At 58.0% G+C, this 115,343-nt stretch carries 94 protein-coding genes, 1 tRNA gene and 2 pseudogenes (2 of these 97 only partly in view); 58 read left to right on the forward strand and 39 right to left on the reverse strand.

Features of this window, described 5'->3' with window-relative positions:
- The 3 genes in view from MMW58_RS08740 to MMW58_RS08750 are tightly spaced (each overlapping or abutting the next) and all read left to right on the forward strand, a layout consistent with a single transcriptional unit that may run on beyond the window.
- Window positions 1–509, forward strand: the 3' portion of a protein-coding gene (locus MMW58_RS08740) for a PTS ascorbate transporter subunit IIC (RefSeq protein ID WP_045856066.1). Its footprint begins 883 nt before the window's first position; 509 of the gene's 1,392 nt are visible here — the last part of the coding sequence; the start codon falls outside the window, past its left edge; the stop codon is at window positions 507–509.
- Window positions 506–1,336 carry a transketolase gene (locus MMW58_RS08745; RefSeq protein ID WP_159236757.1) on the forward strand — a complete coding sequence of 277 codons (831 nt, stop codon included), beginning with the start codon at window positions 506–508 and terminating at the stop codon, window positions 1,334–1,336. Before MMW58_RS08740 ends, MMW58_RS08745 begins: the two co-directional genes overlap by 4 nt.
- Window positions 1,329–2,282: a transketolase family protein gene (locus tag MMW58_RS08750; protein WP_133599238.1), complete on the forward strand. Its 954-nt coding sequence runs from the start codon at window positions 1,329–1,331 to the stop codon at window positions 2,280–2,282. The genes MMW58_RS08745 and MMW58_RS08750 overlap by 8 nt, the downstream gene beginning before the upstream one ends.
- Window positions 2,283–2,347: 65 nt before the next feature.
- On the opposite strand, the gene pta is transcribed toward MMW58_RS08750, so the two are convergent.
- Together pta and ackA are read right to left on the reverse strand one after the other, a co-directional pair.
- Window positions 2,348–4,492 (reverse strand): phosphate acetyltransferase, encoded by a 2,145-nt coding sequence (pta, locus tag MMW58_RS08755; protein ID WP_133599236.1) that lies wholly within the window; start codon window positions 4,490–4,492, stop codon window positions 2,348–2,350.
- A gap of 232 nt (window positions 4,493–4,724) precedes the next feature.
- On the reverse strand, window positions 4,725–5,927 hold the full coding sequence (gene ackA / locus MMW58_RS08760; RefSeq protein WP_133599234.1) for an acetate kinase: 1,203 nt from the start codon (window positions 5,925–5,927) through the stop codon (window positions 4,725–4,727).
- A gap of 337 nt (window positions 5,928–6,264) precedes the next feature.
- On the opposite strand from ackA, the gene yfbV reads away from it, so the two are divergent.
- The 4 genes from yfbV to MMW58_RS08780 all read left to right on the forward strand — a co-directional run bounded on the left by yfbV (window position 6,265) and on the right by MMW58_RS08780 (window position 9,881).
- Window positions 6,265–6,720 (forward strand): terminus macrodomain insulation protein YfbV, encoded by a 456-nt coding sequence (yfbV, locus tag MMW58_RS08765; RefSeq protein WP_041146569.1) that lies wholly within the window; start codon window positions 6,265–6,267, stop codon window positions 6,718–6,720.
- Between the two features lie 86 nt (window positions 6,721–6,806).
- Window positions 6,807–7,301 carry a YfbU family protein gene (locus MMW58_RS08770; RefSeq protein ID WP_041146568.1) on the forward strand — a complete coding sequence of 165 codons (495 nt, stop codon included), beginning with the start codon at window positions 6,807–6,809 and terminating at the stop codon, window positions 7,299–7,301.
- Between the two features lie 11 nt (window positions 7,302–7,312).
- Entirely contained in the window at window positions 7,313–7,972 is a 660-nt protein-coding gene (locus MMW58_RS08775; protein ID WP_241723133.1) for a sugar phosphatase, read from the forward strand.
- A 76-nt stretch (window positions 7,973–8,048) separates the two neighbouring features.
- Window positions 8,049–9,881 carry an SLC13 family permease gene (locus MMW58_RS08780; RefSeq protein WP_159236755.1) on the forward strand — a complete coding sequence of 611 codons (1,833 nt, stop codon included), beginning with the start codon at window positions 8,049–8,051 and terminating at the stop codon, window positions 9,879–9,881.
- 46 nt (window positions 9,882–9,927) lie between these two features.
- On the opposite strand, the gene yfbR is transcribed toward MMW58_RS08780, so the two are convergent.
- Both yfbR and alaA read right to left on the reverse strand, forming a co-directional pair.
- Window positions 9,928–10,527, reverse strand: coding sequence for a 5'-deoxynucleotidase (gene yfbR / locus MMW58_RS08785; RefSeq protein ID WP_041146566.1), 600 nt, complete (start codon window positions 10,525–10,527; stop codon window positions 9,928–9,930).
- A gap of 86 nt (window positions 10,528–10,613) precedes the next feature.
- The gene (gene alaA / locus MMW58_RS08790) at window positions 10,614–11,831 is read right to left on the reverse strand and encodes an alanine transaminase AlaA (RefSeq protein ID WP_041146565.1); all 1,218 of its coding nucleotides are present in this window, start codon (window positions 11,829–11,831) and stop codon (window positions 10,614–10,616) included.
- Window positions 11,832–12,713: 882 nt separating this feature from the next.
- Here alaA and MMW58_RS08795 point away from each other — a divergent pair.
- The 14 genes from MMW58_RS08795 to nuoN all read left to right on the forward strand — a co-directional run bounded on the left by MMW58_RS08795 (window position 12,714) and on the right by nuoN (window position 29,513).
- On the forward strand, window positions 12,714–13,640 hold the full coding sequence (locus MMW58_RS08795; protein ID WP_133599228.1) for a LysR family transcriptional regulator: 927 nt from the start codon (window positions 12,714–12,716) through the stop codon (window positions 13,638–13,640).
- A gap of 653 nt (window positions 13,641–14,293) precedes the next feature.
- A complete protein-coding gene (gene nuoA / locus MMW58_RS08800; protein ID WP_004865103.1) occupies window positions 14,294–14,740 on the forward strand; it encodes an NADH-quinone oxidoreductase subunit NuoA in 447 nt (148 codons plus the stop codon).
- Between the two features lie 15 nt (window positions 14,741–14,755).
- Window positions 14,756–15,430, forward strand: coding sequence for an NADH-quinone oxidoreductase subunit NuoB (gene nuoB / locus MMW58_RS08805; protein ID WP_002913178.1), 675 nt, complete (start codon window positions 14,756–14,758; stop codon window positions 15,428–15,430).
- 89 nt (window positions 15,431–15,519) lie between these two features.
- Window positions 15,520–17,328: an NADH-quinone oxidoreductase subunit C/D gene (gene nuoC / locus MMW58_RS08810; protein WP_041146563.1), complete on the forward strand. Its 1,809-nt coding sequence runs from the start codon at window positions 15,520–15,522 to the stop codon at window positions 17,326–17,328.
- Between the two features lie 2 nt (window positions 17,329–17,330).
- On the forward strand, window positions 17,331–17,831 hold the full coding sequence (gene nuoE, locus MMW58_RS08815; RefSeq protein ID WP_041146562.1) for an NADH-quinone oxidoreductase subunit NuoE: 501 nt from the start codon (window positions 17,331–17,333) through the stop codon (window positions 17,829–17,831).
- Window positions 17,828–19,165, forward strand: a complete 1,338-nt coding sequence (gene nuoF, locus MMW58_RS08820; protein ID WP_045856046.1) for an NADH-quinone oxidoreductase subunit NuoF — start codon at window positions 17,828–17,830, stop codon at window positions 19,163–19,165. Before nuoE ends, nuoF begins: the two co-directional genes overlap by 4 nt.
- Before the next feature lie 82 nt (window positions 19,166–19,247).
- Window positions 19,248–21,974, forward strand: coding sequence for an NADH-quinone oxidoreductase subunit NuoG (gene nuoG / locus MMW58_RS08825; protein ID WP_133599226.1), 2,727 nt, complete (start codon window positions 19,248–19,250; stop codon window positions 21,972–21,974).
- Window positions 21,971–22,948, forward strand: coding sequence for an NADH-quinone oxidoreductase subunit NuoH (gene nuoH, locus MMW58_RS08830; protein ID WP_076945791.1), 978 nt, complete (start codon window positions 21,971–21,973; stop codon window positions 22,946–22,948). Before nuoG ends, nuoH begins: the two co-directional genes overlap by 4 nt.
- A 14-nt stretch (window positions 22,949–22,962) precedes the next feature.
- Window positions 22,963–23,505: an NADH-quinone oxidoreductase subunit NuoI gene (nuoI, locus tag MMW58_RS08835; protein WP_015365590.1), complete on the forward strand. Its 543-nt coding sequence runs from the start codon at window positions 22,963–22,965 to the stop codon at window positions 23,503–23,505.
- Window positions 23,506–23,515: 10 nt separating this feature from the next.
- A complete protein-coding gene (gene nuoJ / locus MMW58_RS08840; protein WP_095100576.1) occupies window positions 23,516–24,070 on the forward strand; it encodes an NADH-quinone oxidoreductase subunit J in 555 nt (184 codons plus the stop codon).
- Complete coding sequence (nuoK, locus tag MMW58_RS08845) at window positions 24,067–24,369, forward strand: NADH-quinone oxidoreductase subunit NuoK (RefSeq protein WP_002913148.1); 303 nt, start codon at window positions 24,067–24,069, stop codon at window positions 24,367–24,369. The genes nuoJ and nuoK overlap by 4 nt, the downstream gene beginning before the upstream one ends.
- On the forward strand, window positions 24,366–26,207 hold the full coding sequence (gene nuoL, locus MMW58_RS08850; protein WP_133599222.1) for an NADH-quinone oxidoreductase subunit L: 1,842 nt from the start codon (window positions 24,366–24,368) through the stop codon (window positions 26,205–26,207). The genes nuoK and nuoL overlap by 4 nt, the downstream gene beginning before the upstream one ends.
- A 312-nt stretch (window positions 26,208–26,519) precedes the next feature.
- Window positions 26,520–28,049: an NADH-quinone oxidoreductase subunit M gene (nuoM, locus tag MMW58_RS08855; protein WP_133599221.1), complete on the forward strand. Its 1,530-nt coding sequence runs from the start codon at window positions 26,520–26,522 to the stop codon at window positions 28,047–28,049.
- Between the two features lie 6 nt (window positions 28,050–28,055).
- Complete coding sequence (gene nuoN, locus MMW58_RS08860) at window positions 28,056–29,513, forward strand: NADH-quinone oxidoreductase subunit NuoN (RefSeq protein WP_133599219.1); 1,458 nt, start codon at window positions 28,056–28,058, stop codon at window positions 29,511–29,513.
- Between the two features lie 79 nt (window positions 29,514–29,592).
- Here the strand turns inward: nuoN and rnz are convergent, their stop codons facing one another.
- Window positions 29,593–30,513 (reverse strand): ribonuclease Z, encoded by a 921-nt coding sequence (gene rnz / locus MMW58_RS08865; protein WP_133599217.1) that lies wholly within the window; start codon window positions 30,511–30,513, stop codon window positions 29,593–29,595.
- A 135-nt stretch (window positions 30,514–30,648) separates the two neighbouring features.
- Between rnz and MMW58_RS08870 the strand changes: the two genes are divergently transcribed.
- The 7 genes from MMW58_RS08870 (at window position 30,649) to menE (ending at window position 38,257) form a co-directional block, all read left to right on the forward strand.
- Window positions 30,649–31,125, forward strand: a complete 477-nt coding sequence (locus MMW58_RS08870; RefSeq protein WP_241723134.1) for a GNAT family N-acetyltransferase — start codon at window positions 30,649–30,651, stop codon at window positions 31,123–31,125.
- Window positions 31,126–31,249: 124 nt separating this feature from the next.
- Window positions 31,250–32,545, forward strand: a complete 1,296-nt coding sequence (gene menF / locus MMW58_RS08875; RefSeq protein WP_241723135.1) for an isochorismate synthase MenF — start codon at window positions 31,250–31,252, stop codon at window positions 32,543–32,545.
- A 76-nt stretch (window positions 32,546–32,621) separates the two neighbouring features.
- On the forward strand, window positions 32,622–34,292 hold the full coding sequence (menD, locus tag MMW58_RS08880; RefSeq protein ID WP_241723136.1) for a 2-succinyl-5-enolpyruvyl-6-hydroxy-3-cyclohexene-1-carboxylic-acid synthase: 1,671 nt from the start codon (window positions 32,622–32,624) through the stop codon (window positions 34,290–34,292).
- Window positions 34,289–35,047, forward strand: coding sequence for a 2-succinyl-6-hydroxy-2,4-cyclohexadiene-1-carboxylate synthase (gene menH, locus MMW58_RS08885; protein WP_241723137.1), 759 nt, complete (start codon window positions 34,289–34,291; stop codon window positions 35,045–35,047). The genes menD and menH overlap by 4 nt, the downstream gene beginning before the upstream one ends.
- Before the next feature lie 14 nt (window positions 35,048–35,061).
- Window positions 35,062–35,919: a 1,4-dihydroxy-2-naphthoyl-CoA synthase gene (menB, locus tag MMW58_RS08890; protein ID WP_041146549.1), complete on the forward strand. Its 858-nt coding sequence runs from the start codon at window positions 35,062–35,064 to the stop codon at window positions 35,917–35,919.
- Complete coding sequence (menC, locus tag MMW58_RS08895; protein ID WP_241723138.1) at window positions 35,919–36,884, forward strand: o-succinylbenzoate synthase; 966 nt, start codon at window positions 35,919–35,921, stop codon at window positions 36,882–36,884. Before menB ends, menC begins: the two co-directional genes overlap by 1 nt.
- Entirely contained in the window at window positions 36,881–38,257 is a 1,377-nt protein-coding gene (menE, locus tag MMW58_RS08900; RefSeq protein ID WP_241723139.1) for an o-succinylbenzoate--CoA ligase, read from the forward strand. The genes menC and menE overlap by 4 nt, the downstream gene beginning before the upstream one ends.
- A gap of 200 nt (window positions 38,258–38,457) precedes the next feature.
- Here menE and nudI read toward each other — a convergent pair whose 3' ends face one another.
- Window positions 38,458–38,883, reverse strand: a complete 426-nt coding sequence (gene nudI / locus MMW58_RS08905) for a nucleoside triphosphatase NudI (protein ID WP_133599203.1) — start codon at window positions 38,881–38,883, stop codon at window positions 38,458–38,460.
- Window positions 38,884–39,019: 136 nt separating this feature from the next.
- On the opposite strand from nudI, the gene MMW58_RS08910 reads away from it, so the two are divergent.
- From MMW58_RS08910 to MMW58_RS08925, 5 genes and pseudogenes are all read left to right on the forward strand, one after another.
- On the forward strand, window positions 39,020–39,988 hold the full coding sequence (locus MMW58_RS08910; protein WP_241723140.1) for an Rpn family recombination-promoting nuclease/putative transposase: 969 nt from the start codon (window positions 39,020–39,022) through the stop codon (window positions 39,986–39,988).
- 28 nt (window positions 39,989–40,016) lie between these two features.
- On the forward strand, window positions 40,017–40,139 hold the full coding sequence (locus MMW58_RS30205) for a hypothetical protein (RefSeq protein ID WP_256464616.1): 123 nt from the start codon (window positions 40,017–40,019) through the stop codon (window positions 40,137–40,139).
- Between the two features lie 159 nt (window positions 40,140–40,298).
- The gene (locus tag MMW58_RS08915) at window positions 40,299–40,841 is read left to right on the forward strand and encodes a YfaZ family outer membrane protein (protein WP_133599201.1); all 543 of its coding nucleotides are present in this window, start codon (window positions 40,299–40,301) and stop codon (window positions 40,839–40,841) included.
- A gap of 94 nt (window positions 40,842–40,935) precedes the next feature.
- A complete protein-coding gene (locus MMW58_RS08920) occupies window positions 40,936–42,132 on the forward strand; it encodes a nicotinamide mononucleotide deamidase-related protein YfaY (RefSeq protein WP_241723141.1) in 1,197 nt (398 codons plus the stop codon).
- A 118-nt stretch (window positions 42,133–42,250) separates the two neighbouring features.
- A pseudogene (locus MMW58_RS08925) lies at window positions 42,251–42,493 on the forward strand (aldolase/citrate lyase family protein); the annotation flags it as partial.
- Between the two features lie 30 nt (window positions 42,494–42,523).
- Here the strand turns inward: MMW58_RS08925 and glpC are convergent.
- The 3 genes from glpC to glpA are packed head-to-tail and all read right to left on the reverse strand — an operon-like array spanning window position 42,524 to window position 46,570.
- The gene (glpC, locus tag MMW58_RS08930; protein WP_241723142.1) at window positions 42,524–43,702 is read right to left on the reverse strand and encodes an anaerobic glycerol-3-phosphate dehydrogenase subunit GlpC; all 1,179 of its coding nucleotides are present in this window, start codon (window positions 43,700–43,702) and stop codon (window positions 42,524–42,526) included.
- Window positions 43,699–44,958 (reverse strand): glycerol-3-phosphate dehydrogenase subunit GlpB, encoded by a 1,260-nt coding sequence (gene glpB / locus MMW58_RS08935; protein WP_241723143.1) that lies wholly within the window; start codon window positions 44,956–44,958, stop codon window positions 43,699–43,701. The genes glpC and glpB overlap by 4 nt, the downstream gene beginning before the upstream one ends.
- Window positions 44,948–46,570 carry an anaerobic glycerol-3-phosphate dehydrogenase subunit A gene (glpA, locus tag MMW58_RS08940; RefSeq protein ID WP_241723144.1) on the reverse strand — a complete coding sequence of 541 codons (1,623 nt, stop codon included), beginning with the start codon at window positions 46,568–46,570 and terminating at the stop codon, window positions 44,948–44,950. Before glpA ends, glpB begins: the two co-directional genes overlap by 11 nt.
- A 270-nt stretch (window positions 46,571–46,840) precedes the next feature.
- On the opposite strand from glpA, the gene glpT reads away from it, so the two are divergent.
- Together glpT and glpQ are read left to right on the forward strand one after the other, a co-directional pair.
- Entirely contained in the window at window positions 46,841–48,187 is a 1,347-nt protein-coding gene (gene glpT / locus MMW58_RS08945) for a glycerol-3-phosphate transporter (protein WP_241723145.1), read from the forward strand.
- A 9-nt stretch (window positions 48,188–48,196) separates the two neighbouring features.
- Window positions 48,197–49,276, forward strand: coding sequence for a glycerophosphodiester phosphodiesterase (gene glpQ, locus MMW58_RS08950; RefSeq protein WP_241723146.1), 1,080 nt, complete (start codon window positions 48,197–48,199; stop codon window positions 49,274–49,276).
- 86 nt (window positions 49,277–49,362) lie between these two features.
- On the opposite strand, the gene yfaE is transcribed toward glpQ, so the two are convergent.
- The 4 genes from yfaE to ubiG all read right to left on the reverse strand — a co-directional run bounded on the left by yfaE (window position 49,363) and on the right by ubiG (window position 54,203).
- Window positions 49,363–49,617 carry a class I ribonucleotide reductase maintenance protein YfaE gene (gene yfaE, locus MMW58_RS08955; RefSeq protein ID WP_045855971.1) on the reverse strand — a complete coding sequence of 85 codons (255 nt, stop codon included), beginning with the start codon at window positions 49,615–49,617 and terminating at the stop codon, window positions 49,363–49,365.
- Entirely contained in the window at window positions 49,617–50,747 is a 1,131-nt protein-coding gene (gene nrdB, locus MMW58_RS08960; RefSeq protein ID WP_159236740.1) for a class Ia ribonucleoside-diphosphate reductase subunit beta, read from the reverse strand. Before nrdB ends, yfaE begins: the two co-directional genes overlap by 1 nt.
- A 96-nt stretch (window positions 50,748–50,843) precedes the next feature.
- Window positions 50,844–53,129: a class 1a ribonucleoside-diphosphate reductase subunit alpha gene (nrdA, locus tag MMW58_RS08965; RefSeq protein ID WP_241723147.1), complete on the reverse strand. Its 2,286-nt coding sequence runs from the start codon at window positions 53,127–53,129 to the stop codon at window positions 50,844–50,846.
- Between the two features lie 345 nt (window positions 53,130–53,474).
- Window positions 53,475–54,203, reverse strand: coding sequence for a bifunctional 2-polyprenyl-6-hydroxyphenol methylase/3-demethylubiquinol 3-O-methyltransferase UbiG (ubiG, locus tag MMW58_RS08970; protein WP_041146530.1), 729 nt, complete (start codon window positions 54,201–54,203; stop codon window positions 53,475–53,477).
- Between the two features lie 260 nt (window positions 54,204–54,463).
- Between ubiG and gyrA the strand changes: the two genes are divergently transcribed.
- Both gyrA and rcsC read left to right on the forward strand, forming a co-directional pair.
- On the forward strand, window positions 54,464–57,103 hold the full coding sequence (gyrA, locus tag MMW58_RS08975; protein ID WP_159236739.1) for a DNA topoisomerase (ATP-hydrolyzing) subunit A: 2,640 nt from the start codon (window positions 54,464–54,466) through the stop codon (window positions 57,101–57,103).
- 153 nt (window positions 57,104–57,256) lie between these two features.
- The gene (gene rcsC / locus MMW58_RS08980; protein WP_241723148.1) at window positions 57,257–60,103 is read left to right on the forward strand and encodes a two-component system sensor histidine kinase RcsC; all 2,847 of its coding nucleotides are present in this window, start codon (window positions 57,257–57,259) and stop codon (window positions 60,101–60,103) included.
- Between the two features lie 89 nt (window positions 60,104–60,192).
- On the opposite strand, the gene rcsB is transcribed toward rcsC, so the two are convergent.
- Both rcsB and rcsD read right to left on the reverse strand, forming a co-directional pair.
- Window positions 60,193–60,843, reverse strand: coding sequence for a response regulator transcription factor RcsB (gene rcsB / locus MMW58_RS08985; protein WP_041146527.1), 651 nt, complete (start codon window positions 60,841–60,843; stop codon window positions 60,193–60,195).
- A gap of 16 nt (window positions 60,844–60,859) precedes the next feature.
- Complete coding sequence (rcsD, locus tag MMW58_RS08990; RefSeq protein ID WP_241723149.1) at window positions 60,860–63,517, reverse strand: phosphotransferase RcsD; 2,658 nt, start codon at window positions 63,515–63,517, stop codon at window positions 60,860–60,862.
- Between the two features lie 770 nt (window positions 63,518–64,287).
- Here rcsD and MMW58_RS08995 point away from each other — a divergent pair.
- From MMW58_RS08995 to mgtE, 6 genes are all read left to right on the forward strand, one after another.
- Window positions 64,288–65,403: a porin OmpC gene (locus tag MMW58_RS08995; RefSeq protein ID WP_133599177.1), complete on the forward strand. Its 1,116-nt coding sequence runs from the start codon at window positions 64,288–64,290 to the stop codon at window positions 65,401–65,403.
- Between the two features lie 101 nt (window positions 65,404–65,504).
- Entirely contained in the window at window positions 65,505–66,557 is a 1,053-nt protein-coding gene (apbE, locus tag MMW58_RS09000) for an FAD:protein FMN transferase ApbE (RefSeq protein WP_241723150.1), read from the forward strand.
- Window positions 66,558–66,629: 72 nt separating this feature from the next.
- Window positions 66,630–67,691, forward strand: coding sequence for a bifunctional DNA-binding transcriptional regulator/O6-methylguanine-DNA methyltransferase Ada (ada, locus tag MMW58_RS09005; protein ID WP_241723705.1), 1,062 nt, complete (start codon window positions 66,630–66,632; stop codon window positions 67,689–67,691).
- A complete protein-coding gene (gene alkB / locus MMW58_RS09010; RefSeq protein WP_241723151.1) occupies window positions 67,691–68,341 on the forward strand; it encodes a DNA oxidative demethylase AlkB in 651 nt (216 codons plus the stop codon). The genes ada and alkB overlap by 1 nt, the downstream gene beginning before the upstream one ends.
- Window positions 68,342–68,415: 74 nt before the next feature.
- The gene (locus MMW58_RS09015) at window positions 68,416–70,059 is read left to right on the forward strand and encodes a multidrug ABC transporter permease/ATP-binding protein (RefSeq protein WP_241723152.1); all 1,644 of its coding nucleotides are present in this window, start codon (window positions 68,416–68,418) and stop codon (window positions 70,057–70,059) included.
- Window positions 70,060–70,209: 150 nt separating this feature from the next.
- Window positions 70,210–71,646, forward strand: a complete 1,437-nt coding sequence (gene mgtE, locus MMW58_RS09020) for a magnesium transporter (RefSeq protein WP_241723153.1) — start codon at window positions 70,210–70,212, stop codon at window positions 71,644–71,646.
- Here the strand turns inward: mgtE and MMW58_RS09025 are convergent.
- The gene (locus MMW58_RS09025) at window positions 71,609–72,856 is read right to left on the reverse strand and encodes a SulP family inorganic anion transporter (RefSeq protein WP_133599167.1); all 1,248 of its coding nucleotides are present in this window, start codon (window positions 72,854–72,856) and stop codon (window positions 71,609–71,611) included. The genes mgtE and MMW58_RS09025 overlap by 38 nt on opposite strands.
- 276 nt (window positions 72,857–73,132) lie before the next feature.
- Here MMW58_RS09025 and mqo point away from each other — a divergent pair, with 276 nt between their 5' ends.
- Window positions 73,133–74,764: a malate dehydrogenase (quinone) gene (gene mqo, locus MMW58_RS09030; RefSeq protein WP_133599165.1), complete on the forward strand. Its 1,632-nt coding sequence runs from the start codon at window positions 73,133–73,135 to the stop codon at window positions 74,762–74,764.
- Window positions 74,765–74,810: 46 nt separating this feature from the next.
- Here mqo and eco read toward each other — a convergent pair whose 3' ends face one another.
- A complete protein-coding gene (gene eco, locus MMW58_RS09035) occupies window positions 74,811–75,302 on the reverse strand; it encodes a serine protease inhibitor ecotin (protein WP_041146517.1) in 492 nt (163 codons plus the stop codon).
- A 367-nt stretch (window positions 75,303–75,669) separates the two neighbouring features.
- Between eco and MMW58_RS09040 the strand changes: the two genes are divergently transcribed.
- The gene (locus MMW58_RS09040; RefSeq protein ID WP_133599163.1) at window positions 75,670–76,092 is read left to right on the forward strand and encodes a hypothetical protein; all 423 of its coding nucleotides are present in this window, start codon (window positions 75,670–75,672) and stop codon (window positions 76,090–76,092) included.
- A 98-nt stretch (window positions 76,093–76,190) separates the two neighbouring features.
- Here the strand turns inward: MMW58_RS09040 and MMW58_RS09045 are convergent, their stop codons facing one another.
- From MMW58_RS09045 to MMW58_RS09060, 4 genes are all read right to left on the reverse strand, one after another.
- Window positions 76,191–77,300, reverse strand: a complete 1,110-nt coding sequence (locus MMW58_RS09045; RefSeq protein ID WP_133599161.1) for an AI-2E family transporter — start codon at window positions 77,298–77,300, stop codon at window positions 76,191–76,193.
- 288 nt (window positions 77,301–77,588) lie between these two features.
- Window positions 77,589–77,665 (reverse strand) — tRNA-Pro (locus MMW58_RS09050).
- A 75-nt stretch (window positions 77,666–77,740) separates the two neighbouring features.
- Window positions 77,741–79,501: an LPS biosynthesis-modulating metalloenzyme YejM gene (yejM, locus tag MMW58_RS09055; RefSeq protein ID WP_159236731.1), complete on the reverse strand. Its 1,761-nt coding sequence runs from the start codon at window positions 79,499–79,501 to the stop codon at window positions 77,741–77,743.
- A gap of 19 nt (window positions 79,502–79,520) precedes the next feature.
- Window positions 79,521–79,748 carry a YejL family protein gene (locus MMW58_RS09060; protein ID WP_015583825.1) on the reverse strand — a complete coding sequence of 76 codons (228 nt, stop codon included), beginning with the start codon at window positions 79,746–79,748 and terminating at the stop codon, window positions 79,521–79,523.
- A 190-nt stretch (window positions 79,749–79,938) separates the two neighbouring features.
- Between MMW58_RS09060 and yejK the strand changes: the two genes are divergently transcribed.
- Complete coding sequence (yejK, locus tag MMW58_RS09065; RefSeq protein WP_133599157.1) at window positions 79,939–80,946, forward strand: nucleoid-associated protein YejK; 1,008 nt, start codon at window positions 79,939–79,941, stop codon at window positions 80,944–80,946.
- Between the two features lie 41 nt (window positions 80,947–80,987).
- On the opposite strand, the gene MMW58_RS09070 is transcribed toward yejK, so the two are convergent.
- Window positions 80,988–81,752: a DeoR/GlpR family DNA-binding transcription regulator gene (locus tag MMW58_RS09070; RefSeq protein WP_133599154.1), complete on the reverse strand. Its 765-nt coding sequence runs from the start codon at window positions 81,750–81,752 to the stop codon at window positions 80,988–80,990.
- Window positions 81,753–81,843: 91 nt separating this feature from the next.
- Here MMW58_RS09070 and MMW58_RS09075 point away from each other — a divergent pair, with 91 nt between their 5' ends.
- Window positions 81,844–82,464 (forward strand): NUDIX domain-containing protein, encoded by a 621-nt coding sequence (locus MMW58_RS09075; protein WP_241723154.1) that lies wholly within the window; start codon window positions 81,844–81,846, stop codon window positions 82,462–82,464.
- Here MMW58_RS09075 and MMW58_RS09080 read toward each other — a convergent pair.
- Window positions 82,461–83,774: pseudogene (locus MMW58_RS09080) on the reverse strand (serine hydrolase domain-containing protein). The gene MMW58_RS09075 and the pseudogene MMW58_RS09080 sit on opposite strands and share 4 nt — an antisense overlap.
- A gap of 106 nt (window positions 83,775–83,880) precedes the next feature.
- Here MMW58_RS09080 and MMW58_RS09085 point away from each other — a divergent pair.
- Window positions 83,881–84,771: a LysR family transcriptional regulator gene (locus MMW58_RS09085; protein WP_241723155.1), complete on the forward strand. Its 891-nt coding sequence runs from the start codon at window positions 83,881–83,883 to the stop codon at window positions 84,769–84,771.
- Window positions 84,772–84,828: 57 nt separating this feature from the next.
- Here MMW58_RS09085 and rplY read toward each other — a convergent pair whose 3' ends face one another.
- Together rplY and MMW58_RS09095 are read right to left on the reverse strand one after the other, a co-directional pair.
- Complete coding sequence (gene rplY / locus MMW58_RS09090) at window positions 84,829–85,113, reverse strand: 50S ribosomal protein L25 (RefSeq protein WP_095100671.1); 285 nt, start codon at window positions 85,111–85,113, stop codon at window positions 84,829–84,831.
- A gap of 137 nt (window positions 85,114–85,250) precedes the next feature.
- Window positions 85,251–87,008, reverse strand: a complete 1,758-nt coding sequence (locus MMW58_RS09095) for a DEAD/DEAH box helicase (protein WP_133599149.1) — start codon at window positions 87,006–87,008, stop codon at window positions 85,251–85,253.
- Between the two features lie 147 nt (window positions 87,009–87,155).
- Here MMW58_RS09095 and rsuA point away from each other — a divergent pair, with 147 nt between their 5' ends.
- The 3 genes from rsuA (at window position 87,156) to MMW58_RS09110 (ending at window position 89,744) form a co-directional block, all read left to right on the forward strand.
- Window positions 87,156–87,875, forward strand: coding sequence for a 16S rRNA pseudouridine(516) synthase RsuA (gene rsuA, locus MMW58_RS09100; protein ID WP_045855922.1), 720 nt, complete (start codon window positions 87,156–87,158; stop codon window positions 87,873–87,875).
- Entirely contained in the window at window positions 87,872–89,068 is a 1,197-nt protein-coding gene (locus MMW58_RS09105; protein WP_133599147.1) for a Bcr/CflA family multidrug efflux MFS transporter, read from the forward strand. Before rsuA ends, MMW58_RS09105 begins: the two co-directional genes overlap by 4 nt.
- Window positions 89,069–89,399: 331 nt before the next feature.
- On the forward strand, window positions 89,400–89,744 hold the full coding sequence (locus tag MMW58_RS09110) for a YejG family protein (protein WP_041147706.1): 345 nt from the start codon (window positions 89,400–89,402) through the stop codon (window positions 89,742–89,744).
- Between the two features lie 3 nt (window positions 89,745–89,747).
- Here the strand turns inward: MMW58_RS09110 and yejF are convergent, their stop codons facing one another.
- From yejF to MMW58_RS09155, 9 genes are all read right to left on the reverse strand, one after another.
- Complete coding sequence (gene yejF, locus MMW58_RS09115) at window positions 89,748–91,337, reverse strand: microcin C ABC transporter ATP-binding protein YejF (RefSeq protein ID WP_241723156.1); 1,590 nt, start codon at window positions 91,335–91,337, stop codon at window positions 89,748–89,750.
- Window position 91,338: 1 nt separating this feature from the next.
- Window positions 91,339–92,364, reverse strand: a complete 1,026-nt coding sequence (locus MMW58_RS09120) for a microcin C ABC transporter permease (protein ID WP_133599143.1) — start codon at window positions 92,362–92,364, stop codon at window positions 91,339–91,341.
- The gene (locus MMW58_RS09125) at window positions 92,364–93,458 is read right to left on the reverse strand and encodes a microcin C ABC transporter permease YejB (RefSeq protein WP_241723157.1); all 1,095 of its coding nucleotides are present in this window, start codon (window positions 93,456–93,458) and stop codon (window positions 92,364–92,366) included. The genes MMW58_RS09120 and MMW58_RS09125 overlap by 1 nt, the downstream gene beginning before the upstream one ends.
- Window positions 93,459–93,467: 9 nt before the next feature.
- Window positions 93,468–95,273 carry an extracellular solute-binding protein gene (locus tag MMW58_RS09130; RefSeq protein WP_133599453.1) on the reverse strand — a complete coding sequence of 602 codons (1,806 nt, stop codon included), beginning with the start codon at window positions 95,271–95,273 and terminating at the stop codon, window positions 93,468–93,470.
- A 62-nt stretch (window positions 95,274–95,335) separates the two neighbouring features.
- The gene (locus tag MMW58_RS09135; protein ID WP_241723158.1) at window positions 95,336–96,904 is read right to left on the reverse strand and encodes a cyclic di-GMP phosphodiesterase; all 1,569 of its coding nucleotides are present in this window, start codon (window positions 96,902–96,904) and stop codon (window positions 95,336–95,338) included.
- Between the two features lie 186 nt (window positions 96,905–97,090).
- Complete coding sequence (gene mepS / locus MMW58_RS09140) at window positions 97,091–97,663, reverse strand: bifunctional murein DD-endopeptidase/murein LD-carboxypeptidase (protein ID WP_041146498.1); 573 nt, start codon at window positions 97,661–97,663, stop codon at window positions 97,091–97,093.
- Between the two features lie 424 nt (window positions 97,664–98,087).
- Window positions 98,088–98,795, reverse strand: a complete 708-nt coding sequence (locus tag MMW58_RS09145) for a phosphatase PAP2 family protein (RefSeq protein ID WP_133599136.1) — start codon at window positions 98,793–98,795, stop codon at window positions 98,088–98,090.
- Window positions 98,796–98,837: 42 nt separating this feature from the next.
- Entirely contained in the window at window positions 98,838–99,815 is a 978-nt protein-coding gene (locus tag MMW58_RS09150; RefSeq protein WP_241723159.1) for a CobW family GTP-binding protein, read from the reverse strand.
- Between the two features lie 121 nt (window positions 99,816–99,936).
- Complete coding sequence (locus MMW58_RS09155; protein ID WP_241723160.1) at window positions 99,937–101,406, reverse strand: mannitol dehydrogenase family protein; 1,470 nt, start codon at window positions 101,404–101,406, stop codon at window positions 99,937–99,939.
- A 206-nt stretch (window positions 101,407–101,612) separates the two neighbouring features.
- Between MMW58_RS09155 and uxuA the strand changes: the two genes are divergently transcribed.
- The gene (gene uxuA / locus MMW58_RS09160; RefSeq protein ID WP_241723161.1) at window positions 101,613–102,803 is read left to right on the forward strand and encodes a mannonate dehydratase; all 1,191 of its coding nucleotides are present in this window, start codon (window positions 101,613–101,615) and stop codon (window positions 102,801–102,803) included.
- A gap of 92 nt (window positions 102,804–102,895) precedes the next feature.
- On the opposite strand, the gene yeiP is transcribed toward uxuA, so the two are convergent.
- Window positions 102,896–103,468, reverse strand: coding sequence for an elongation factor P-like protein YeiP (gene yeiP, locus MMW58_RS09165; protein ID WP_041146493.1), 573 nt, complete (start codon window positions 103,466–103,468; stop codon window positions 102,896–102,898).
- 147 nt (window positions 103,469–103,615) lie between these two features.
- On the opposite strand from yeiP, the gene MMW58_RS09170 reads away from it, so the two are divergent.
- Window positions 103,616–103,870 (forward strand): YkgJ family cysteine cluster protein, encoded by a 255-nt coding sequence (locus MMW58_RS09170; RefSeq protein WP_041146492.1) that lies wholly within the window; start codon window positions 103,616–103,618, stop codon window positions 103,868–103,870.
- Between the two features lie 23 nt (window positions 103,871–103,893).
- On the opposite strand, the gene setB is transcribed toward MMW58_RS09170, so the two are convergent.
- Window positions 103,894–105,075 carry a sugar efflux transporter SetB gene (setB, locus tag MMW58_RS09175; RefSeq protein WP_159236723.1) on the reverse strand — a complete coding sequence of 394 codons (1,182 nt, stop codon included), beginning with the start codon at window positions 105,073–105,075 and terminating at the stop codon, window positions 103,894–103,896.
- A gap of 332 nt (window positions 105,076–105,407) precedes the next feature.
- Between setB and fruB the strand changes: the two genes are divergently transcribed.
- From fruB to fruA, 3 genes are read left to right on the forward strand one after another with little or no spacing between them, the layout of a single operon-like run.
- A complete protein-coding gene (fruB, locus tag MMW58_RS09180) occupies window positions 105,408–106,538 on the forward strand; it encodes a fused PTS fructose transporter subunit IIA/HPr protein (RefSeq protein WP_133599128.1) in 1,131 nt (376 codons plus the stop codon).
- Entirely contained in the window at window positions 106,539–107,477 is a 939-nt protein-coding gene (gene fruK / locus MMW58_RS09185) for a 1-phosphofructokinase (protein ID WP_041146489.1), read from the forward strand.
- 16 nt (window positions 107,478–107,493) lie between these two features.
- Window positions 107,494–109,179 (forward strand): PTS fructose transporter subunit IIBC, encoded by a 1,686-nt coding sequence (gene fruA, locus MMW58_RS09190; protein WP_241723162.1) that lies wholly within the window; start codon window positions 107,494–107,496, stop codon window positions 109,177–109,179.
- Between the two features lie 78 nt (window positions 109,180–109,257).
- Here the strand turns inward: fruA and nfo are convergent, their stop codons facing one another.
- Together nfo and MMW58_RS09200 are read right to left on the reverse strand one after the other, a co-directional pair.
- Window positions 109,258–110,115 carry a deoxyribonuclease IV gene (gene nfo, locus MMW58_RS09195; RefSeq protein ID WP_128877543.1) on the reverse strand — a complete coding sequence of 286 codons (858 nt, stop codon included), beginning with the start codon at window positions 110,113–110,115 and terminating at the stop codon, window positions 109,258–109,260.
- An 87-nt stretch (window positions 110,116–110,202) separates the two neighbouring features.
- The gene (locus tag MMW58_RS09200; protein WP_241723163.1) at window positions 110,203–111,252 is read right to left on the reverse strand and encodes a YeiH family protein; all 1,050 of its coding nucleotides are present in this window, start codon (window positions 111,250–111,252) and stop codon (window positions 110,203–110,205) included.
- Between the two features lie 179 nt (window positions 111,253–111,431).
- On the opposite strand from MMW58_RS09200, the gene yieE reads away from it, so the two are divergent.
- Both yieE and MMW58_RS09210 read left to right on the forward strand, forming a co-directional pair.
- Window positions 111,432–112,298, forward strand: a complete 867-nt coding sequence (yieE, locus tag MMW58_RS09205) for a DNA-binding transcriptional regulator YeiE (protein ID WP_095100714.1) — start codon at window positions 111,432–111,434, stop codon at window positions 112,296–112,298.
- A 189-nt stretch (window positions 112,299–112,487) separates the two neighbouring features.
- Window positions 112,488–113,957 carry an amino acid permease gene (locus MMW58_RS09210; RefSeq protein ID WP_133599123.1) on the forward strand — a complete coding sequence of 490 codons (1,470 nt, stop codon included), beginning with the start codon at window positions 112,488–112,490 and terminating at the stop codon, window positions 113,955–113,957.
- A gap of 62 nt (window positions 113,958–114,019) precedes the next feature.
- Here the strand turns inward: MMW58_RS09210 and MMW58_RS09215 are convergent, their stop codons facing one another.
- Window positions 114,020–115,343, reverse strand: partial view of a ligand-gated channel protein gene (locus MMW58_RS09215; RefSeq protein ID WP_133599121.1) — the 3' portion only. Its footprint extends 662 nt past the window's final position; only the last 1,324 of its 1,986 coding nucleotides appear in the window; its start codon lies beyond the right edge, outside the window; it ends in the stop codon at window positions 114,020–114,022.

Genomic DNA, 115,343 nt, shown 5'->3' on the forward strand with positions numbered 1-115,343 from the left:
CAGAAAAACTGGTGCCGAACGCGCGTCCAGCGCTGGACTGCCCGGTGGTTTACCCGTATGCGCCCAACGCGGTGCTGATCGGCTTCCTGTTCAGCTTCCTCGGTGGTCTGGTGGGGCTGTTCCTGCTCGGACAAATGAATCTGGTGCTGATTCTACCTGGCGTCGTGCCGCACTTTTTCACCGGCGCGACGGCGGGAGTTTTCGGCAACGCCACCGGCGGCCGTCGGGGGGCGATGATCGGCGCATTTGCCAACGGCCTGCTGATCACCTTCCTGCCGGTGCTGCTGCTGCCGGTTCTGGGGGCGATTGGTTTTGCCAATACCACCTTCTCTGACGCCGACTTCGGCGCAATCGGCATCGTGCTTGGCAACCTGGCGCGCTACCTGTCGCCGTTTGCGATTACGGGTCTTGTTGTGGCGCTGTTCGCTCTGCTGGTTGCGTACAACGTCTTCGCGAAGAAGAAATCTGCGGGCAATGGCGCGCAGGAGAATACCGGAGCCAAATCATGAATGTGCAAGAAGTGACCCAACTGGCGCGCGACATTCGCGTCGCCACGCTTAAATCGCTGACCAATCTGGGTTTTGGCCACTACGGCGGCAGCATGTCGGTGGTCGAAACGCTGGCGGTGCTGTACGGCGCGGTGATGAAAATCGACCCCGCCGACCCGGACTGGCCGGAGCGCGACTACTTTGTGCTGTCAAAAGGCCATGCCGGCCCGGCGCTGTACAGCACCTTAGCCATCAAGGGCTATTTCCCGATGGAAGAGCTCAGCACGCTTAACCATAACGGTACCCGTCTGCCAAGCCACCCGGACCGCCTGAAAACGCGGGGAGTCGATGCGACGACCGGCTCGCTGGGGCAGGGGATTTCCATCGCCGGCGGCATGGCGCTCTCGCATAAGCTGGCCGGGCGTCCGAATCGGGTATTCTGCATTGTCGGCGACGGCGAGCTCAACGAGGGGCAGTGCTGGGAGGCGTTTCAGTTTATCGCCCACCATCGCCTGAATAACCTGACGGTGTTTGTTGACTGGAACAAGCTGCAGCTTGACGGCACGCTCGACGAAATTATCCGCGCCTTCAACCTCGAGGAGAAGTTCCGCGCCTTCGGTTTTGACGCCATCACCGTGAAGGGGGACGATATCGTCGGGCTGCTGGAGGCGGTACGGCCCGTGCCGGCCGCCGACGCCCGTCCGCGGGTGGTGATCCTCGACAGCATTAAGGGGCAGGGCGTGCCGTATCTCGAGCAGCTCAGCAACTCCCATCACCTGCGCCTGACGGATGAGATGACTGCGGCGCTGAACGAGACGATTCGTCAACTGGAGGCCGCACATGATTAACGTCGCACCCGCAGGACAAAAAGACGCCGTGGAAATGCGTAAAGTGTACGCCGGATTTGTTGCCCGGCAGATTGAGGCCGGGAGTGACATTATCGCCCTCGAAGCCGATCTGATGAGCTCGATGGCAATGGACGGCGTGGCGCGGGATTATCCTCAGCACGTGATCAATTGCGGCATTATGGAGGCCAACGTTATCGGGACCGCCGCCGGCCTGTCGCTGACCGGACGCCTGCCGTTTGTTCATACCTTTACCGCGTTTGCCAGCCGCCGCTGCTTCGACCAGCTGTTTATGGCGCTGGATTATCAGCGTAACAACGTCAAGGTCATTGCCTCCGACGCCGGCGTTACCGCCTGCCATAACGGCGGCACCCATATGTCGTTTGAAGATATGGGGATCGTTCGCGGCCTGGCGCACTCGGTGGTGCTGGAGGTCACCGATGCGGTGATGTTCGACGATATCCTGCGTCAGCTGATGACGCTCAACGGTTTCTACTGGGTGCGCACCATCCGCAAGCAGGCGCCGAGCGTCTACGCCCCGGGTTCAACGTTTACCATCGGCAAGGGCAACGTGCTGCGGGAAGGCGAAGATATTACCCTGATTGCCAACGGCATTATGGTGGCCGAGGCGCTGGAGGCGGCGCGACAGCTTGAGCAGGAGGGCGTTAGCGCGGCAGTAATCGATATGTTTACCCTCAAGCCTATCGACCGCATGCTGGTGAAAAATTATGCCGAGAAAACCGGGCGCATCGTGACCTGCGAAAACCACAGTATTCACAACGGGCTGGGATCGGCCGTGGCCGAGGTGCTGGTGGAAACCTGTCCGGTGCCGATGCGCCGCGTGGGGGTGAAGGAGCGCTATGGTCAGGTCGGTACCCAGGATTTCCTGCAGAAGGAGTATGGCCTGACGGCCCATGACATAGTGTCGGCGGCGAGAGAGCTGCTGTAAATAAAAAAGGCGACCACGCGGTCGCCTTTGTTTTTACCGACCGGCGCAGGCGCCGGCGGAGAGTATTACTGCTGCTGCTGAGACGACTGAATCGCGGTCAGCGCGATGGTGTAGACGATATCGTCTACCAGCGCGCCGCGGGACAGGTCGTTCACCGGCTTACGCATACCCTGCAGCATCGGCCCGATGGAGATCAGGTCGGCAGAACGCTGTACGGCTTTGTAAGTGGTGTTACCGGTGTTCAGATCCGGGAAGATGAACACGGTGGCACGGCCGGCAACCGGAGAGTTCGGCGCCTTGGATTTTGCCACGTCAGCCATCACGGCGGCGTCGTACTGCAGCGGGCCGTCGATCATCAGGTCAGGACGTTTTTCCTGCGCCAGACGCGTCGCTTCACGCACTTTTTCGACGTCGCTACCGGCGCCGGAGGTGCCGGTGGAGTAGGAGAGCATCGCCACGCGCGGTTCAATGCCAAAGGCAATTGCGGAGTCCGCAGACTGAATCGCGATCTCTGCCAGCTGTTCTGCGGTTGGGTCCGGGTTAATCGCGCAGTCGCCGTACACGTACACCTGTTCCGGCAGCAGCATGAAGAACACGGAGGATACCAGAGAGCTGCCCGGCGCCGTTTTGATCAGCTGCAGCGGCGGACGAATGGTGTTGGCGGTGGTGTGTACCGCGCCGGACACCAGGCCGTCGACTTCGTCCTGTTCCAGCATCAGGGTGCCGAGAACCACGTTGTCTTCCAGCTGCTCGCGAGCAACCGCTTCGGTCATGCCCTTGCTCTTACGCAGTTCGACCAGGCGAGCCACGTAGCTTTCGCGAACCACTTCCGGATCGACGATTTCGATACCAGAACCCAGCTCTACGCCCTGAGCGGCGGCAACGCGGTTGATCTCATCCGGGTTACCCAGCAGCACGCAGGTTGCGATACCGCGTTCAGCACAGATTGCCGCGGCTTTAACGGTACGCGGCTCGTCGCCTTCCGGCAGAACGACGCGTTTGCCCGCTTTGCGCGCCAGCTCGGTGAGCTGGTAGCGGAAGGCCGGCGGAGAGAGGCGACGGCTGCGCTCGGAGGTCGCAGTCAGGGACTCGATCCAGTCGGCGTTGATGTAGCTTGCCACGTATTCCTGAACTTTCTCGATGCGCTCGTGATCGTCAACCGGAACTTCCAGGTTGAAGCTCTGCAGGCTCAGAGAGGTCTGCCAGGTGTTGGTGTTAACCATGAATACCGGCAGGCCGGTAGCAAACGCGCGTTCGCACAGCTTGCTCACGCGGGCGTCCATTTCGTAGGCGCCGGTCAGCAGCAGCGCGCCGATTTCTACGCCGTTCATCGCCGCCAGGCAGGCTGCAACCAGCACGTCAGGACGATCGGCGGAGGTCACCAGCAGTGAACCTGCGCGGAAGTGTTCCAGCATGTGCGGAATGCTGCGCGCACAGAAGGTAACAGATTTCACGCGGCGGGTATTGATGTCGCCTTCATTGATGATGGTGGCATTCAGGTGGTGCGCCATATCGATTGCGCGGGTGGCAATCAGATCGAAGCTCCACGGCACCGCGCCGAGGATCGGCAGCGCGCTGCCGTTCTGCAGCTGAGCCGGATCGATCTTGACCACTTTCGCTTTCGAAGAGTCATCGAAAATTTCAGACAGGTCGGGACGGGTGCGTCCCTGCTCGTCAACCGGCGCGTTCAGCTTGTTGACGATAACACCGGTAATGTTGGTGTTCTTCGCGCCGCCGAAGCTGTTGCGGGTCAGTTCGATACGCTCGTTCAGCTGTTCCTGGGTGTCGGTGCCCTGAGACATCACGAAGACGATTTCAGCGTTCAGGGTTTTGGCGATTTCGAAGTTCAGCGACTGGGCAAACTGGTGTTTACGCGTCGGAACCAGGCCTTCTACCAGCACGACTTCAGCATCCTGAGTGCTTGCGTGATAGTTAGCAATGATCTCTTCCATCAGCACGTCTTTCTGGTTGCTGGACAGCAGCGACTCGACGTGGCTCATCTTCAGCGGCTCTGCGGCCGGAAGGTTGGAATTCGCGCGCACGATGGCGGTCGTCTGGTCAGGCGCATCGCCGCCAGCACGCGGTTGCGCGATAGGTTTAAAGACGCTCAGGCGAACGCCTTTACGTTCCATAGCACGGATTACACCGAGGCTGACGCTGGTCAGGCCTACGCTGGTTCCGGTAGGGATTAGCATGATTATACGGGACACGATATATCCTCTTTCGTTACCGCCAGTATCAGGCGGGATACAAAAACTGCACCCCCCAGCTTTCCGTCATACTTCAAGCTGCATACGCGTTGGCTTTTGCCCTTGCGGGCCGCCGCGACGACGGATTTGTCGCTCACCCCGGTCACGTACTTCTCTTACGCTCCCGGGGATTTGCTGCGTCGCCGCTTTCCTGCAACTCGAATTATTGAGGGTTATCGCTGGCGGTGTGCAATCAGGCGGTCAGACGGTTGGCGTCTTGCGCGATAACCAGCTCTTCGTTGGTCGGGATGACCAGTGCAGGGCGGGTACCTTCTTTGTTGATGAAGCCGGACTTGCCGAAACGGGCTGCCAGGTTGCGTTCATGGTCAACATCGAAGCCCAGTACGCCCAGTTTGCCCAGAGACAGTTCACGCACCATCGCCGCGTTTTCACCGATGCCGCCGGTGAAGATAACCGCGTCCAGACGACCGTCCATCAGCGCGGTGTAGGAGCCGATGTACTTCGCCAGGCGGTGGCAGTAAACGTCCATTGCGCGCTTAGCGTCTGCTTTATCCGCGTAGTTGTCTTCAACATAACGACAGTCGCTGGTGACTTCAGTCAGGCCGAGCAGGCCGGACTCTTTGGTCAGCATTTTGTTGATAGCATCAACGCTCATGCCCAGGGAGTCGTGCAGATGGAAGATGATTGCCGGGTCGATATCGCCTGAACGGGTACCCATGACCAGGCCTTCCAGCGGGGTCAGACCCATAGAGGTATCAACGCACTGGCCGTTACGGATAGCGGAAACGGAACCACCGTTGCCCAGATGGCAGGTGATGATGTTCAGCTCTTCAACCGGTTTGTTCAGGACTTTTGCTGCTTCCTGAGTCACGTAGAAGTGGCTGGTGCCGTGGGCGCCATAGCGACGGACGCCGTGCTCTTTGTAGAGGCTGTACGGCAGGGCGTAGAGGTAAGACTCTTCCGGCATGGTCTGATGGAACGCGGTGTCGAACACGGCAACGTTCTTGTTTTTCAGGTGCGGGAAGGATTTCAGCGCTTCAGCAATACCGATCAGATGCGCCGGGTTGTGCAGCGGTGCGAAAGAGGCGGAATCTTTGATGCCCTGAATGACGGAATCGTCAATCACCACGGAAGTGGTGTATTTCTCACCACCGTGAACGATACGATGGCCAATTGCGGTCAGCTGAGCAGACAGTTCTGGTTTTTGTGCCAGAATAGTGTTAACGATAAAGTTAAGCGCTTCACTGTGAGCGGCGCCAGCGCCTAAATCTGCTTCTTGTTTGCTGCCATCCATTTTCCATTTGATACGCGCTTCAGGAAGATGGAAACATTCGGCTAAACCGGACAGATATTCGTCACCGTTGAGAGCATCAATGATAGCAAATTTCAGTGAGGAACTACCGCAGTTCAGAACCAGTACTAGCTTACTCGACATGGAAGTACCTTTTATGATACGTGGCTAAAAAAACGTCATAGAGTCACAAAGCGTAGCGCAGGATGACATCGACATTTATGATTAACATCATGCCTTGTTCTGTTTCCGGGCACGATGAGATAAGTACATTTGATTTTATGCCATTTTGGATAATTTTCAGACAATGGCAGAATATGCGATAATTTGACTAACCTGGTAAAAGGGTCTATCGCCCTTTCAGGTGGGCACAGGATACCTGATTGCCGCACCCATTGCCAAAATGTTTTGAACGTTGTCATGCACAGTTGGTGTTTTGCACGAATATTTTAAGATTTATATGTAAAGTTGAGGTACAGCCATGTCGACACCCGAGAATCGTCCCGTTAGCTTTTTCAGCTTGTTTCGCCGCGGGCAGCATTACACAAAGACCTGGCCTTTAGATAAACGCCTCGCCCCGGTGTTTATTGAAAACCGCATTATTCGCGCCACCCGCTACGCGATTCGTATCATGCCGCCGGTCGCCGTCTTTACGCTGTGCTGGCAAATTGCCCTCGGCGGCCAGCTGGGTCCCGCGGTCGCCACGGCGCTGTTTGCGTTGAGTCTGCCCATGCAGGGACTGTGGTGGCTGGGTAAACGTTCGGTGACGCCGCTGCCGCCGTCAGTATTGAACTGGTTTTATGAAGTTCGCGGCAAGCTGCAGGAGGCGGGACAGGCGCTGGCGCCGGTTGACGGTAAGCCGGATTACCAGGCTTTAGCTGACACGCTTAAGCGCGCCTTCAAACAACTGGATAAAACTTTCCTTGATGATTTGTAATTCCCTAAGGAAAACGCATATAAAAGAAGGCGCATGATTAATGCGCCTTCTTTTTTCACGTCGTAAAGTGCCACAGGAGTCAAAAAATGGAAATGACCAATGCGCAGCGCCTGATTTTATCCAATCAGTACAAGATGATGACGATGCTCGACCCGGACAACGCTGAGCGCTATCGCCGTCTGCAGACCATCATTGAGCGTGGCTACGGGCTGCAGATGCGCGAACTGGACCGCGAATTCGGCGAGCTGACCGAGGAAACCTGCCGTACCGTCATCGATATCATGGAAATGTATCATGCGATGCACGTCTCCTGGACTAACCTCAAGGACGGCAGCGAAATCGACGAGCGCCGGGTGACCTTCCTGGGGTTCGACGTGGCCACCGAAGCGCGCCTCCTTGGCTACGTGCGCTTTATCGTCAACGTCGAGGGGCGCTATAGCCACTTTGACGCCGGCACTCACGGCTTCAATTCGCAAACGCCGATGTGGGAAAAATATCAGCGTATGCTCGCCGCCTGGCACTCATGCCCGCGCCAGTACCATTTGAGCAGCAACGAAATTAATCAAATTATCAACGCCTGATGGAGGTTTCCGTGCAGTGTAAAGGTTTTCTGTTCGATCTTGACGGGACGTTAGTCGATTCTTTGCCGGTGGTGGAACGCTCGTGGTGTATGTGGGCGGATCGTTTCGGCATCCCGCATGATGAAGTGCTGAACTTTATCCACGGCAAGCAGGCGATAACCTCTCTACGCCATTTTTTACCCGGGCGTAGCGAAGAGGAGATTCAGGCGGAATTCCGCTACCTCGAAGCGGTAGAGGCGCAGGATACCGACGGCATTACAGCGCTGCCGGGGGCGGTTGCGCTGCTGACTCAGCTGGATAGTGCAGGCATCCCGTGGGCTATCGTCACCTCCGGTTCGGTGCCCGTCGCCCACGCGCGCCATCGCGCGGGGGGCCTGCCCGATGCTAAAATTTTCGTCACGGCGGAGCGGGTTAAGCACGGCAAGCCGGCGCCTGATGCCTATCTGCTCGGGGCCGAGCTGCTGGGGCTGGCGCCGCAGGCGTGTGCGGTGGTTGAGGACGCGCCGGCGGGATTGCTTTCCGGGTTAAGCGCCGGATGCCGTACGATTGCCGTTAACGTGCCTGCCGACGCGCCGCGTCTAGATGAAGCAGACTTTGTGCTGACCAGCCTCGAAGAGCTGGAGATTGTCCGGCAGCCGGACGGCAACGTTAGCGTTACGCTTAAAGCATAATCTCATGATTTAGCCCCGCGCTGGCGGGGCTTTTTTGTGCCACAATTTCGACTCCATCTTCAGACAAGGATAAGTTGTGAACGGTGAACTGATTTGGGTGCTGTCTCTTCTTGCCGTTGCGGTCGTGCTTTTTGCCACCGGAAAAGTGCGCATGGATGCTATCGCGCTGCTGGTGATCGTCGCCTTCGTTCTCAGCGATACGCTGACTCTCAGCGAAGCGTTTTCCGGTTTTAGCGATCCGAACGTTATTCTTATCGCCGCGCTGTTTATCATCGGTGACGGCCTCGTGCGCACCGGCGTCGCAAGCAAAGTCGGCAGCTGGCTGGTGAAGGTAGCGGGCAGCAGCGAAACAAAAATGCTGATCTACCTGATGCTGACCGTCGCCGGGCTGGGCGCGTTTATGAGCTCCACCGGGGTGGTGGCTATTTTTATTCCGGTGGTGCTGAGCGTTTCTGCACGCATGAATACCTCCCCGTCGCGCCTGATGATGCCGCTGAGCTTTGCCGGGCTTATCAGCGGGATGATGACCCTGGTGGCCACGCCGCCTAACCTCGTAGTCAACAGCGAGCTGATACGCGAAGGGCTGCAGGGCTTTAGCTTCTTTAGCGTGACGCCCATTGGCCTGGTTGTTTTGGTGCTGGGCGTTTTCTACATGCTGGCGGTTCGCTTTATGCTGAAAGGCGACGAGAGCGAGCTGACGCGCGACGGGCGTAAGAGAAGCACCTTTCGCGATTTAATCAAAGAGTACCATTTAACCGGCAGGGCGCGTCGCCTGGCGATCCGCCCCGGCTCACCGATGATTGGCCAGCGCCTCGACGATCTTAAGCTGCGCGAGCGCTACTGCGCTAACGTGATCGGCGTGGAGCGCTGGCGCCGTTTTCGGCGGGTGATTGTGAACGTTAACGGGGTATCCGAGTTCCGCGCCCGCGACGTCCTGCTGATTGACATGTCGGCATCGGACGTCGATTTACGCCAGTTCTGCGGGGAGCAAATGCTTGAGCCGATGGTGCTGCGCGGGGAGTATTTCTCCGACCAGGCGCTGGATGTTGGCATGGCGGAGGTGACGCTGATCCCCGACTCGGAGCTTATCGGCAAAACGGTGCGTGAAATCGCCTTCCGCACCCGCTTTGGTCTCAATATTGTCGGCCTGAAGCGGGACGGTAAAGCCCTCGATGGCGCAGTGGTCGATGAGTCCCTGCAGCTTGGGGATATCATGCTGGTGGTCGGCAACTGGCGGCAGATTGCCCTGCTGGCGAAGCGCGGGCGTGATTTCGTTGTGTTAAATATGCCGATCGAGGTTAACGATGCCTCACCGGCCCACAGCCAGGCGCCGCACGCTATTTTCTGCCTGGTGCTGATGGTGGCCCTGATGCTCACCGATGAAATTCCCAACCCCATTGCCGCCATTATCTCCTGCCTTTTGATGGGGAAGTTTCGCTGCATCAACGCCGAGAGCGCCTATAAGGCGATTCACTGGCCGAGCATTATTCTGATCGTCGGGATGATGCCCTTTGCGCTGGCGCTGCAGAAAACCGGCGGCGTGGATTTAGTGGTTCAGGGACTGATGGACGTTGCCGGCAGCAAAGGGCCCTATTTAATGCTGGGCTGCCTGTTTGTGATGTGCGCGGCCATTGGCTTGTTTATTTCAAACACCGCAACGGCGGTGCTGATGGCGCCGATTGCGCTGGCGGCGGCGAACTCAATGGGCGTGTCGCCTTACCCCTTTGCTATGGTGGTGGCGATGGCGGCTTCGGCGGCGTTTATGACTCCGGTATCTTCACCGGTTAACACCCTGGTACTGGGTCCCGGTAAATACTCGTTCAGCGATTTTGTGAAGATCGGCGTGCCTTTTACCGTGCTGGTGATGGTGGTTTGCGTGCTGCTGATCCCGGTTCTGTTCCCGTTCTGAGCCCGGTTTCCTCATGGCCCGGCCGTCGGCCGGGCTGGCGTCGATTTTACAGCGGGGAGTCCTGGCTGATTTCATCCAGAGAGAGATGAAAGCTCGGGACAAACACCTGCATAAAATAATCCATTTCATCGCTGCGGCGGGATTCCAGCGTTTTCTCGAGCCGGCCTTTGGCCAGTAAAAATTCGTTATTTCCGGCCGACAGCTCTTCGAGGCATTTCAGATAGGCGCAGAGCGCATCGGCCTGCTTGACGATTGATTTTTCCTCTTCGCTGTAGCTGTGTTCATCAATCAGCGGCGCAAAAATATCGCGCAGTTCGTCGGGGACCATATCGATCAGCTTCTGCTGGGCAATTTTCTCAATGGCCTTATATTCCTGGGCGATCTGCGAGTTGAAATATTTTACCGGTGTCGGCAGATCGCCGGTTAAAACTTCCGACGCATCATGGTACATCGCCAGTAGCGCAATGCGCTCGGCGTTAACGTTGCCCGCAAACTTACGATTCTTAATTGCCGCCAGCGCATGGGCGACCATGGCGACCTGCAGACTATGCTCGGACACGTTTTCGGTGCGCACGTTGCGCATCAGCGGCCAGCGGTTAATCAGCTTCAGGCGGGAGAGGTGGGCAAAGAAATGACTCTGACTCATAAGGACCCTTAATCAGTGACGACATCGGGTTCCATTGTGCGCAGGGATTGCCGCCGGATGCAAATACCGGCGGCGGGTTCGACTTATCAGAGCTGGTGATAGCCGGAGAGGAAGCGGCCGAAACGTGAAATGGCCATTTCCAGATCGTCTTCGCGAGGCAGGGTCACGATACGCACGTGATCCGGCCAGGGCCAGTTAAAGGCGGTACCCTGTACCAGCAGCACTTTCTCCTGCAGCAGGAAGTCGAGCACCATCTTCTGATCGTCGTGAATGTTAAAGCGCTTAGCATCGATTTTCGGGAACATATAGAGCGCGCCTTTCGGCTTCACGCAGGAGACGCCCGGGATCTCGTTAATCAGCTCCCAGGCGCGGTTACGCTGCTCATACAGGCGCCCGCCGGGAACAATAAACTCGCTAATGCTTTGATAGCCACCAAGGGCCGTCTGAATGGCATGCTGCGCCGGAACGTTGGCGCACAGGCGCATGGAGGCCAGCATTTCCAGGCCTTCGATATAGCCCTTAGCGTGTTTTTTCGGTCCGTTCAACACCATCCAGCCCTGGCGGAAGCCGGCGACGCGATAGGTTTTTGACAGGCCGTTAAAGGTAATCGTCAGCAGATCGGGAGCCAGCGCGGCGATCGAGTGGTGCTGGGCTTCGTCGTACAGGATCTTGTCGTAGATTTCATCAGCAAAGATGATCAGATTATGCTGACGAGCAATTTCGACGATCTCCAGCAGCAGCTCTTTTGAATAGACCGCGCCGGTCGGGTTGTTCGGGTTAATAATCACGATCCCGCGGGTGCGTGGGGTGATTTTTGCGCGAATATCGTCGAGATCCGGGAACCAGTCGGCGGACTCATCGCAAAGATAGTGCACTGCTTTACCGCTGGAGAGCGATACCGCCGCCGTCCACAGGGGATAATCCGGCGCCGGGACCAGCATTTCGTCACCGCTGTTCAGCAGCGCCTGCATGGCCTGGACAATCAGTTCCGATACGCCGTTGCCGATATAAATATCTTCAACCGTCACGTCGCGCATGCCGCGGGCCTGATAGTGCTGCATGATAGCTTTGCGTGCCGAGTAGAGGCCCTTAGAGTCGCAGTAGCCCTGGGCGGTCGGTAAATTACGAATGACGTCAACGAGGATTTCATCCGGGGCATCGAAGCCAAACGGCGCCGGGTTGCCGATGTTCAGCTTGAGGACTTTATTGCCTTCTTCTTCAAGGCGCTTCGCTTCTTTGAGAACCGGGCCGCGGATGTCGTAACAGACGTTGTCTAACTTGCTGGATTTTTCGATAGGGGACATGAATCTTTGCCTTTTTAGCTGTTATCGCCACTCCCTGCCGTGGAAGTCAGCTCGGAACAATGTACTCTTCATCCCCGCTGTTTTGAAGGGTTAGCAGGAGAAGATTTTGCTAATGTCCTTTTTTTAGGGTAATCGATTTATCTGTTGATTGGCTTTAGCGTTTATAGAATATGCCTGTAAGTCGTATTTTATTGGTCAGATATTGTGGTTTTATCGCCATATGATGAGCGTTTATCTGGTTTGAGGCGGTGGGGAGGTCCTGCGCTGATACTTTTTTGCTCACAAAAAAGCGCTATGCTTTTAACTAACCGGGGAAGACTGTAGCGGTAATGTTAAATATACTTAATAAAAACATTTAAGAGATTAATGAGTCTTATTTTTTGGCAATGAATAATCCTGGTTTTGTTAATTTAATTAAAGTCCTGAAAAAATGTTTAAAATTATCTTTAATAATACTGATTTGCCCTTATAAATAAGGCTGTTTTCGGTTAGGATGTCGTTGTTAATATCAAATAAACCCCGAAAATAATGCGGGTTTTCTTATTAATATATTGTTATTGCAGGCTTTTTGTTTGTCGTTCAGCAAGCTTTTGCGCAGGCAGACTGCGTATTGACGTGCAGGGCTGCGCTGTAGATGGCTTTTTTGAATCAGATCACATAAAGCGGCTCGCCGTAATTAGAAAAAGCTTAGGCGTACGAACAAAATATGACTCAGAGGTTCCGCACAATTGACGCGGACGAGTACTTTCAAATGCAATAACGTTCTTCCAGCTGTCGCCCGTTTCCTTTTTGCGGATGACACGAGGCTCAAGGAATAGCCGGAAACCTGGAGCACAGCATCAACAAGGCAGGTCAGCGATAGCTACCTGTGAGTGAAGCAACATGATAAATGCAAATCGTCCAATACTAAATCTCGACCTCGATCTGCTGAGAACGTTTGTTGCCGTTGCCGATTTGAGTACGTTTGCTGCCGCCGCTACGGCGGTACGCCGTACCCAGTCTGCGGTGAGCCAGCAGATGCAGCGGCTGGAGCAGCTGGTCGGAAAAGAGCTCTTTGCCCGCCACGGGCGCAATAAGCTATTAACTGAGCAGGGCATTCAGCTGCTCGGCTATGCGCGTAAAATTCTGCGCTTTAACGATGAAGCCTGCATGTCGTTGATGTTTAGCAGCCTGCAGGGGACGTTGACTATCGGCGCCACCGACGAAACGGCGGATACCATTTTGCCGTTTTTGCTTAATCGGATTGGCAGCTTCTACCCGAGGCTGACCCTCGAAATTAAGGTTCTCAACCATACCGAGGTAGTTGAGAGGCTGGCAGACGGCGCGATAGATCTCGCGTTGACCACCCATCAGTCTGACAGCTTTGAAATGCTGACGCTGCGCACGTCGCCAACCCTGTGGTACTGCGCGGCGGACTACGTGCTGCCGCACGAGGCGTCGGTACCGCTGATCCTGCTTGAGGGGCCCGGGCCCTTTCGGGATGATATTACCTCGGCGCTCAATAGCGCGAAGACGCCGTGGCATTTGGCCCACTCGGCATCCTCACTGGCGGGCGTTAAAGCGGCGGTGAAAGCCGGACTTGGCGTGACGGCGCGGCCGGTTGAGATGATGAGCCCCGAGCTGCGGGTGGTTGGCAAGAGCGACGGCCTGCCGGGATTACCGGATACTCGCTACGTTTTGAGCTGCGATCCGCAGAGCGTGAGCGAACTGGCGCAGGCCATCTTTCAGTCGCTGAGCCAGGACCATAACCCCTGGTCGTCGGACCCGCTCTTTACCCCCGAAGGGGGAGGCCATACCCTCATCTCCTGAGGGGGATTTAAGCCACATTGATCACAAAAAGCTGGTAACAAAATGTAAATGCAAAAAAGAGCCGCTGAGGTGAGAATTAGACCCTGCGGTTCTTTTTTTTCTTATTTTACAGTGGTTTTTAATATATTGTTGTTTTATTGTTATGAATATCAGTTGGTTAGCGACAATCCGACCGACACTTCTCTACTTTTCCCTGCACTTTCAATAGTTCATGCTAATGTTAAAAAACCGGCCAGTTTGTTGCTGTTTTTTTGGTTTAATTAACAAAAGCGTGTCACAGATCAAGAAAATACCCCTCCTTAGGGGGAGGAATCGAGGCTAAATCCTGTCAAAATAGACGGGTAATTATGATTTACAATGGAAACGGACACGATTCAACAACACTAAATCCAATTGGTATGCAAGGTTATTTCGCATAAAAGGGCATTTAATGTTAATGAAAAAAACCTAATGTAAATTAATGTTGTTAAAACTTTTGTTGAAGTTGACAAAAGGTTAAAGAAAGGGGTAAAAAGCCAGCGCATATGGCCTTCTACGATAAGTAGGGACGCTTTTTTGCAAGGTTATTTTTTTTATTCCTCCCCGTGAAACGCTGTGGCGTTCATCTGCCAGTAAGAGCAGAGGGTTTAGCGCTACACTTTTTTGGTTAAGCAATGCGTATGTCAACATCCACTGAAGTCATCGCTCATCATTGGGCATTCGCTATATTTCTCATCATTGCCATCGGCCTGTGCTGCCTGATGCTTGTCGGGGGCTGGTACCTCGGCGGTCGCGCGCGCGCGCGAAGCAAAAACACGCCGTTTGAATCGGGGATCGACTCCGTTGGTTCGGCTCGCTTACGTCTTTCTGCGAAGTTTTATCTGGTTGCCATGTTCTTCGTTATCTTCGACGTGGAAGCCCTGTATCTCTACGCATGGTCGACCTCTATCCGTGAAAGCGGTTGGGTTGGCTTTGTGGAAGCCGCAATTTTCATTTTAGTGCTACTGGCTGGTCTGGTTTATCTCGTTCGTATCGGCGCACTGGACTGGACGCCTGCGCGTTCCCGTCGCACGTTGGTTAACTCAGAAACAGACAGTCCCACTAACCGTCATATGCAGTAAAAGCGAGGCAATAAGATGGATTATACGCTCACCCGCATAGATCCTAACGGTGAGAACGACCGTTACCCCCTGCAAAAACAGGAGATCGTAACTGACCCCCTGGAGCAAGAAGTCAACAAAAGCGTGTATATGGGGAAACTCGAACACGCGCTGCATGACATGGTGAACTGGGGCCGTAAGAACTCAATCTGGCCCTATAACTTCGGCCTTTCTTGCTGCTACGTAGAAATGGTGACGTCATTCACTGCGGTGCATGACGTCGCGCGTTTTGGCGCAGAAGTTCTGCGTGCCTCTCCTCGTCAGGCTGACCTGATGGTGGTCGCGGGCACCTGCTTCACCAAGATGGCACCGGTTATTCAGCGTCTTTACGATCAGATGCTGGAGCCGAAATGGGTTATTTCCATGGGGGCGTGTGCCAACTCCGGCGGTATGTACGATATTTATTCTGTCGTGCAGGGCGTAGATAAATTTATTCCGGTTGATGTTTACATCCCGGGCTGTCCGCCGCGTCCGGAAGCTTATATGCAGGCGCTGATGCTGCTGCAGGAATCCATTGGTAAAGAGCGCCGTCCTCTCTCGTGGGTGGTTGGCGATCAGGGCGTTTATCGCGCCAACATGCAGTCGGAACGTGAGCGTAAACGCGGCGAACGCATTGCAGTGACCAATCTGCGGACTCCGGACGAGATTTAATTTGCGCCTGCGGGCGGCGGCAAAATACTTCGCAAATCAATCTACAACAGCGCGAAGCGTCGCCCGGCAGTCACCACGGACCTTTTGCAATGGTGAACAATATGACCGATTTAAACGCGCATGACGCCGCACCAGCCTGGCAAACCCGCGATCACCTTGATGACCCGGTGATCGGCGAACTGCGCAATCGTTTTGGCCCGGATGCCTTTACCGTTCAGCCAACTCGTACCGGCGTACCGGTAGTTTGGGTGAAGCGCGAGCAGCTGCTCGAGGTGGCCGATTTCCTGAAGAGATTGCCAAAACCTTACATCATGCTGTTCGATCTGCACGGCATGGACGAACGTCTGCGCACCCACCGTGACGGGCTACCCGCCGCGGATTTCTCCGTTTTCTATCACCTGATTTCTATTGAACGCAATCGCGATATCATGCTCAAGGTAGCATTATCCGAAAACGATCTGCGCGTTCCGACATTGACCAAACTGTTCCCTAACGCCAACTGGTATGAGCGTGAAACGTGGGAAATGTTTGGCATCGATATCGAAGGCCACCCGCACCTGACGCGCATCATGATGCCGCCGACCTGGGAAGGCCACCCGCTGCGTAAAGACTATCCGGCACGCGCCACCGAATTCGACCCGTTTGAGCTGACGAAAGCGAAACAGGATCTGGAAATGGAAGCGCTGACCTTCAAGCCGGAAGAGTGGGGCATGAAGCGCGGGACCGAAAATGAGGACTTTATGTTCCTTAACCTCGGCCCGAACCACCCCTCCGCGCACGGTGCTTTCCGTATCGTTCTGCAGCTGGATGGCGAAGAGATCGTCGACTGCGTTCCGGATATCGGCTACCACCACCGCGGCGCCGAAAAGATGGGCGAGCGCCAGTCGTGGCACAGCTACATTCCTTACACCGACCGTATCGAATATCTCGGCGGCTGCGTCAATGAGATGCCGTACGTGCTGGCGGTAGAAAAGCTGGCGGGTATTACCGTGCCGGATCGCGTCAACGTGATTCGCGTGATGCTCTCCGAGCTGTTCCGCATCAACAGCCACCTGCTGTATATCTCCACCTTTATTCAGGACGTTGGCGCCATGACGCCGGTGTTCTTTGCCTTTACCGATCGCCAGAAAATCTACGATCTGGTAGAAGCCATCACCGGTTTCCGTATGCACCCTGCGTGGTTCCGCATCGGCGGCGTCGCGCATGACCTGCCGCGCGGCTGGGATCGCCTGCTGCGTGAATTCCTTGAGTGGATGCCAAAGCGTCTGGATTCCTACGAAAAGGCCGCGCTGCGTAACAGCATTCTGATTGGCCGTTCGAAAGGGGTGGCCGCTTACAATGCGAAAGAAGCGCTGGAGTGGGGCACCACTGGTGCTGGCCTGCGCGCCACCGGCATTGGCTTCGACGTGCGTAAATGGCGTCCGTATTCAGGCTATGAGAACTTCGACTTTGAAATCCCGACCGGCGGCGGCATCTCCGACTGCTACACCCGCGTGATGTTAAAAGTCGAAGAGCTGCGCCAGAGCCTGCGCATCCTTCAGCAGTGTCTCGATAATATGCCGGAAGGGCCGTTCAAGGCGGATCACCCGCTGACTACGCCGCCGCCGAAAGAGCGCACGCTGCAGCATATCGAAACCCTGATCACCCACTTCCTGCAGGTTTCCTGGGGTCCGGTCATGCCGGCCAACGAATCCTTCCAGATGGTTGAAGCGACGAAGGGTATTAACAGTTACTACCTGACCAGTGACGGCAGCACCATGAGCTATCGCACCCGTATCCGCACGCCGAGCTATGCGCACCTGCAGCAGATTCCGGCGGCGATTCGCGGCAGCCTGGTATCCGATCTTATCGTATATCTGGGTAGTATCGATTTTGTTATGTCAGACGTGGACCGCTAATTATGCACGAAAATCAACAACCACAAACCGAGGCTTTTGAGCTGAGTGCGGCAGAACGTGAGGCAATTGAGCACGAGAAGCACCACTACGAAGACCCGCGTGCGGCGTCCATCGAAGCGCTGAAGATCGTTCAGAAACAGCGTGGCTGGGTGCCGGATGGCGCGATCTATGCGATCGCCGACGTGCTGGAGATCCCGGCAAGCGATGTCGAAGGCGTTGCCACCTTCTACAGCCAGATCTTCCGTCAGCCGGTTGGCCGTCACGTTATTCGCTACTGCGACAGCGTGGTGTGTCACATCACCGGCTATCAGGGGATTCAGGCAGCACTTGAGCAAAAGCTGAATATCAAGCCGGGTCAGACAACGTTTGATGGCCGCTTTACCCTGTTACCGACCTGCTGTCTGGGTAACTGTGATAAAGGCCCAAGCATGATGATTGATGAAGACACCCACAGTCATCTGACGCCGGAAGGAATTCCTGATTTGCTGGAGCGGTATAAATGAAAAACGTTATCCGAACTCCCGAAACGCATCCGCTAACCTGGCGCCTGCGCGATGACAAACAGCCGGTATGGCTGGATGAGTATCAGAGCAAAAACGGCTACGAGGGCGCCCGTAAGGCGCTGCTGGGCCTGGCGCCGGATGAGATCGTCAACCAGGTGAAAGACGCCGGCCTGAAAGGGCGCGGCGGCGCGGGCTTCTCCACCGGTCTGAAGTGGAGCCTGATGCCGAAAGACGAATCCATGAACATCCGTTACCTGCTGTGTAACGCCGATGAGATGGAGCCGGGCACCTATAAAGACCGCCTGCTGATGGAGCAGCTGCCGCACCTGCTGGTGGAAGGCATGCTGATCTCCGCGTTTGCGCTGAAAGCGTACCGCGGCTACATCTTCCTGCGCGGCGAATATATTGAAGCGGCGGTTCATTTACGCCGCGCCATTGCCGAAGCGACCGAAGCTGGCCTGCTGGGCAAAAACATTCTCGGCACCGGTTTCGATTTCGAACTGTTCGTGCACACCGGGGCAGGGCGCTACATCTGCGGCGAAGAGACCGCGCTGATTAACTCCCTCGAAGGTCGTCGCGCCAACCCGCGCTCCAAGCCGCCGTTCCCGGCGAGCTCCGGCGTGTGGGGTAAGCCGACCTGCGTCAACAACGTTGAAACCCTGTGTAACGTCCCGGCCATTCTGGCCAACGGCGTCGAATGGTACCAGAACATCTCTAAGAGCAAAGATGCGGGTACCAAGCTGATGGGCTTCTCCGGTCGAGTGAAGAACCCGGGCCTGTGGGAGCTGCCGTTCGGCACCACCGCGCGTGAAATCCTCGAAGATTATGCCGGCGGTATGCGCGATGGCCTGAAGTTTAAAGCCTGGCAGCCGGGTGGCGCGGGTACTGACTTCCTGACCGAAGCGCATCTCGATCTGCCGATGGAGTTCGAAAGTATTGGCAAGGCGGGCAGCCGTCTGGGGACGTCGCTGGCGATGGCCGTTGACCACGAGATCAATATGGTATCGCTGGTGCGTAACCTTGAAGAGTTCTTCGCCCGCGAGTCCTGCGGCTGGTGTACGCCCTGTCGCGACGGCCTGCCGTGGAGCGTGAAGATCCTGCGCGCCCTTGAGCGCGGCGAAGGCCAGCCGGGTGATATCGAGACACTTGAGCAACTGTGTCGATTCCTTGGGCCGGGTAAAACCTTCTGCGCGCATGCGCCAGGCGCGGTCGAACCGCTGCAAAGCGCCATTAAATATTTCCGCGACGAATTCGAAGCAGGCATTAAGCAGCAGTTCAGTAATACCCATGCAATCAACGGGATTCAGCCGAACCTGCTTAAGACGCGCTGGTGATTCCCACCGACTCATTCAGCTGCTTCAAGGCGGCAGCCGGGTGAGGAAGTGGTAACGATTTTTTTAATTTGGAAGCATGCTAATGGCTACGATTCATGTAGACGGCAAAGAATACGAGGTCAACGGAGCGGACAACCTGCTAGAGGCTTGTCTCTCTCTCGGTCTTGATATTCCATACTTTTGCTGGCATCCGGCGCTCGGCAGCGTCGGCGCTTGCCGCCAGTGTGCGGTGAAGCAATATCAAAACGCGGAAGACACGCGTGGTCGCCTGGTGATGTCCTGTATGACACCGGCATCGGACGGCACTTTTATTTCCATTGACGACGGCGAAGCGAAGCAGTTCCGCGAAAGCGTGGTTGAGTGGCTGATGACCAACCACCCGCACGACTGTCCGGTCTGCGAAGAGGGCGGTAACTGCCACCTGCAGGATATGACCGTGATGACCGGTCATAGCTTCCGTCGCTACCGCTTTACCAAGCGCACCCACCGCAATCAGGATCTGGGGCCGTTCATCTCGCACGAAATGAACCGCTGCATCGCCTGCTACCGCTGCGTACGCTACTACAAAGACTATGCTGACGGCACCGATCTGGGCGTTTATGGCGCTCACGACAACGTCTACTTTGGTCGCCCGGAAGACGGCGTGCTGGAGAGCGAATTCTCCGGCAACCTGGTTGAAGTCTGCCCGACCGGCGTATTCACCGATAAAACGCACTCCGAGCGCTACAACCGTAAATGGGACATGCAGTTTGCGCCAAGCATCTGCCAGCAGTGCTCCATTGGTTGTAACATCAGCCCGGGTGAGCGTTACGGCGAGCTGCGTCGTATCGAAAACCGCTATAACGGCACCGTCAACCGCTACTTCCTCTGTGACCGCGGTCGTTTCGGCTACGGCTACGTGAACCTGAAAGACCGTCCGCGTCAGCCGGTTCAGCGCCGCGGCGACGATCTGATCGCCCTCAACGCCGAGCAGGCCATGCAGGGCGCGGCGGATATTCTGCGCCAGTCGAAAAAAGCGATCGGCATCGGCTCCCCGCGCGCCAGCCTCGAAAGCAACTTTGCGCTGCGCGAGCTGGTCGGCGCCGAGAACTTCTATACCGGCATCGCTAAAGCCGAGCAGGAACGTCTGCAGATGATGCTGACGGTGCTGCGCGACGGCGGTATTCATACCCCGGCGCTGCGCGACATTGAATCCTACGATGCGGTACTGGTGCTGGGTGAAGATCTTACCCAAACCGGCGCCCGCATTGCGCTGGCCGTACGCCAGGCGGTGAAAGGTAAAGCGCGTGAAATGGCCGCGGCGCAGAAAGTCGCCGACTGGCAGATTGCCGCGATCCTTAATATCGGCCAGCGTGCGAAGCATCCGCTGTTTGTCACCAATATCGACGACACCCGTCTGGACGACGTCGCCGCGTGGACCTACCGCGCGCCGGTTGAAGATCAGGCGCGGCTGGGCTTTGCCATTGCGCATGCGCTGGATGAAACCTCGCCGGCGGTGGAAGGCCTGAGCAAAGATCTGCAGGGCAAAATTGACGTGATCGTCCAGGCGCTGGCCGGGGCGAAGAAACCGCTGATCGTCTCCGGAACCAACGCCGGCAGCATCGAGATTATTCAGGCCGCGGCGAACGTCGCTAAGGCGCTGAAAGGTCGCGGCGCAGACGTCGGCGTGACTATGGTTGCCCGCGCGGTGAACAGCGTCGGTCTGGGGATGATCGGCGGCGGTTCGCTGGAAGAGGCGTTGAGCGAGCTGGAAACCGGCGCCGCCGATGCGGTTATCGTGCTGGAAAACGATCTGCATCGTCACGCTTCCGCCGCGCGCGTAGACGCTGCGCTGGCCAAAGCGCCGCTGGTGATGGTCGTTGACCATCAGCGCACGGCGATCATGGAAAAAGCGCATCTGGTGCTCTCTGCGGCAAGCTTCGCCGAAAGCGACGGCACGGTGGTCAACAACGAAGGCCGCGCCCAGCGTTTCTTCCAGGTTTATGACCCGGCCTACTACGATGCGAATACCGTGATGCTGGAGAGCTGGCGCTGGCTGCATTCGCTGCACAGCACCGTCGACAACCGCCAGGTTGACTGGACGCAGCTGGACCACGTCATTGACGCGGTGGTGGCTAAGCTGCCGCAGCTGGCAGGCATTAAAGATGCAGCGCCGGACGCGAGCTTCCGCATTCGCGGTCAGAAGCTGGCCCGTGAACCGCATCGTTACAGCGGCCGCACGGCGATGCGCGCCAATATCAGCGTGCATGAACCGCGCCAGCCGCAGGACAAAGACACCATGTTTGCCTTCTCGATGGAAGGGAACAACCAGCCGTCCGCTCCGCGTTCGCAAATTCCGTTTGCGTGGGCGCCGGGCTGGAACTCCCCGCAGGCGTGGAACAAATTCCAGGATGAAGTGGGCGGTAAGCTGCGCCACGGCGATCCGGGCGTGCGCCTGATTGAGGCTTCCGCCGAGGGCCTGGATTACTTCACCGCGGTGCCGGAAAGCTTCCAGGCCGAAGAAGGGAAATGGCGGATTGCGCCGTACTACCATCTGTTCGGCAGCGACGAGCTTTCACAGCGCTCGCCGGTGTTCCAGAGCCGCATGCCGCAGCCGTATCTCAAGCTTAACCCGGAAGATGCCGCGAAGCTTGGCGTCAACGCGGGGGCGATGGTCTCCTTCAGCGTTGAGGGTCATCTGCTCAGCCTGCCGCTGATTATCTCTGCGGGCCTGACGGCAGGGCAGGTTGGCCTACCGATGGGCATGCCTGGCATTGCGCCGGTTCTGACCGGAGCGCGTATTGATACTCTGCAGGAGGCAAAAGCATGAGTTGGTTAACTCCGGATCTCATCGACATTCTGTTAAGCATCCTGAAGGCGGTGGTCATTCTGCTGGTGGTTGTCACCTGTGGCGCATTCATGAGCTTCGGCGAACGTCGCCTGCTGGGTTTGTTCCAGAACCGCTATGGACCTAACCGCGTCGGCTGGGGCGGTTCGCTGCAGCTGGTTGCCGACATGATCAAAATGTTCTTTAAAGAGGACTGGGTTCCGCGCTTTACCGATCGCGTGATCTTTACTCTGGCACCGGTTATCGCCTTTACCTCGCTGCTGCTGGCCTTCGCTATCGTGCCGGTCAGCCCGTCGTGGGTGGTGGCCGACCTGAACATCGGCATCCTGTTCTTCCTGATGATGGCAGGCCTGGCGGTCTACGCGGTGCTGTTTGCCGGCTGGTCGAGTAATAACAAATACTCGCTGCTGGGCGCGATGCGCGCTTCCGCGCAGACGCTGAGCTACGAAGTGTTCCTCGGCCTCTCCCTGATGGGCGTGGTGGCGCAGGCGGGATCGTTCAATATGGGCGATATCGTCAACAACCAGGCGCATCTGTGGAACGTTATCCCGCAGTTCTTTGGCTTTGTTACCTTTGCGATTGCGGGCGTGGCCGTGTGTCACCGTCACCCGTTTGACCAACCGGAAGCCGAGCAGGAGCTGGCCGATGGCTACCACATTGAATATTCCGGCATGAAGTTCGGCCTGTTCTTCGTCGGTGAATATATCGGGATTGTCACCGTATCGGCGCTGATCGTGACGCTGTTCTTCGGCGGCTGGAATGGCCCATGGTTACCTCCGTTCATCTGGTTCGCGCTGAAAACCGCGTTCTTCATGATGATGTTCATTTTGATCCGCGCATCATTACCGCGTCCACGCTATGACCAGGTAATGTCCTTTGGCTGGAAGGTATGCCTGCCATTAACGCTGATCAACTTGTTGGTAACGGCGGCTGTCATTCTCTGGCAGGCGCAATAAGGGGTGAATTGACCATGACCTTAAAAGAATTATTGGTGGGGTTCGGCACCCAGGTCCGCAGTATCTGCATGATCGGGATGCACGCCTTCGCCAAACGTGAAACCCAGATGTACCCGGAAGAGCCGGTATATCTGCCGCCGCGCTATCGTGGCCGCATCGTGCTGACGCGCGATCCGGACGGCGAAGAGCGCTGCGTTGCCTGTAACCTGTGTGCGGTAGCGTGTCCGGTAGGCTGTATCTCTTTGCAAAAAGCAGAGACCAAAGACGGCCGCTGGTACCCGGAGTTTTTCCGCATCAACTTCTCACGCTGCATTTTCTGCGGTCTGTGCGAAGAAGCGTGCCCAACCACGGCGATTCAGTTGACCCCGGACTTCGAACTGGGTGAATACAAGCGTCAGGATCTGGTGTACGAAAAAGAGGATCTGCTGATTTCCGGTCCGGGCAAATACCCGGAATATAACTTCTACCGGATGGCGGGTATGGCAATCGACGGCAAAGATAAGGGCGAAGCAGAGAACGAAGCTAAGCCTATCGACGTCAAGAGCCTGTTACCGTAAGGAGAGGGCAATGGAATTCGCTTTTTATATCTGTGGCCTTATCGCCATCCTCGCAACCCTGCGGGTGATCACCCACACCAATCCGGTGCACGCGCTGCTGTACCTGATTATTTCGCTGTTAGCGATTGCTGGCGTGTTCTTTTCGCTGGGTGCGTACTTCGCCGGGGCGCTGGAGATCATCGTCTACGCCGGGGCCATCATGGTGCTGTTCGTCTTCGTGGTGATGATGCTTAACCTTGGCGGCAGCGAAATTGAGCAGGAGCGTAAGTGGCTGCAGCCGGGGATCTGGATCGGCCCGGCCATCCTCTCCGCGGTGCTGCTGGTGGTTATCGTTTATGCCATCCTCGGTCTTAACGATCAGGGCATTGAAGGCAATGCGATAAGCGCGAAAGAAGTCGGTATTGCGCTGTTTGGCCCGTACGTACTGGCGGTGGAGCTGGCCTCCATGCTGCTGCTGGCCGGTCTGGTTGTTGCCTTCCATATCGGCCGCGAAGAGCGCGTCGGTGAGGTGCTGAGCAACCGCCAGAACGATAGCGACAAAAGAAAAACGGAGGAGCACGCATGATCCCCTTAACACATGGACTGATCCTCGCCGCGATCCTGTTTGTTCTCGGTCTGACGGGTCTGGTGATTCGCCGCAATCTGCTGTTTATGCTGATTAGCCTGGAGATCATGATCAACGCCGCGGCGTTGGCCTTCGTGGTTGCCGGAAGCTACTGGGGTCAGGCCGATGGTCAGATAATGTATATTCTCGCGATCAGCCTTGCGGCTGCGGAAGCGAGTATCGGTCTGGCGCTGCTGCTGCAGCTCCATCGTCGCCGCCAGAACCTGAACATCGATTCAGTAAGTGAGTTGCGTGGATGAACATGCTTTCCTTAACCATTCTTTTGCCATTGATTGGCTTTGTGCTGCTGGCCTTTTCCCGCGGGCGCTGGTCGGAAAACCTCTCCGCCACCGTGGGGATGGGGTCGGTAGGCCTGGCCGCGCTGGTTACGGCCTTCGTTGGGATGGACTTCTTTGCTAACGGCAGGCAGGCGATCAGCGTTCCGCTGTGGACGTGGATGTCGGTGGGCGATTTCAACATCGGCTTTAACCTGGTGCTGGACGGTCTCTCCCTGACCATGCTCTCCGTGGTTACCGGCGTCGGTTTCCTGATCCACATGTTCGCCTCCTGGTACATGCGCGGGGAAGAGGGCTACTCCCGCTTCTTCGCCTACACCAACCTGTTTATCGCCAGCATGGTGGTTCTGGTGCTTGCCGATAACCTGCTGCTGATGTACCTCGGCTGGGAAGGCGTGGGCCTGTGCTCCTATCTGCTGATCGGTTTCTACTATACCGATCCGAAGAACGGCGCCGCGGCGATGAAAGCGTTTGTGGTGACCCGCGTCGGCGACGTGTTCCTCGCCTTCGCGCTGTTCATTCTCTACAACGAGCTGGGGACCCTGAACTTCCGCGAAATGGTCGAGCTGGCACCCGCGCACTTCGCGGCCGGCAACAACATGCTGACGTGGGCGACCCTGATGCTGCTGGGCGGCGCGGTGGGTAAATCTGCCCAGCTGCCGCTGCAGACCTGGCTTGCGGACGCGATGGCCGGCCCGACGCCGGTCTCCGCGCTGATCCACGCCGCGACGATGGTTACCGCGGGCGTCTACCTGATAGCCCGTACCCACGGCCTGTTCCTGATGACGCCGGAAATTCTGCATCTGGTGGGTATCGTTGGTGCGGTGACGCTGGTGCTGGCAGGTTTCGCCGCGCTGGTGCAGACCGATATCAAACGCGTGCTGGCCTACTCGACGATGAGTCAGATTGGCTACATGTTCCTGGCGCTGGGCGTTCAGGCATGGGACGCGGCGATTTTCCATCTGATGACCCACGCGTTCTTTAAAGCGCTGCTGTTCCTGTCGTCTGGTTCGGTGATCCTCGCCTGCCATCACGAGCAGAACATCTTCAAAATGGGCGGCCTGCGTAAATCGATTCCTCTGGTGTACGTCTGCTTCCTGGTGGGGGGCGCGGCGCTGTCCGCACTGCCGCTCATCACCGCAGGCTTCTTCAGTAAGGATGAGATCCTCGCCGGCGCGATGGCTAACGGTCATATCAACCTGATGGTTGCCGGTCTGGTCGGCGCGTTTATGACCTCGCTGTACACCTTCCGCATGATCTTCATCGTGTTCCACGGCAAAGAGCAGATTCACGCTCACGCGGGCAAGGGGATTACCCATCACCTGCCGCTGATTGTTCTGCTGGTTCTGTCGACCTTCGTTGGCGCGCTGATTGTTCCGCCGCTGCAGGGCGTACTGCCGCAGACCACCGAGCTTGAGCACGGTCGCGTGATGACGCTGGAAATCGTCTCCGGGATCGTGGCTATCGCCGGTATCCTGATCGCCGCATGGCTGTGGCTGGGTAAACGCACGCTGGTGACCTCCATTGCCAATAGCGCCCCTGGCCGCCTGCTCGGCACCTGGTGGTACAACGCCTGGGGCTTCGACTGGCTGTACGACAAGGTGTTCGTGAAGCCGTTCCTCGGCGTGGCGTGGCTGCTGAAAAGCGATCCGCTGAACTCGATGATGAACATTCCGGCTATCCTCTCCCGCTTTGCAGGTAAAGGCCTGCTGCTAAGCGAGAACGGTTATTTACGCTGGTATGTCGCGTCAATGAGCATCGGTGCGGTTGTCGTGCTGGCGCTGCTGATGGTACTGCGTTGAGTTTGTTGGCTGGGTGAGCGACTGCCGGATGGCGCTGCGCTTATCCGGCCGACAAACCCTAAAAGAATTTTAGAATTCGTTGAAAATCTGTTCCTGAGGTACAGGCGTCATCGGCGAAGTCAGACCGAAGACCGCCAGCGCAGAGCAACCGCAGCGTACGAAAGTGCGCGAGGATGATTCGCGAAGCTCACCCCTACGGGGCCGTCCTTACGGACGTTCAAAACGCGATGCGTTTTGTGCGAGCACTGGCAGGATTCGGGCTGGCGAGCGAGATAGCCTGATCAGGAGTAAATATAAGGGACATACTCAGCTATGTTATTACCCTGGTTAATACTAATCCCCTTTATCGGCGGGTTCCTGTGCTGGCAGACCGAACGCTTTGGCGTGAAGATGCCGCGCTGGATTGCGCTGATTACCATGGGACTGACGCTGGTTCTCTCACTGCAGCTGTGGCTGCAGGGCGGCTATTCTCTGACACAGTCTGCGGGTATTCCCCAGTGGCAGTCTGAATTTGTCATGCCGTGGATCCCTCGCTTCGGTATTAGCATTCATCTGGCAATCGACGGTCTGTCGCTGCTGATGGTGGTGCTGACCGGCCTGCTCGGCGTACTGGCGGTACTCTGTTCATGGCGCGAGATCGAAAAGTATCAGGGCTTCTTCCACCTCAACCTGATGTGGATCCTGGGTGGCGTCATCGGCGTGTTCCTTGCCATCGACATGTTCCTGTTCTTCTTCTTCTGGGAGATGATGCTGGTGCCGATGTACTTCCTGATCGCGCTCTGGGGCCATAAGGCTTCCGACGGTAAAACGCGTATCACGGCGGCCACCAAGTTCTTCATCTATACCCAGGCGAGCGGGCTGGTGATGCTGATTGCCATCCTGGCGCTGGCGTTCGTGCACTTCAACGCCACCGGCGTGTGGACCTTCAACTATGAAGATCTGCTGAAGACGCCGATGTCCCACGGCGTGGAATACGTGCTGATGCTGGGCTTCTTCATCGCCTTCGCGGTGAAAATGCCGGTAGTACCGCTGCACGGCTGGCTGCCGGACGCGCACTCCCAGGCGCCGACCGCCGGTTCCGTTGACCTCGCGGGGATCCTGCTGAAAACCGCGGCCTACGGTCTGCTGCGTTTTGCGCTGCCGCTGTTCCCGAACGCCTCCGCCGAATTTGCGCCCATCGCTATGTGGCTGGGTATCATCGGTATTTTCTACGGCGCGTGGATGGCCTTCTGCCAGTACGATATCAAACGCCTGATTGCCTACACCTCCGTTTCTCATATGGGCTTCGTGCTGATTGCCATCTATACCGGCAGCCAGCTGGCCTATCAGGGTGCGGTGATTCAGATGATTGCGCACGGCCTCTCCGCTGCCGGTCTGTTTATCCTTTGCGGCCAGCTTTACGAGCGCCTGCACACGCGTGATATGCGCCAGATGGGCGGCCTGTGGAGCAAAATTAAGTGGCTGCCGGCCCTGTCGATGTTCTTCGCCGTGGCGACCCTCGGGATGCCGGGTACCGGTAACTTTGTCGGTGAGTTCATGATCCTGTTCGGCAGCTATAAAGTGGTGCCGGTGATTACCGTGATCTCCACCTTTGGTCTGGTGTTCGCTTCCGTCTACTCGCTGGCGATGCTGCATCGTGCCTACTTCGGTAAAGCGAAGAGCGAGATTGCGGCGAAAGAGCTGCCGGGAATGTCGCTGCGCGAGCTGTCGATTGTTCTGCTGCTGGTGGTTCTGCTGGTGCTGCTGGGCTTCTTCCCGCAGCCGATTCTGGACACCTCACATGCTGCGATGAGCAACATTCAGCAGTGGTTTGTTAATTCTGTTTCTACTACAAGGCCGTAATTCGCCATGACAATAACTCCACAACAACTGATCGCACTGCTACCGCTGCTGATCGTCGGCTTGACGGTGGTGGTTGTGATGCTCTCCATTGCGTGGCGACGCAATCATTTCCTTAATGCCACGCTGTCGGTTCTCGGGCTTAACGCCGCGCTGATATCGCTTTGGTTTGTCGGTCAGAACGGCGCGATGGACGTTACGCCGCTGATCCGCGTTGACGGCTACGCCATGCTCTACACCGGGCTGGTGCTGCTGGCGAGCCTGGCGACCTGTACTTTTGCCTATCCGTGGCTTGAGGGTTACAAGGACAATAAAGAAGAGTTCTACCTGCTGGTGCTCATCGCCGCGCTGGGTGGCATTCTGCTGGCGGGAGCAAACCATCTGGCGGCGCTGTTCCTCGGTATCGAATTGATTTCGCTGCCGCTGTTCGGCCTCATCGGCTACGCTTTCCGCCAGAAACGGTCTCTGGAAGCCAGTATCAAATACACCATCCTCTCCGCCGCAGCCTCTTCTTTCCTGCTGTTCGGTATGGCGCTGGTGTACGCGAACTCCGGCAATCTCTCCTTCCTGGCCCTCGGTAAGAGCCTGGCGGATAACACCCTGCACGAGCCGCTGCTGCTGGCGGGTCTGGGGCTGATGATTGTCGGTCTGGGCTTTAAGCTGTCGCTGGTGCCGTTCCACCTGTGGACGCCGGACGTTTATCAGGGCGCGCCGGCGCCGGTATCAACCTTCCTGGCCACCGCCAGCAAGATTGCTATCTTCGGCGTGGTGATGCGTCTGTTCCTGTATATGCCGGTAGGCAACAGCGAAGCGGTGCGCATCGTGCTGGGCCTGATAGCCTTTGCGTCCATCATCTTCGGTAACCTGATGGCGCTGAGCCAGACCAACATCAAACGCCTGCTCGGCTACTCCTCGATCTCGCATCTCGGCTATCTGCTGGTGGCGCTGATCGCCCTGCAGAGCGGCGAAATGTCGATGGAAGCCGTCGGCGTCTATCTGGCCGGCTACCTGTTCAGCAGCCTCGGCGCCTTCGGCGTGGTGAGCCTGATGTCCAGCCCGTACCGCGGCCCGGATGCCGACTCGCTGTACTCCTATCGCGGCCTGTTCTGGCACCGTCCGATTCTGTCTGCGGTGATGACGGTGATGATGCTGTCGCTGGCCGGTATTCCGATGACGCTGGGCTTCATCGGTAAGTTCTACGTGCTGGCGGTCGGCGTGCACGCGCACCTGTGGTGGCTGGTTGCCGCCGTGGTGGTGGGTTCGGCGATTGGTCTTTACTACTACCTGCGCGTCGCGGTGAGTCTCTATCTGAGCGCGCCGGAGAAACTGAACCGCGATGCGCCGTCTAACTGGCAGTACAGCGCCGGCGGTATCGTAGTGCTGATCTCGGCTCTGCTGGTGCTGGTACTCGGCGTCTGGCCGCAGCCGCTGATTAGCATCGTACAGCTGGCAACGCCGCTGATGTAAAGCGGCTACGGCTGCAAAAAAACCGCCGGTCTGCGATCGGCGGTTTTTTTATGCGCGTCGTTAAGCCGGGCCAGCCCGTTTAGCGGATGGGATAGACCATAAAATCCTCCGCCAGCAGGGTCTGCGGGAAGATCTCCCTGCACTCCGCCAGCAGGCGCTGACAGCCCTGCAGGTCGTAGCGCGAGCTGAAATGGGTGGCGATAAAGGTGCCGACCCCGGCATCGCGCGCCAGCGCCGCCGCCTGCTGGCTGGAGGAGTGCCCGCGAGCGTTCGCCTTCTCGGCCATCGCCTGTTCCAGGGTGGTCTCATGAATCATGACGTCCACGCCGCGCGCCAGCTCAAGCGCCGCCGCACAGGGCGCCGTATCGCCAAAGATGGCCAGCTTTTTCCCCGGCGTCGTCGGGCCAAGATAGCGCCGGCCGTCGACGATGCGCCCGTCGGCAAGCTCGACGCTTAGCCCCTGTTTGAGCTGCTGAAACAGCGGCCCGGAGGGAACGCCGTCGGCGATAAGACGGGCCGCGTCCAGGGTGCCGGGCTTGTCGTGCTCTTCAATGCGGTAGCCGTAGCACTCCACCGGATGGTTTAGCGGCCAGGCCGTGACCCGATACCCGGCGTCGTCCAGAATAAGGCCGGGGCCAACTTCGACAATATCCAGCGGATAATCGGTCCACGAGCCGCTGAGGCGCAGCGCCACTTCGACAAACTCCCGCAGCCCTTTTGGCCCGTAGAGGGTCAGCGGCAGCGAGTTACCCTGCATTGAGCGGCTGCACAGCAGGCCGGGGAGGCCAAACAGATGGTCGCCGTGAAGATGGGTAATAAAAATTTTATTCAGCTTGCCGGGGTGCAGGGCGGTATGCAGAAACTGATGCTGGGTGCCTTCTCCGCAGTCGAACAGCCAGACCTCCGCCGCCGTTGGCTGTTGCAAATTCAGCACGATAGACGTCATATTACGCGTACGGGTCGGCACGCCAGCGGATGTCCCCAAAAAAGTTAATTCCATCGTCCTGTGTCCTTAGGGCGTGAGTCAAAAAACAGAGTATACCCGTCATCCCTCAGGTTGCGCGCGCGTTGGCTGAGCTTGCCGCCTTCATGCCGCCGGAATGATGCAGGGCCCACTTCAATAAAGGAATAATAGATGATGATATGGCAGGATCTCCACCATAGCGAGCTGACCGTCCCGCAGCTCTATGCGCTGCTAAAGCTGCGCTGTGAAGTCTTTGTCGTCGAGCAAAACTGTCCCTACCAGGACGTTGACGGCGACGATCTGAGCGGTGAAAACCGTCATCTTCTCGGCTGGCGCGGCGATGAGCTGGTGGCCTATGCGCGGATCCTGAAAAGCGCAGAGGATTTTGAACCGGTGGTGATTGGCCGGGTTATCGTCAGCCCGGCGGTGCGGGGTGAGAAGCTCGGCTATCAGCTAATGGAAAATGCGCTCGCCAGCTGCGCCCGCCAATGGCCGCAGAAAGCTATCTACCTCGGCGCTCAGGCGCATTTACAGCGCTTCTACGCCAGCTTCGGCTTCCAGGCGGTGACCGACGTTTACGACGAAGACGGGATCGCGCATATCGGCATGGCCCGCGAGGCCGCAGCGGACCCGCTCCTGCCCAGGTAGCCGCAGGCTATCACGACTTCCTGAATGACGGGCAGGCAGCCAAAGGCCACTCCCTCATCGTGGGTACTGCTATTTCTTGCCAGGACCCCGTATAATGTGGGGTTTTTATCCTGTGGAGGTTTGCGTGCTGTCTGTTTCCGCTGCGCTGGAAAGCTTACGCGGCTGCCTGAACGATGAGTTCCCCGCATCGCCCGGCACGCGAATTTTCGATGTTTCGTTTCCTCTCCAGGACGCGTTTGATCCCCTGCTGTGGTGCGGGCACCAGCCTCAGTGGCCGCAGTTTTACTGGCAGCAGCGCAGCGGCGACGAAGAGCTTGCCGCGCTCGGGGCGGTGAAAAGGTTCTCTTCGCTGGCCGAAGCGCAGCGTTTTTTACAGCATCAGCAGCATCAGGACCTGCGTATTTGCGGCCTGAATGCGTTCAGTCCGCAGGTCGGGGCGCTGGTGCTGCCGCGGCTGGAGTGGCGTCGGGTTGGGGGAACGGCGTCGCTGCGGCTGGTGCTGTGTAGCGACGCTTCGCTGCGCGAAGATGCTCATGCGGCGCGCGAGTTTCTGCACTCCTTGACGGCGGAGCAGGCGCGGCCCGCGGCGATACCTGAGCTACTCAGCGAACGGCACGTCCCGGAATACCCGCGCTGGCGTGAGCTTATCCTGCAGGCTACCCGGGCCATTGCGGCCGCAGAGATGGAAAAAGTTGTCCTGGCGCGCGCCACGGACCTGCGCTTTGCCGCTCCCTTATATGCCTGGTCGATTGTGGCCGCCAGCCGCCGCAGCAACTTTAACTGCTTCCACTTCCTGATGGCCTTTAACCCGCAGCAGGCGTTTTTCGGCTCAACGCCGGAGCGGCTGTGGCGTCGGCGCGGAACGCTGCTGCGTACCGAGGCGCTGGCGGGTACCGTCGCCGGCCATGCTGACGATCGCCGGGCGCGGGCGCTGGCCGACTGGTTAATGCAGGACGATAAAAACCAGCGGGAGAACATGCTGGTGGTGGAGGATATTTGCCAGCGCATGCAGGATGAAGTGCAGATGCTGGAGGTGCTGCCGCCGCAGGTGGTACGCCTGCGTAACGTGCAGCATCTGCGGCGCTGCATCTGGACGGCGCTAAACGCACCCGACGATACCCGCTGCCTGCACCAGCTGCAGCCTACGGCGGCGGTCGCCGGGCTGCCGCGGCGGGCGGCGCTGGACTTTATCACTCAGAATGAACCCTTTATCCGCGAATGGTACGCCGGTTCCGCCGGCTATCTGTCGCTGGCACAAAGCGAATTCTGCGTGGCGCTACGCTCGGCGAAGGTGGAGAACGACACCCTCAGGCTCTACGCCGGCGCCGGGATTGTCAGCGGTTCCGATCCTGAGCAAGAGTGGCAGGAAATTGAAAATAAAGCGGCGGGGCTGCGTTCGTTGCTGCTGAGAAAAATGTAGATAAACGACGCATATCAATACTCCATCACTTTGTATTACCTATACTTAGCCTCAATATTTGATATCGGACAATTTCATGTCAGTAAGCGCATTTAACCGACGCTGGGCGGCGGTGATCCTTGAAGCATTAACCCGCCACGGCGTGCAGCATATTTGCATTGCGCCGGGGTCGCGCTCGACGCCCTTAACGCTGGCAGCCGCGGAAAACCGCGCATTGATTCCCCATACTCATTTTGACGAACGCGGGCTTGGCCACCTGGCGCTGGGGCTGGCGAAGGCCAGCCGGCAGCCGGTGGCGGTCATCGTCACCTCCGGTACCGCCACGGCCAATCTCTATCCGGCGCTGATTGAAGCCGGGCTGACCGGCGAAAAGCTGATTCTGCTTACCGCTGACCGGCCACCGGAGCTTATCGACTGCGGCGCCAACCAGGCTATCCGCCAGCCGGGCATGTTCTCATCGCACCCGTCCGAAACCCTCTCTTTGCCGCGTCCGTCGCAGGATATTCCCGCGCGCTGGCTGGTTTCAACCATCGACCAGGCGCTGGGCGCGCTGCATTCCGGCGGCGTACATATTAACTGCCCGTTTGCCGAGCCGCTGTATGGCGATATGGACGATACCGGCGTGAGCTGGCAGCAGCAGCTCGGGGAGTGGTGGCAGAGCGATACGCCCTGGCTGCGTCAGTCGCTGCATCTCGGTAGCGAAAAGCAGCGCGACTGGTTTTTCTGGCGACAAAAGCGCGGCGTGGTGATCGCCGGGCGCATGAGCGCCGCCGAAGGCGTACAGGCCGCCGCGTGGGCGAAAATGCTCGGCTGGCCGCTGATTGGCGACGTGCTTTCGCAAACCGGGCAGCCGCTGCCCTGCGCCGATTTATGGCTGGGTAACGGTAAAGCGGTCAGCGAGCTGGAGCAGGCGCAAATCGTCGTTCAGCTGGGCAGCAGCCTGACCGGAAAACGCCTTCTGCAGTGGCAGGCGACCTGCGAGCCCGAGGAGTACTGGCTGGTCGATAATTTACCCGGCCGTTTAGATCCGGCCCAGCACCGCGGCCGCCGTCTGGTCTGCCCGGTGGGGGAGTGGCTTGAGCTGCATCCGGCGGAAAAACGCCAGCCCTGGGCAACGACGCTGCCGGTTCTCGCGCAGCAGGCCTGGCAGGCGACGGTGGAAAGCAGCGAGCGCTTCGGCGAGGCCCAGCTCGCCCACCGCATTCATCGCTATCTGCCGGATCAGGGGCAGCTATTCGTGGGCAATAGTCTGGTGGTGCGCTTAATTGACGCGCTCTCGCAGCTGCCGGCGGGATATCCGGTCTACAGCAACCGCGGCGCCAGCGGCATTGACGGCCTGCTGGCAACCGCCGCCGGCGTGCAGCGGGCCAGCGCCCGCCCTCTGCTGGCGATCGTGGGCGATCTTTCTGCGCTCTACGATCTGAATTCGCTGGCGCTGCTGCGCCATGCCTCGGCGCCGCTGGTGCTGATTATTGTCAACAACAACGGCGGGCAGATCTTCTCTCTGCTGCCGACGCCGCAGGAAGAAAGGCGCCAGTTTTATTTAATGCCGCAGGATGTCAACTTCGGGCACGCCGCGGCGATGTTCGATCTCGACTACCACCGCCCGGGCTGCTGGGACGAGCTGGAGACGGCGCTGTCCGGCGCGTGGCGGAGCCCTGGCGCAACCGTGATTGAGCTGGCGGTGAACGAAACCGACGGCACCCATACTTTGCAGCAGCTGCTGGCGAGGGTGAGTCGTCTATGAGCCTGCACGCCGAGTGCGAGCGCGGCCAGGCCAATCAACCCTGGCTGATTTTTTTACACGGTTTTTCGGGCGACAGTCGCGAATGGCAGCCGGTCGGGGAGGCGTTTAGCGCCCGTTCGCGGCTCTATATCGACCTGCCCGGTCACGGCGGTTCCCGCGATATTCAGGTCGGTGATTTTGCCGATGTCTGCCGGCTACTGCAGGAGACGCTGGATAGTTACAGCATCCTTAACTACTGGCTGATTGGCTACTCCCTCGGCGGCCGCATCGCGATGGCCTTTGCCTGCCAGCCGCGCGACGGTCTGTGCGGGCTGGTCGTGGAGGGCGGTCATCCGGGGCTCGTTGACGATAGCGAGCGCCTGCAGCGTCGGCGCAGCGATGCGGCCTGGGCCGAACGCTTTCGTCACGAACCGCTGCCCCAGGTCTTTGCAGACTGGTACCAGCAGCCGGTTTTCGCCTCACTGGATGCGCTGCAGCGGGCGGACTTAATCGCGCTACGCAGCCGCAACCATGGCGCCAATCTGGCCGCCATGCTGGAGGCGACGTCGCTGGCGGTGCAGCCCGATCTGCGCCCGGCGCTGCGCGCCTGCCGCTTTCCTTTTCACTATCTTTGCGGCGCGCGCGATGACAAATTCCGCGCGATAGCCAGAGATCTCGCCGCGACGATACACGTTATTCATCATGCCGGGCACAACGCACATCGGGAAAATCCCGCCGCGGTAACCGCCTGCCTGGCGCAGTTTTTAGCAAGTTAACTAAAGGACATTCTATGATCTCTCTTGATGAAGCCATGCTCTACGCCCCCGTTGAATGGCACGATTGTTCCGAAGGCTATACCGATATTCGTTACCAAAAATCGACGGACGGTATTGCTAAAATCACCATTAACCGCCCGCAGGTGCGTAATGCATTCCGTCCGCTGACCGTAAAAGAGATGATTCAGGCGCTGGCGGATGCCCGCTATGACGACAATATTGGCGTCATTATCCTGACCGGTGAAGGGGACCTGGCGTTCTGCGCCGGCGGCGACCAGAAGGTGCGCGGCGACTACGGCGGCTATCAGGACGATTCCGGCGTGCATCACCTGAACGTGCTCGATTTCCAGCGTCAGATCCGCACCTGTCCGAAACCGATCGTCGCGATGGTCGCCGGCTACTCCATCGGCGGTGGCCACGTGCTGCATATGATGTGCGACCTGACGATCGCCGCGGAAAACGCCATCTTTGGTCAGACGGGTCCCAAAGTCGGCTCCTTCGACGGCGGCTGGGGCGCAGCCTATATGGCCCGCATCGTTGGCCAGAAAAAAGCGCGTGAAATTTGGTTCCTGTGCCGCCAGTACGATGCGCAGCAGGCGCTGGATATGGGGCTGGTTAACACCGTCGTCCCGCTGGCCGATCTGGAAAAAGAGACCGTTCGCTGGTGTCGCGAAATGCTGCAAAACAGCCCAATGGCTCTGCGCTGCCTGAAGGCGGCGCTGAATGCCGACTGCGATGGTCAGGCGGGTCTGCAGGAGCTGGCGGGTAATGCCACCATGCTGTTCTACATGACCGAAGAGGGCCAGGAAGGGCGCAACGCATTTAATCAGAAGCGTCAGCCGGACTTCAGCAAATTTAAACGGAATCCGTAATGCGCCGGGCGCAGGTTTACCGCTGGCAGATACCGATGGACGCGGGCGTGGTTCTGCGCGAGCGGCGGTTAAAAACCCGTGACGGGCTGTTCGTCCATCTCCTGGAGGGCGAGCGCGAAGGCTGGGGAGAGGTTTCTCCTCTGCCGGGCTTTAGCGAAGAAACCCTGGAAGAGGCGCAGGCTGCGCTGCTGGCGTGGGCGACGGCCTGGCGTCAGGGACAGGATCATCCTTTTCCTGCGCAGCCCTGCGCGGCGTTCGGGATCAGCTGCGCGCTGGCCGAGCTGAATGAGCAGCTGCCGCAGGCGGCAGATTATCGCGCCGCGCCGCTGTGCACCGGCGATCCGGACGAGCTGTTTGCCAGGCTCGCGGCGATGCCGGGCGAGAAGGTCGCCAAGGTTAAGGTGGGCCTGTATGAGGCCGTACGCGACGGCATGGTCGTAAATCTGCTGCTGGAGGCTATCCCCGAGCTGCGGCTGCGTCTGGACGCCAACCGCGCCTGGACGCCGCTCAAGGCGCAGCAGTTCGCAAAATACGTGGATCCGCAGTATCGCGATCGCATCGCTTTCCTTGAGGAGCCGTGCAAAACCCGGGCTGATTCCCGCGCTTTTGCCCAGGAAAACGGTATTACCATTGCCTGGGATGAGAGCCTGCGTGAAGCCGATTTTTGCCTGCAGGCCGAGGCGGGAGTTGGGGCGGTGGTGATTAAGCCAACCCTTACCGGTAGCCTGCAAAAAGTGCAGGAGCAGGTTGTCGCCGCCCACGCTCTGGGGCTGACGGCGGTCATCAGCTCCTCGATTGAGTCGAGCCTTGGGCTGACGCAGCTGGCGCGTATTGCGGCCTGGCTGACGCCGCAGACCGTTCCGGGCCTCGATACGCTGACGCTGATGCAGTCCCAGCTGGTGCGTCCGTGGCCTGAAAGCACGCTGCCGTGCCTGTCAACGGATGCGCTGGAGCCGCTGCTGTGATCTTTCGTGACTGGCCGTGGCGCCACTGGCGTCAGCGGCGGGGCGAGGCGTTTGCTCTGCGGCTGAACGACGATAGCCTGACCTGGCAGCAGCTGTGCGAGCGGGTCGATGCGCTGACGGCGGGGTTCGTAGCTCAGGGCGTAGGTGAAGGCGATGGCGTTATTCTGCGGGCCCACAACCAGCCGGCGGCGCTGCTGGCGTGGCTGGCGCTGCTGCAGTGCGGCGCCAGGGTGCTGCCGCTTAATCCGCAGCTGCCGTCGGCAATGCTGGAGCAGCTGCTGCCGTCCCTCGATGTGCACCATCTGCTGGCGCTTAGCGGCGAGGATAATGCCGCCCTCGGCTATTCGCCGCTGGCTATGCGCACCGAAGCCGGAGAACGCAGCCTGGCCTGGAGCGAAGATCGTCTGGCGTCGATGACGCTGACCTCGGGTTCTACCGGGCTGCCGAAGGCCGCGGTGCATACTTTCCGCGCTCATCTTGCCAGCGCCCAGGGAGTGCTGGCGATGATCCCGCTGGCCACCGACGACGACTGGCTGCTTTCCCTGCCGCTGTTTCACGTCTCGGGGCAGGGAATTCTCTGGCGCTGGCTGCTGGCCGGATCGCGACTGACGGTGCGGGAAAAGCGGCCGTTAGAACAGGCTCTGCAGGGCTGCAGCCACGCGTCGCTGGTGCCAACGCAGCTGTGGCGGCTGCTCAACGGCGATGCGCAGGTATCGCTGAAGGCCGTTCTTCTGGGCGGGGCGGCGATCCCCGTCGAACTGACCGGGCAGGCCCGGGAGAAAGGTATTCGCAGCTGGTGCGGATACGGCCTGACCGAATTTGCCTCGACGGTGTGTGCCAAAGAGGCCGACGGCGAGGCGGATGTTGGACAGCCGTTGCCCGAGCGGGAGCTGAAAATTGTCGACGGCGAGGTTTGGCTGCGCGGGGCCTGCATGGCGGCGGGCTACTGGCGCGACGGCGGGCTGGTGCCGCTGGTTAACGAGCAGGGCTGGTTTGCCACGCGCGATCGCGGCGAGCTGCGTAACGGTAGGCTGACCATCCTTGGGCGTCTGGATAATCTCTTTTTCAGCGGCGGTGAGGGGATCCAGCCGGAAGAGGTTGAGCGGGTGATTATGGCTCATCCGCAGGTCCGCCAGGCGTTCATCGTGCCCCTGGATGATGCCGAGTTTGGCCAGCGTCCGGTGGCGGTGGTAGAAGGCGATGAACGGTGCGACATGGCGGGTTTAGCGGCCTGGGTCGAGAATAAGCTGGCGCGCTTTCAGCAGCCGGTACGCTGGCTGGCGCTGCCCGAGGCGCTGAAAACCGGCGGCATAAAGATTTCGCGTCGGGCGTTACGCGAGTGGGTCAACGCGCATCGGGACGATGGCGCTTAGAGCGGCGGATAACTATCGCCAGTGAATCTTTGAATCATCTTTTGATGAAGGGATTGAATACGTTTTTATGATTGCAGTGATGCCGCTAATGCTCATCAGGGCGAACTTTCATCGGCAAAATTCGCGGTAGCGCATTGCCCGGGCTAAGTTATTCTCAGCCCGGGCAATGCGGAATCTGCTTTCTGGCTGGGGGTTAAAAATCAGAGCAGCCCTTTCAGCGATAACGTCTTTCTCGTGGCGACGTTCAGATCGTAGCGCGGCAAATCCTCGACGCTGACCCACGCATAATCCTGAAACTCTTCGTTAATGGTGACTTCTCGGTTGGCGCTGACGCAATCGAAAATCAGATAGATCATGTAGATCTCCTCCTGCCGGCCGTCGCTATAGGTTTTGACCCGCACGTCGTCGCTGAAGGTCCAGGGCGTAATGCTCGTCAGCCGCAGGGCTTCACCCAGCTCTTCGCGAATTTCACGCCTCAGGGCGTCCTCAATGCGCTCGCCAGGCTCCACGCCGCCGCCTGAAAGCGCCCACTGGCCGGGAAAAACGCCGCGATCGTCGGCCATCCTGCAGAGCAGATAGTGCCCTTCATGTTGAATCAGCGGGCAGACAATAGTCCTTTGGCGCATGGTATCTCCTTTGGATGAACGGTTAGCAAAGCATCTGGCTGCCAGTTTGCGAGCCGCCTCGGTAAACCGCAAGCGAAAACGCGAGCCCGGCGTTGGCGGTGGTAGGGTGGGGTGAAATGACGGACAGGAGGTCAGCATGAGCCGGGCGACAGCGCACTTCCCGCATGATGCCGTGTTTAAGAGCCTGCTGTCGGACCGGGCGACGGCGGCGGATTTTTTACTGATTCATCTGCCGGAAAATTTACGCGAGCTGTGCGACATGCAGACCCTGCATCTGGAGTCCGGCAGCTTTATTGACGACGATTTACGGGCAAGCCACTCGGATATTCTCTATTCCGTGCAGACCCGGACTGGCGAAGGGTATATCTATCTGCTGATTGAGCATCAAAGCTCTGCGGATCGGCATATGGCTTTTCGTTTAATGCGCTACGCCGTGGCGGCGATGCAGCGTCATCTCGATAAAGGCCTGCAGCAGCTGCCGCTGGTGATCCCGCTGCTTTTCTATCACGGTAAGGCGAGCCCCTGGCCGCACTCGATGCGCTGGCTGGACGGATTTTCACAGCCAGAGATAGCCGAAAAGCTCTATAGTCAGCCCTTCCCGCTGGTGGATGTGACGACTATCCCGGATAGCGAGCTCCTGCAGCATCGACGCGTGGCCATGCTGGAACTGCTGCAAAAACATATTCGACAGCGGGATCTGATGGAGCTTCAGGCACAGGTAGTCAGCTTATTAGCGCTGGGATACACTAGCGAAAGACAGCTGCAGACGCTGTTGCACTATATACTCCAGGCGGGGAGTACCGCCGATCCCGTGGCATTTCTGCGTCAGCTGGCGCAAAGCGTGCCGCTACAGCCGCATAAGGAGGCGCTCATGAATATTGCTCAGTTCCTGGAAGACCGCGGTCGTCAGGAAGGAATGCAGCAGGGAAGGCAGCAAGGGCTTGAAGCAGGGCTGGAGGCAGGAATAGAAAAAGGCCGACAGGAAGGTGAACAAAAGGCCGCCGAGCGTATTGCGCTGGCGATGATCGACAGCGGACTTGAATTGCCTCTGGTCGCCGAGCTGACCGGCCTGTCCCTGCAGTGCCTGGCGCAGCTTAAGCACTAGTGCATAATTCTCACAACGCGGCGGCCGGATGGCTGCCGCTTTTTTTACGCCGCTATTTTTTGCCGATGCCCGGCGCCGACGCCCGACGATGCGCCACGACGGCGCGCAGAACGCCTCTTTTTACCAGACATCTTCCCCTCGCCAGCGCTGATGGCGGCGCAGCGACCGGCCAAATCCTATGTTCCGGTAGCAACTGCTTACAATCCCAACAATAAAGGTCGTTTTAGGACATTGATTCCTCAGCATTCGGCAGTACAATTCTGCGGTTTTTGGGACATCTTTGATTCTTGATTTCTGGATAGAGTAAAAAATGAAAAAATGCATATTAATCGGCCTTGCCGGGCTGGCGTTGGTCTCCACGGCGGCAAACGCTATCAGCGTCACCGGGCAGGCCGGTGAGCACTACACCAACCTTGGCGCGGGTTTTGGTACCGAATCAAGCGGACTGGCGGTAACCGGCAACTGGCTGCACAGCGATAACGACGGCGACGCGGCAGGTTTAGGGCTGGGTTTAAACATTCCTCTGGGGCCATTCCTGGCAACGGTGGGTGGCAAAGGAGTATATACCAATCCGAAAAGCGGTGATGAAGGGTATGCGGCAGCGGTCGGCGGCGGCCTGCAGTGGAAAATTGGCGACAGCTTCCGCCTGTTCGGCGAATACTACTATTCACCGGACTCCCTCTCCAGCGGTATCCAGAGCTATCAGGAAGCTAACGCCGGCGCGAGCTGGACGGTTATGCGTCCTCTGAGCATTGAAGCCGGCTATCGCTATCTGAACCTGGCAGGTAAAGACGGTAACAAAGATAATACCATTGCCGATGGCCCGTACGTCGGCGTCAGCGCCAGCTTCTGATCCCCGGGCGCGGTATCATGCCGCGCCGATTTCCTGTCTACCCAGCCCGCACCTTTGCGTTATAGTATTTCCACTTATCAGGCTGGAGTTCACAATGTTAAACGTGGAAATGCTGTCCACCGGCGACGAAGTGCTGCATGGGCAAATCGTCGATACCAATGCCGCGTGGCTGGCGGATTTCTTTTTTAATCAGGGATTGCCCTTAACGCGTCGCAACACCGTTGGTGACGATCTTGATTCTCTGATCGCTATTTTACGCGAGCGCAGCGAGCATGCGGACGTGCTGATCGTCAACGGCGGTCTGGGGCCTACCAGCGACGATCTCAGCGCGCTGGCCGCGGCAACCGCTAAAGGCGAGTCGTTAATTCTGCACGCCGGATGGCTGGAGACGATGACGCGTTTCTTTGCCGAACGCGGACGACCGATGGCGGAAAGCAACCGCAAGCAGGCGGAAATTCCCGCCAGCGCGGAGATGATCGACAACCCGGTGGGCACCGCCTGCGGTTTTGCCGTTCAGCTCAACCGCTGTCTGATGTTTTTTACCCCCGGCGTGCCGTCGGAATTTAAGGTGATGGTTGAGCAGGAGATTTTACCCCGCCTGCGCGAACGCTTCCTGCTGTCTGCGCCGCCGCTGTGCCTGCGCCTGACCACCTTTGGTCGTTCAGAAAGCGACCTGGCGCAAAGCCTCAACCCGCTGCCGCTGCCGCCTGGCGTGGTGATGGGCTACCGTTCTTCGATGCCAATTATTGAGCTGAAACTCACCGGCCCCGCTGAACAGCGCGACGCGATGCTGGCGCTGTGGCCAGAAGTGCAAAAAGTGGCCGGCGAGAACCTGATTTTTGAAGGTACCGAAGGGCTGCCTGCGCAGATTGCGCGCCGCCTGCAGGAGCGGCAGCTGAGCCTGACCCTCAGCGAGCAGTTTACCAGCGGCCTGCTGTCGCTCCAGCTCTCCCGCGCCAATGCTCCGCTGCTGGCGAGCGAAGTGGTTCCCGCCCAGGAGGAGACGCTGGCGCAGTCGGCCCGCTGGACGTCAGAGCGGCGGGTGAAGCATTTTGCCGGCCTGGCGCTGGCGGTCTGCGGCCAGGAAGCAGATTACCTGAACTTCGTGCTCTCCACTCCGGAAGGCACCCACGCGCTGCGGGTTAAGCTCAGCGTCACCCGCTACAGCCTGCAGGTTCGCCAGGAGGTTTGCGCGATGATGGCCCTGAATATGCTGCGCCGCTGGCTGAACGGCCAGCCGGTAGCCGGCGATCACGGCTGGATTAACGTGGTCGAAACGCTGTCGATTTAAGCCGCCAATCGCGCCGGGAACCCTCCCGGTGCGTTTTCAGTCCAGCCCGCTGTACTTATTTTTAAATATTCTGTGCGCTATCCTCCATTTATACGCTGCGAAATGTCCACCCTGCTGGAATAACGCCGCTCATCCTGACCTGCAGCGGATTATTGAGCAGAGCATTCGCCGCATTCGCGCGGCGGGCAAAGCGGCCGGCTTCCTTGCCGTCGATCCGAAAATGGCGCAAAAAAGCCTTGAGTGGGGCGCTAATTTTGTCGCCGTTGGCGTAGATACTCAGCTCTATACCGACGCGTTGGATAGCCGGCTGGCGATGTTTAGGCCCGGCGCGCGGCGGGAGGAAGAAAAGGGGAGCTACTGACCCCCCCCCCCGTAATCAACACGCAGAGGTTCAGGCCAGCGCCTGCGCCAGCAGGGTGATGGGATGTTCACAGCGCTTGCTGGTGGACATCTCAATCTGCCATTTGCAGGTTTCACAATCGGTCACCACCATATCGGCGCCGCTCTCCTCAATCTGGCGGAAGAGCGGCGCGCCGATGGCCTGCGAAGAAGCGTAGTTCTCCGATTTAAACCCGTAGGTACCGGCGATGCCGCAGCATTGCGAATCAAGGACCTCCAGCCGCAGCCCGGGAATTTGCCGCAGCAGTTCGAGGGTATAGAGCGACCAGCCCATTTTCTCCATATGACAGGGAGTGTGGTAGACCACCTTCAGCGGCAGCGGTTTTAGCGCCAGGGTTCGCCCGCCGTCAAGCTGGCGCCAGATCCAGCGCGTCGCCAGCTCAACCCTGTCGCGCACGTCGCTGTTGTCCACATCCAGCACGTGCGGATACTCATCGCGCAGGGTGAAGGTGCAGGTGGAGGAGGTGGCGATGGTCGGCAGCGCGCTTTCGCGCATGGCGGCGACGTTGCTCAGCGCCTGCCTGCGGGCTTTGGCAAAAAAGCCGTTGGCAATCAGCGGCACGCCGCAGCATTTTTCTTTCGACAGTAGCTGTACCCCGGTGCCCATGGCGTTCAGCACGCGGATAAGATCCTTACCTAACTGGGGATGGTTGTAGTTGACGTAGCAGCCGTGAAAGAACGCGACCTGATCGCTAAACTGCGCCTGCTGGGCGGCGAGCTGGCGGTATGCCCGGCGGAACGTGCCGAAACCGTATTTTGGCAGCGTCCGACGATGATCTATCCTGAGCGCCGTATCGAGCAGCCGGCGCACCGGCTGTAGTCCCGTGACGGCGTTGACCAGCGGCGCAAACGGCGTAGAAAGGGTGCCCATCAGATCCGTATGGCTCAGCACCGCATCGCGTAGGCTGGGCTTCTGCTGGCCGTACTGCGCCCGCGCCCGCTGGATAATATCGCCGATTTTAACGTCAGAGGGGCAGGCGACCTCGCAGCGCTTGCAGTTTATGCAGTACTTCAGCGCCTCGTCATACAGCGCGCCGTCTTTTAGCCGCAGCCGCTCGCCGTCGGGTCCCGCCTGCTTAGGGCCGGGATAGCGCGGATTAACCCGGCTGACCGGGCAGGCGGTGGTGCAAACCGTGCATTTGATGCAGCTCTCAAAGCGGGTATCGTTCATCGTTCGCCTCCGGCAAGGTCGTTGATCTGTTTGGCGACGTGCAGCGCGGTGACCGCGCAAACGCCGCCGCCGCATCCCAGCTGAATAGCGTCAAAGCCGCCAAGCAGAGAACCGGCGGCAAACAGGTTGTTGAGCGGCCGCCCCTGCAGCAGCGGACGCAGCATCGCATCCGTTTTAAGGCCGAAGCGCTGCCAGGGCTGCGAGTCGAAGAAATCCCGCTGATACCAGCTCTCGCGCGGCATGCTCTGCTGTAGGTCGAGGCCCAGAATCGGCTCGCGCACGCCATCGCGCCCGGCGATCAGGCCGTTGCTGAAGAAGCTGCCGCTGGCCAGGACGGTAAAGCGTGGCCGCAGCGGGATATCGCCATGGTTACGCGTCCATACCCTGTTGACCGTTCCATCCTGATGGCTGATTTTCATCACCTCATCTCCGGCCAGCCAGGTTCCTCCGCCGCGAATAAAGCGGCGCTGGAGCTGGCTATGCAGGCGCATTCCCGGAACCGAAGGGGGCAGAGTTGGCAGCAGGCGCAGCGGGCAGGGCAGTCGCTCCTGTAGCCACAGATACAGGTGGTTATCGCTAAGACCAAAGCAGGCGGGCAGGATCAGCAGATCGTGCTCGCGCGCCAGCGGAAGCAGCGCGGCCAGCAGCGCCGGCCAGTGGCGCTCGTCATCCAGCATTCTGGCGATATTGGCGGCGCGAAATTCGCTCGGACTCTCGCGCAGGACGTCCAGCAGCGGTAAGTCGATTTCCGCCGCGCTGGCGTTCATCCCGTGTTGATTAAGCGACGCGGCGGCGAGGTGCGGCTGGAAGTCGGCAAAGCCGCCGATCCCGACCAGGCAGGGGCGCAGGGCGGTTAACGGATAAACGGGAACTTCCTGCGGGGAGAGCCACGCGGCGCGCAGGGTGCCGAGCGGCGTAATGCGCAGATGCGGCCGGTCGGCATCGCCCTGCATCACAATGCCGCTGGCGGCCAGCAGCGCCTGGGTTTGCGCCGCGTAGTCCATGACGCGCTGTACGCCGATCCTCGCGTAGGGATGCTCCGGAGCCTGGCCTGCCAGCCGGGAGAGACCCTGGGCAACCTCGGTCACCTTTTCGCCGTCGGGCAGCTCGGATAGCAGGTCCAGCGAGGCGGAGGAGAAATGCAGCGCGCTTTGACCGCGGCTGACGATCGCGCTGCGCAAACCATATTGATTCAGGCTCAGCCCGCAAAGTAGCCCGGTGAGCCCGCCGCCGATAATCGCGCAATCAAATTTCATCCTGCTGCTCCTTTTGCAAACCGCACAGCCCGAGATAGACCCAGCGGGTGAATTCACTTTCGCGCAGCGCATCGCCCCATGCTACGGGCTGTACGCCTTTCCAGCGTTCGTTTAAAAACTCGGAAAGCTGGGTCAGCGATTGGGCCGGCGTGGCGACATTGAAGCGCTGCAGTAGCCCGGCGGCGCGGCAGGCGCACAGCTCGCCCTGGCAGGTTCCCATCCCGATTCGGGTGCGACGGCGTAAATCGAGCAGGTTATTGACCGCTAAATTTTCTACCGCGTACTGCACTTCCCCCGCCGTAACCGCTTCGCACTCGCAGACCAGGCTGCGATGCTGGCGGCTATCGCCAAGCCAGGCGGGCGTGCGGTCGCCGTGGCGGTACACGGCCGATCCCCGCAGCGGCGCGGGCAGAGAGATGATTTTTTGCAGCGTTGTTTCGACCGGCTCGCGGGAACCTGGTAAAGGCGCGTCGGCGGTGGTGCAGGGGACGGTGTTGCCGAGCTTGCGGCAAACGGCGTCCGTCGCCCATTCCGCCATCAGGCGGTAGGTCATCAGCTTGCCGCCGGTAATGGTGATAAATCCGGCCATCCCGTCGCGTTCGGCATGATCCAGCAGCACAATGCCGCGGCTGACGCTACGCCCGCTGGGGTCGTTATCGCTGGCCACCAGCGGCCGCACGCCGGAGTAGGCGCGCAGCACCCGGGTGCGGGCCATGACGGGGGTCAGCTTCTCGCCTTCGCGCAGCAGGGTATCGACTTCCGCGGCGGTGACCCGATTATCGTCAATTTCATCGTAGGGAATATGCACCGAGGTGGTGCCAATCAGGGAGATGGTATCCCCGGGAACCAGAATATCCGCATCGGCAGGCTTGCGGCAGCGGTTGATAACGTGGCGGTTAATGCGATGGTCGAGGATCAGCAGCGATCCTTTAGCCGGAAACATCGCAATGCGCAGATCGGCATATTCCGCGATCCGCTGTCCCCAGATCCCGGCGGCATTGACCACCACGCTGGCGCGCAGCGTGCGGCTTTCGCGGCGCTTATGGTCATAGCACTGTACGCCGTGGACCCGATCGCCGCTGCGCAGCAGGCCGGTGATTTCGCACCCGGTGAGGATGGTGGCGCCGTGTTCGCGGGCGTCCAGCATATTGGCCGCGCTCAGACGGAACGGATCGACCGTGCCGTCGGGTACCTGAACGGCGCCGAGAAGCGCGGGATTGACGGTAGGCTCAATGCGCAGCGCCTCGGCGGGCGACAGCTGACGGGTCTCAATTCCGGCCTGATGGCAGGCGTGAATAAAGGTTTGCTGCCAGGCGAGGTCGTCTTCGGGAAGGGTGATAAACAGCCCGTTAGTGGGTTCCACGCAGTGACGGGCGATGCGGCGCAGGATGCGGTTTTCGCTGATGCATTCGCGCGCCGATTCGCCGTCGGTCACCGCGTAGCGGGCGCCGCTGTGCAGCAGCCCGTGATTGCGTCCGGTCGCCCCGGTGGCGATATCGTGGCGTTCTACCAGGGTTACGCGCAGCCCGCGGAGCGCGCAGTCGCGGGCGATCCCTGCTCCGGTTGCGCCGCCGCCAATGACAATGACATCACACTCATCGCTCTCGGCCATCTCTCTATCCCTCTACTTTCGTTTTACGCCATTTAGCCACACAAATAGTGTGTATTGTTTGATTTCGAGCATATTCGCGCGTTTATCGAGCATGGAATGTGATTTCATGCTCACAATAGAATGTTTTGTCATATTTTTGTAACAAAGCGTGCGATATTTCACAGTATCGTCTGCGAGGTTTCCCTACCATCGCGCCATATCAGAAGTGGGTGATTAAATTAGGTTTTTTTTTACCTGTACCCATAAAAGCAAATGGCAACGGAGGCTGCTATGTTAAGTATTTTCAAACCCGCGGCGCATAAAGCGCGTTTACCCGCGGCGGAAATTGACCCGCACTATCGTCGATTACGCTGGCAGATTTTTATCGGTATTTTCTTTGGCTATGCCGCCTACTATCTGGTGCGCAAGAACTTTGCGTTAGCCATGCCTTACCTGGTGGAGCAGGGATTCTCTCGCGGCGATCTCGGCTTTGCGCTGTCCGGGATCTCCATCGCCTATGGCTTTTCAAAATTCATTATGGGCTCGGTATCCGATCGCTCGAATCCGCGCATTTTTCTGCCGGCGGGGCTGATCCTGGCGGCGCTGGTCATGCTGGTGATGGGCTTTGTGCCCTGGGCGACCTCCAGCATCATGGTTATGTTTGTGCTGCTGTTCCTCTGCGGCTGGTTCCAGGGGATGGGCTGGCCGCCCTGCGGGCGCACGATGGTGCACTGGTGGTCGCAGAAGGAGCGTGGGGGCATCGTTTCGGTATGGAACTGCGCGCATAACGTTGGCGGTGGGATCCCGCCGCTGCTGTTCCTGCTCGGGATGGCGTGGTTCAACGACTGGCACGCGGCGCTGTATATGCCGGCTTTCGGCGCAATTTTGCTGGCGATATTTGCCTTTGCCATGATGCGCGATACCCCGCAGTCCTGCGGCCTGCCGCCGATTGAAGAGTATAAGAACGACTATCCGGATGATTACAGCGAGCAGCACGAGCAGGAGCTCACCGCCCGGCAGATCTTCCAGCAGTATATTCTGCCAAACCGGCTGCTGTGGTATATCGCCATCGCCAACGTCTTTGTCTACCTGCTGCGCTACGGCATTCTCGACTGGTCGCCAACCTACCTGAAAGAGGTGAAACACTTTGCGCTGGATAAATCCTCCTGGGCCTACTTCCTCTACGAATATGCGGGGATCCCCGGAACGCTGATTTGCGGCTGGATGTCGGATAAGGTGTTCAGAGGCAACCGTGGGGCGACCGGGGTCTTCTTTATGACGCTGGTGACCATCGCTACCGTCGTTTACTGGCTTAACCCGCCGGGTAATCCGGGCGTTGATATGGCCTGCATGATCGTTATCGGCTTCCTGATTTACGGTCCGGTGATGCTGATTGGCCTGCATGCTCTCGAGCTGGCGCCGAAAAAGGCCGCCGGTACCGCGGCGGGCTTTACCGGGCTGTTTGGTTATCTGGGAGGCTCCGTTGCCGCCAGCGCCATCGTCGGCTACACCGTCGACTTCTTCGGCTGGGACGGCGGATTTATGGTGATGATTGGCGGCAGCGTGCTGGCGGTGCTGCTGCTAATTGTGGTGATGGTGGGCGAAAAGCGTCATCACCAGCAGCTGAAACAGTCCTGAGGAATGAGCATGAAAACGGTAATAACGACCCTGATGACCGGGATGCTGCTGGCAGGCTCCACGCTGAGCTTTGCCGCTCAGGCAGGGGATAAGATAGTCATTGCCCACCGTGGCGCCAGCGGCTATCTGCCGGAGCATACGCTGCCGGCGAAGGCGATGGCCTATGCCCAGGGAGCCGATTATCTCGAGCAGGACCTGGTGATGACCAAAGACGATCGGCTGGTGGTCCTGCACGACCACTATCTCGATCGGGTCACCGACGTGGCGGAGAGATTTCCGCAGCGCGCGCGTCAGGATGGCCGCTTCTACGCGATCGACTTCACCCTGGCGGAGATAAAAACGCTGAAGTTCAGCGAAGGGTTTGAACCCAAAAACGGTAAGAACGTCCAGACCTTCCCGGGGCGCTTCCCGATGGGAAAAGCGGATTTTCGTATTCATACCTTTGAAGAGGAGATTGAGTTCGTTCAGGGGCTGAACCACTCCACCGGGAAAAATATCGGTATCTACCCGGAAATTAAAGCGCCGTGGTTCCACCATCAGGAAGGCAAGGATATCGCCACCAGCGTCCTGCAGGTGCTGAAGAAGTATGGCTACACCAGCAAGCAGGATAAGGTGTACCTGCAGTGTTTTGATGCCAACGAGCTCAGGCGCATCAAGAACGAGCTGGAGCCGAAGATGGGGATGAACCTGAATCTGGTGCAGCTGATCGCCTACAGCGACTGGAATGAAACCCAGCAGCGCCAGGCGGATGGCAAATGGGTTAACTACAGCTATGACTGGATGTTTAAGCCCGGCGCGATGGGGCAGATTGCCCAATACGCCGACGGTATCGGCCCGGACTACCACATGCTGGTGGCGGCGAACGCCAGGCCGGGCCAGGTGGCGCTGACCGATATGGTGAAAGAGGCGCACCGCCAGCATCTGGTGGTTCACCCCTATACCGTCCGCGCTGACCAGCTGCCGGATTACGCCACCAACGTGAACCAGCTGTTCGACCTGCTGTATAACAAGGCTGGCGTCGATGGATTGTTCAGCGACTTCCCGGATAAGGCGGTGCAGTTTCTGCAGCAAGAGGGGGAACGCCGCTAGCCCGCGGCGTGAATGGTAGACCTGTCCGCGCCGCGAATGGCAAACCTGTCCGCGCCGGCCGGCGCGGATGGGATGTTGCCAGGCAGCTACATCTCGATTTCAATATCGCTTTTTGCCCGGCAGCAGCAGGGCAAAATCTCTCCCGGCTGAATAAACGCCAGCGGCTCGGTCAGCCAGTCAACCTGGCCGGACACCAGCCGCGTGCGGCAGGAGCCGCAATAACCTTCGCGGCACTGATACTCCACGTCGATATTATGCGACTCCAGGGCATCGAGCAGGCAGCGGTGCTCATCCTGACACTCAAGATGAGTGTCAGAAATTTTCAAAAAAATGCGTTTCATCAGAGCTGGAAGTTGCTCAGGTCGTCGGCATCGACTTCGGCATCGATCTGCCCCACCAGGTAAGAGCTGACTTCCACTTCCTGCGGCGCAACCTGCACGTTATCGGATACCAGCCAGGTATTGATCCACGGGATTGGGTTAGAGCGGGTCTGGAACGGCAGATCGAGGCCAACCGCCTGCATGCGGATATTGGTGATGTATTCGACGTACTGGCAGAGAATGTCGCGGTTCAGGCCAATCATTGAACCATCGCGGAACAGATAATCCGCCCACTCTTTCTCCTGCTGAGCCGCCAGCACGAACAGGTCATAGCACTGCTGCCTGCACTCTTCGGCAATTTCGGCCATTTCCGGATCGTCGACGCCGGAACGCAGCAGGTTCAGCATATGCTGGGTGCCGGTAAGGTGCAGCGCTTCGTCGCGAGCGATCAGGCGGATAATTTTAGCGTTACCTTCCATCAGCTTACGCTCGGCGAAGGCGAAGGAGCAGGCGAAGCTGACGTAGAAGCGAATCGCTTCCAGCGCGTTAACGCTCATCAGGCACAGGTACAGTTTCTTTTTCAGCTCGCGCAGGTTCACGGTGACGGTTTTACCGTTAACGCTATGGGTGCCTTCGCCCAGCAGATGCCAGTAGCTGGTCAGCTCAATGAGCTCATCGTAGTAGCTGGAGATCCCTTCCGCGCGCTTCTGAATCTGCTCGTTGGTGACGATATCATCGAAGACCATCGCCGGATCGTTGACGATGTTGCGGATGATATGGGTGTAGGAGCGCGAGTGAATGGTTTCAGAAAACGCCCAGGTCTCTACCCAGGTTTCCAGCTCAGGAATCGAAATCAGCGGCAGCAGCGCGACGTTCGGGCTGCGGCCCTGGATGGAGTCCAGCAGGGTCTGGTACTTCAGGTTGCTGATGAAGATATGCTTTTCGTGATCCGGCAGCGCCTGATAATCGATACGATCGCGGGAAACGTCAACTTCCTCCGGGCGCCAGAAGAAGGAGAGCTGCTTTTCGATAAGCTTTTCGAAGATGTCATATTTTTGCTGATCGTAACGGGCAACGTTAACCGGCTGGCCAAAAAACATCGGCTCAAGCAGCTGATCGTTTTTGGTCTGAGAAAAGGTGGTATATGCCATTAAATGTGCGTCCTGTGATGTTATTGCCCCTCGCTCCGGCCCTACAGACGGGGCCGGGCTTTGATGTTCCCTCGCCATGGAGCGAGGGGGGCGTTATCAGATCTTACAAGCGCCGCTTTCGCAGCCGTCGTCCTGGATGGATGGCGCCAAATCGTCCTGCGCATCTTCCGCGCCATCACGGGTGTTGTGATAGTACAGAGTTTTTACGCCAAATTTATAGGCATTGAGCAGGTCTTTGAGCAGCTGCTGCATCGGCACTTTTCCGGACGGGAAGCGCGTCGGGTCGTAGTTGGTGTTGGCCGAAATCGACTGATCGATAAACTTCTGCATAATGCCGACCAGCTGCAGGTAGCCATCGTTGCTCGGCATTTCCCACAGCAGCTCGTAGCCGTTCTGCAGCTTTTCGTAATCCGGAACTACCTGGCGCAGAATGCCGTCTTTCGAAGCCTTGATGCTCACATGGCCGCGCGGCGGTTCAATACCGTTGGTGGCGTTAGAGATCTGCGAAGAGGTCTCTGAAGGCATCAGCGCGGAGAGGGTCGAGTTACGCAGGCCGTGGGCTTTGATCGACTCGCGCAGCTGCTCCCAGTCGTAGTGCAGCGATTCGCTAACGATAGCGTCGAGATCCTTTTTATAGGTATCGATCGGCAGAACGCCTTTGGCATAGGTGGTTTCGTTGAACCACGGGCAGGCGCCCTGTTCGATGGCCAGCTCGTTGGAGGCCTTCAGCAGGTAGTACTGGATAGCTTCAAAGGTTTTGTGCGTCAGGTTGTTGGCGCTGCCGTCGGAGTAGCGTTTGCCGTGTTTTGCCAGATAGTAGGCAAAGTTAATCACGCCGATACCCAGCGTACGACGGCCCATCGCGCCGCGTTTCGCCGCCAGAATCGGGTAGTCCTGGTAGTCGAGCAGCGCATCCAGCGCGCGAACCGCCAGCACCGCCAGATCTTCCAGCTCGTCCAGGCTCTCAATCACGCCGAGGTTGAACGCTGACAGGGTACACAGCGCGATTTCGCCGTTTTCATCGTTGACGTCATCCAGCGGCTTGGTCGGCAGGGCGATTTCCAGGCACAGGTTGGACTGACGAACGGGCGCGATAACCGGGTCGAACGGGCTGTGGGTGTTGCAGTGGTCAACGTTCTGGATGTAGATACGGCCGGTAGAGGCGCGCTCTTGCATCATCAGAGAGAACAGCTCAACCGCTTTGATCCGCTGCTTGCGGATGCTGTCGTCTTTTTCGTACAGGGTGTAGAGACGCTCAAACTCGTCCTGATCGGCGAAGAAGGCGTCATACAGGCCCGGGACGTCGGACGGGCTGAACAGGGTGATATCTTCACCTTTCAGCAGGCGGGTGTACATCAGCTTGTTGATCTGTACGCCGTAGTCCATGTGACGAACGCGGTTCGCTTCGGTGCCGCGGTTGTTTTTCAGCACCAGCAGGGTTTCAACTTCCAGATGCCACATCGGATAGAAAAGGGTGGCAGCACCGCCGCGCACGCCGCCCTGTGAACAGGACTTCACCGCAGTCTGGAAGTGCTTATAGAACGGGATGCAGCCGGTGTGGAAGGCTTCACCGCCGCGAATCGGGCTACCGAGCGCACGGATGCGGCCGGCGTTAATGCCGATGCCGGCGCGCTGGGAGACGTATTTCACAATCGCGCTGGAGGTGGCGTTGATGGAGTCGAGGCTGTCGCCGCACTCAATCAGTACGCAGGAGCTGAACTGGCGGGTTGGCGTACGCACCCCGGACATGATCGGCGTCGGCAGCGAAATCTTGAAGGTAGACACCGCGTCATAGAAGCGCTTGACGTAGTCCAGACGGGTCTCGCGCGGGTAGTTCGAGAACAGGCAGGCGGCGACCAGAATGTAGAGGAACTGGGCGCTTTCATAAATTTCGCCGGTCACGCGGTTCTGCACCAGATACTTACCTTCCAGCTGCTTAACAGCCGCATAGGAGAAGCTCATATCGCGATCGTGCACGATGAACGAATCCATCTGCTTGAACTCTTCTTCCGTGTAGTCTTCCAGCAGATGAGTATCGTATTTACCCTTGTTGACCATCTTTGTGACGTGATCGAACAGCGCCGGCGGCTCGAACTGGCCGTAGGCCTTTTTACGCAGATGGAAAATCGCCAGACGCGCGGCGAGATACTGGTAATCCGGAGCATCGCGGGAGATAAGATCCGCCGCGGCCTTGATGATAGTTTCGTGAATATCGGCAGTTTTGATGCCGTCGTAGAACTGAATGTGGGAACGCAATTCTACCTGAGAAATCGAAACGTTATTCAGTCCTTCTGCCGCCCAATCCAGTACGCGATGGATTTTGTCGAGATTAATACGCTCGGTTGTACCGTCGCGCTTTGTCACCAGCAGACTCTGATTCATGTGGATTATACCTGTCCGTGAAAGAAAATATCCCCCGCTTATCCACAGAGAGCCGTTGTGACTAACTCTGTGGATAAATACTATATGTAGGGGGTTGTAGATAAAAAGAACGCTATATGGTGAGTATTCTAGTAAGGATTCTTTTGAGTACAAGAGTTGATTTTGACGTTAAATTGAGGTTGCGGAAGCGTAATAATAGCCGGGCCCACGTCGCATAAGGCCTGGCGAAGATGTCAATAAACTCAAAAATAAAAATGAAAATTTGATCGAGTGCTGATTTCTTCAGCGCCAGGAAAAATTACGCGGCTTGATGCCGCGCAATCATCATATGAAAAACTGCTGACGTTATGCGTTTTTCGCCGTTGTATGCAACATATAATTAACATCTACCCCCGGAGCCAGCTTGAAGGTATTGGTTAGCGGATTGAAATGGAGGCCGGTAATATGCTGCTCTTTCAGATTTGTCTGATCTACCCAGCCGATCAGCTCGGACGGCTTGATAAACTTCTTCGCGTCATGGGTCCCCTTGGGCACCATCTTCAGTACGTATTCGGCGCCGACTACCGCCATCAGCCACGCTTTGCCGTTGCGGTTGATGGTTGAGAAGAAGACCTGGCCTCCGGGCTTAACCAGCCGCGCGCAGGCGTGGACGACGGACTGCGGGTCGGGAACGTGCTCCAGCATCTCCATGCAGGTCACCACGTCGTACTGCTGCGCATGCTTCAGCGCGTGCTCTTCGACGGTCTCCTGGACATACTCAACCTGAACGCCGCTTTCCAGCGCGTGCAGCTTCGCCACCTGCAGCGGTTCAAAGCCCATATCCAGCCCGGTCACCGTTGCGCCTTCCCGCGCCATGCTCTCCGCAAGAATGCCGCCGCCGCAGCCGACGTCGAGCACTTTTTTGCCGAACAGGCCGCCGGAGCGCTGCGCAATATAGCCCAGCCGTAGCGGGTTGATGCGATGCAGTGGTTTGAACTCGCCCTCTAAATCCCACCAGCGCGAGGCGACGGCTTCAAATTTAGCGATTTCATTATGATCAACGTTGTGGGCCACCGACGGTTTTTCGGCATTCATGGGCGCTTTTACTCCTTTTCAGTTCAGACCTGCGAGTATATCAGCAGACCGCCATGAATAAACCGTCTATACCCGTCGCCTTTCGCACCGCCTCTTCGTTGGCCGCACGCGCTCACCCGAATCTGAGCCCATCGGGACTCCCGCGTTTGCCGCCTTGGCGCGGTACGAAATTCATTGGGTATAGGTTTACCGGTATCACCGCGGCTGTGTTATAATTTGCGACCTTTGAATCCGGGATACAGTAGAGGGATAGCGGTTAGATGAGCGACCTTGCGAGAGAAATTACACCGGTCAACATTGAGGAAGAGCTGAAGAGCTCGTATCTGGATTATGCGATGTCGGTCATTGTTGGCCGTGCGCTGCCGGATGTCCGAGATGGACTAAAACCGGTACACCGTCGCGTACTTTACGCCATGAACGTATTGGGCAATGACTGGAACAAAGCCTATAAAAAATCCGCCCGTGTCGTTGGTGACGTAATCGGTAAATATCACCCTCACGGTGATACCGCCGTTTATGACACCATTGTCCGTATGGCGCAGCCATTCTCCTTGCGTTATATGCTGGTCGATGGCCAGGGTAACTTCGGTTCTGTCGATGGCGACTCCGCCGCAGCGATGCGTTATACGGAAATCCGTATGTCGAAAATCGCCCACGAGCTGATGGCCGACCTCGAAAAAGAGACGGTTGATTTCGTTGATAACTATGACGGCACGGAGCGAATCCCTGACGTCATGCCAACAAAAATCCCCAACCTGCTGGTAAACGGTTCGTCCGGTATTGCCGTCGGGATGGCGACCAACATTCCGCCACACAACCTGACGGAAGTGATTAACGGCTGCCTGGCCTATATCGACGATGAGGACATCTCCGTCGAAGGCCTGATGGAACACATCCCAGGCCCGGACTTCCCGACCGCCGCCATCATTAATGGCCGTCGCGGCATCGAGGAAGCCTACCGTACCGGCCGTGGCAAAATTTATATTCGCGCCCGCGCTGAGGTAGAAACCGACGCGAAAACCGGCCGTGAAACCATCATCGTGCATGAAATTCCTTATCAGGTGAACAAGGCTCGCCTGATCGAGAAAATGGCCGAGCTGGTGAAAGAGAAGCGTCTGGAAGGGATCAGCGCGCTGCGCGATGAGTCTGACAAAGACGGCATGCGCATCGTGATTGAGATCAAGCGTGATGCGGTGGGTGAAGTGGTTCTTAACAACCTCTACTCGCTGACTCAGCTGCAGACCTCTTTCGGCATCAACATGGTTGCGCTGCACCACGGCCAGCCGAAGATCATGAACCTGAAAGATATTCTTTCCGCGTTCGTGCGTCACCGCCGTGAAGTGGTCACCCGTCGTACTATTTTCGAGCTGCGTAAAGCCCGCGACCGTGCGCACATCCTTGAAGCCCTGGCGATTGCGCTGGCAAACATCGACCCGATCATCGAGCTTATCCGCCGTGCGCCAACGCCTGCGGAAGCGAAAGCCGGGCTGGTTGCCAGAGCGTGGGATCTGGGCAACGTGTCGGCGATGCTGGAACGCGCCGGTGATGATGCCGCGCGTCCGGAGTGGCTGGAGCCAGAGTTCGGCGTGCGTGACGGTCAATACTATCTGACCGAACAGCAGGCCCAGGCGATTCTGGATCTGCGTCTGCAGAAGCTGACCGGCCTTGAGCATGAAAAACTGCTCGACGAATACAAAGAGCTGCTCGAACAGATTGCTGAACTGCTGCATATCCTCGGCAGCGCCGACCGTCTGATGGAAGTGATTCGTGAAGAACTGGAAGCGATGCGCGAACAGTTCGGCGACCAGCGTCGCACCGAAATCACCGCCAACACCGCTGATATCAACATCGAAGATCTGATCAACCAGGAAGATGTGGTGGTCACCCTGTCTCACCAGGGCTATGTGAAGTATCAGCCGCTGACCGACTACGAGGCGCAGCGTCGCGGTGGTAAAGGTAAATCGGCCGCACGTATTAAAGAAGAAGACTTTATCGACCGCCTGCTGGTGGCCAACACCCACGATACGATCCTGCTGTTCTCCAGCCGCGGTCGTCTCTACTGGATGAAGGTTTATCAGCTGCCGGAAGCCAGCCGCGGCGCGCGTGGACGTCCAATCGTCAACCTGCTGCCGCTGGAAGCCAATGAACGTATCACCGCCATCCTGCCGGTACGCGAGTACGAAGAGGGCGTGAACGTCTTTATGGCGACCGCGAGCGGTACCGTTAAGAAAACGGCGCTGACCGAATTTAGCCGTCCGCGTTCAGCCGGCATTATCGCCGTGAATCTGAACGAAGGCGACGAGCTGATCGGCGTTGATCTGACGAACGGCGAAGACGAAGCGATGCTGTTCTCTGCTGCCGGTAAAGTAGTGCGCTTTAAAGAGAGCGCAGTACGTGCCATGGGCCGTACCGCGACCGGCGTACGCGGTATCAAGCTGGCGGGTGAAGATAAAGTTGTCTCCCTGATCATTCCGCGCGGCGAAGGTGCGATCCTCACCGTGACCCAGAACGGCTACGGCAAGCGTACTGCTGCGGATGAGTATCCGACCAAGTCCCGCGCCACTCAGGGCGTTATCTCGATCAAAGTGACCGAGCGTAACGGCTCCGTGGTGGGGGCGGTACAGGTGGACGATTGCGATCAGATCATGATGATCACCGATGCGGGCACCCTGGTGCGTACTCGCGTATCGGAAGTGAGCATCGTGGGTCGTAACACTCAGGGCGTGATCCTTATCCGTACTGCGGAAGATGAAAACGTGGTCGGCCTGCAGCGCGTTGCTGAACCGGTTGATGACGAAGAGCTGGATGCCATCGACGGCAGCGTGGCGGAAGGCGATGACGATATCGCGCCGGAAACCGACGCTGAAGCTGATGATGACATCGCCGAAGATGATGAATAATCTGCGGTAATGTTGCGAAAAGGGCCGGGAATATCCCGGCCCTTTTTATTTGCCCGGCGCGGGTGATCCAGAGAGTATAACGTTGCGGCAAAACGTGTTTACCGCTACCTTAACCCCATTCTGTTGAGTCCCTGACGGCCGAGCATCGCCACATTGAAATATCTTGCTTCTTTTCATACCACGCTAAAAGTTTCACGCTACCTGTTCCGGGCGCTGGCGGTCCTGCTGTGGATGCTGATTGCTTTCGTCTCGGTGTTTTACATTGTTAACGCGCTGCATGACCGGGAGTCGGAGATCCGCCAGGAGTTTAACCTCAACGCCGATCAGGCGCAGCGCTATATCCAGCGCACGGCGGACGTCATTAAAGAGCTGAAGTATGTTGCCGGCAATCGGCCGGGCGGCGGCCGTGAAGGCAACGCGCCGCCGGCGCAAAATGGCGACATCGCGGTTCCGGACTTCGAACCGCTCTATCCGGATTCAGATTGCGGGGCAATGAGCGGTACCTGGCGCAATTCGCTGCAGTCTCTGGCATGGTTTATGCGCTACTGGCGCGACAATTTCTCCGCGGCTTACGATCTCAACCGTATCTTTTTAATTGGCAGCGATAACCTGTGCATGGCGAACTTTGGCCTGCGCGAGATGCCGCTCGAACGAGACCAGGCGCTGAAGGTGCTGCACCAGCGTATTGAGCAGTATCGCGACGCCCCGCAAAGCGAACGCGGCAGCAATCTGTTCTGGATTAGCCAGGGCGTGCGTCCCGGCGTCGGCTACTTCTACGCGCTGACGCCGGTGTATATGGCCAACCGCCTGCAGGCGATGCTCGGCGTCGAGCAAACGATTCGCATGGAGAGCTTCTTCACGCCGGGCAGCCTGCCGATGAACGTCACGATCCTTGACGACAACGGCCAGCCGCTTATCTCCCTCGCCGGGCCGGACGCTAAAATCAAGGGCGAGGCCCGCTGGATGCAGGAACGGATCTGGTTCGGCTACACTTCCGGCTTCCGCGAGCTGGCCATGAAGAAGAGCCTGCCGCCATCCTCCCTGAGCATCGTCTATTCGGTATCGGTAGACCAGGTCCTCGAGCGCATCCGGATGCTGATCCTCAATGCAATAGTGCTCAATATTCTGACCGGGGTGATGCTTTTCGCCCTCGCGCGAATGTACGAGCGGCGGATCTTTATCCCGGCGGAAAATGACGCCCAGCGCCTCGAGGAGCACGAGCAGTTTAACCGTAAGATTGTCGCCTCGGCACCGGTGGGGATCTGTATTCTGCGCACCCTCGACGGCACCAATATTCTGAGTAACGAACTGGCGCATAACTACCTCAATATGCTGACCCATGAGGACCGGCAGAGGCTGACGCAGATTATTTGCGGCCAGCAGGTCAATTTTGTCGATGTGCTGACCAGCAATAATACCAATCTGCAAATCAGCTTCGTTCACTCGCGCTACCGTAACGAAAACGTGGCCATCTGCGTGCTGGTTGACGTCAGCGCCCGCGTCAAAATGGAAGAGTCGCTGCAGGAGATGGCGCAGGCCGCAGAGCAGGCCAGCCAGTCGAAATCGATGTTCCTTGCGACGGTGAGCCACGAGCTGCGCACCCCGCTGTACGGAATTATCGGCAACCTCGATCTGCTGCAAACCAAGGAGCTGCCGAAGGGCGTCGATCGTCTGGTCACGGCGATGAACAACTCGTCCAGCCTGCTGCTGAAGATCATCAGCGATATTCTGGATTTCTCGAAAATTGAGTCCGAGCAGCTGAAAATCGAGCCGAGCGAGTTCTCGCCGCGCGAGGTGATGAACCACATCTCGGCGAACTATCTGCCGCTGGTGGTGCGCAAGCAGCTCGGGCTGTACTGCTTTATTGAGCCCGACGTTCCGCAGCTGATGTCCGGCGATCCGATGCGCCTGCAGCAGGTCATTTCTAACCTGTTGAGCAACGCCATCAAATTTACCGATACCGGCTGCATCGTCCTGCACGTTCAGTGCGCCGGCGACTATCTGCAAATCAGCGTGCGCGATACCGGGGAAGGGATCCCGGCCAAAGAGGTGGTGCGCCTGTTTGACCCGTTCTTCCAGGTCGGCACCGGCGTTCAGCGCAACTTCCAGGGAACAGGCCTCGGACTGGCGATTTGCGAGAAGCTCATCAGCATGATGGACGGCGATATTGCCGTGGAAACCGAGCCCGGGATGGGCAGCCGTTTTACCATCCGCATTCCGCTGTACGGCGTGCAAAACGGTGCGCCGCTGCTTGCCGATGGCCTGGTGGAAAAATGCTGCTGGCTCTCCATTCACAACACCGCCCTGACGATGTTTATCACCTCGCTGCTGAATCACCATGGGGTTAAGGTGAAAAGCTATGCCGTCGAGGCGCCGGGAGCGGAGGATATTTTGCTCACCGATGATGAGTCCTGTACCGGCTGGTCAGGGGCCGCGGTCGTTATTTTCTGCCGTCGGCATATCGGCATTCCGCAGGAGCGCGCGCCGGGAGAGTGGCTGCATAGCGTCACGACGCCGCATGAGCTGCTGCCTCTGCTGGGGCGTATCCTGCACGTTGATGTGGCCAGCGCCGAACACGGCCCGGCGCTCTCGGCGCCGGAAACGCAGACGGCCAATCACGATGACATGATGATTCTGGTGGTGGACGATCATCCGATCAACCGCCGCCTGCTGGCCGACCAGCTCGGATCGCTGGGCTATCAGTGCGTGACGGCGAACGACGGGGTTGATGCGCTGGGTGTCCTGAGCAAGCAGCATATTGATATCGTGCTGAGCGACGTCAACATGCCGAATATGGACGGCTATCGCCTGACGCAGCGTATTCGCGAGCTGGGAATGACGCTGCCGGTTATCGGGGTGACCGCCAACGCGCTGGCGGAAGAGAAGCAGCGCTGCCTTGAGTCGGGTATGGACAGCTGTCTTTCTAAACCGGTGACGCTGGATATTATCAAGCAAACTTTGACGCTGTACGCCGCACGGGTGCGTAAGAGCAGGCAATAGGGCGGAGATCTCTGGGGGCGGGCTGCTATGGCGGGTCGTTGCTCCGGATACGGCGCATGATGGTCGCGCCGTATCCGGGAAGGTGAGCGTTACTCTTTGTCGGTTGCGCTCAGTGAAACGGAAGAGAGGTAGTTCAGCAGGGCAATGTCGTTTTCTACGCCGAGCTTCATCATGGCCGATTTTTTCTGGCTACTGATGGTTTTGATGCTGCGATTGAGCTTTCTGGCAATCTCGGTCACCAGGAAACCTTCGGCAAACAGGCGGAGCACTTCGCTCTCTTTCGGCGACAGGCGCTTATCGCCATAGCCGCTGGCGCTGATTTTTTCCAGCAGACGTGAAACGCTTTCCGGCGTAAATTTTTTGCCTTTCTGCAGCGCCGCCAGCGCCTTCGGCAGATCGGTCGGCGCGCCCTGTTTCAGCACGATCCCTTCGATATCCAGATCCAGCACCGCGCTGAGGATCGCCGGGTTATTGTTCATGGTCAGAACAATGATCGACAGATCCGGGAAATGGCGCTTGATGTACTTGATCAGCGTGATCCCGTCGCCGTATTTGTCGCCTGGCATGGACAGGTCGGTAATCAGAACATGGGCGTCTAATTTCGGCAGATTATTGATAAGTGCTGTGGAGTCTTCAAACTCGCCGACAACGTTAACCCACTCAATTTGCTCGAGTGACTTACGAATACCGAACAGTACGATCGGATGGTCATCGGCAATAATTACGTTCATAGTATTCATGTATTAGGCTACCTTGCTACAGCAAGCTCTTGACGTAAACGTCAATGTCGCTGATGTATTTTTCTATGCTTTGCGCATCTTTTTCACGAATCAGATGCTCAAGCGTTTCACATAACTGTTTGCCGGGTATCAGGTTAAGCATAGCAAACGCCCCTTTGAGGCGATGCGCAGTCTGGGCCAGCGCAGCTAAATCGCTTGTTGCCAGCTCAGTATACAGTCTCTTAACATCATCCGGAACCGTATCGGCAAACAGCGCATAATAGCCGCTGGCGTGCAGTTCGGCGTTGCTCCCGCTTCCCGGAGGAGAAGGTTGCACGTTTTCTTCCGCCAGCTGCTGTTCAATCAGTTGCAGAATCGCTTCCTGCATGGCCGTGCTGATATTGAAATTGACGCACAGTTGGCCTGGACCTATTTTTCGTATTCCGACCTCATCATCGCTTAAAAGCAAGCCAGAAGCAGTAAGATTAGACGGATTATCCGTTAAAAAGAGATCGTATTCTTGACTTGTCAGCCTCTCATCCGGCGTGATGCAGCTCGCTCCCCAGCTTTCAAGCTGACGCACGACAATCTTTCGGACCTCATTAGCCGTAATATCAAGCAATACCACCACGTCATCCAGCAGATGTTCGCCGGAGTCGCTCTCTTCTTCACTGGCCGGCATTTTGAGGTGCAGGGAGTAGCGGGTGCCCAGAGATTCGCGTGCTTTGATATTCATCTGGCCTCCGAGCTTGCGCGTCAGGCGATCGCAGAGCCAGAAGGTGAGCGCATTGGCCTTACCGTACAGATCGGCCTGGGTATCGTTAAGGAACGGGAAGTGCATATTATCGATTTCGTTTGCCGAAACGCCGTTGCCGGTATCGATAATGCGGAAGGTCAGACGATCGTCCGCAGAGTCGTCCTTGCTCACCTCGAGGGTGATTTTACCGATCTGCGTGGTGGTGACCGAGTACTGAATGAGCAGCAGCAGCGTGCGGCGCAGCGCGTCGCGGTCGCCGTAGCGTTGCTCATTCGCCGCCAGGGCGTTGTTAATCAGCAGCTGCAGGCCTTTGCGCTTAATCACGGGCAGCACTTCCGGCACCACTTCATCGATCAGCTCCTGAATCGAGAACCGATCCGGCGTGCTCTTCCAGCTATCGCTTTCCAGCAGGTTTGCCAGCTGAATTTCGTCAACCAGCTGCACCAGCTCATCCGCGTGCTGCGCCAGCCTGCGGCTTTCGGCAATGCCGAGCGCGGCCGCTTCTTCCGCCAGGCTGCGGGCGGGCTGCTTCAGCGCGGCGCCAATATGCTGCATAAACGCGGTGCGGCCCTGCTGGTTTTTCTCGTACAGGCGCTGGGCCTGCTTGAGCTTTTTACTCACCAGTACTTCCCGATCCTGATCGCGGATGATGAAGATCTGCGTGCGCGGCGCGACCTGGCTGCGGTACTGGCGAATCTCATACAGTTCGTTGTTCACCGTAGCCTGAATCACGCCCTGATGCTGATCCGCCATGTTGGTAATATTTTGCAGGTTGAGGTGCGGCAGCAGATGATCGGCGATGGGGTTGCTGATAATCGTGCGGTTAGCTTCTAAATCGTGAACCAGCAGCCCCAGCGGCAGCAGCGAGACAATCTCTTCATTTACTGCCCGCAGCGTACGATGCTCGCCGCTGGCGGCAGAGGAGACGCTCGTCCCGGTCTGACGGCTGCGGCCGCTGTAGTGGCGAAAGGTCGTGAAGCCAAACAGGGTCAGCGCCAGCAGGCCGATAATCAGCAGGAGCGGCAGCAGCACGTTCTGCAGCGACTCAATCATCAGGGTGCTGAATGGCACCACCCAGATCAGGCGCATCCCGGTGGTATTAATGGCGGTGATGATTTCAATCCGCGTGCCGTTGAAGTTGATGCTGACGTTATCAGACTCTTCTTTATCCGGATTGCCGGTCGCGTTCTGTGACGGGTCAGGCTCAAGCCGGAAGCTGTCCAGGGTCATGCCCGGCGGGATCAAATCGTTAATCGGCAGGTCGAAAGCGACCACGGTGGCCAGATGACCCGGCTGGTTGAAGGTGGTCCGCAGGGTGAAGTAGTGGCCGTTTTGCCATGAAAGCTGGCGCAGCGACGAGAAGGTTTCTCTTTCGTCGAGCGTGTTAGCCTGCAGCAGCATTTCCGCGCGGCGGGACTCCACCACGTTGCTAATCGTCGACTCTTTAAAGCTGGAAGAAAGGTCTTTCAGCGGCAGAGTCGAGACCAGAATCAGGCTGTTATCCAGCCCGTTGAGGTAGTACATCGACCAGGGAATGGTCTCTGCGCCCCACAGAATATCGAGATAGTTGGAAATTTTTTGCGTCATTTCCAGCGTTGAGCTGTCATGAGAGCCAAAAATCAGCGCCTCGGTCTTACGCCGCGGCTTTTCCAGATAATAGACATCCTGCTTTAACCGCGTTTCCTGTAAACCCTCGCCGGCGGCGCTGGAAGAGGTGGCGGCAATATTGTCGTAAATTTGCCAGGTGGCATAGCGCCAGGCATCGATGCGCTTGTGCAGCGCATGGCTCACGTCGACAACCTGATAGCTTTTTTCTTTTAACCAGGCGTTGACCGCGCTTTGCAGCGTCACGCTCATCGTCGCCAGCAGGACGATGACCATTAAAATGAAGAAACGGGTGATGCTGCCAGGCATCAGGGTGAATTTTTTCTGGGTCATCGTGTAGCAGTGCGACTCATCAATGTTTGTAAGCAGGATGTTGCACCAAGGTAGCTGGTAGCAGAGTGAATTCGCTAAGCAGTATAAAGGCTAATTTATCAAATCCATACTACAGAATGGCCTTCGGCGCTTTTTTGCTTTGGGATTTATCTTAAAGGAGCATTGACAATAAAAATGTACAGCGGGATTGATTCTGTACAGTTATTTGCCGATTGCCTGCAGGAAATAGCACGAAATAACAAGAAATTACCCGGATAAGGACTTCCTGATGCGCGGAGTGTTTGATTAATAACCGTTATTTTTATCGCGGCTAGCACGGGTATAATTAAAGTTATGTAAAGAAGGGTAAAAAAAACCGGATGCGAAGCATCCGGTCGAAATAGGGGTAAACAGACATTCAGAACTGAATGACGGTAATAAATAAAGTTAATGATGATAGCGGGAGTTATTCTAGTCGCAGGTGACCATTTTGTTTTGTCATTCAGTGCTATACCTGGCGTGTTGTGTAACTATCTGATGATAATTGGAAAAAAATATTTTCTTGATTATTGGTGCTTATTTTACGATTTCTCATCGTTGCGAAAAGTTCCCTTGAATTTACAAACTGAAACATCTTGTGCGCATTTTGAAACACCTTAGAAGTTTTCGTATCATATTCTTGTTGGATTATTCTGCATTTTACAGCACAATGAATATAGCCGACTGATTAGAAGGGTAATCAGTAAGCAGTGGCATAATAAAAGGCATATAACAAACAGAGGGTTAATAACATGAAAGTTAAAGTACTGTCCCTCCTGGTACCGGCTCTGCTGGTAGCAGGCGCAGCAAATGCGGCTGAAATTTATAACAAAGATGGCAACAAATTAGACCTGTACGGCAAAATCGACGGTCTGCACTATTTCTCTGACGACAAGAGCGCTGACGGCGACCAGACCTACATGCGTCTTGGCGTGAAAGGCGAAACCCAGATCAACGACCAGCTGACCGGTTACGGCCAGTGGGAATACAACGTTCAGGCGAACAACACTGAAAGCTCCAGCGATCAGGCATGGACTCGTCTGGCATTCGCCGGTCTGAAATTCGGCGACGCGGGCTCTTTCGACTACGGTCGTAACTACGGCGTTGTTTACGACGTAACTTCCTGGACCGACGTTCTGCCGGAATTCGGCGGCGACACCTACGGTTCTGACAACTTCCTGCAGTCCCGTGCTAACGGCGTTGCAACCTACCGTAACTCTGACTTCTTCGGTCTGGTTGACGGCCTGAACTTTGCTCTGCAGTATCAGGGTAAAAACGGCAGCGTCAGCGGCGAAGGCGCGACCAACAACGGTCGTGGCGCTCTGAAACAGAACGGTGATGGTTTCGGTACTTCCGTAACTTATGATATCTGGGACGGCATCAGCGCTGGTTTCGCGTACGGTCACTCTAAACGTACCGACGATCAGAATGCTGCGGGCCTGCGTGGCGACGGCAAATATGCTGAAACCTACACCGGCGGTCTGAAATACGACGCGAACAACATCTACCTGGCAACTCAGTACACCCAGACCTACAACGCGACTCGTTTTAGCGGCAATGGTGATGTTGATTCCGTTAGCGGCTATGCAAACAAAGCGCAGAACTTCGAAGTGGTTGCACAGTACCAGTTCGACTTCGGTCTGCGTCCGTCCGTGGCTTACCTGCAGTCTAAAGGTAAGGACATCGAAGGTTTCGGCGACCAGGATATCCTGAAATATGTTGACGTGGGCGCGACCTACTACTTCAACAAAAACATGTCCACCTACGTTGATTACAAAATCAACCTGCTGGACGACAACGATTTCACCCGTCGTGCCGGTATCTCTACCGACGATATCGTCGCTCTGGGTCTGGTTTACCAGTTCTAAGCACGCTGAAGTCACGAAAAAGGCGCCTCTGGCGCCTTTTTTTATGCCTCGTTTAAGGTGGCTGGTGTACTCTTGCTGCCTTAGCAAGAGGAACCGATTTTATGGATATCACTTTTTTCCGCGCCGCGCTGCTCGGCGTTTGCGTACTCCTTTCCGGCTGTGATTCAGCCACCTCACCTGCAGCTCAAAAAAGTGCCGCGACCGTGCTGGATGGCAAAACGATGGGCACATTCTGGCGGGTCAGCGTCATTAACGTTGATCAAGCGAAAGCCCAGGCGCTGCGGCAGAAAATAGAGTCCCAGCTGGACGCCGACGATCGCCTGCTTTCCACCTGGAAAAACGATTCAGCATTGATGCAATTTAACCACGCCACCTCCACAGAGCCGTGGCCGGTTAGCGAAGCGATGGCCGATATCGTCACCATGTCCCTGCGCATTGGCGCGAAAACGCACGGCGCGATGGATGTTACCGTCGGGCCTTTGGTCAATCTCTGGGGCTTTGGCCCGGATAAGCAGCCGGTAAAAACGCCGGATCCTCAGCAGATCGCGGCGGCAAAAGCGCGGACGGGGCTGCAGCATCTGACGGTGATTAACCGCGCGGATCGCCAGTATTTACGGAAGGATATTGCGGATCTGTATGTCGATCTTTCGACAGTGGGTGAGGGCTATGCCGCCGATCATCTGGCGCGTCTGATGGAGCAGGAGGGCATTTCTCGCTATCTGGTTTCCGTCGGCGGCGCGCTGGTTAGCCGAGGGATGAACGCCGACGGGCAGCCGTGGCGGGTGGCGATCCAAAAGCCGACCGATCGTGAAAACGCCGTCCAGGCCATCGTCGATATTAACGGCCACGGAATCAGCACCTCCGGCAGCTACCGCAACTATTACGAGCTGGATGGCAAACGGATCTCGCACGTGATCGATCCGCAAACCGGCAGGCCGATCGATCATAAGCTGGTCTCGGTGACGGTGATTGCGCCGACGGCGCTGGAAGCAGACGGCTGGGATACCGGGCTGATGGTCCTCGGCCCGCAAAAGGCGCAGGAGGTGGTGAGAGAGCAGGGGCTGGCCGTCTATATGATCGTCAAAGAGGGGGAGGGTTTTAAAACCTGGATGTCGCCGCAGTTCCGTACCTTCCTGGTTGGCGAAAAGAATTAAACAGCAAGATTTCGGGTTTTATTCGGCGGGCGATGAATCAGACTGGCTATACACTTAAAGCAGGAGCCGATGATGAAACCGATTATTGCTGATACCGATGACCGCCGCTGGCAGGCGGTATGCGATCGTGATGCCCGCGCCGACGGTCAGTTTGTGTTTGCCGTGCTGACCACCGGCGTTTGCTGCCGTCCCTCCTGCCGCTCGCGGCGGGCGCTGCGGGAAAACGTCCGTTTTTACCCTGATGTGGCGGCCGCCATCGCCGACGGATTTCGCCCCTGCAAGCGCTGTCAGCCGGACAAAAGCGATCCGCAGCGGCAGAAGGCCGAGAAAGTTGCCAGAGCCTGCCGCCTGCTTGAGCAGGAAGCGCCCATCACCCTTGAGGCGCTGGCCCATGAGCTGGCGGTCAGCCCGTACCACTTCCACCGTTTATTTAAATCCGTCACCGGCATGACGCCGAAGGCCTGGCAGCAGGCGTGGCGCGCGCGGCGTTTACGGGACGCCCTGGCGCAAGGGGAAAAAGTGACCCCGGCGGTGCTGGCCGCAGGCTTTCCCGACGGCAGCAGCTACTATCGTCAGGCCGACGCCGTGCTTGGCATGACCGCCAGCCAGTTTCGCCGCGGCGGCGATGAAACCGATATCGTCTACACGCTCGGCGACTGCGCGATTGGCCGCTGCCTGGTGGCGCAAAGCGAGCGCGGAGTGTGCGCCGTATTGCCCGGAGAGGGCGACGCGCCGCTGGACGAGCTGCGCCGCCTGTTTCCCCGCGCCCGGCTTCTACCCGGCGACGCGCATTTTTCCGCGCGGGTGGCGCAGATTTTTGCCCACATCGACGATAGCCGCCAGACCATAGATCTGCCGTTGGATATTCGCGGCACCGCCTTTCAGCAGAGGGTCTGGCAGGCCCTGCGCCAGATCCCGGCGGGCGAAACGCGCAGCTACCGCCAGGTTGCCGAAAGTATCGGCCAGCCGTCCGCCGTCCGGGCGGTAGCGGGGGCCTGCGCGGCCAACCGGCTGGCTATCGTCATTCCGTGCCACCGGGTGGTACGCGAAGGCGGGGCGCTGTCCGGCTATCGCTGGGGAACCGCCCGCAAAGCTCAGCTGCTGGCCCGGGAAGCACAAACCGAGGAGTCGTAATGCTCGATCTTTTTGCCGATACGCCCCCCTGGCAGGAACCGCTGGCACCCGGGGCCGTCATTCTGCGGCGCTTCGCCCGCCAGAACGCCCCGGCTCTGCTGCAGGCGCTGCTGGGCGTTGCCGACGTTTCGCCGTTTCGCCAGATGGTCACGCCCGGCGGCTACACCATGTCGGTGGCGATGACTAACTGCGGGCCGCTGGGCTGGACGACCAATATGCACGGCTATCTGTATGCTCCCGGCGATCCGCTAACGGGGCGGGACTGGCCGCCGATGCCGCCGATATTCTCCGAGCTGGCCGCGCAGGCGGCGCTTGCCTGCGGCTACGCGGGCTTTGTGCCCGACGCCTGCTTGATCAACCGCTATCAGCCCGGGGCGAAGCTCTCGCTGCATCAGGATAAGGATGAGCGCGATCTGCGTGCGCCGATCGTTTCCGTATCGCTGGGTCTGCCGGCGGTGTTCCAGTTTGGCGGCCTGCAGCGCAGCGATCCGCTGCGCAGAGTGCTGCTGGAGCACGGGGACGTGGTGGTCTGGGGCGGCGAGTCGCGGCTGTTTTATCACGGTATTCAGCCGCTGAAAGAGGGCGACCATGCGGACACCGGCGCCTGCCGTTACAACCTCACCTTTCGGCTGGCAGGCGATAAAGAATAAAAATAAGAATTATTCTTGATGTCATCGGCGAGCAGTTTACACTGCTGGCTGTTTTGCTTGCCCGGATTGCTGTTATGGAACTTCTTCTTCTTGTTTGGCGCCAGTATCGCTGGCCGTTTATTTCCGTCATTGCCCTGAGCCTGCTCAGCGCGGCGCTGGGGATCGGGCTTATTGCCTTTATCAATCAGCGGCTGATGACCGTTGTTGATACCTCGCTGACGGTGCTGCCGGAGTTTCTCGGCCTGCTGCTGCTGCTGATGGCGGTGACGCTGGGCTCACAGCTGGCGCTGACGACCCTTGGGCACCATTTTGTTTTCCGCCTGCGCGGGGAGTTCATTAAGCGCATCCTCGACACCCAAATCGAGCAGGTTGAGAAGATCGGCAGCGCCTCGCTGCTTGCCGGCTTAACCAGCGACGTACGCAACATTACCATCGCCTTTGTGCGCCTGCCCGAACTGGTGCAGGGCATTATCCTGACCTTTGGTTCCGCCGCCTATCTGGCGTGGCTGTCGGGAAAAATGATGATGGTGACCGCGCTGTGGATGGCGATAACCATCTGGGGCGGATTTATGCTGGTATCACGCGTTTATAAGCATATGGCAACGCTGCGGGAGACCGAAGACAAGCTATACCACGACTATCAGACGGTGCTGGAAGGGCGCAAAGAGCTGACGCTCAATCGCGAGCGCGCCGAATACGTGTTTAATCATCTCTATCTGCCGGACGCACGCGAGTATCGTCGCCATATTATCCGGGCTGATACCTTCCACCTCAGCGCGGTAAACTGGTCGAACATTATGATGCTCGGCGCCATTGGCCTGGTGTTCTGGATGGCCAACGGCCTCGGCTGGGCGAATACCGCCGTGGCGGCGACCTACTCTTTGACCCTGTTGTTCCTGCGCACGCCGCTGCTTTCCGCCGTGGGCGCGCTGCCGACGCTGCTCAGCGCCCAGGTTGCCTTCAATAAGCTGCACAAATTCTCCCTGGCGCCGTACCGTGCCGAATTCCCGCAGCCGCAGGCGCACCCGCACTGGCAAACCCTGGAGCTGCGCGACGTCTGCTTCCATTACCCGGACAACAGCTTCGCCGTCGGGCCTGTCAATATGACCCTGAAACGCGGCGAGCTGGTGTTCCTTATCGGCGGCAACGGCAGCGGCAAGTCGACGCTGGCGATGCTGCTGACCGGGCTGTATCAGCCGGCTTCCGGTCAGATCCTGCTGGACGGCGAGGCGCTGGCGGTAGACCGGCCGGAAGACTATCGTAAGCTCTTCTCGGCGGTATTTACCGACGTCTGGCTGTTTGACCAGCTGCTGGGGCCGGAGGGAAAAGCGGCCGATCCTGCGCGGGTGAGCCAGTGGATGGAGTACCTGAAAATGACGCATAAGCTGCGGCTGGATAACGGCAGGATCCTCGATCTGAAGCTCTCCAAGGGGCAGAAAAAGCGCGTGGCGCTGCTGCTGGCCCTGGCTGAAGATCGCGATATCATCCTGCTTGATGAGTGGGCGGCGGATCAGGATCCGCACTTCCGCCGCGAGTTTTATCAGGTGCTGCTGCCGCTGATGCAGCAGATGGGTAAAACTATTTTCGCTATCAGCCACGACGATCACTATTTTCAGCATGCCGATCGCCTGCTGGAGATGCGCGCCGGCCAGCTGGCGGAGCTGACGGGCCTGGAGCGCGAGCTGGCGACCCGCGATGCGGTCTCCCGCACCGCCTGAAAGCCGCGCCTGCCGACCCACGGCGGGCGCTATTGTTGATTTTTCCGCCGGACGAACCCGCCGGCGGTTATTATTTCCCCCTCCTCGCGCTATGCTTAGGGCACCTGGCCTGCTGGTCGGCCAACTATTCTCACAAGGATTGCCTGACCGATGTCCGTTTTGCATAAAAAAAGCGCCAGATTGCGCGACGAAGAGCGCGCCCGCCTCATTTGGCTGCTGAGCACTGATAAAGCCGTTACCTCCTCGCTGTTGGGCAAATTAACGCTGGCTGAACGCTATGACGACGGCACCCTTGCCGACGATCTGGCGGAAGTGGAAGTGTTGGTTTCCCACCTGCCGCCGCCGGATCTTGCCGATGCCCTCGAGGCGCTGCCTTACGACGCGCGTAACGCGCTGTGGCGGCTGGTTGCCGGCGATAAACGCGGTGAAGTGCTGCTTGAGGCGTCGGAAAGCGTCTGGGGCGACCTCATCGATAAGATGAGCGATCGTGAGCTGCTGTTTACGCTGCAAAATCTGGATATTGATGAGCAGGTCTATATCCTGCAGCATCTGCCGCAAGACCTGACCGCACGCCTGCTGGCGGAGATGCCGGCAGAGAGGCGCGCGCGTATCCGTCAGATGATGCGCTACGCCGACAATACCGTCGGCGCGATCATGGAGTTTGAGGTGATCACCGTTCGCCCGGAGGCGACGCTCGCCGCGGTGCAGCGCTATCTGCGGCGGTTAGGCAAAATGCCGGAAAACACCGATAAGCTGTTTGTCACCACCCGCAACAAGCTGCTGCTTGGCGAGCTGGAGCTGCAGACCATCCTGCTCAACGATGCGCAGAAGCGGGTAGGAGAAGTCATGGAAGGCGATCCTGTGACCTTTCAGCCGCACGAAGAGGCGGAGAAGGTCGCGCGCACCTTTGAACGTGACAACCTGCTGAGCGCCGCGGTGATTGATGCCGACGGCAAGCTGATGGGGCGCCTGACCATCGACGAAATCGTGGACGTGGTGTATGAAGAGACCGATAACGATTTACGTCGAATGGGGGGGCTGAGCAACGATGACGACGTTTTCGCCCCGGTGAGCAAAGCGGTGAAAACGCGCTGGGCGTGGCTGGCGGTCAACCTGTGCACCGCGTTTATCGCCTCGCGGGTAATCGACGGCTTTGAGCATACGATTTCGCAGCTGGTGGCGCTGGCGTCGCTGATGCCGATCGTCGCCGGGATCGGCGGTAACACCGGAAACCAAACCATCACCATGATCGTACGGGCGATGGCGCTGCAGCACATTCAGCCGGGAAGCTTCTCGTTCCTGATCCTGCGCGAAATGGGGGTTGCGGTGATTAACGGCCTGGTGTGGGGCGGGATTATGGGCGCCGTAACCTGGTGGCTCTACAGCGATCCGCAGCTCGGCGCCGTGATGACGCTGGCGATGATGCTCAACCTGCTGATGGCGGCGATGATGGGGGTGATTATCCCGATGGTGATGGTGAAGCTGGGACGCGACCCGGCGGTCGGCTCCAGCGTGATGATCACCGCCATCACCGATACCGGCGGCTTCTTTATTTTTCTCGGTCTGGCGACGATTTTCCTGATGTAGTCGACGGCCTGCCGCGCAGCCTGCGCGGGATCAGCGCCATCGCCACCAGGCCTGCCAGAACGCCAATAGCCAGATTGCTGGTGCCTACCGTTGCGGCAACGGTCACCAGCATGACCAGCGTTTCCGGCCACGGATTACGCTTCAGCTCGGCCGGACGAAGGCTGTGCCAGCTGAAGGTTTTGGCCGCCACAATGACCATCACTCCGGCCAGTACCGCCATCGGAATTTTTGCCATTACTTCGCTCAGCACGGTGACCAGCAGCAGCAGCACCGCGCCGGCGGCGAGGGTGGAGACGCGGCTGCGGCCTTTACCCATTTCAACGTTAACAATGGTCTGACCAATCATTGCGCAGCCGGCGATGCCGCCGTAGAGTCCGGCAAGAATATTGGCGATGCCCAGCCCGGCGCTCTCGCGCGCTTTGCTGGACGGGGTCTGGGTCAGGTCATCGACTAATTTGGCGGTCAGCAGCGACTCCATCAGGCCGACAAAGGCAATGCTCAGGGCGCAGGGCCAGATAATTTGCAGGGTGTCGAGATTGAGCGGCACCAGCAGGGCGGTGAACCCAGGAAGCCCGCCGCTCATTGAGCCCTCATCGCCGACGGTAGGCAGCAGCTGCCCGGTGGTGACGGTAAACAGGGTTAACACCACGATGGCAATCAGCGGCGCGGGGATCGCTTTAATATAGCGCGGCGCCCAGAGGACAATCAGCAGCGTCAGGACGAACAGGCCGAGGATCAGCGGCTGCTTGCTCCAAAAATGGGGAACCTGGGCGAAAAAGATCAGAATCCCCAGCGCGTTGACGAAGCCGGTCATCACCGCCTGCGGTATAAACCGCATCAGCCGCGCCATGCCGCCCAAACCAAACAAAATTTGAATAATACCGGCCAAAATGACGGCGGGCAGGATGTAGCCGACGCCGTGTTGATGCACCATCGGCCCAATCACCAGCGCCACCGACCCGGCGGCGGCGGTAACCATTGCGGGCCTGCCGCCGAGTACCGACATCGCAAGGCACAGCACAACGGACGCAATCAGGCTGACCTTGGGGTCAACGCCGGCAATCACTGAAAAGGAGATAACCTCCGGAATCAGAGCCAGAGCGGTCAGAACGCCTGCCAGAGCCTCTCGTGTGAACAGCGATGGTGAACGAAGTACGTGGCGAATGGCGCCTGTTGAAGCGGACGTAGCGTGGTCTGGAGCCTGAGGCATAGGAAGTTCGCAGGTTAGTTTAAGCCGGGACGAGTAAGCCTGAGCTTGCGTGCGGTCTGTCACAAAACGGAGGATGATAGCGCGGTCGCGCCGCTTATACCAGTACAAAATGTGATTTGTGGTACACATTTATTAAACATTTTTATAACAGATCTCAAAACTCAACTTAAATTTTAAACAATATTTAAATTTTTTATCTTCAGTGTTACTTTGATTCCTGATAATCGTGTCACCTGCGCTAAATAAAAAAAGCGAGTAAAGTAAGGCTCAAATTCGATGAAGAAAAAGATGGCCGTACCCAGCTCACCGGCGGTTGGTTCAAATACACCTCGGACCAACACCCGCCATGAGCAAGAGACGGATGTACTGTTGATTGGCGGCGGCATCATGAGCGCCACGTTGGGAACCTGGCTGCAGGAACTGGAGCCGGATTGGTCTATTACCATGGTCGAGCAGATGTCCAGCGTTGCTGAGGAGAGCTCGAACGGCTGGAATAACGCGGGTACCGGGCATGCGGCGCTGATGGAGCTGAACTATACGCCCCAGACCGCCAGCGGGATCAACATCGACAAAGCGGTCGATATCAACGAATCCTTCCATATCTCTCGTCAATTTTGGGCCCACCAGGTCACGCGCGGCATTCTGAGTAAGCCGAAATCATTTATCAACAGCGTACCGCACATGAGCTTTGTGTGGGGCGAAGATAACGTCAACTTCCTGCGCGCGCGCTACGCCGCTCTGCAGCAAAGCGAACTGTTCCGCGGTATTCGCTATTCCGAAGATCATCAGCAAATTAAAGAGTGGGCGCCGCTGGTGATGGAAGGGCGCGATCCGCAGCAAAAGGTTGCCGCGACCCGTACCGAGGTCGGCACAGACGTCAACTACGGCGAAATTACCCGCCAGCTGATTGCCGGCCTGCAGACCCACGCTAACTTCTCCTTACAGCTTGGCACCGTTGTGCGTCGCTTCAAGCGCAACGCCGATAAGAGCTGGACGGTCACTCTGGCGGACGCGAATAACCGTCGCCAGAAGCGGGTCATTAAAGCCAAATTTATCTTTATCGGTGCCGGCGGCGCGGCGCTGACGCTGCTGCAGGAAACCGGTATTCCCCAGGCTAAAGAGTACGCGGGCTTCCCGGTTGGCGGCCAGTTCCTGGTGTGTGAAAATCCGGAAGTCGTTAACCACCATCTGGCAAAAGTCTACGGTCAGGCCGAAGTTGGGGCGCCGCCGATGTCGGTGCCGCATATTGATACGCGTATTATTGACGGTAAGCGGGTGGTGCTATTTGGGCCGTTTGCAACCTTCTCCACCCGTTTCCTGAAAAACGGCTCTTTGTGGGATCTTCTGGCATCGACCAATACCTCAAATATTCTGCCGATGCTCAACGTCGGTCTGGATAATTTCGATCTGGTGAAATACCTGATTAGCCAGGTGATGCAGAAAGATAAAGATCGCCACGAGGCGCTGCGCGAATACTATCCGGAAGCGAATAAAGGCGACTGGCGCCTGTGGCAGGCCGGCCAGCGTGTGCAGATCATTAAGCGCAACGGTAAGAAGGGCGTGCTGCGTCTGGGAACCGAAGTGGTCAGCGATGATGACGGTACCGTTGCGGCGCTGCTGGGCGCATCGCCCGGCGCCTCGACCGCCGCGCCGATTATGCTGCAGCTGATGGAAACGGTCTTTAAGGATAAGGTAAATTCAGCCGCCTGGCAGGCGAAGCTGAAAGAGATCGTTCCCTCCTACGGCCTGCGTCTCGACGGCAATTCCGCGGCGATTGAGCAGGCGCTGGCGTGGACCAGCGAGGTTCTGCAGCTGCGCTATGAGCCGGTTTCAGTCGCGGATAAAGCCCCTCAGGCAGAGCTGAAACCGCTGACGGATAGCAAACCGATAGCGGATATCGCGCTGTAGAAGGCAAAACCGGCGGCCCTGGCCGCCGGTTTCTTATTGCCCGCGGTTAGCGCTCGACGGCATTACCGATAGTTTCGTCTGCTCGCCAGATTCGGTACTTCACCTGTACGTTATCCGGCGTGTAAACCACCACCGGCAGCCTGCTGTTGTAGCGCAGCATGCCGGCGTCACCCAGCCCTGCGGTGACAAACTTCTCCACCTTCTTCCCGTCCGGGCAGGCCATCATGGTCGAAACCGGCGACGTCACTTTATCAAAGACGAAATAGTCGTAGCCCCAGCCTTCGAGGGTTTTGCTTTCCAGCTGACCCCCCAGGCGATGGCGGTTGCAGTCGACTTCCAGCGTCTGGCCAATCAGCAGCTCAACTTTATAGGCCGATTCGTCCTGCTGCGGCGGCAGCTGGATCACCTGACGCTTCATGCCTTTCTCCGCTTTCGGATAGGGCGCAATCTTTTCCAGAGGCTGTTCGGCGGCCAGTGCGCTGGTGGAGACACAGGCAACGGTCAGCAGGGAAACAGCAAACGTAGCGATTTTTTTCACGATCGATCATCCTTTGTTATCGTTCTTCAACGCTAAAAGGCTATCACTGTTTGCGCTATTAGTAAGAGTTATTTACCAATATTTGCATATAAAATAGCGTGATATGCTGTTTTATTGTTGTGGTGTATAGGAATTTACTGAAAGTAATCTTAACTAAAGAACTATTGTCCACTGAATTGTATAGGTTTATCGCACCATGCTTTTCTTCGCGAAACCAGCATTGATAATCATCAATGAAAAACTTAATTTTCGCATGAAATTATTTCAGTCGCGCCGCGTAATATTCACCGCTTAGAATGATTCACCAGGGAAATTAATTGAAACGGAATTGTTATTAAAATTAGATTATTTATATGAGTGATGATAGATGAAAGTGAATAAAGCCATGTTGGCCGCGGTACTGGGGATGACGGCAGCCTTAGCGGGCTGTACCTCCGAGGCGCAGCGTTTAGCCAGCTGTGAAGCCAAAGGCGTATCGAAAGATACCTGTTATTTAGCTGAGCAAAATAAACAAGCTGCCCTTAACGCCGCCTATGAGAAACAGGCGATGGAGAACGCTGCCAGCGCCGTACAGCACGCACAAGGCGCTAAGGGTAACGTAAAGCACTTTGCGGGGATGGAGATCAAGTCCACCGGTACCGGGATTACCGTTGACGGTAAACCGGCTGCGGTGATTGAGAAGGAGCCTAAGGCAACGGTCTACCAGCAGGGGCTGTACAATTTTATTGTTTATACCAACGGCAAGATTGCGGTGACTGAAAACGGCACTTTCAAAGGCTACGCAAAATAAGAGTATGGCTCGCGCCGCGAACACCAGGAGGGGCAGGCGGCTCCTCCTGGTTTTTGTCAGCCGCCGCCTAAGGCAGCTGACGTCGCGCCGCTAACGGCTTACTCGTCGCGGGGTAGCTTGCCTTCCTCGATAAACTCTTCATCAATTTCATCGGTATTACCGGCGTGTTCGCGGCCTGAGAGCAGATTCCAGCAGGCGATAAACAGCGCGGCGATCAGCGGACCGATCACAAAGCCGTTAATACCGTAAATCTCCATTCCTCCGAGGGTGGCGATCAGAATCATGTAGTCCGGCATTTTAGTATCTTTACCCACCAGCAGCGGACGCAGGATGTTGTCCACCAGCCCGATAACGATCACGAAGAAGCCGACGACAAACGCCCCTTGCCATAGCTGATCGGTGGCGAAGAGGAAGATGGCCGCGGGAACCCAGACGATGGCTGAACCTACCGCCGGGATCAGCGACAGAAACGCCATGATCGCGCCCCACAAAATGCTGCCGTCAATTCCGGCAACGTAGAAGGCAATTCCGCCCAGGATGCCCTGGACCAGAGCGACGGCGACGGTACCCTTCACGGTTGCCCTGGCGACGGCGGCAAATTTGGCAAACAGGTGCTGCTTAACGTAATTCGACAGCGGCAGGGATTCGAGGATCAGCAGCACCAGATACGGGCCATCCTTGAGCAGGAAAAACAGCAGATACAGCATGACGCCAAAGCTAATGGTAAAGCCGAAAGTCCCTTTACCAATCAGAAATGCGCTGCCAGCCAGGTACTGGCCTCCTTTCAGCGCCGCGTCTGAGAGCTGTTTCTGAATCTGCTCGGCGCTGTCGAGATTATGCTCAGAGAGGAAGCTTCTGACCCACTCCGGGAGATGGGCAAACAGGCTCGCCACTACCGACGGAAACTGGGTGTCATTGTGCTCAAGCTTGGTGTAAACCACGTTCAGCTCAAGCGCCAGCGAGGAGATAATAATCGCCAGCGGAGTGAAGACAATCAGGCAGATAATCGCCACGGTGAGCAGTGAGGCCAGGCCATTACGTTCACCAAGCTTAGCGCGGATCTTGTTCTTCACCGGATTGAAGATCACGGCCAGAATCGCCGCCCACAGAATGGCTGAGTAATAGGGAGAAAGAACATCAAAAAAGGCAAGGCTGACTATCAGCAGAATCAGGATAAAAAATCCCTTGGTAATTCCATTAACTCTCATATTTATCTTCCTGGCGTATGACTGATACAGTCGAATGATAGAAGCTATTCCTCGATTTACAATCAGCGCTATCGCAGTTTATTTTGCGGCGCGGCTCAAGAGCGGCGCCGCGGGCAGGTTTGCGTCACCTTTTGGGCACAAAGAACCGATGAGGGGATATTTTATAGGTTCTGATACGCAGGAATAGCGAGTAAGCGTGGGGTTATTGTCCGGGCCCACTCGTTAACGCCCCGGCGAAAAACAGGCATAAAAAAACCAGCCTTAAAAGGCTGGTTTCTCAGGGATTTTTGGTCGGCACGAGAGGATTTGAACCTCCGACCCCCGACACCCCATGACGGTGCGCTACCAGGCTGCGCTACGTGCCGACGCGTGGCGGTAATATTACCCGTTCTCCTGGCGAATGCAAGCGGGGAACGACCAATTGATTCATAATTAATCAATCAGTTAGCGATAAAGCGCTTTTCATCCGTCAGGATCTGCAGCAGCAGGCTGAGCTGCGGTTTGCGATTGTCGATCTTCTTACCGTCGCTATTCCAGGTGCTGTAGGTTCCGTTGTGGTTCAACACTACGGTGACCTCCGGTGAGGTGACCGCCAGCGTATCGCCGTTCGCCGCGGTGACCCAGCCGCGGCGGCGCGCAGGGCTAAACAGGTCCTCACCCTGCGAATACTCGTTCGCCGGGGTAGAGACGTGCAGCAGGCGCTGCATCAGCGTGGTCATCACGTCTTTGTTATCGGTCAGCGTCGCGATATTCTGCGCCGGAACGCCCGGCCAGTGAATCACCAGCGGAACCTGCAGCTGATCTCTCGACCAGTCAAACTTGCCGTGCTGAGGATTAAGCGGCATGCCGTGACCGGCGGTGACGATAACCACCGTGTTATCCAGCTTGCCCGCCTCGCGAAGAGCGCTGAGCACCCGGCCAATCTGCGTATCGACCTCGCCCGCCGCGCGGCTATAGCGGCGCACGAAGTTCTGCTGCTGGCCGTCGTCAAGCGAGGTGCCGTTGAGCGAAATCCACGAGAACCAGCGGTTTTCATCCTGAGCGTAGCGATTCAGCCAGCCAATCCACTGATTTGCCGTCTGCTCATCGCTTTGGGTTTTGGCGACCGGCAGCGAGAAGTCGGACAGCAGCGCCTGGCGATAGAGCGGGCTGCTGAAGCCGTCGGAAGAGAACAGGCCCAGCTGATAGCCCTGCTGGTTGAGTGCGGTAATCAGCGCGGCCGGAATACGGGCCGACAGCACGCCGTCCATATAGCCTGGTGAAATGCCGTAGAACAGGCCAAAAATACCGTTATCGGTGCTGTTGCCTGAGCTCATATGCTGGGTAAAGTTGACGCTATCTTTGGCGAAGCCGGCAAGCTCCGGCATGTTCTTCTCGAAACGCGAGTAGTTCAGGTTATCAACGGTAATCAGCAGCACGTTATAGCCGGCGCCGAGGTCGCGATAGCGCAGATCGCTCAGCGGATACTGTACTGAGACGGCTTCCGGAGCGCCTTGCTCCACCAGGCGACGCTGGTAATCCTGCGCGTCCAGCAGGCCGTGTTTCTCAAGGAAGCGGCGCGCGGTCATCGGATAGGAGAGCGGCAGGTTCGCCCGCTGCATGGTAATCGGACGATAGAAATTAGCATCCGCCCAGATATAGATCAGGTGGCTGCTGATAAAAGAGATAAAGAAAAGCCAGGCGACGGGGCGCGCGTAGTGGCGGCGGCGCGTCAGGCTGCGCAGCTTCTGCCAGCTCCAGGTCGCAAAGAGCATTTCCAGCAGGAAGATAATCGGCACGCTGATAAACATCAGCTGCCAGTCCCGCGCCATCTCGTTCTGATCCGGGTTAATAACCAGTTCCCAGACGATAGGGTTAAGATGCAGGTGGAAGCGGGTGAAAACTTCGCTATCAATCAGCAGCAGCGTCATTCCTGCGGTGGCCAAAATGACCGACAGGAAGCGCATAAGCCGCTGTGATATCACGACAAAGGTTAGCGGAAAGAGGATCAGTACGTAGCTGGTAAAGACCAGGAAACTGAAGTGACCAACGAGGCTGACGTACGAAAAAATGCGTCCGCCCAGCGTCGTTGGCCAGTCGGCGACAAAAAGATAGCGGCTGCCGAGCACCATAGCCAACAACATGTTGAACAGGGCGAACCAGTGCCCCCAGCTGACCATCTGGGAGACTTTTTCTCGGTAGGGCTGACGAAGAGTCACCATATAAAGTTGTTGGTTATCCTTAGTGCGCCGGGTCGTCGTTGATTGAGGACTGCAGAGCCTGGGCAAAAGAACGGGCGATCGCCTGACGCTGCGCCGGCGCGACGCTACTATTGATCAGGTTGGTCACCATATTGCCTAGCACCATCAGTGAAAGGTCAACGGGGGCTTTGTGTGTTTCCAGCACGTTGGTCAGCTCGCTGAGCAGCTGTTCGACGTGTTCATCACTATAGCGGGATAATTGCGGCATAAAAGTCAAAATCTGTTTGTTCGTGAAAGGGCAACATATTACCGTAGCAGCAGCTTTTTTTCCGCATTTTTTCGCCACGGCGCAAAAGCGCGCAGGATCGCGAGTCTCCGCTAGCCGAAGAGTCACGCGCCGGTTGCGTCGCCGTCCCGGCGGTGGTTGAATACCGCCCGGTCTAAAAGGAGAGTTTAACATGAGTCTGGATATCGACCAGATTGCCCTGCATCAGTTAATTAAACGTGATGAACAAAACCTTGAGCTGGTGCTGCGCGATTCGCTGCTGGAGCCTAATGCGACGGTCGTGGAGATGATGGCCGAGCTGCATCGTGTCTACAGCGCAAAAAACAAGGCCTATGGCCTGTTTAATGAAGAGAGCGAGCTGGCCCAGGCGCTGCGCCTGCAGCGCAAAGGTGAAGAAGATTTTCTGCCGTTCAGCCGCGCGGCGACCGGTCGTCTGCGCGACGAGCTGGCGAAGTATCCCTTCGCAGAAGGCGGGATCGTTCTGTTTTGCCAGTATCGCTATCTGGCGGTTGAGTATCTGCTGGTGGCGGTGCTGAACAACCTGAGCAGCATGCGCGTCAACGAAGAGCTGGATATCAGCTCCACCCACTACCTGGACATCAATCATGCTGATATCGTGGCGCGCATTGATTTAACCGAGTGGGAGACGAACCCGGAATCGACCCGCTATCTGACCTTCCTGAAGGGCCGGGTAGGGCGCAAAGTCGCCGATTTCTTTATGGATTTCCTCGGTGCCAGCGAAGGGCTGAACGCCAAAGCGCAGAACCGCGGCCTGCTGCAGGCGGTGGATGATTTTGCCGCCGACGCGCAGCTGGATAAGTCCGAGCGGCAGAACGTGCGTCAGCAGGTTTACGCCTACTGCAGCGAGCAGCTGCAGGCCGGAGAAGAGATCGAGCTTGAATCGCTCTCTAAAGAGCTGGCGGGCGTGAGCGAGAAGAGCTTCCAGGAGTTTACCGCTGAACAGGGATATGAGCTGGAAGAGAGTTTCCCGGCGGATCGCAGTACTCTGCGGCAGCTCACCAAGTTTGCCGGCAGCGGCGGCGGGCTGACGATCAACTTTGATGCCATGCTGCTCGGCGAGCGCGTGTTCTGGGACCCGGCGACGGATACCTTGACCATCAAAGGCACGCCGCCGAATCTGCGCGATCAGCTCCAGCGCCGGACTTCCGGCGGAAGCTGAAACCAATCCCCTCGGCCGCAGGCCGGGGGGATTTCTCTCCCTTACTGCGCGTCGGCGCGGATCGTTTCAATGCCGCATTGTGCCAGCCGCGCCTGCAGCATCTCATCCACCGGGCTATCCACCACCAGCGTAGCGGCAAGGCTCAGCTCGCCGATGGCAAAAGCCGACGCCGAATTCAGCTTCTCCTGCGAGGCCATCACGATGGTTTCCGCCGCCCGCGCGGCCAGCGCCCGCTTAATGCCCGCTTCTTCATAGTCCCCGGTGGTGAAACCCGCATGATGATGTACGCCGGTGACGCCCATAAAAAACAGATCGGCGTTGATCCGCGCAATGCCTTCCAGCGCCGCGGCGCCGACGGCGACCAGCGAATGTTTAAACAGGCGGCCACCGATCAGGATCACCTCAATCAGCGGCCGATCGACCAGCGCGACGGCAATGCCGGGGCTGTGGGTCACGATGGTGCAGGCCAAATCGGCGGGCAGAAACTTCACCATCTCGGTGGTGGTGGTCCCGCCGTCAACGATAACCACCTGGCCCGGATGAATAAGCGCCGCCGCCCGGCGGGCAATCGCCTGTTTTGAATCGATTTGCACGCTTCTGCGCGTTGCTATCGGGGCAACGGCGGCCGACGCCGGCAGCGCGCCGCCGTGAACCCGCTGCAGCTTCCCTTCCGCCGCCAGCTCGCGTAAGTCGCGACGAATGGAGTCCTCCGAGACGCCAAAGCGCTGGCTGAGCTCCCCCGACATGACCTGTTTCTCGGCGCTAAGAATCTGCAAAATGAGCTGCTTTCGTTGGCTGGCGAGCATGTGGTTTCCTTCATGTTTGATCTTGTTTGTGCATGATTGTGCATGATTGTGCATGTTATGGTGCCTTCTGTCACCTGGTAAGGAGCAAAACATGCACATTGACGCACCATACGTTCGCAATATCCGCGAAACGCTGCTATCCGATAACTGGTATACGCTCAAAACATATACCTTTGAGCTGCTGCGGCGGGACGGGCGCTGGCAGGAGCAGAGCCGCGAAGCCTACGACCGCGGAAACGGTGCCGTTATTCTTCTCTACAGCCGAGAGAAAAAAACCGTGGTTCTCATCCGCCAGTTTCGCTTTCCGGTCTGGATTAACGGCCACGACGGATTTTTAATTGAGGCCGCCGCCGGGCTTTTGGATAACGCCTCCCCGGAAGAGCGAATTATCGCCGAAGCGCAGGAGGAGACGGGCTTTCGGGTGACCCGCATTGAGCGCGTTTTTACGGCCTATATGAGCCCCGGTTCGGTCACGGAAAAGCTGTACTTTTTTATTGCCGAATATTCGGCTGACGACCGGCAAAGTAGCGGCGGCGGGCTGGCGGAAGAGGGGGAAGATATCGAAGTGCTGGAGTGGCCGCTGGAGCAGGCGCTGCAGGCTATCCGCGACGGCGAGATCGTGGATGCCAAAACCATTATGCTGCTGCAGCACCTGGCGCTCAATTCAGACTCGCTCTTTGCCGCAGAACGGGCAAAGAGCGACACGGTCTAGCGCAGCTGGCGGGCGATAGCGCTGTACATCAGCGCGACCTCCAGCGGCTGGGCGCTAAACGAAGGCTCCGCCTGCGGCCAGGTTGACCACTGGACGATAACCAGATGCTCAGCGCGATTGACCATAATCACCTGGCCATATATGCCGAGCGCCCACAGGGAATCCTTCAGCCCCTGCTGAGCCGTAGGTTCGACGTTTTTGGCATTGGCCGGAATGGCGTTATTCCACCACTGGAATCCGTAAATTCCGTCCGGGTGCGCCGCGGAGACCGAGTTCTGCGCCTGAGTCCAGGCGGAGGCCATATCGAACCAGCCGTCAGGCACCAGCGATTTGCCGTTGGCCAGGCGTCCGTCGCGGGCGACAAACTCACCGAAGCGTCCCCAGTCTTCAAGCGTGGCGTTGAAGCCGTGGGCGCCGACATCGTGCTTGCCTTGCTGATAGGCATGCCACACGCCATCCTGGGCCATGCCGCCAGGCCGCCATAGCGTTTGCTCCAGCCAGGCGGCAAGCGACATGCCGGTTGCTCGCTCCACGATATCCCCCAGCAGCCACGCCCCGCCGGAGGAGTAGGACCACTGCTCCCCGGCCGGATGCGCGCGTTTCAGGGAGGCGACGATCTTACGTACGCAGTCGTAGGCCCCCGGATGCGCCTCGCACTGGGTCAGCCGCGCGAAGTGGGACTGCGGATTGGTGTAGTCTTCATTCCACTCTACGCCGGAGGTATGCTGGATAAGCTGCTTCAGGGTGACGCCGTCCCAGGCGCTGCCCTTCAGCTCCGGTTAATAATCGGTAATCAGATCATCCAAAGAGTGGATTTTCCCCTGCTGGATGGCGATACCGACCAGCGTGGAGACCACCGCTTTGCCCACCGAGCGCGACGTCCACAGCGTGGTATCGGTGTTGCCGGCGCCGAGGTACTTATAGGCAATTTTACCCTCTTTCAGTACCAGGAAACCGGTGACGTCCTGGCGCTTCAGGTAGTCCCGCAGGTTCCAGGTGTGGCCGTTTAGCGTATAGCTGACGTTGGTCAGCGGCTTATCCGCCTGCTGGAGCGCAGCGGAGGCGCCGTGGTGAAAGACGTCCCCGGCATAGTTACGATAGTCGTTACGAAAACCAATTACCCGATCGGTCCGATCCCAGGTGAGCATCTCTTTAGCCGCCGGCAGCGTTTTATCAAACGGCGTCGGGCAGGTATCGAGCAGCACGCCGCCGCACTCCTGCTGCGGCTGGGCCTGCGCCAGCGCGGCGCCGGGTAGGGCGGTAAGCATCAGCGCCAGCGCCAGCGGTTTGATCGTTTTTATACTTGTCATCAGAAATTCCTTGTTAGCCATTACAACCCGATGCGCAGTATATAAATCGTCGGCCGCAGGCTAAAATCAGCCGATGGGGGATTTTCCCCCGCAAGGATGGGATGGTATGAAAACGCTGCAGTACTCTTTTGCGCAAATTGAGGCTTTTGACACCGTCGCCGAAACGGGCTCGCTGTCGCGGGCGGCGATTCGCCTCGGCAAAGATCGCACCACGCTACGCGATCTGCTGGATTATCTGGAAGATGCGCTGGGCTACGCGCTATTCCTGCGCCACGGACGCAGCCTCGCGTTAACCGCGGAGGGGGAGCAGCTTTTTCGCCAGGCGCACCTGCTGCTGCGTCAGGCGCAGGCCTTTGAATCCTTTGCCCGGACGCTGCCGGGCACGGCCTGGCAGGAGCTGAGGGTGGCGTACGATCCTTTCGTGCCGCGTGGCTTTCTCTGTGCGCTGGCCGATAATCTTGCGCAGCGCCAGCTGCGGATGAGCTGCTGGAGCGCATCGCGTCGCGAAGCCGAGCAGGCGCTGGCCGACGGCCATGCCGACCTGGCGCTATGCCAGGCCAATAACCGCACCCTTGGCAGCGAGATGGAGTGGCGCGCGCTGGGGACCGTTGAGCTGGGATTTTATGCCGCAGAGCGGCTGTTTGCCGGCTATGCGAGGCCGCTGACGCTGCTGAACCTGGCGCTGGTGCCGCAGCTGGTGATGCATCGCCGCTCTGACGATCAGATTGCCCGCCGGCTGCAGATCTCCGGCCATACGCAGTATATGAATGAAATCACGCTGCTGCGTCACGCCATGCAGCAAGGGCAGGGCTGGGGATTTTTGGCCGATCACCTTCAGGCGCAGCGCTGGGATGGGGTGAGTAAAATCGACACCGAGGTCGGCAGTCAGGGGCTGAACGTCACGATGGTGATGCTCTGGCAGCCGGGCATGAACAAACACCAGGATCTGAAGACGGTTATCGATTTAGCGCCGGCTCTGTGGGCGCAAAGCACATAACAAAACGCCCCGGACCTTGCGGACCGGGGCGTTTCATACAACAACTGCTATCGGCTATTAAGCGCGAACGAAGTCGATGTGAGACAGTTTTGGCTTGAACGGGTGACGCTGAACAGCCTGAACCTTAACTTTCTCTTCTTTGCCATCGATAACGATGGTCAGAACTTCACCGTAGAACTCAGCTTTACCCTGAATGTTCCACAGTTTGTCCTGGTCCAGCTCAATTGCTACCGGAGTAGCTTCGCCGCCATAAATGATGGCCGGGAATTTATTAGCTGCACGCAGGCGGCGGCTCGCACCCTTACCCTGCTCTTTACGTACTTCTGCGTCGATAGTAAACATTGATGTCTCTCTATATTTAAATCCTGCTACAGGCGACCCAGCAGCAGGCAGATGATCTGCTTTGCGAATGCAAAAGCGGGCGGCATTATAGCCGCCAGAGGTTTTTACGGCAATCAAAACCTCAGCCTTAATGCCGATTAACGCAGTTCGTTGGCCCGGCGGAAGCGTCCCTGGTAGTCGAACATTTTCTCCCGCACCTGCCAGTATTGCCCCTTCATGCGGGCGACGACAAAGTCCGGATGGCGCAGCAGCCCCCGCTGAGCAAGGATATCGGCGGCGGTTATCCAGCGCAGCGGCACGCCGGGCGTGCGGGTGTGCGGGCGAATAAACAGCTGTTCAAACGCGGTGCGCTGGGCGGGCGTCTGCAGGCGGAAGCGCTCGCTGACGTCGGCGCCGTCTTCATCGTAATAGGTAATTTTCAGCCACGGGCCTTTGTCGTCGGCACCGTGCTGCAGATCCATGCCGCTACAGCGCAGCACCAGCGCGTCTTTAAGCTTCAGCGCCGCCTTCAGCATATCATCGGGATCGACGAGGATCGTGTCGCACTCGCGGCAGCGGCGGGCGGCGATATCGTTCTCCGCATTACACTGCGGGCAGTTCTTAAAGCGAAAACGAAAGTCACACTGCTCGCGATGGCCCTCATCATCCTCAAACCAGCCCTGACAGCGGCGGCCAAAATGTTCGATCAGCGTCCCGTCGGCGGTGGTTTTGCCCCAGAAGGTATTGGCAAAACCGCAGGCCGGGCAGAAGACCTGCACCGGCACGTTGTCGCTCTTGCCTTTCGGCGTCCCGACTTCGGGCGCGTAGAGGTCGTGCGGGTTGCCGGCGTAGTCGAGGATCAGGCAGTCGGTTTTTCCCGGCGCCAGGCGCAGGCCGCGACCGACGATCTGCTGGTAGAGGCTGACCGACTCGGTCGGGCGCAGAATGGCGATGAGATCGACATGCGGGGCGTCAAAGCCGGTGGTCAGCACCGCCACGTTGACCAGATAGCGGTATTGCTGGGCTTTAAACGATTCAATAATGCGGTCGCGCTGCGGGCCCGGCGTTTCGCCGGTAATCAGTTCGGCCTCGCCTGCGGGCAGCAGACCGGTGATTTCCCGCGCGTGCTCCACCGTGGAGGCGAAAATCATCACCCCTTTTCGCGTCTGGGCAAACTCAACAATCTGGCTGACGATATGCGGCGTAATGCGCTGCTGTTTTTTCAGCTCGTGATTGAGGTCGGCCTCGCTGAACAGGCCGTTGCTCTGCGCCTGAAGGCGGCTGAAATCGTACTGCACTACCGGCATATCGAGCCGCTCCGGCGGCGTCAGATAGCCGTGTTTAATCATGTAGCGCAGCGGCAGTTCATAGATGCAGTCGCGAAACAGCGCCTTCTCGTCGCCGCGCACCATACCATGATAATGGAACTGATAGATCCAGCCCTTGCCGAGGCGAAACGGCGTGGCGGTGAGCCCAAGCAGGCGCAGCTGCGGATTGACCTGCCGCAGGTGGGCGATGATTTGCTGGTACTGACTATCGTCGTCATCGCTGATGCGGTGGCACTCATCGACGATCAGCAGCGAAAACTCCCCCTGGAACTGCTCAAGGTTGCGGGCAACCGACTGTACGCTGCCGAAAACCACCTTACCGTGGCTCTCTTTGCGCTTCAGCCCGGCGGCAAAAATATCGGCTTCCAGGCCAAGGGCAAGATATTTAGCGTGGTTTTGCGCCACCAGCTCTTTGACGTGCGCCAGAACCAGCACGCGGCCGCGGGCCAGACGCGCCAGTTCGGCAATGACCAGGCTTTTGCCGGCCCCGGTCGGCAGGACGATAGCGGCGGGCTCATGGTGGCGACGAAACCAGGCTAAGGTGGCATCGACCGCCTCTTTTTGGTAGGGGCGTAGTGTAAAATTCATGGCTTCACAGGCGTTAATTAACTCGCAAATAGTATGCCACGAATCTTTTCCCTTGAGTGGCGTTAAGAGCCCGTTATACTAGCCAATGAATTTCTTCTTTTTCGGGCGCTTGCCCGCTCCAGCATTATTACAGGCTAAAAAAATCTCATGCGACTTGATAAGTTTATCGCTCAGCAACTTGGCGTCAGCAGGGCTATTGCCGGACGTGAAATACGCAGCAGCCGCGTTCTGGTGGATGGTGAAATCGTGAAAGATGCTTCGTTCAAGCTTCAGCCGGAGCATGACGTTGAGTATGACGGCAATACGCTTACCCAGCAGAACGGCCCGCGCTACTTTATGCTTAACAAGCCGCAGGGTTACGTCTGTTCTACCGACGATCCGGATCACCCGACGGTGCTCTATTTTCTTGACGTGCCGGTGGCGCACAAGCTGCATGCCGCAGGGCGTCTGGATATCGACACCACCGGCCTGGTGCTGATGACCGACGACGGGCAGTGGTCGCACCGTATAACCTCTCCGCGCCACCACTGCGAAAAAACCTATCTGGTGACGCTGGAAAACCCGGTAGCTGAAAACACCGCGGAGCAGTTCGCGCAGGGCGTTCAGCTGCACAATGAAAAAGAGCTGACCCGGCCGGCGGTTCTCGAAGTGATTACCCCGACGGAAGTCCGGCTGACCATCAGCGAAGGGCGCTACCATCAGGTTAAGCGGATGTTTGCCGCCGTGGGCAACCACGTTGTCGGCCTGCATCGTGAACGAATCGGCGCGATCGCCATGGACGACTCTCTGGCGCCCGGCGAGTATCGCCCGCTGACGGAAGAAGAGATTGCCAGCGTTGGCGTTCAGCATGCGCGGAGTAAAACGTGACGGCAAAGCAGAATTCTTCCCTGGGGATTGTGTTTATTCTTGGCCTGCTGGCCATGCTCATGCCGCTGTCGATCGATATGTATCTCCCGGCGCTGCCGGTGATCTCGGCGCAGTTTAACGTGCCGGACGGCAGCGCGCAGATGACGCTCAGTACCTATATTCTGGGCTTTGCCTTTGGCCAGCTGCTGTACGGCCCGATGGCCGACAGCATCGGCCGTAAGCCGGTTATCCTCGGGGGGACGCTGATTTTTGCCGCCGCCGCGGTGGCCTGCGCGCTGTCGCAGAGCATCGAAATGCTGATCGCCATGCGCTTCTTCCACGGCCTCGCGGCGGCGGCGGCGAGCGTGGTGATTAACGCCCTGATGCGCGATATTTATCCGAAAGAAGAGTTTTCGCGGATGATGTCGTTCGTGATGCTGGTCACCACCATCGCTCCGCTGGTCGCGCCGATGGTGGGCGGGGCGGTGCTGGTGTGGTTCAGCTGGCATGCGATATTCTGGATCCTTGCGGTGGCGGCGCTGCTGGCTTCGGCAATGATCGCGTTCTTCATTAGCGAGACCCTGCCGCCGGAGCGGCGGCAGAAGTTCCACATTCGCACGACCCTCGGCAACTTTGCCACCCTGTTCCGCCACAAGCGCGTGCTGAGCTATATGCTGGCGAGCGGCTTCAGCTTTGCCGGGATGTTCTCATTTCTGAGCGCCGGTCCGTTTGTTTACATCAAGATTAACCACGTTTCCCCGCAGCACTTCGGCTACTACTTTGCGCTGAACGTGGCCTTCCTGTTCGTCATGACCATGATTAACAGCCGCTTTGTCCGGCGGGTTGGGGCGCTGAATATGTTCCGCGCCGGGCTGTGGATCCAGTTCGCAATGGCCGTGTGGATGGTAGTCTGCGCGCTGTTTGATGTCGGCTTCTGGGCGCTGGTGTTCGGCGTGGCCGCGTTTATCGGCTGCGTGTCGATGGTCTCCTCGAACGCGATGGCGGTCATTCTTGATGAGTTCCCGCATATGGCCGGGACGGCCTCTTCGCTGGCGGGAACCTTCCGCTTCGGCATCGGCGCGATTGTCGGGGCGCTGCTGTCGATGGCAACCTTCACCACCGCCTGGCCGATGCTGATCTCTATCGCTTTCTGCGCCAGCAGCTCCATTCTCTTCTACCTCTACGCCAGCCGGCGGCGAAAAGTCGCGCTTTGAATCGCATTTAAGGGGGCTAATTCAGCCCCTTTTTTGATGCATATCAACCGCGGCGGGCTTCGTTATTCTGCTATTTGTTTCTTTTATGTAAAATCAATTAGTGTAAAAAGTCGCAATGTTGCGATAAAAAAGTTGTTTTGGATCACAGAAACGGGTACATATAGCCCCGATCGGTTCCGCAGCGAAACTATAAAGTTCTGGATAATAAGCGGTTAACCCCGGCGCCGCGTCGGTGTAAACGTTTTCCACGCTGATACAGGACTAGTTGTCAACAATGTGTTAATATTGATGTAAATTTATTGTGAAGCATTTTGCTTCCGGGGAAAACCAGGTGAATACACAGCAACTCTCTATCGTACACCGACTGCCGCAAAGCTATCGCTGGCTGGCCGGTTTTGCGGGTTCAAGAGTTGAACCGATTCCGCAAAACGGCGCGCAGAGCGAAAATAGCCTCGTGGCGCTGAAGTTACTCAGCCCGGACGGCGAGAAAGCGTGGCCGGTTATGCATAAGCTTAGCCAGGCGCTCAGCGACATCGAAGTCGACTGCTCCATCGTTGAGTGTGAAGGGGAGCCGTGCCTGTTTGTCAACATGCAGGACGAGTTCGCCGCCACCTGTCGGCTGAAAAATTTCGGCGTAGCCATTGCCGAGCCCTTCTCCGGCAACAACCCGTTCTGACCGTCAGCCCAGCGCCAGCAGCTGGCGGGTATACTCCTGCTGCGGAGCGGTAAATACGCGCTCGCACTCTCCCTGTTCGACCACCTCTCCTTGCCGCAGCACCATCACCTGATGGCATAGCGTCCGCACGACGCGCAGATCGTGGCTGATAAAAATATAGGCCAGCTGGTGCTTTTGCTGTAAAGCTTTCAGCAGGGCTAAGATTTGCGCCTGTACGGTCTTATCCAGCGACGAGGTCGGCTCATCCAGGACGATAAGCTGAGGCTTAACGATCAGCGCCCGGGCGATGGCAATACGCTGCCGCTGGCCGCCGGAAAACTCGGCCGGGTAGCGCAGGCGCGTTTGCGCATCCAGCCCCACCTCCTGCATCACCTGAATAACCGCCCGTTCACGCTCGGTGGGGGTGAGCGTCGGCTGGTGGACGCGCAGCCCCTCCTCAATAATCTGTAAAACGTTTAGCCGCGGGTTCAGCGACGAGTTTGGATCCTGAAACACGACCTGCATCCGGCGGCGTAGCGGCAGCATCTGCCGACGGCTGCGGCCCTGCAGCGTCTGGCCATCAAAGGCAATAATCCCTTCCGAGGCAATCAGGCGCAGCAGCGCCAGCCCGGTGGTGCTTTTGCCGGAACCCGATTCGCCCACCAGTCCCAGAGTTTCCCCCGCGCGTAGCTGAAAGCTCAGGGCGTTCACCACCCGATTATGCTCAACCACCCGGCGCAGAAGTCCCCGACGAACCGGGAAGGCGACGCTGAGCCCGCTCGCCGCGAGCAGCAGCGGCGCATCGGGCGCCAGCGGAACCGGCAGTCCCGCCGGTTCGCTATCCAGCAGGCGGCGGGTATAGGGATGCTGAGGGGCCGAGAAAAGGGCGCGACAGCCGTTCTGCTCGACGCAGCGCCCGTTTTGCATCACCGCCACGCGGTCGGCGAGCTGGCGGACGATGCTCAGGTTATGGGTGATAAACAGCAGCCCCATGTTCAGCTCCTGCTTCAGCTCCCGCAGCAGCTGCAGAATTTGCGCCTGCACCGAGACGTCCAGCGCGGTGGTCGGCTCGTCGGCAATCAGCAGCTCCGGGCGGGTGAGCAGGGCCATGGCGATCATCACCCGCTGGCGTTCGCCGCCGGAGAGCTGATGCGGATAGTCCGCCAGCCGGCGAGGGGCCTGGCGAATGCCGACGCGCTCCAGGCAGTCGAGAATCTCTCCCCGGGCGGCTTCTTTGCGCATTCCGCGATGCAGAGAGAGCACTTCATAGAGCTGCTTTTCCAGGGTGTGCAGCGGATTGAGTGACACCATCGGCTCCTGAAAAATCATCGCAATACGGTTGCCGCGCACCCCGCGCAGGGTTCGCTCATCGGCATGCAGCAGCGACTGGCCGTGAAAGCGGATATCGCCGCTGGGGTAGCTTACCGGCGGCGAGGGGAGCAGGCGCAGCACCGACAGCGCGGAAACGCTCTTGCCGGAGCCGGATTCGCCCACCAGCGCCAGGGTTTCCCCCGCCGCAATGTGCAGCGACAGTTCGCTGACGACGGTCTGGGTTTCGCCCTGCTGGCGAAAGGCGATGGAGAGATTGTCGATTTCTAACAGAGGCTGCGCCATCTTATACCGCCTTACTCGGGTCGAAGGCGTCGCGAACCGCTTCACCAATGAAAATTAAAAGCGTTAACAGTACCGCGACGGACAAAAAGGCGGCGATCCCCAGCCACGGCGCCTGCAGGTTGTTTTTCCCCTGCAGCAGCAGCTCGCCAAGCGAAGGCGAGCCCAGAGGCAGGCCGAAGCCCAGAAAATCCAGCGAAGTCAGAGTGGTAATCGAGCTGCAGAGAATAAACGGCAGGAAGGTGAGGGTGGCGACCATCGCGTTGGGCAGCATATGGCGCAGGATAATGCTGCGGTCGTTAACCCCCAGCGCCTGCGCCGCGCGGATATAGTCGTAGTTACGGGTGCGCAGGAACTCGGCGCGCACCACGCCCACCAGCGTCATCCAGCCGAAGAGGACGGTAATCGCCAGCAGCCACCAGAAGCCGGGCTGCACGACGCTGGAGAGGAGAATAATCAAAAACAGCGTCGGCATTCCCGACCACACTTCAATAAAGCGCTGCCCCCAGAGGTCGATTTTGCCGCCGTAGTATCCCTGGATGGCGCCCGCCAGCACGCCGAGAACGCTGGAAAAGAGGGTTAGCAGCAGGCCGAACAGAATGGAGATCCGCGTTCCGTAGAGGATCCGCGCCAGCACGTCGCCGCCGTTGGCGTCGGTGCCCAGCCAGTTCTGCGATGACGGCGGCGAGGGGAAGGGGGATTGGGTGGCAAAGTTGATGGTCGTCGCCCCGAAGCGCACCGGCGCCCACAGCACCCAGCCGTGAGCCTCGAGCTGCTTCTGCAGCCACGGATCCTGATAGTCGGCGGCGGTGGCAAAGTCGCCGCCGAAGGTCTTCTCGCTATACTCTTTTAAGAGCGGAACGTACAGGCTGCCGCGGTACTGCACCAGCAGCGGGCGGTCGTTGGCGATCAGCTCCGCGCCGAGGCTGCAGACGAAGAAGATTAAAAATAGCCAAAGCGACCAGTAGCCGCGGCGGTTGTGGCGAAAACGCGCCCAGCGGGCCTGGTTGACGGGACTCAAAAATGACATCAGCGGCCCTCAAAATCGATACGCGGGTCGACCAGCGTGTAGCAAATATCGCTGACGATATTAAGCAGCAGGCCAATCAGCGTAAAAATATACAACGTGCCAAACATCACCGGATAGTCGCGCGAAACCGTCGCCTCATAGCCCAGCAGCCCGAGGCCGTTGAGGGAGAACATCACCTCGATCAGCAGCGAACCGGTAAAGAACATGCTGATAAACATCGCCGGGAAACCGGCTATAACCAGCAGCATGGCGTTGCGGAACACGTGGCGCCACAAAATCTGCTTTTCACTTACCCCTTTGGCGCGGGCGGTGACCACGTACTGCTTGCGGATCTCATCCAGAAAGCTGTTTTTGGTCAGCATGGTGAGCGCCGCAAAGCCGCCAATCACCGTCGCCAGCACCGGCAGCGTGATGTGCCAGAGGTAGTCGAGGATCTTCTGATACCACGGCAGGCTGTCGAAATTAGCCGAGACCAGCCCGCGCAGCGGGAACAGGTCGAAATAGCTGCCTCCGGCGAAAATAACGATCAGCAGAATCGCGAACAGGAATGCCGGGATCGCGTAGCCGATGATAATCAGCGTGCTGCTCCAGATATCAAAATGGCTGCCGTTGCTGACGGCTTTACGGATCCCGAGCGGGATCGACACCAGGTAGATAATCAGCGTGCTCCACAGGCCGAGGCTAATGGAGACCGGCATACTGTTTTTGATCAGCTGCAGCACCGAGGCGCTGCGAAACAGGCTGTCGCCAAAATCAAAGCGCAGGTAGTCGCCGAGCATTTTTAGGTAGCGCTCGTGGAGGGGCTTATCAAAGCCGTAGCGATGGGTTATCTCGGCGATGACCTCCGGGTCGAGGCCGCGCCCGCCGCGATAGTGGCCCTCGCTGACGTTGCTAACGCCGGTGCGCGCGTGGCTGGCGGCCATTCCGCTGTCGCCCGCGCCGGGCATCGCGCCGTGATTGCCGAACTCAACGGCGGCAATGGCCTGATCGACCGGGCCGCCGGGGGCAATCTGAACGATAAAAAAGTTGATCGTAACGATCGCCCACAGGGTGGGGATAATCAGCAGCAGTCGGCGGATCAGGTATGCGCCCATCGTCGTTCCTCAGCGTCTGTCCGCGGGCAGTTTTGCCGCTTTGTTAACGTCATACCACCAGCTGTCAAAGCCGGAGGAGTATACCGGCCGCGTTGGCGGGAACGAGAACTTGTCCCAGCGGGCCGTTCTGTCCTGCGCCATATACCACATCGGCAGCATGTAGTAGTTCCAGGTGAGCACCCGGTCCAGCGCGCGGCCTAAGGGCAGCAGCTTCTGCTTATTGCCCTGCCAGCGAATAATCTGCGCGATAAGGCGATCCACGACCGGGCTTTGTACCCCCGGCGCGTTGTAGCTGGAGTGAATATAGGCCGAGTCCCAGGAGATCTGCAGGTCGGTACCGGGCCACGGCGTCGCGCGCCAGACCACCGGCATCATATCGTAATCCCGGCTGCGGCGGCGATTGCTGTACTGGGAATTATCAACCTGGCGAATATCCATGGTGATGCCGAGACGCAGCAGGTTGTGCTGAAAGGGCAGCACCCAGCGATCGTTACCGCCGGCGGGCAGCAGCAGCTCAAAACGCAGCGGCTTCCCGCTCTTGCCGTTCACCCGGCGCTGGTTTTTCAACACCCACCCGGCCCGGTTGAGCAGGTCGTCCGCCTTCAGCAGATTCGCCCGATCGAAACCGCCGCCGTCGGATTGCGGCGGCTGATAGAGCGCGGTGAAGACCTCGGGCGGCAAATCTTTTTTCATCGGCGTCAGCAGGGCTAGCTCATCGGCATCGGGCGCCGCGCGGGCCGCGTACTCGGTATTCTGGAAATAGCTGTTGGCGCGGCTGTAGGCGTTGTAAAACAGCGCCTTGTTCATCCATTCAAAATCGAAGGCGAGGGTAATGGCCTCGCGCACCTGACGATCGGCAAAAACCGGGCGCTGAATATTGAAGGCCAGCCATTGGGTATCCTGCGCCGAGGTATTCTGATACTCATCCTTCACGATGTAGCCGCGCGTAAAGTTGCGCCCTACGTAGCGGGTGGCCCAGTTTTTGGCCATCGTCTCTTCCCGCCGGTCTACCGCGCCGGCCTTAAAGGCCTCAAAGGCGACGTTATCGTCGAGATAGTAGTCGTAGCGGAGCGTATCGAAGTTCCAGCGCCCGCGGTTGACCGCAAGATTGGCCGCCCAGTAGGTTTTAACGCGCGAGTAAACGATGTACTGACCCATCCGCCAGTCGGTAATGCGATAGGGGCCGCTGGCCAGCGGCGGGGTGGAGAGCGGATCGCTGAGCTTATGGTCGCGCCAGAATTTTTCCGGCATCACCGGCAGGGTGAACAGGCTGAGCATGTTCTCTTTGCCCGCCTGGCCTAACTCAATGCGCACGGTGAGCGGGGCGATGGCCTTGACGCTTGTGCCTTTGTAGTACAGGCGAAACTGCGGGACGCCTTCGGTCATAAACTTCTGGAAGGTAAAAGCGACGTCGCTGGCGCGGATCGGCGTGCCGTCATGAAAGCGGGCCTGCGGATTGAGGGTGACCTCCACCCACGAAAAGTCATCGGCGTAGCGCGCCCCGTCGGCAATCAGCGGATAGTAGCTGCCCGCTTCGTCGTCGGAGGTGGTGAACAGCGTATCGTACAGGGCATCGGTACGCACGCCGGGGTTGCCGCGCAGCGCATAGCGGTTGAAGTTGTCGAAGGTGCCAATGGAGGCGAGCGTGATGCCGCCGCCTTTTGGCGCCGTCGGGTCGGCGTAGGCGAAATGACTAAAGCCGTCAGGATATTTCGGCTCGCCGATAATGGCGAAGCTGTGGCTTTCTTTCACGGCCTGCGCCTGACCGTTAAGGCTAATAAAGGTAACTAATATCAGGCAAATACGCGCGAACATGGCCAGGTTATTATCCTCTGTTAGCAGGCCCTGAGCGGGCCCGTCCATAGATTAAATCATCATCATCGCCCGGCGGCGGCGAAGTATTTCGCCGGTTCGTCGTGCGCGGCGAGCAGCGTTTCCAGCGGCAGAGGCCGGCTTATCCAGTAGCCCTGCAGATAGTGTACGCCGTGCTTGCGCAGCCACTCCGCCTGTTCAGGCGTTTCAACCCCTTCGGCAACGGTCAGGAGCTGCAGGCGGCGGCTTAGCGTCAGCACGGCATCAAGCACCGGCGAGGTGACGGTTTCGGTTCCGATAGCCTGCACGAAGCCGCGATCGATTTTCAAAAAGTCGAAGTTGTAGCGTTCAAGATAAATCAGCGCGCTGTGGCCGGTGCCAAAATCATCAATCGCAATTTCAAAGCCCTGCTCGTGCAGCCAGTCAAAGATGGCCAGCGATCGGTTCTTATCGATCATCGCGCGTTCGGTTATCTCCAGCACTACGCTAAAGTGGTTGGCCGGCAGGGCGGCGGCAAACTGCCGTAAATCCGGCTTAAAGCTGTCGGCGTGCAGGTGGGCCGGGGAGATATTCAGCCCGAGCTTACTCCCCGCCGGGAGGATCTTTTGCAGCGTTGGCGCATCGCGCGCGATCAGCGCCAGCAGATGGTGGGTCAGCGGCACGATCATCTGCTGGGTTTCGGCCAGGTTGATAAAGACGTCCGGGGGGATCTCGCCGGCCACCGGATGGCGCCAGCGCATCAGTACCTCAACGCCGCTAATGTGCAGGGTATCGGCTTTGACGACCGGCTGATAGACGATGTAAAACTGGTCGTTCTTTATTCCCATCAGGATTGCTTTTCGCGGATCGGACTTGATCGATAGCACGTAATAGCCCAGCAGTCCCGCCAGCAGCCCGCATACCACGCCCAACAGCAGAGCGTACTGGGTGTTTTCAGCCAGCCAGCTGTTGGCGTAGAGGTAGACCTTGAGCGGCAGCCCTTTGATCTGCACTTCGCGAATCGGCTCGGAGAGCATCGTTTGCGGGTTAACCAGCCTGTTGCTGAAGGTCGAAATAGCGCTGTTGTTGACCACCAGCGCAATGCCGCTGAAGTCATTTTGCCGGGCAGAATAGAGAATATAGGGCGTCAGGTTGGTATTAATTGACACGAAAATGCCGTCGTTACCGCCGTGCGGGCTGCGTACCCACATCGCCAGCGCCGAGCTTTTTGGCATCATCGGCGTACCCGGCAGAATGGCCATATCGATGGGTTTAGTGATATCGAGCTGCGGAATAAGCTGCTCCAGAGGGGTATTCATGGGGCCGGTTGCCGAGGAGCAAAACGCCTGGCCATTTTTCACCAGCAGAAACGCCCGCACGTTTGGGCTGAACGCGGCATGGGCGGTCAGGCCCGACGCGACGTTCTCGCAATTCCGGTCGACCAGTGGCTGCAGGTCGGCAATGGTCTGATTAAGCTCGTGGAAGTACTCATTCAGGTAAACGTTGACGTTTTTGATGATGGAGTCAAAGCGTTCAGCGCGGTTGTGATAGATAACCATAAATTGAATGCTACCGGCCAGCAGGGCGACGATAACCCCAATCAGTGTGCTGGTCAGCCAGATTTTACGCCGGGGTGAGAAGTAGCGGGTAAGCATAGGCTATAGTCAGTCCGTGTTTATGAGGCGCGCTAATGGGGTGACAGAAAAACGATTTCACCGTTTCCATTTAAAGACATAGCTTATATTGCGGCTTTGCGAGGCGATGAGCAAAAAAAAACACTGCTAAGGCAGTGTTTTTTAATTTCCGTTCGTCAGCCAAGGGAAAACTGACGACGGAAGAGATTACGAACGGCTCAGTACACGGCGCGCTTCGTTATAGCGCTTTTTCCAGTACGGCTCGTTCATGCTGGAGATGGTCACACCGCTGCTGGTGGAAGCATGAACGAACTGGCTGTTGCCGATGTAGATACCCACATGGCGGCCAGTGGAACCCGCTCTGAACAGGACTAAATCACCCGTACGGAGCTGAGAACGTGAAATCGATTTGCCGGAATCCTGCTGCTCTGACGTTGAGCGCGGCAGTTCCAGACCAAACTGTTCGCGGAAGGTGCGCTGCACGAATGCCGAACAGTCGATGCCTTTCCGGGTGCTACCGCCAAGGCGGTAACGCACGCCTTTCCAGCTAGCATACTGGTCCATCAAACGGGACTTAACGTCCAGATTGCTAACCATTGTTTCAAATTCATCCTGAGAGGCTTGCAGTGATGATAAATCGCCACTACCCACACCAAGCGTCTCAGAATGCATATTCTTTGCGGTACTACTTGTCGAGCTACAGGCAGAGAGCAAAACTGCCACTGCTATCGCGGGAACGACCCGCAGGATATATCTCAAAATCGGCTGAGATTTGACCATGTTGTGTGTTTTCCCTTGTTGTCCTTAACGACAATGTCGTTATAAAAAATGCCAAACGTGTTAGAGCCTAAATACCTGGCAGCAATGAGACAATTCCTTAAATCTAAATTTGTGCAGTAACGCACAATTTAATTCTGATGCCGGTTTTACGTTGCTGGAAAGGCAAAACGAGAATGAGATTACCCTATCAACACTGGGATGGCGAGCGGTTTTGCGAGATTTCTTATAAGAATTTTTGCGACAAAAAGTGAATCATCGGGAAAGGCCAAAATAGCGGCAGAGATGGGTAAAAAATATGCAATTACCTCATTTCTAAGACGATTAATGTGACAGAACGATGATTGTGGGGATAAAAAAGGTGAAACATAAAAAAAGGGACCGAGAACGATCCCTTATGGATATTTAATAATATGCGACGGGAATGTTAATTTTTGTGCGTTCCAGCGGGCAGGGTCCGGTCGAACCAGGCAATCATTTTGTCGCTCAATGGGGTCAGCAGAACCCAGGGAGCGCCGACCAGCAGCGCGGTTAATGAACCGACGGCAATATCGGTAAACCAGTGGGCGCCAATCATCACCCGCGGGAAGGCAAACACAACGAAAATGGCGAGGGAAATAGCAAACGCCCGACGGCCAAAATAGCGCCACATGAAGGTGGCGAAAATCAGCAGCATCATCCCGTGATCGCCCGGGAAGCTATCCTTCGAGGCATCTTTAGTCGGGAATGAGACCACGTCGCTGACCTTAACGATACCGCTAAACGAGAGCGACGGGCTGGCGCGCTTAACCGGCATCAGGTGCTGCGCCAGCTGGTTTATCACCACCGCCGAGAGCAGCATGACCAGGCCGATGATGACGATTCGGCGGCGGCCGGCGCTTTGCTCCTTCAGCCAGAAGCTCAGCATCAAGGCTCCCATCGCCAGCAGAGAGCAGGCATCGAAAGCGCGGTTGTTGATAATCGCCAGCAGCCAGGTATAGCCGCGGCTGACGCCGACGTTGTGGTTAAAGAAGTGGAAAATGGCGGAATCCAGCGGAAACCACAGCCCGTGGTTGGCGGGCAGATACCATGATAAAAAAAGCGCAATACCTGCGGCGTTAAGCAGCAGGATAAGGGAGATTCGGGTTTTATTCATAACGGTCGCATATTGTGTAAAACGGCGGCAAACATAGCCGCCTTAACTTAAACGTAGCCTCAACAGAGTGGCTTGTAGTGCATTCCAGTCCGCCTCGCCGTCGCAGATAAGCTCTATGCGGCTGTCCGGCGGGGCGACGTTCTGCGTTTCAATATTGAGGTCCAGCCCCTGACGGTTAATCCGCACCAGGCCTTCGGCAATACGCATCACGCCCTTCACGCGGCCCACCGGGGCCAGCCGCGCCCACTCCAGCAGGCCAACGGTATCGAAGATGGTATCGGCGTCAAAAATCCAGCCGCAGGCCCGGTAGCCCTGGCCTTCGTTGAGGCTGCGGCGCCAGCGCTGGTGGCCGGGGAGAGTCAGCGCCGCGAGGCCCTTTTTCTGCCCGTGGCTGTGCGCATGCTCCGCGCTCTCCGGCAGCGGGCGAAGGTTCAGCCGCGGCAGGTCCAGCAGCGCCGGGTCAATACTTCCCTGGGTGGCGCTGACGTGCAGGCGTTTGCCGGCATACTCCTGCCACCAGACGCTGAAGGCGCGCTCGCTTTCAGCGGTCATCCGGTCGGTTTTATTGCTGATAATGACGTCGGCGGCGGCCAGCTGATCGCGGAAGTTTTCATTAGCCACCGCCTTCGGGTCCAGAAGCTGGCGGGGATCGAGGACGCACAGCGTCGCGCGCAGGTCGATCCACGGCTCGTAGACCGCGGCGGTGAGAATATCGAGGATCTGTTTCGGATGACCGAGCCCGGTTGGTTCAATCAGCAGCCGGTCCGGCTTCCCCTGGCGCAGCAGGGTATTTAGCCCGACCTGCATTGGCAGGCCGTTGACGCAGCACATGCAGCCGCCGGGAATTTCTTTGAGTAATGCGCCGCTATCGGCCAGCAAAGCGCCGTCGATGCCCACTTCGCCAAACTCATTGACCAGTACGGCCCATTTTTCATCTGCAGGCTTGTGGGCCAGCAGATGAAGAATCGAGGTCGTTTTACCGCTGCCGAGAAACCCCGTGATCAAGTTTGTTTTGGTCACATTTTCTCCAGGATAGAAATGTAATGTTGTAACAGTTGAGACTATCCTGACGAAAAAATGGGGAAAAGAGAAGTCTTACGACGGACAGAAAAGAATTCTGTCCGTTAAACCGCAGAAATTGTTAAGAATCCAGCGCGGCGGCGACGGCTTCGCGCGCGCCCAGCGACGAGAGCTGGCGCCAGGCCGAGGTCACGTTGGCGACAAATTCGGCGCTGTGGGGAAGGTCGTTGCCAAAAATCTCTTCGAGGGAGAGCAGGGCGCTGACCCGCTCTTGCTCATTGCTGCCGGCGACCAGGGCGCGGATTTTCTCCGCCAGCGGGTCGCGAACGTCAATCGGCTGACCGGCATCGTCCACGCCGCTGACGTAGCGCATCCAGCCGGCGACGCCAAGCGCCAGCAGCGGCCAGCGGCTGCCGCGCGCGAGGTGCACCCGAATACCGTCAAGCATGCGCTGCGGGAGCTTCTGGCTGCCGTCCATCGCGATCTGCCAGGTTCGATGCTTTAGCGCCGGGTTGCTGAAACGTTCGAGAAGACCGTCGGCATAGCTCGTCAGATCGACGCCTTCAATAGAGAGCGTCGGCGCCTGTTCATCAAGCATCAGCCGGCGCGCGGCGGCGCGCAGCACCTCATCCTGCATGCAGTCGCTGATATGTGCATTGCCCGCAAGATAGCCGAGCCACGCGAGGAAAGAGTGGCTGCCGTTGAGCATTCGCAGCTTCATCTGCTCCCAGGGCAGCACGTTGTTGGTCATCTGCACGCCGGCGGTTTCCCACGCCGGGCGGCCGGCGACAAAGTTATCTTCAACCACCCACTGAATAAACGGCTCGCAGCTGATGGCGCAGGGATCTTCGACGCCCAGCGCGGCGCTGATTTCCGCCAGCGACTCGTCGGTGGCGGCGGGAACGATGCGGTCGACCATCGTGCCGGGGAAGCTGACCCGTTCAGCAATCCACTGTGCCAGCTCCGGGCTGCGTTTCTGTGCCATTCCCAGCACGGCGTTTTTCACCACGTGGCCATTGTCGGGAATGTTATCGCAGGAGAGCACGGTAAACGGCGGCAGGCGGCGCTCGCGACGGCGGGCAAGCGCCTCGACCAAAATGCCCGGCACCGACTGCGGTAGCGTCGGGTTATCCAGATCGTGCACGATGCGCGGCTGTTTGAGATCCAGCAACCCGCTTGCCGGGTCGATGCAGTAGCCTTTTTCGGTAATGGTCAGAGAGACGATAGCGACCTGCGGTTCGCAAAACTTCTCGATTATCGCCGGGAGCGAATCGAGCTTAGCGTTCAGGCATTCGTGCACCGCGCCGACCACGATAGCCTTATTGCCCTGCGCCCCTTTCTCCAGCACGGTAAACAGGTGATCCTGCTGGCGGAGCTGGCTCATCAGCCGATCGCCGCTGAACAGACTTATTTCGCAGATCCCCCAGTCGCCGCCGCCGCTGGCGTTTAGCACCCGGTCGGTAAGCAGCGCCTGGTGCGCGCGATGAAAGGCGCCAAACCCAAAGTGCACAATACGCGAGCGGAGCTGGCTGCGATCGTAGCGGGGAAGCTGCACGTCTTCCGGTAGCGTAGCTGTAGCAATAGTCGTCATTCTTTACACACCTGATTAACCAATGATTAACACGGTCAGTGTAAAGTTATATGACAACAAATTAAATTGGTGAGCCGTATTTATACGCTTAGTGTGAGCTGGATCAATCAATTTAGCGGGATAAATTGACCCTTTGGCGGAAGCCTGTATGGTAGTCGTCATTGATGTTCGCATTATTGGTATAACAACTTTAAAGGGGTATAGCGATGGAGCAAACCTGGCGTTGGTACGGACCGAACGATCCGGTATCGCTTGATGATGTACGACAGGCCGGCGCGACGGGCGTGGTTACCGCGTTGCACCATATTCCGAACGGGCAGGTATGGCCCGTTGAAGATATCAAGCAGCGTCAGGCGCTGCTGGCGGAAAAAGGGCTGACGTGGTCGGTCGTCGAAAGCATCCCGGTGCATGAAGAGATTAAAACCCATAGCGGGCAATATGCAACCTGGATTGCCAACTACCAGCAGAGCATCCGCAACCTTGCGGCCTGCGGGATTGATACAGTTTGCTATAACTTTATGCCGATCCTCGACTGGACGCGTACCGATCTGGAGTATCAGCTAGCGGACGGCTCGAAGGCACTGCGTTTTGATCACATCGCTTTTGCGGCCTTTGAGCTGCATATCCTGCAGCGCGCCGGCGCGCAGGCCGACTACACCGAAGAGGAGCAGCGCCAGGCGCAGGCCTACTTTACGGCGATGAGCGCTGCGGAAGTTGAAAAGCTGACCCGCAATATTATTGCCGGCCTGCCGGGAGCCGAAGAGGGCTACACCCTCGATCAGTTCCGCGCGCGCCTGGCCGAATATGACCATATTAATAAAGCGCAGCTGCGTGAGAATATGGCCGTTTTCCTGCGCGCCATCGTGCCGGTATGTGAAGAGGTGGGCGTGCGCCTGGCCGTTCACCCGGACGATCCGCCGCGTCCGATCCTTGGCCTGCCGCGCATCGTGTCGACCATCGAGGATATGCAGTGGCTGAAAGAGGTTGTTGATAGCATCAACAACGGTTTTACCATGTGTACCGGCTCCTACGGCGTGCGCGCCGACAACGACCTGGTGAAGATGATTGAAACCTTCGGCGATCGCATTCACTTCACCCATCTGCGATCGACCTGCCGCGAAGAGAACCCGAAAACCTTCCACGAGGCGGCGCACCTGAACGGCGACGTCAATATGGTGGCGGTGGTGAATGCGATCCTGAGCGAGGAGCTGCGCCGCAAGCGCGCCGGCGATCTGCGGCCGATCCCGTTCCGCCCGGATCACGGCCATCAGATGCTGGACGATCTGCGTAAGAAAACCAACCCGGGATATTCGGCGATCGGTCGCCTGAAGGGGATGGCGGAAGTGCGCGGCGTTGAGCTGGCGCTGAAGATGACGAAGTACCCGGAACTACTGTAGGTCACACAGTACGTCGGATAAAAAAATGCCCGTCAGCGGCGATGCTGGCGGGCATTTTTGCGTTGATTATCGGTGATTAAGCCGCCGTTCGATTAGTCGGCGCGGCCCATATAGCGGCTCTCTTCGATATGGATACGAATGCGTTCGCCCGAGCTCAGGTATTCCGGAACCTGCACCACGAGGCCGGTGCTCAGGGTTGCCGGTTTGTTGCGCGCGCTGGCGGATGCGCCCTTGATGCCCGGCGCGGTTTCAACAATCTCCAGATCGACGGTCTGCGGCAGCTCCAGCGCCAGCAGCTGGCCGTCCCAGGTCAGAACCTGCATGTCCGGCATGCCGCCTTCCGGAATAAACAGCAGCTCTTCTTCAATCTGCTCTTTGGTGAAGATATACGGGGTGTAATCTTCTTTATCCATAAACACGTATTCGTTGCCGTCGACGTAGGAGAAGTCAACGTAGCGGCGGGTCAGGGTCACGGTATCGACAATGTCGTCGCCCTTAAAGCGTTCTTCAACCTTTAGACCGGTACGTACGTCAGCGAAACGCATTTTGTACAGCGTTGCTGCGCCACGGGCGCTCGGTGACTGAATATCAATATTTTTTACAATCAGCAGCTTGCCGTTGTAATTCAGCACCATACCTTTTTTAATTTCATTCGCTCTTGGCATTGCGGTAATCCTGTAACTTAAAGGGTCAAAATATCGCGTAAAACTACTCGCGCCGGGGCTTTCAGGCAAGTGGAATTCGCGCGTTTTGCTATCTTCGGATAAAACGTTTAGGCTGCGTCTGAAAAAGCACCGTTAAGAGAGCCATCTATGGAATGTCGTACTGACTGCGGTGCCTGCTGTATCGCCCCCTCTATCTCATCCCCGATCCCCGGCATGCCTGACGGCAAGCCCGCGAACACGCGCTGCGTACAGCTGTCGGCGGGCAACCTGTGCAATATCTTTGGCTCCCCGCTGCGCCCCAAGGTTTGCGGCAGCCTGCAGCCGGAGCGCGAGATGTGCGGAACCCGGCGCGATGAGGCAATGGCGTACCTTATTCATCTCGAACGGCTCACCGCCGGCTAGCGGCGCCGTTTTATCCCCTCGGCTTAAATATCCCTGATGCGCCACAGGCACAGCTGGGCGATCGCCCCCATGCCGAGCGCGATCCAGAATACCGCGTGATAGCTCCAGATCTCGGCGACTACGCCGGCCAGCGATCCGGCAATAATCCAGCCGACGCGGATGGTATTCGCGTACAGCGTGGTCGCTGCACCTGCCTGACCCGGCATTAAATCCTGAAAATAGAGCATGCCAATTCCCGCGAGGATGCCAATGAAAATGGCGTTCAGCAGCTGTAAAGCCAGCAGCAGCCCGGGCGTGTGGGCCAGCAGCATGCCGACGTAAAACAGCAGCCCGGCGACGGCGGCGACGCGCATCAGAAAACGCTTGCCGAAACGGCGGGCGTAATAGCCGGCGATCAGCATCGTCGGAATTTCAAGACCGGCGGCGGCGCCCATCATTAATCCGGCCAGCTTCTCCGGCAGGTGCAGCTCATTAATAATATAGAGCGGCATATTAATGATGTAGAGGCTGTTGATCCCCCACATCAGCGTGCAGACGCTGAACAGCAGCAGCGCGTCGCGGCGATGGGTGCGCGGCGCCTCCAGCTGGCCCGACGCCGCCCTCGGCTCTTTGCGCATGCTGGGCAGAAAGAACCACACTATCGCCCCGCAGAATACAAAGGCGACGGCGGCGCTGAGGTACATCACGGTAAAGCCGAAGCCCATCGCCAGCGCGTAGGCCAGCGGTGGGCCGATCACCCATGCCAGCGACACCTGGGCGCGCAGAATCGAGCTGAACATCACCGCCTCGCGGCCGGTTTTATCCGCATGCTCGCGGGCAAGGGCGAACATCTGCGGGTTGGCGGTGGAGCCGAAGCTGCTGAGGAATACGCCGACGAAAAGCAGAACAAAGTAGCTGCGGTTCCATGCAAACAGCAGGCAGGCCAGCACCCCCAGCAGGCAGCAGAAGACGATCAGCTGCTTACGATCCCCGCGGCGGTCCGAGCGCCCGGCGAGAAACTGGCTCACCAGAATGCCGATGACCGCGCTACCGGTAAAAAAGAAGCCGACCATCGCCGGGCGCACGTGCACTTCATTAGTCAAAAACAGGCTCAGGGTGGGCGTTTGCAACGCGCCGGCAATCCCGGTCAGAAAGGCGACTATCAGGAAGGCGGAAGAGGTTAAATCGAACCCGCGTCGGGGAAGGGCGGCGCTGCTGTTTTGCATGTGCTGTTGTCTGTGGTTTCAGGAGTCGCGAAGTTTACGCCGCCCATCAGAAAATGAACAGTAGTATGGCACTAATAAATCAAAAAGGCGTTTCAAAATATGACGTTCAGCAAAATGCTGAAGCTGAGGCCGTTCTTGCGGTACGGCTTCAGCAAAAATGTGCGGTATCTCTAACTTCTGTTATCAGGCTGGTAACTTATCTTGCGCGGTGATTAAGAAAGGTACAGACTCATTGAAACGTTTCAGCGTCATCAGGGTTTTCTTCAGCAGCACGGTGACGCATTTTTTCACCTGGCAGCTGAAACGATTCAACTCAGCAGGAGAGGAGATCCATGTTCCAGTTATCTGTGCAGGATATTCATCCCGGCCAGCAGGCCGGTAATAAAGAAGAGGCAATTCGGCAGGTTGCTTCTGCGCTGGTAAGCGCAGGCAACGTGGCGGAAGGCTACGTTAACGGGATGCTGGCGCGCGAGCAGCAGACCTCTACTTTCCTTGGTAACGGGATTGCGATTCCGCACGGTACCACCGACACGCGCGACCAGGTGCTGAAAACCGGCGTCCAGGTCTATCAGTTCCCGCAGGGCGTGACCTGGGGGGAAGGGCAGACGGCCTATGTTGCCATTGGTATCGCCGCCAGTTCTGATGAACACCTCGGGCTACTGCGTCAGCTGACGCACGTGCTAAGCGATGATTCTGTCGCCGAGCAGCTCAGGTCTGCCACCACGGCGGAAGAGCTGCGCGCCCTGCTGATGGGTGAAAAGCAGAGCGAGATGCTGAAGCTGGATAACGACACGCTGAGCCTTGATATTGCAGCCAGCGATCTGCTGACCCTGCAGGCGCTGAACGCCGCGCGGCTGAAAGAAGCCGGTGCCGTTGACGCCGCGTTTGTCAGCCGCACCATTAACGATAAGCCGCTGAACCTGGGTCAGGGTATCTGGCTGAACGACTGTGCTGAAGGCAACCTGCGCAGCGCCGTTGCCGTGAGCCGCGCCGCCAGCGCATTCACCGCCGATGACCAGCCGGTCTCGCTGCTGATTACCGTCGCGATGGCCGACGAGCAGCCGACCGCGGTGCTCAGTCGCCTGAGCAATCTGCTGATTGATAAAAAAGCTGACCGTCTGCTGAAGGCCGACAGCGCAACGCTGCTGGCGCTGCTGACCAGCGATGATGCGATTGCCGAGGACGTGCTGAGCGCTGAATTTGTCGTGCGCAACGAGCACGGGCTGCATGCGCGCCCGGGCACTATGCTGGTTAATACCATCAAACAATTTTCCAGCGACATTACCGTCACCAACCTCGACGGTTCCGGCAAGCCGGCCAACGGCCGCAGCCTGATGAAGGTCGTGGCGCTGGGAGTGAAAAAAGGTCACCGTCTGCGCTTTACCGCCCAGGGTGAAGATGCGCAACAGGCGCTGGATGCGATTGGCGAAGCTATCGCCGCAGGCCTTGGGGAGGGCGCATAAATGAGCAGACGTGTAGCAACGATTACTTTAAACCCGGCATACGATCTGGTGGGTTTCACCCCGGAAGTTGAGCGCGGCGAAGTCAACCTCGTCCGCACCACCGGCCTGCACGCGGCCGGAAAAGGCATCAACGTCGCCAAGGTTCTGAAAGACCTCGGTATTGACGTCACCGTCGGCGGCTTCCTCGGCAAAGATAACCAGGACGGTTTTCAGCAGCTGTTTAGCGAGCTGGGAATTGCCAACCGTTTTCAGGTTGTGCAGGGCCGTACCCGCATTAACGTCAAGCTGACGGAAAAAGACGGCGAAGTCACCGACTTTAACTTCTCCGGCTTCGAGGTGACTCAGGGTGACTGGGAGCGTTTCGTCAATGATTCCCTGAGCTGGCTGGGTCAGTTCGACATGGTTTGCGTCAGCGGCAGCCTGCCGTCAGGCGTCAGCCCTGAGGCCTTCACCGAATGGATGATTCGCCTGCGCAGCCAGTGCCCGTGCATTATTTTCGATAGCAGCCGCGAAGCGCTGGTTGCCGGCCTGAAGGCGGCACCGTGGTTAGTGAAGCCAAACCGCCGCGAGCTGGAGATTTGGGCCGGCCGCAAGCTGCCTGAAATGAAAGACGTGATTGACGCCGCCCACGCGCTGCGCGAGCAGGGGATTGCCCACGTGGTTATCTCGCTGGGTGAAGAGGGCGCGCTGTGGGTTAACGCCTCCGGCGAATGGATTGCCAAGCCGCCTTCAGTCGAAGTGGTCAGCACCGTTGGCGCCGGCGATTCTATGGTTGGCGGCCTGATTTACGGCCTGCTGATGCGTGAATCCAGCGAGCATACTCTGCGCCTGGCCACGGCCGTTGCGGCCCTGGCGGTGAGCCAGAGCAACGTTGGTATTACCGATCGTACCCAGTTGGCCGCAATGATGGCGCGCGTCGACTTACAACCGTTTAATTGACAGCAGGAGAGGCATAATGAAAACGCTGCTGATTATTGATGCCGGACTCGGACAGGCTCGCGCCTATATGGCGAAAACCCTGCTGAGCACCGCGGCGCAAAAAGCGCAACTCGAACTGATTGATAACCCGAACGATGCGGAGCTGGCTATCGTCCTCGGCTCAGCGCTGCCTGCTGACAGCGCGCTGAACGGTAAAAAGGTGTACCTCGGCGATATTAACCGCGCCGTTGCCCACCCCGAGCTGTTCCTCGGCGAGGCGAAAAGCCATGCGACCCCTTACAGCGCGCCGGCTGCGGCGCCCGCTGCGGCCAGCGGCCCGAAACGCATTGTCGCCGTGACCGCCTGCCCAACCGGCGTGGCGCATACCTTTATGGCCGCAGAGGCTATCGAAACCGAAGCGAAAAAACGCGGCTGGTGGGTGAAGGTTGAAACGCGCGGCTCCGTCGGCGCGGGCAATGCGATCACGCCAGAAGAGGTGGCGCAGGCCGATCTGGTTATCGTTGCTGCGGATATTGAAGTTGACCTGGCGAAGTTTGCCGGTAAGCCAATGTATCGCACTACGACCGGCCTGGCGCTGAAGAAGACCGCCCAGGAGTTTGAAAAGGCGCAGCTGGAAGCCAAACCGTATCAGCCTTCCGGGCAGAGCGGACAGCAGGCGGATAGCGCGAAGAAAGAGGGCGGCGGCGCCTATCGCCACCTGCTGACCGGCGTCTCCTACATGCTGCCAATGGTGGTGGCGGGCGGCCTGTGTATCGCGCTTTCCTTCGCCTTCGGGATTAAAGCATTTGAAGTGAAGGATACGCTGGCGGCGGCGCTGATGCAGATCGGCGGCGGTTCAGCCTTTGCGTTGATGGTTCCGGTGCTGGCGGGCTTTATTGCCTTCTCCATCGCCGACCGTCCGGGCCTGACGCCGGGTCTTATCGGCGGTATGCTGGCGGTGAGCGGCGGTTCCGGCTTTATCGGCGGGATCATTGCGGGCTTCCTTGCCGGCTACGTGGCTAAGCTTATCAGCAAGAAGCTGAAGCTGCCGCCGAGCATGGAAGCGCTGAAACCGATTCTGATCATTCCGCTGGTTTCCAGCCTGATTGTCGGTCTGGCGATGATCTACCTGATCGGCAAGCCGGTTGCCGGTATTCTGGCGGGCCTGACCCACTGGCTGCAAACTATGGGGACGGCTAACGCGGTCCTGCTGGGCGCCATCCTCGGGGCAATGATGTGTACCGATATGGGCGGTCCGGTGAACAAAGCGGCGTACGCCTTTGGCGTCGGGCTGTTGAGTACCCAGACCTACGCGCCGATGGCGGCGATTATGGCGGCGGGTATGGTTCCACCGCTGGCGATGGGTATCGCCACGCTGGTGGCGCGCAACAAGTTTGACAAAGGCCAGCGCGAAGGCGGTAAAGCGGCCCTGGTTCTCGGACTGTGCTTCATCTCCGAAGGGGCCATTCCGTTCGCCGCCCGTGACCCGATGCGCGTTCTGCCATGCTGTATCGTCGGCGGGGCGGTAACCGGTGCCATCTCCATGGCGATTGGTGCCAAACTGATGGCGCCGCACGGCGGTCTGTTTGTTCTGCTGATCCCAGGCGCCATTACGCCGGTGCTCGGCTACCTGCTGGCGATTGTTGCCGGTACGCTGGTTGCCGGTCTCTCCTACGCGGTGCTGAAGCGTCCGGAAGTGCAGGCGGTTGAAAAAGCAGCCTGAGTAAAACCTTGATAAGCAAAAGGGCCGATAATTCGGCCCTTTCTTTTTTTAGCAGTTGGGATTCTCCCGGCATCGACCTCAGGCCGAGGCTTCCGCCGTCTGCTGCGCCCGCAGCCAGGCAATCTCTTCCGCCCAGATATCGGGATTCACGGTCTCGAGGATCAGCGGAATACCGTCAAAACGGCTGTCCTGCATGATCCAGCGGAAAGCGTCGTGGCCGATATTGCCTTCGCCGAGGCTATGGTGGCGGTCGACGCGGCTGCCGAAGGTGCTTTTGGCATCGTTGAGGTGCATCCCGCGCAGGTATTTGAAGCCGACGATGCGCTCAAAATCGGCGAAGGTTTTCTCACACTCTTCGGCGCTGCGCAGATCGTATCCGGCGGCAAAGGCGTGACAGGTGTCAATGCATACGCCGACGCGGGATTTATCCTCCACGCCGTCGATAATGGCGGCCAGATGTTCAAACTTAAACCCAAGATTGCTGCCCTGACCGGCGGTGTTTTCGATAACCGCGGTCACGCCTTCGGTTTTTTCCAGCGCGATATTGATCGAGCGGGAAATGCGCGCCAGGCACTCCTCTTCCGCTATCTGCTGCAGATGGCTGCCGGGATGGAAGTTCAGCAGCGTCAGCCCCAGCTGCTGGCAGCGGGTCAGCTCATCAATAAAGGCTTCACGGGATTTTTCCAGCGCCTCTTCGACCGGATGGCCGAGGTTGATCAGATAGCTATCGTGCGGCAGGATTTGCCCGGGAGCGAAACGGTATTTTTCGCAGGCGGCTTTGAATTCAGCAATGGTTTCGTCGCTCAGCGGCGCGGCGCGCCACTGGCGCTGGTTCTTGGTGAAGAGGGCGAAGGCGGTCGCACCGATTTCGGCTGCGCGAATGGCGGCATTGGCCACTCCGCCGGAGGCGCTGACGTGCGCTCCAATATATTTCATAAAAAACTCCAGTTAAGCCGCTGCGGGGTGGGTAATGATAGCGGCTTAACCGAAGAGTTACATCATCCTTAACATAGCCGTCATACTTCAGGCCATCAGGGCGTGGACCGCCAGGTTAATCGCGCCGCCGCCGACAATCAGCCAGACGAACAGCACTAATGCCATCAGCAGCGGTTTGGCGCCGGCTTTTTTCAGCGCGCTAACGTGAGTGGTCAACCCCAGCGCGGCCATCGCCATCGCCAGCAGTACGGTATCGAGCGTCACCAGCGCGTCGACCGCCGCTTTTGGCAGCAGGTGGAAGGAGTTAAATATCGCCACCAGGATGAACATAATGGCAAACCACGGGATGGTGATTTTGCTTTTCTCACCGCTGCCGGTCGGGGCCAGCTGCTTAACGCGGGCGGCGAGGAACAGCAGGAACGGTGCCAGCATCATGACGCGCAGCATTTTGGCAATCACCGCCGCGTTCTCAGCGTCCGGGCTCACCGCATGGCCTGCCGCAACCACCTGCGCCACCTCATGCATGGTCGAGCCCATATAGATGCCGTAGGCTTCCGGCGTAAACCAGTGCGCCAGCAGCGGATACATCGCCGGATAGAGGAAGATAGCCAGGGTGCCGAAAATCACCACCGTGGCCACGGCGACGGTCACCTTGCTGGCCTCGGCCTTCACCACCGGTTCCGTTGCCAGAATCGCCGCCGCGCCGCAGATGCTGCTGCCGGCGCCAATCAGCCAGCTGGTGTGCTTATCCAGGCCGAAGATTTTCTGCCCGAGGACGCAGGCGATAAAGAAGGTGCTGGTCAGCGTCAGAACGTCAATGGCAATGCCGCTCACGCCAACGTCGGCAATCTGCGCGAACGTCAGGCGAAAGCCGTATAAAATAATACCGAGACGCAGCAGATGCTGTTTGGCAAAGATCACGCCGCCGTCGCAGGGCTGCCATATTTTGGGATAGAGCGTATTGCCGACGACCATGCCGAACAGGATGGCCAGCGTCAGGGCGCTGAAGCCGGCGCCGGCGATAGCGGGAAAGCTGCCTGCCCAGAGCGCTGCGCCGGTCACCACGGCGGTAAGCGCCAGTCCCGGGACAAAATGCCACAGTGTGCGATGTTTTATCGGTAAAGTGAGTGCTGTCATAACCTTCTCCTTTGTCTGCGTAAAGATTACGACGCGCTGGTTTAAATATAAAATTGATTATATATTTATAATCAATCGTAATAAGTGGTAAACAAGCCTCTTCGCGGCTCGGTACGGCGCTACGCGCCGATGGTCGGGACGGCGAAGAGTGATGTCGGATAGACGAGCAAGGAAGGGTTATGCATATCACGCTACGGCAGCTGGAAGTTTTTGCTGAAGTTCTCAAGAGCGGTTCAACCACCCAGGCGTCGCAAATGCTGGCGCTTTCGCAGTCGGCGGTCAGCGCGGCGTTGACCGATCTGGAAGGGCAGCTGGGCGTGCAGCTTTTCGATCGCGTCGGCAAGCGGCTGGTGGTCAACGAGCACGGCAGGTTGCTCTACCCGCGCGCTCTGGCGCTGCTGGAACGTGCTATTGAAATCGAGCAGCTGTTTCGCGGCGACAACGGCGCGATCCGCGTTTATGCCAGCAGCACTATCGGCAACTATATATTGCCGGAAATCATTGCCCGCTACCGCCGCGATTTTCCCGACCTGCCGCTGGAGCTGAGCGTCGGCAACAGCCAGGACGTGATTAACGCCGTGGCCGATCTGCGGGTGGATATCGGGCTGATTGAGGGGCCGTGCCACGCGGCGGATATCATCGCCGAACCCTGGCTGGCGGACGAGCTGGTGGTGTTTGCCGCTCCCGGATCGCCGCTGCTGGAGGGCGAAGTGACGCTACAGCGGCTGGCGGAGGCGCCGTGGATCCTGCGCGAACACGGCTCGGGCACCCGGGAAATCGTCGACTATTTACTGCTATCGCACCTGCCGGCGTTTCAGTTGGGGATGGAGCTAGGCAACTCCGAGGCTATCAAGCATGCCGTACGTCATGGCCTTGGAATTAGCTGCCTTTCGCGGCGGGTTATCGCCGAACAGCTGGAGGTGGGATCGCTGGTTGAGCTGAGCGTGCCGCTGCCGCCGTTAACCCGCACCCTGTGGCGGATCCATCATCGCCAGAAGCATATTTCCAAAGCGTTACAGCGTTTTCTGCGCTACTGCGAGGTGTAAAAACGCGGGGGCCGTGGCGTTCGGATGAAGAGAGGCGGGGGATTATTGCTGGCAATTCCGCGATTTAGTGCTTTACTAATAATCCATGTTCGATCATGAACCTCTCTTATAACTTTGTATTTGTACCGGATGGATCGCCGATCGTCTGCTACAATCTCGCCTCGTTTTTTTGATGGATAGCATTTTCACATGGTTTCGGATACTAAAACCACAGAAGCGCCCGGCCTACGCCGTGAACTGAAGGCGCGTCACTTGACCATGATCGCTATTGGCGGTTCCATCGGTACAGGTCTTTTCGTTGCATCCGGTGCAACTATTTCCCAGGCAGGCCCCGGCGGCGCGCTGCTTTCTTATATTCTGATCGGTCTGATGGTCTATTTCCTGATGACCAGCCTTGGCGAGCTGGCGGCGTACATGCCGGTGTCCGGCTCCTTTGCCACCTATGGTCAGAACTATGTCGAAGAGGGCTTCGGCTTCGCGCTGGGCTGGAACTACTGGTATAACTGGGCGGTGACCATCGCCGTTGACCTCGTTGCCTCGCAGCTGGTCATGACCTACTGGTTCCCCGATGCCCCAGGCTGGATCTGGAGCGCGCTGTTCCTCGGCATTATGTTCCTGCTGAACTGGATCTCGGTCAAAGGCTTCGGTGAAGCAGAGTACTGGTTCTCGCTGATCAAGGTCGCCACCGTCATCATCTTTATCGTTGTTGGCGTGATGATGATCGTCGGCATCTTTGAAGGCGCGCAGCCGGCGGGCTGGAGCAACTGGGGTATCGACGATGCGCCGTTTGCCGGCGGCTTTGCGGCGATGATTGGCGTGGCGATGATCGTCGGCTTCTCATTCCAGGGCACCGAGCTTATCGGTATCGCCGCGGGTGAATCAGAAAACCCGGAGAAGAACATTCCGCGCGCCGTGCGCCAGGTGTTCTGGCGTATTCTGCTGTTCTACGTGTTCGCGATTTTAATCATCAGCCTGATTATCCCTTATACCGATCCGAGCCTGCTGCGTAACGACGTGAAGGATATTTCCGTCAGTCCGTTTACCCTGGTGTTCCAGCATGCGGGCCTGCTGTCTGCGGCGGCGATCATGAACGCGGTGATCCTGACGGCGGTGCTGTCGGCGGGCAACTCCGGAATGTACGCCTCCACGCGTATGCTCTACACCCTGGCCTGCGATGGCAAAGCGCCGCGTATCTTCGCTAAGCTGTCGCGCGGCGGCGTGCCGCGTAACGCGCTGTATGCCACCACCGTCGTGGCGGCGCTGTGCTTCCTGAGCTCAATGTTTGGCAACCAGACCGTTTACCTGTGGCTGCTGAATACCTCAGGGATGACCGGCTTTATCGCCTGGCTGGGGATCGCCATCAGCCACTATCGTTTCCGCCGCGGCTACGTGCTGCAGGGCAACGATATCAACGATCTGCCGTATCGTTCCGGGTTCTTCCCGCTTGGGCCGATCTTCGCCTTTGTCCTGTGCCTGATTATCACTCTCGGCCAGAACTACGAAGCGTTCCTGAAAGACACCATTGACTGGGGCGGCGTGGCGGCAACCTATATCGGTATTCCGCTGTTCCTGGTTATCTGGTTTGGCTATAAGCTTGCCAAAGGCACCCGTTTTGTCCGCTATAGCGAAATGAAGTTCCCGCAGCGTTTTAAGCAGTAGCGTTATTGATTGCCCCATAAAAAAACCCCGGATCCCCGGGGTTTTTTTTCGTCATTAGATAATCAGAAGCTATAGGTCAGGCCCAGGGTATAGCGGCGGCCGTCGAGTACCGTATCGTAGGTATCGTAAGCAATCTGCTTATCGAGAACGTTATACACCCCGGCGGAAACCAGCAGGTTTTTGTTGGCGTTATAGCGTAAGCCCAGATCGACCTGCGTATAGGACGGCGTGCCCTGAGCCATCGAGGTACGGCTCAGATACTCTGAGGTTTTTCCGCGGAAGTTCAAACGACTCCAGAAACCGACGTCAGGCGTGGCCTGCCAGTCCAGGGTGGTGTTGAACATGTTTTTCGGCATTTTATTTAAAGGCTTACCGGAGAACTGGCCGCTTTTCTGTTCTGACTGGGTATAGGTATAGTTCGCCGTCCAGTTCAGATCGCGAGTGATTTTCCAGCCGAAGGTTGATTCCACGCCGCGCATGTTAGCCTTGTCGACGTTGACGCGATCGCTGACGAAATCATAGCTGGTATTGCCGATGGTGCAGGCCGGGTCGGACTTGCTGTTACAGCGGCGAACTTCGGTAATTTTGTTTTTAAAGTCGGTATTGAATAGCGTAAGGCCGGCGTTGAGGTTGTCGTTATTATCCCACAGTAAAGCAATCTCTTCGCTCAGGCTTTTTTCCGGCTTGAGGTCCGGATTACCTACGATAATACCGTCAAGACGGCCGCCGCCGGTGACCTGGCCCCAGTTGGCGGAGGACTGACGGAGATCCGGCGCGCGGTAGCCAGCGGATACGCCGCCTTTCAGCGTCCACTGCTCGGCCAGATGCCATACGCCGTAGCCGCGCGGCGTCCAGTTGGTGCCGTAGTTTTCATCTTTATCCATGCGCAGGCCGCCGGTGAGCGTAAAGCTCTCGGTCATCGCCCATTCGTCTTCCGCAAACAGCGCCCAGCTCCAGCGAGTCAGCTTACTTAGTCCATCCGCCGCCTCCAGCTGGTTGCCTTTATCGCTGAGCTTCTCATAGCGATACTGGCCGCCCAGCGTCAGGGTGTGATCGCCAAGGAAAACCTGATTCTGGTTATTGAGCGTCGTGTTGTACGACTTCATTTTGCGCCCGGGGTTGTTGGTCTCTTCCTGCTGGGCATAGCTGGTGGTGTTGAAGTGCTCATAGTAGCCGCTATGGGTCAGCGAGTAGGTGGTGTGTTCGTAGCGGGATTCGCTTTTGCTGTTTGGCTTACAGACATCGCCGCGGCAGCTCTCCTCCGCCATCGACATTCCCGGCGTGCTGTTGCGATCCTGCAGTTCGCGCGCGTAGTCGAGATCGAAGTCGTTTTTGTCGTCAGGCGTGAAGTTCAGCGTGACGCCGCCGTTGCGCATTCTCTGCTCG

This window comes from Klebsiella sp. HC6 (genome assembly GCF_022605325.1).
In the GTDB taxonomy this organism is placed as follows: Bacteria; Pseudomonadota; Gammaproteobacteria; order Enterobacterales; family Enterobacteriaceae; genus Klebsiella; species Klebsiella terrigena.

Bases quoted from the DNA above. Each gene is read 5' to 3' on its own strand.
- MMW58_RS08870 (WP_241723134.1), top strand. From the start codon at position 30,649: ATGATGATATGGCAGGATCTCCACCATAGCGAGCTGACCGTCCCGCAG.
- ubiG (WP_041146530.1), bottom strand. From the start codon at position 54,203: ATGAATGCCGAAAAACCGTCGGTGGCCCACAACGTTGATCATAATGAA.
- nuoH (WP_076945791.1), top strand. From the start codon at position 21,971: ATGAGTTGGTTAACTCCGGATCTCATCGACATTCTGTTAAGCATCCTG.
- MMW58_RS09130 (WP_133599453.1), bottom strand. From the start codon at position 95,273: ATGTTCGCGCGTATTTGCCTGATATTAGTTACCTTTATTAGCCTTAAC.
- nuoG (WP_133599226.1), top strand. From the start codon at position 19,248: ATGGCTACGATTCATGTAGACGGCAAAGAATACGAGGTCAACGGAGCG.
- nuoJ (WP_095100576.1), top strand. From the start codon at position 23,516: ATGGAATTCGCTTTTTATATCTGTGGCCTTATCGCCATCCTCGCAACC.
- fruK (WP_041146489.1), top strand. From the start codon at position 106,539: ATGAGCAGACGTGTAGCAACGATTACTTTAAACCCGGCATACGATCTG.
- menD (WP_241723136.1), top strand. From the start codon at position 32,622: ATGTCAGTAAGCGCATTTAACCGACGCTGGGCGGCGGTGATCCTTGAA.
- nuoN (WP_133599219.1), top strand. From the start codon at position 28,056: ATGACAATAACTCCACAACAACTGATCGCACTGCTACCGCTGCTGATC.
- yejF (WP_241723156.1), bottom strand. From the start codon at position 91,337: ATGGCGCAGCCTCTGTTAGAAATCGACAATCTCTCCATCGCCTTTCGC.
- mqo (WP_133599165.1), top strand. From the start codon at position 73,133: ATGAAGAAAAAGATGGCCGTACCCAGCTCACCGGCGGTTGGTTCAAAT.
- yejM (WP_159236731.1), bottom strand. From the start codon at position 79,501: ATGGTGACTCTTCGTCAGCCCTACCGAGAAAAAGTCTCCCAGATGGTC.
- rnz (WP_133599217.1), bottom strand. From the start codon at position 30,513: ATGGAATTAACTTTTTTGGGGACATCCGCTGGCGTGCCGACCCGTACG.
- yieE (WP_095100714.1), top strand. From the start codon at position 111,432: ATGCATATCACGCTACGGCAGCTGGAAGTTTTTGCTGAAGTTCTCAAG.
- rsuA (WP_045855922.1), top strand. From the start codon at position 87,156: ATGCGACTTGATAAGTTTATCGCTCAGCAACTTGGCGTCAGCAGGGCT.
- MMW58_RS09075 (WP_241723154.1), top strand. From the start codon at position 81,844: ATGCACATTGACGCACCATACGTTCGCAATATCCGCGAAACGCTGCTA.
- nrdB (WP_159236740.1), bottom strand. From the start codon at position 50,747: ATGGCATATACCACCTTTTCTCAGACCAAAAACGATCAGCTGCTTGAG.
- yfaE (WP_045855971.1), bottom strand. From the start codon at position 49,617: ATGAAACGCATTTTTTTGAAAATTTCTGACACTCATCTTGAGTGTCAG.
- setB (WP_159236723.1), bottom strand. From the start codon at position 105,075: ATGCAAAACAGCAGCGCCGCCCTTCCCCGACGCGGGTTCGATTTAACC.
- menB (WP_041146549.1), top strand. From the start codon at position 35,062: ATGATCTCTCTTGATGAAGCCATGCTCTACGCCCCCGTTGAATGGCAC.
- mepS (WP_041146498.1), bottom strand. From the start codon at position 97,663: ATGGTCAAATCTCAGCCGATTTTGAGATATATCCTGCGGGTCGTTCCC.
- gyrA (WP_159236739.1), top strand. From the start codon at position 54,464: ATGAGCGACCTTGCGAGAGAAATTACACCGGTCAACATTGAGGAAGAG.
- nuoI (WP_015365590.1), top strand. From the start codon at position 22,963: ATGACCTTAAAAGAATTATTGGTGGGGTTCGGCACCCAGGTCCGCAGT.
- nuoA (WP_004865103.1), top strand. From the start codon at position 14,294: ATGCGTATGTCAACATCCACTGAAGTCATCGCTCATCATTGGGCATTC.
- apbE (WP_241723150.1), top strand. From the start codon at position 65,505: ATGGATATCACTTTTTTCCGCGCCGCGCTGCTCGGCGTTTGCGTACTC.
- MMW58_RS09170 (WP_041146492.1), top strand. From the start codon at position 103,616: ATGGAATGTCGTACTGACTGCGGTGCCTGCTGTATCGCCCCCTCTATC.
- fruA (WP_241723162.1), top strand. From the start codon at position 107,494: ATGAAAACGCTGCTGATTATTGATGCCGGACTCGGACAGGCTCGCGCC.
- rplY (WP_095100671.1), bottom strand. From the start codon at position 85,113: ATGTTTACTATCGACGCAGAAGTACGTAAAGAGCAGGGTAAGGGTGCG.
- yfbV (WP_041146569.1), top strand. From the start codon at position 6,265: ATGTCGACACCCGAGAATCGTCCCGTTAGCTTTTTCAGCTTGTTTCGC.
- nuoL (WP_133599222.1), top strand. From the start codon at position 24,366: ATGAACATGCTTTCCTTAACCATTCTTTTGCCATTGATTGGCTTTGTG.
- MMW58_RS09040 (WP_133599163.1), top strand. From the start codon at position 75,670: ATGAAAGTGAATAAAGCCATGTTGGCCGCGGTACTGGGGATGACGGCA.
- yeiP (WP_041146493.1), bottom strand. From the start codon at position 103,468: ATGCCAAGAGCGAATGAAATTAAAAAAGGTATGGTGCTGAATTACAAC.
- MMW58_RS09155 (WP_241723160.1), bottom strand. From the start codon at position 101,406: ATGACGACTATTGCTACAGCTACGCTACCGGAAGACGTGCAGCTTCCC.
- glpA (WP_241723144.1), bottom strand. From the start codon at position 46,570: ATGGCCGAGAGCGATGAGTGTGATGTCATTGTCATTGGCGGCGGCGCA.
- menH (WP_241723137.1), top strand. From the start codon at position 34,289: ATGAGCCTGCACGCCGAGTGCGAGCGCGGCCAGGCCAATCAACCCTGG.
- glpQ (WP_241723146.1), top strand. From the start codon at position 48,197: ATGAAAACGGTAATAACGACCCTGATGACCGGGATGCTGCTGGCAGGC.
- MMW58_RS08915 (WP_133599201.1), top strand. From the start codon at position 40,299: ATGAAAAAATGCATATTAATCGGCCTTGCCGGGCTGGCGTTGGTCTCC.
- MMW58_RS09210 (WP_133599123.1), top strand. From the start codon at position 112,488: ATGGTTTCGGATACTAAAACCACAGAAGCGCCCGGCCTACGCCGTGAA.
- nudI (WP_133599203.1), bottom strand. From the start codon at position 38,883: ATGCGCCAAAGGACTATTGTCTGCCCGCTGATTCAACATGAAGGGCAC.
- MMW58_RS08750 (WP_133599238.1), top strand. From the start codon at position 1,329: ATGATTAACGTCGCACCCGCAGGACAAAAAGACGCCGTGGAAATGCGT.
- nuoB (WP_002913178.1), top strand. From the start codon at position 14,756: ATGGATTATACGCTCACCCGCATAGATCCTAACGGTGAGAACGACCGT.
- nuoE (WP_041146562.1), top strand. From the start codon at position 17,331: ATGCACGAAAATCAACAACCACAAACCGAGGCTTTTGAGCTGAGTGCG.
- yfbR (WP_041146566.1), bottom strand. From the start codon at position 10,527: ATGAGTCAGAGTCATTTCTTTGCCCACCTCTCCCGCCTGAAGCTGATT.
- MMW58_RS08910 (WP_241723140.1), top strand. From the start codon at position 39,020: ATGAGCCGGGCGACAGCGCACTTCCCGCATGATGCCGTGTTTAAGAGC.
- nuoK (WP_002913148.1), top strand. From the start codon at position 24,067: ATGATCCCCTTAACACATGGACTGATCCTCGCCGCGATCCTGTTTGTT.
- MMW58_RS09025 (WP_133599167.1), bottom strand. From the start codon at position 72,856: ATGCCTCAGGCTCCAGACCACGCTACGTCCGCTTCAACAGGCGCCATT.
- MMW58_RS09200 (WP_241723163.1), bottom strand. From the start codon at position 111,252: ATGACAGCACTCACTTTACCGATAAAACATCGCACACTGTGGCATTTT.
- menC (WP_241723138.1), top strand. From the start codon at position 35,919: ATGCGCCGGGCGCAGGTTTACCGCTGGCAGATACCGATGGACGCGGGC.
- glpB (WP_241723143.1), bottom strand. From the start codon at position 44,958: ATGAAATTTGATTGCGCGATTATCGGCGGCGGGCTCACCGGGCTACTT.
- rcsB (WP_041146527.1), bottom strand. From the start codon at position 60,843: ATGAATACTATGAACGTAATTATTGCCGATGACCATCCGATCGTACTG.
- alkB (WP_241723151.1), top strand. From the start codon at position 67,691: ATGCTCGATCTTTTTGCCGATACGCCCCCCTGGCAGGAACCGCTGGCA.
- glpC (WP_241723142.1), bottom strand. From the start codon at position 43,702: ATGAACGATACCCGCTTTGAGAGCTGCATCAAATGCACGGTTTGCACC.
- fruB (WP_133599128.1), top strand. From the start codon at position 105,408: ATGTTCCAGTTATCTGTGCAGGATATTCATCCCGGCCAGCAGGCCGGT.
- alaA (WP_041146565.1), bottom strand. From the start codon at position 11,831: ATGTCCCCTATCGAAAAATCCAGCAAGTTAGACAACGTCTGTTACGAC.
- ada (WP_241723705.1), top strand. From the start codon at position 66,630: ATGAAACCGATTATTGCTGATACCGATGACCGCCGCTGGCAGGCGGTA.
- nfo (WP_128877543.1), bottom strand. From the start codon at position 110,115: ATGAAATATATTGGAGCGCACGTCAGCGCCTCCGGCGGAGTGGCCAAT.
- ackA (WP_133599234.1), bottom strand. From the start codon at position 5,927: ATGTCGAGTAAGCTAGTACTGGTTCTGAACTGCGGTAGTTCCTCACTG.
- glpT (WP_241723145.1), top strand. From the start codon at position 46,841: ATGTTAAGTATTTTCAAACCCGCGGCGCATAAAGCGCGTTTACCCGCG.
- MMW58_RS09045 (WP_133599161.1), bottom strand. From the start codon at position 77,300: ATGAGAGTTAATGGAATTACCAAGGGATTTTTTATCCTGATTCTGCTG.
- yejK (WP_133599157.1), top strand. From the start codon at position 79,939: ATGAGTCTGGATATCGACCAGATTGCCCTGCATCAGTTAATTAAACGT.
- MMW58_RS08770 (WP_041146568.1), top strand. From the start codon at position 6,807: ATGGAAATGACCAATGCGCAGCGCCTGATTTTATCCAATCAGTACAAG.
- nrdA (WP_241723147.1), bottom strand. From the start codon at position 53,129: ATGAATCAGAGTCTGCTGGTGACAAAGCGCGACGGTACAACCGAGCGT.
- nuoF (WP_045856046.1), top strand. From the start codon at position 17,828: ATGAAAAACGTTATCCGAACTCCCGAAACGCATCCGCTAACCTGGCGC.
- MMW58_RS08745 (WP_159236757.1), top strand. From the start codon at position 506: ATGAATGTGCAAGAAGTGACCCAACTGGCGCGCGACATTCGCGTCGCC.
- MMW58_RS09085 (WP_241723155.1), top strand. From the start codon at position 83,881: ATGAAAACGCTGCAGTACTCTTTTGCGCAAATTGAGGCTTTTGACACC.
- nuoM (WP_133599221.1), top strand. From the start codon at position 26,520: ATGTTATTACCCTGGTTAATACTAATCCCCTTTATCGGCGGGTTCCTG.
- MMW58_RS09095 (WP_133599149.1), bottom strand. From the start codon at position 87,008: ATGAATTTTACACTACGCCCCTACCAAAAAGAGGCGGTCGATGCCACC.
- MMW58_RS09060 (WP_015583825.1), bottom strand. From the start codon at position 79,748: ATGCCGCAATTATCCCGCTATAGTGATGAACACGTCGAACAGCTGCTC.
- MMW58_RS08995 (WP_133599177.1), top strand. From the start codon at position 64,288: ATGAAAGTTAAAGTACTGTCCCTCCTGGTACCGGCTCTGCTGGTAGCA.
- nuoC (WP_041146563.1), top strand. From the start codon at position 15,520: ATGGTGAACAATATGACCGATTTAAACGCGCATGACGCCGCACCAGCC.
- MMW58_RS09070 (WP_133599154.1), bottom strand. From the start codon at position 81,752: ATGCTCGCCAGCCAACGAAAGCAGCTCATTTTGCAGATTCTTAGCGCC.
- MMW58_RS09125 (WP_241723157.1), bottom strand. From the start codon at position 93,458: ATGGGCGCATACCTGATCCGCCGACTGCTGCTGATTATCCCCACCCTG.
- MMW58_RS09120 (WP_133599143.1), bottom strand. From the start codon at position 92,364: ATGTCATTTTTGAGTCCCGTCAACCAGGCCCGCTGGGCGCGTTTTCGC.
- mgtE (WP_241723153.1), top strand. From the start codon at position 70,210: ATGTCCGTTTTGCATAAAAAAAGCGCCAGATTGCGCGACGAAGAGCGC.
- MMW58_RS30205 (WP_256464616.1), top strand. From the start codon at position 40,017: ATGGCTGCCGCTTTTTTTACGCCGCTATTTTTTGCCGATGCCCGGCGC.
- rcsD (WP_241723149.1), bottom strand. From the start codon at position 63,517: ATGACCCAGAAAAAATTCACCCTGATGCCTGGCAGCATCACCCGTTTC.
- MMW58_RS08920 (WP_241723141.1), top strand. From the start codon at position 40,936: ATGTTAAACGTGGAAATGCTGTCCACCGGCGACGAAGTGCTGCATGGG.
- MMW58_RS09135 (WP_241723158.1), bottom strand. From the start codon at position 96,904: ATGCTTACCCGCTACTTCTCACCCCGGCGTAAAATCTGGCTGACCAGC.
- uxuA (WP_241723161.1), top strand. From the start codon at position 101,613: ATGGAGCAAACCTGGCGTTGGTACGGACCGAACGATCCGGTATCGCTT.
- MMW58_RS08795 (WP_133599228.1), top strand. From the start codon at position 12,714: ATGATAAATGCAAATCGTCCAATACTAAATCTCGACCTCGATCTGCTG.
- MMW58_RS09015 (WP_241723152.1), top strand. From the start codon at position 68,416: ATGGAACTTCTTCTTCTTGTTTGGCGCCAGTATCGCTGGCCGTTTATT.
- MMW58_RS09145 (WP_133599136.1), bottom strand. From the start codon at position 98,795: ATGAATAAAACCCGAATCTCCCTTATCCTGCTGCTTAACGCCGCAGGT.